Genomic DNA, 112588 nt, shown 5'->3' with positions numbered 1-112588 from the left:
AAAAAACTGCAGCGTGCGCTGGCCTTCCTCGCCCGCCGCCACGCGCTGGTTCTGCAGCGCCAGACGCTGGGCAATCCAGTGCGGCAATGCGCCGCGCTCTATGGGGTCGATCTGTATGGAGATTCCCTGGGCTTCCAGAGCACTAAACCAGGCACCAGTCTTGGTGGCTTTGTCCAGGCGCGGCAGGCTGATCAGCATCAACGTGCTGTCATTGCCCTGGGCGCTTTGCGCCAGTTGCTGCAAGGCTGTGCTCCCATCCTTGCCGGGCTTGCCACTGGGAATGCGGATTTCCAGAATCTGCTTGTCCGCAAACAGGCTCAAGCTGCCACCCGCCGCCAGCACGCCGCTCCAGTCAAAGTGCGCGCCCATGACGGTGTAGCTGCTGCGGTCGGTATAGCTCTGGGCACGCGCCGCCGCGCGAATAGCATCGGCAGCTTCCTGCTGCTGCAAAGGCTCATCACCATGCAGCACATAGAGCGAACGCAAGCCCTTGGTCAGATGAGAGGAAAGCTGGTTCAGCGCAAGCTGCATGAGTCTTTAGGCATCAAATATGCCGCAAACGCTTATCCATAAAGCGCAAGCAGCTATCAAATCAGGATATTTCCAGTGTTTTCACGGCACCCAAACGGCGAATGATCTGCTGGACGATGTCATTGCGCATGTCCTTGTTCAGCATTTCTTCTTCCGAGGCCTTGGACAAGGCCTGGGTTTCGTTATAGGTCACGTTGCGCGTCTGACGAATTTCCGTGGGCTCGATGATTTCATCTCCACCCGGCGTACGCAGTGAAAAGCGCACCGTCAGTCGCAAGTCGATTTCACGCACCTGCCCGGCCACATTGGAGCCAATGATGATGCGCTCAGCCCGCTCGCTGATGACTTGGCAGATCACCTCTGCAGTATCAGGCGATGCAGGATCCTTGACCACCGTGAGCTTGTCGCTGGCAGATTCCAGATTGCGGCGCAGCAAAGTACCGACGGGCGAGCCACGCCCAGCCTGAACATAAATGGAGCCAAACACGAAATTGGGTGCGCCGCGCAGGCGAAAACCACAAGCCCCGAGCAGAGGCGTCAAGGCCATGGCGGCCAGCAGCGTACGTTTTTGCATCAACGGTCCTTCAATTCAACGCCCGCGTGCCCCATGAATAGCAGCGGGTTCACAGCGTATGGCATCGCCCTTTTTGCCAGAAATACCGAGCAAGGGCCGCCCCCGCAGCGAAGGTATTGTCCCCCTCCCGATGCAAAGCATCGAGAGAGGGGGAAGGCGCAAAAGCGCCTCAGGGGGTGACTAGGCTCACACCACAATATTCACCAGACGACCGGGCACCACAATGATCTTCTTGGGCGCCTTGCCTTCGGCAAACTTCTGGTATTCCTCGTTGGCCAGCGCAGCGGCTTCGATGGTGGCCTTGTCGGCACCCGCTGCCACCAAAATTGCGCCGCGCAGCTTGCCGTTGACCTGCAGCACCAGCGAGATCTCGTCCTGCACCAGCGCCTTGGGATCGACCTGGGGCCAGGCGGCATCCAGCAGATCACCCATATGGTTGGCATAGCCCAGCTCGGTCCACAGCACATGGGCCAGGTGGGGTGTTGCGGGATACAGCACGCGTAGCAGAATGCCAAAGCCTTCGATCAGCGCCACCTTGGCTCCGGCATCATCCAGCGCCTTGAAGTCTTCCAGTGCGTTGATCATCTTCATCGCGCCAGACACCACGGTGTTGTACTGCATGCGGGAGTAGTCATAGTCCACCTGCTTGAGCACGTTGTGGATTTCCAGGCGCAGCGCCTTGGCGGCCTTGCCAAACTCCACATCGTCCAGCGACTTGGCACCGGCCACACCTTGCAGCGCAGACGTCATGTCCATGGCCGTCAACTTCGAGCCGAAGTTGTAGACACGGCGCAGGAAGCGGTAGCTGCCTTCGACGGCGGCGTCGTTCCACTCCAGCGTCAGTTCGGGGGGCGAGGTGAACATGGTGTACAGACGCGCGGTGTCAGCACCGTACTTCTCGATCAGCTCCTGCGGATCGATACCGTTGTTCTTGGACTTGGACATGGTGCCCACGCCCTCGTAGTCGATGGCGGTGCCCGCAGGCAGCAGACCATCGGCGCTGTCCACGGCGACCTTGAGCTTGGCACCAATGACTTTGCCTGTCTCGTCCGTCACATGCTCCACATCCTTGGGCCAGAAGTATTCCTTGGCACCCTTGGCCGTACGACGGCTGTAGATGTGATTGAGCACCATGCCCTGCGTGAGCAGCTTGGTGAAGGGTTCATCAATCTTGACCAGACCCAGGTCGCGCATGACCTTGGTCCAGAAGCGCGCGTACAGCAGGTGCAGGATGGCGTGCTCCACGCCGCCGATGTACTGGTCCATGGGCATCCAGTAGTCGGCGCCGCCGGCCACCATCTGCTCACTGTTCTTGGCGTCGCAATAGCGCATGAAGTACCAGGACGAGTCCACAAAGGTGTCCATGGTGTCTGTCTCGCGGCGGGCCGGCTTGCCACAGCAGGGGCAAACCACGCCCGCATGGAAGGCTTCGCTCTTGACTAGCGGATTGCCCGAGCCATCGGGTACCAGGTCTTCGGGCAGCACCACGGGCAGGTCTTTTTCAGGCACGGGCTGAGCGCCGCAGTCTGCGCAGTGAATGATGGGGATGGGGGTACCCCAGTAGCGCTGGCGGCTCACGCCCCAGTCACGCAGACGCCAGGTGGTTTTCTTCTCGCCCAGGCCCTTGGCGGCCAGCAGTTCGGCCACCTTGTCCACGGCCTGGCCATGGCTCAAGCCGTCCAGCTCACCGGAGTTCACGCAGACGCACTTTTGCTTGTCGCCATACCATTCCTGCCATGCCTCGGTCGAGAAGCTCTCGCCCTCCACGGCCACGACCTGCTTGATGGGCAGTCCGTACTTGTTGGCAAAGGCAAAGTCGCGCTCGTCATGGGCAGGCACACCCATCACGGCGCCGTCACCGTAGCTCATCAGCACGTAGTTGCCGACCCAGACTTCCACCTGGGCACCGGTCAGCGGGTGCGTGACGAACAGGCCCGTAGGCTTGCCCAGCTTCTCCTGGGTAGCCAGCTCGGCTTCGGTTGTGCCGCCCTTTTTGCACTCGGCGATAAAGGCTGCCAGCTCAGGCTGTGAAGCCGCTGCATGCTGTGCCAGAGGGTGCTCAGGCGCCACGGCGCAGAAGGTCACGCCCATGATGGTGTCGGCACGTGTGGTGAAGACATACATCTTGCCGTCACCAATCAGCTGACCGTCGGCGCCCTTGATGTCATGGTTGAAGGCAAAACGCACACCTGCCGACTTGCCGATCCAGTTTTCCTGCATCAGGCGCACCTTGTCGGGCCAGCCGTTCAGCGTCGCCTTATCATTGCCGACCTGCACATGGTCCAGCAACTCTTGTGCGTAGTTGGTGATGGCCAGGTAGTAGCCGGGGATCTCGCGCTTTTCCACCAGCGCGCCGGTGCGCCAGCCACGGCCGTCGATCACCTGCTCGTTGGCCAGCACGGTCTGGTCCACCGGGTCCCAGTTCACGACCTGGGTCTTGCGGTAGGCGATGCCCTTTTCCAGCATCTTGAGGAACAGCCACTGGTTCCACTTGTAGTACTCGGGGTCACAGGTGGAGATTTCGCGCGACCAGTCGATGGCCAGGCCCATGGCCTGCATCTGCTTTTTCATGTACGCGATGTTGTCGTACGTCCATTGGGCAGGCGGCACCTTGTTCTTGAGCGCAGCGTTCTCGGCGGGCAGACCAAACGCGTCCCAGCCCATGGGCATCAAGACGTTGTAGCCCTTCATGCGCAGCTGGCGCGTGAGCATGTCGTTGATGGTGTAGTTGCGCACGTGGCCCATGTGCAGCTTGCCGCTGGGGTAGGGCAGCATGGAGCAGGCGTAGTACTTGGGCTTGGACTGGTCTTCGGTAACGCGGTAAGCGTCCTTGGCTTGCCAATGGTCTTGCGCAGCGCGCTCGACCTCAATGTGGTTGAACTTTTCTTGCATGTTGCAGTGCGGTGGCCGCCAGCCCCCACTGAGGGACCCGGCAAGGTAGAAATCTGAAATCAACCGGGATTTTAGGCTCCCGGCCCGCCCGCGCCGGTTTAGGGCTGCATGACCGCAAAAGCCGCTGCGCCATCTGGCCCGCACTTCCTGCACGCCAAACTCGGAAATCCAGCTTTGCGTAAGCTTGCGCGGCGCATCTGCTGTGCAGCAATCTGCGCTGAACTTTTGCCCTGCATGTCACTCTGACGGGGCTATCGCCTGCCGGCCTGGCGAGCAGCTACCGTCCTTGCCGCCGCTGCCATGCTTGCCCCCTTTCATTTTTCAAGGAGCTTTTGTTGCTGTCCCGCTGGTCTTTTGTCTCCGAATGGAACCCCGCCATGCAAACGCTGGCCTCCCTGTGCGCACTGGCCTTGACAGCCCTGCTTGTCGGCGCACTGGCCCAGTGGCTGCTGCCCAAGGCCTTCCGCCGCATGCGGGACACGCTCAAGACCACCTGGGCGCAGATCCTCATGCACGACAAGGTGTTGCGCCGCATGGCCAGGGTCGTTCCGTCGCTGATCATCCAGTTCGGCGTGCAGGGCGTGCCTCATCTGGAAGCCCGCTGGACCACCTTGATCACCAACGGGGCAGTCGCCTTCACGGTCTACCACCTCGCTCGCGCACTGTGCGACCTGCTCAATGCCGCCAACGAGGCGCACGACAAGGACGAGCAACGCAAGGCGGCCCCTCAACCCCACTCCATCAAAAGCTATGTACAGCTGGGCAAGCTGCTGATCTGCAGCTTCGCCGCCGTGCTGATCGTGGCCACCTTGCTCAATCGCTCACCATTGCTGCTGCTGTCTGGCCTGGGCGCCATGTCAGCCGTGCTGATGCTGGTGTTCAAGGACACCATCCTCTCCTTCGTTGCCGGTGTTCAGCTCAGCAGCAACGACATGCTGCGCGTGGGCGACTGGATTGAGATGCCCCAGGTCGGGGCCGATGGCTTTGTCATCGACATTGCACTCAACACCGTCAAGGTGCAGAACTTCGACAAGACCATCACCACCATCCCCACCTGGCGCTTGATGACGGACAGCTTCAAGAACTGGCGCGGCATGTTCGAGTCGGGCGGCCGCCGCATACAGCGCTCGCTGTCCATCGATGCCCACTGCATTCACCTGCTCTCCGAAGAGGAGCGCCGTACGCTTTCCGGCATTGCGCTGCTGCGCGATTACTGGAGTGAGAAAACCGGCCTGCGCGCCGTGGATGATGCCCAGCCCGGCACCATCACCACCCAAAGCGGCCACCTGATCGCTCCCGACCAGGTCAGCAATCTGGCGGCCTTCAAGGCCTACGCCTATGCCTATCTGCTGGCCCATCCGGGCATCCACCAAGGCCCCGGCATGTTCTTGCTGGCCCGCACGCTGGAGCCCTCTCCACAAGGCGTTCCTCTGCAGTTGTACTGCTACACCAGAACCACCATCTGGGTGGAATACGAAGCCATTCAGGGCGAGATCTTCGACCACCTGATTGCCATGCTGCCGCAGTTCGGCCTCAAGCTGTACCAGCGCTCTTCGGACTACGGCATGCACTACCCCATCCCCGGCTCCGTGAGCCGCGATGTAGTAACCGGTTAACACCCGCCGCCCAGCTTGCCTGCCCACAATGGTCTGCACCCAACACACAAGGAGACAGACCATGGCAGGCAAGAAGATTTTGATGATTTGCGGCGACTACTGCGAGGACTACGAAACCATGGTGCCGTTTCAGGCGCTGCTGGCCGTGGGTCATACCGTGCACGCTGTCTGCCCCGACAAAAAAGCGGGCGAGCAGATCAAGACCGCGATTCACGACTTTGAAGGTGCGCAGACCTACAGCGAAAAGCCGGGCCACAACTTCACGCTCAACGCCACCTTTGCCGATGTGAAGGCGGCCGACTACGACGCCCTGGTCATCCCCGGCGGCCGAGGCCCCGAGTATCTGCGTGGCTATGAAAGCGTGCGCGCCGCCGTGCGCCACTTCTTCGACACCAACAAGCCCGTGGCCGCCGTCTGCCACGGTGCGCAGTTGCTGGCCGGTGCCGGCGTGCTCAAGGGTCGCACCTGCTCGGCCTACCCCGCCTGCCGCGCCGAGGTGGAGCTGGCCGGCGGCACCTATGCCGATATCCCGGTCGATCAGGCCCACACCGAAGGCAATCTGGTCAGTGCACCGGCGTGGCCCGCACATCCGGCCTGGATTGCGCAGTTTCTGGCGCTGCTGGGCACGAAGATTGCTCACTAAAACCGCCTCCAACGCTTATCCATCAAGCGCAAGTAGCTATGGTTTCAGGAGTTTTCTAAGCCAGCCGCTTGACGAAGTACTCACCGAGCCACACCATGGCCCGGTTTTGCTTTGAGAGGTTTACGCCATGTGCCAGGTCTTTATCAGCGCCGACCCACAGCTCTGGGCCCACAAAGCCCGCTCCATCCGGCTGCATGGCGTGGCCACCAGCATCCGGCTGGAAAACCTGTTCTGGCAGGTGCTTGAAGAGATTGCCGCACGCGACGGCTACACGGTGCCCCAGCTCTGCACCAAGCTCTATGACGAGCTGCTGGTCGAGCGCGGCGCGGTGGACAACTTCAGCTCTTTTCTGCGCGTGTGCTGCACGCGCTACCTGGCGCTGCAGCTATCGGGAGAGATTCCGCAGGACATGGGCATTCCCATTCGCACCCTCTCCAGCAACGCAGTGCGCAAGCCAGCGGCGCTGGCGCACTGAGAGCCGCACAAGGCAGCCTCTTCACCTTTCAGCGCAGGTACACCGCTTCCAGCCGCAGCAGCACCTGTCCATCAGCGTCGCTGAGCAGCAACTTCTGACCCTGAATCGAATAGCTGTTCACCTTGGGCAAAGTGGCAAGAAACACCTGCTCCATGCGCCCGCCCTGGGCACAAGCCATGCGTGTGGTGGTAACGGCTGACAGCTGCAGCCAGCGCCCGTCCAGGCTGTAGCTACCCTGCAGTCGATTGCAGCCGCCCGCACCGTGAAAACGCCCAGTTCCCTCTTGCAAAACCAGGTGCGCCTCGGGCTGATTGTCAAAAGCCCCGACATGCGGTCCATTGCCAATCTGATGCAGCTTCCAGTACGTATTGAGCAGCGGCGCAGGTGTCGCCTCCATGGCTTCCGCCTCTGAGGGCACAGGCAAGGCAGCGCAGCCCGCCAACACCCAGAACATGCACAGGCTGCTGACGCCCATGCGAAATTGCTTCAAATTAAGGAGCATAAAAGGCTTGGCGTACATAAAAATCTCATTCAAAACGCATTGAAACGCTGCACAAAAAGGCACATCAAGCTCCTTTTTCAGGAGTTATGCCCAATCCCGGGGGCACCGGGCAAGCCCTGGTAGTAGTGCCCCGTGGTCATGCCGCCATCCACCACGATTTCTGCATCCACCATATAAGCCGACTCATCACTGGCCAGAAACAGCGTGGCTGCGGCAACCTCGTGCGGCTCAGCCACCCGCTGAAGCGAAAAGCAGCGCAGCCCAGGACTCTTCGCTGCTCACAGCGTGGTGATAAAAGCGCGCCGCATCTCCCAGCTCCTGCGCCAGTTTCTGGCCTTCCTCATCCAGAAGGTCTGCTACCGCCACCTTGGCGCCCTGCTCCACAAACAGCCGGCAAGTCGCAGCGCCCATGCCACGCGCTGCGCCTGTGATGATGGCGGTCTTGCCTGCCAGTCGATTCATGCTCTGCCTCCTCTAGGGCAGTGCCTTTGCTGCCCAGTCGTCATGCACACAGCTTTCAAAGCCTTGTCCATTATTGGGCCCAGCCCGGGCCTACCTGTGCCATCGGCCTTGCTCGCATGTACCTAGGCAAAACAGAGGTTGCGCCGCTTTACTCCCGGCGCTCGGCAGGCTTTATCGCTGGCGGTGGTTCAGACGCCTCCTCCACAACCACTTCAGGCGCTTCGGTCGCACTTTCACCGCCCATGTCCTGGGACGACTCCAGAGAGCGGTCTTCCTCGCCCATCGCGTCAGAGTTCAGTCGCTCTGCAGCAGGCCGCAAGTCCCAGATAGAGCCACCAGGCAGAGGCTTGATCTCCTGCCCCGCTCCATCGGCCAGCCCCACCAGCAAAGCGCGCCCGTCCGGCAGCACGCGGAAGTCGCCAAAGCGGCCCTGTGCAAAGTGCTCGCCCTGCCCCTCGGGGAAGAAGTAGGCATCCGTGACCAGCACCCAGCGCCCTTTGAGCCGCTTAAGCGGCAAGAGGACCTCCCCCTCGCCCACCGCCTTGCTGTCGTCCGCCAGCGCCTTGATGAAGGCAACGCCCTGTGCATCCACTCCGGCCAGGACATGGGCCAACGGGCCTTGTATTTTTTCCAGGCCCGTCAGCACATCGGGCGGCAAATCAAAGCGCAGCGCCATGTAGTCGCCTTGCATCAGCGATCGCGGATCCACCGGCACCAGGGGCACCAGAATGCGCTGGCCTTGGGCAATGACCTGCTCCTTGCCGCGCACATCCCAGTTGACCACCCCAAAGATCAGCACTGCGCCCAGCAGCACCCAGACCCACCTGGGCTGAGGCGTCTCGCTAGCCAACGCCGCTGGCTCATGCCGGACACCACGCCTGGGCCACAGCAGACCGATCAACAGCAGGGCCCCCAGCACTGCCAAACCCAGACCTTTGATCGCCAGAGGCCAGCTCAGCACATAGTAAAAATGCCCCAGAAAACTCAAGGCAGCCAGCGCGCACAAGAGCGCAATGCGCCAGCGGCCCGCCATCAATGCCCCCGCAGCAATCAGACTCACAGTCCCCAGCCCGGGGCTGAACCACGCGCATACCGCCAGCAAAGCCCCGACCAGCACGAGCACATATTGCAGCTCTGCGTCCAGCAACTGGCGCTGTCGCCAGACACGCAGCAGCCAGGCTGTTGCCAGCAGCACCGCCAGCACATCCAGCCCTCGTCCAAGCCAGAGCAGCCAGCGCCAGCTCTGCAGGACTTCATGGCTCCACCAGATGCTGCCCAGCAAACTGGAGGCTGACATGCCATAGTCCATCAGCACCATGATGAACACCAGCCCCACAATGGCCGCATCGGCAAACACCGCCCAGCGCAGCTGCGTCCACCATGGCGGTGGCGTCATTGCGGAATTCTCCAGTCGCTGCACTTCACCGCGCAGCCACAGGCACCAGAGCAAAGCGATCAGCTGACAGCCCAGCAGCACGGGAGCCATCCAGATACTCCAGCGCTGCAGCGTAAAGCACATGCCGTAGACCGCCACTGCCCAGCCCACGCCCATGACAGCTTGAATCCAGCGCACACTGGCCAGCCAGCCTCCCAGCAGCTGCAACACAGCGGCGCAGGAAAAAAGCAGCAGCATGCTCTGGCGGGTCTCAAAATCCTCTAGGCCCAGCTTGAACAGCAACAGTCCCAGGCCCAGCCCCCAGAGCACCAGCCCTGCGCAGCTGACGAAGGCCTGCTCGGCCCGCCGCAGCAAAGCCCCTGCAACCGCCAGCATGAGCACCGCAAAAACGGTACCGCCCACCCCCTCCATCAGCTCACTCCAGACCAGCAGCAAAAACGCCGCTATCGGTAGCGTGCAAACCAGCACACCCAGCATGACCATGGCAATGACCAAGGGCGAAGGCTCTTCCCTGTCCTGCGCGGGCCAATCGCTTTTCACCAGTTGCTGCGCACGGGCCTGTGCCCACCAAGCAGGCCGTGATTGAAAGCGATTCATGCAGCCTCCTTGAGGGTGGATTGCTGCTCGGAACGCATGCGCTGCTGCACGCTGAGCAGGCAGCGCACCGAAACCGCAATACAGCCCAGTGTCACCAAGCCGAAAATCAGCAGCATGACTTCGCCCCCGCTTTCAAACAGCCAGCGCGCCAGCGAGGACAGCAGCAGAGCATTGACCGCCAGCATTGCCAGGCAGGCCGTCACAAAGTCCTGAAAACGGCCCCGCAAAGACAGCCACAACACACCGCCAACCAGTAGCACCACCAGCCCCAGAATCAGCCCGGATGCATCTCCCCTGGTTGCCAGCAACTGCGTCATGCCCATTCCAGTCCACGCGGCCAGAGCGCAGCCCACTGCCGTTCGGTGCGACCACCAGCCTATATGACCGTCCTGCCCCTTCACACGCAGCGCAGGCACCAGGGACAGCAAGGCGGGGCAGATGGCCAGCAGCAACCACAGCCCCAGGTTCAGGCCGATCTGAGAAAGAGAGGGCGAGTGTTCAAACAGCACATCGGCCCAATCCAGACGGCCCGTCCACATCACCAACCCCGTCGCAACAATTAGCACCCACAGCAGCCAGAGAACATCGCTACGAGCCGCAGCGACCCACACCAGGGACAGCGCAGCCCAGGCTGCAAACAAATGCCAGGCATCGGCCCCCGTCTGGTAGGTCTGCCCCACGAAAGCCAGCAGCCCGCCCAGCACCATCGTTGCACACAGCAAGGCGGCATTCCGGGCACGCTGCCAGACGCAGGCTGCGAGCACGCTCAGCGCCAGCGCCGCCTCGATCAGCCCCAGTCGAAACATGCGCGACTGCTCCTGCCAATTGGCGGCAACCCAAAAAATCAGTCCGCTGGCCAGCAGCAGTCCCGCGACCCAAAGCAGCCCCTTGCGCACCAGCACGGCCAGATTCCGGGGCTGTGCTGGCGATACCGCCAGTTGGTAGAGCTGCGCCATGCGCCCGTCGCCGGCAGGCAGTTGGCGCGCCGCTTGATACAGATTGGGATCCATCAATATCTCCGTTTCAAGCTGAGCATCATGCAGACAAGCGCTGCACCTGCCAACCCGCGGCTATGGGCTGCTGCTGACAAACTGACAGACCGCAGCATTGCTGCAGCGCCAGATGGCCTGCCCTGCCAGCGGACCACGCTGCATCAACAGCTTGCGCAGCGGCCAGGCGCACTGCGGGCACACCGGCACCTCATCCAACTGACTGGCTGCCACCACTTTCGGGGCGTTTTTTGGAGTGGTTTGGGCTACCGTTGTAGCTGGAGCCTCCACTGGCTCCAGCTGAATATCCACGGTCTCGGGAGACACCGGCTTGACGGGCTCGGCGGCCTGCACATCCGGCTCCAGTCTCGCCCTGGTGCGGCGCAGCTGCTTGGTGGATTGCAGTTGCTTCACATGGGCCACATGCCGCTTGTCGGTAGCGCGGCCTGGCTGCAGCTTCACCTCCTCCAGCTTGTCCAGCCACATCTGCATCTGCTCCGGACTCCAGACGGCCTGATCAAAGCTCTGGATATAGGCTGCAAAGCCATCGCCACGCGTGACCTGCGGCGGCATCTCGGTCTTGAACTCGCAGTCGCCCACAAAGGCGATCACCGAATGCACATGCGCGGACTCCATGCCCAGCAACTCCTGCAAAGTCTTGATGTGCTTGTAGTTCTGGCGCAGCGGGTTCTGGAACTTGCTGCGCTTCTTGAAAATCTGCTGCGTCCACTCGCGCTGCTTTTCGGTGCCAAAGATCCAGCCCTGAAAGTTCTTGGTCTCCAGCACAAACAGGCCATAGGGCGAGAAGATCAGATGATCGATCTGCGTGCTGCCGCCATCCGCTGTGGGCAAGGTGACGTTGCGCAGATCCACATAGATCAGCGGATTGAGCCGCTGGCGAATCAGCCTCTGAACCCGCTGCTCTCCCGCCCAGCCCTTGAAGCGCGGCGAGCGCAACACGCCCACCAGCACCATGAATGCCAGCGCCAGCCCCAGATACAAAAACAGGCCATTGAAGGCCGTAGAGAGAATCTGCTCCATGACTCGATCGATTTAGAACCACCACGTCAAAAACTGGCACGACCCAAGCGAGGGACAGCAAGCAAGCGCCGCCGCGCAGCGAGGCTGTCGTCCCCCCTCCGGCGCTGTGCGCCAGAGAGGGGGAAGGCGCCAAGCGCCTCAGGGGGAGCCCTTAATTCAATGCCATGCTCAAGCGGCGGCGATAGCTGTTGACCAGCGCCGTCGCCTCATCCTGCTCGGCATTGCCTTTGCCCAACAGCTCAATGCCGCCAGCGGTCTTGCCAGGCACGGCGTCCTGCTTCTTGGGCTTGGGAGGGGTCAGCAGCTCCAGCAAGGCCACGATGAGCTTGCGCGCAGCCTCCTCGTTCCAGGTCTTGTCGCGCATGATGATCTCCAGCAGCTCGTCCATGCACAGCGTCCACTGGCTGTGGGCCAGCAGGGCGCGGGCACGGCCAAAGCGGGCGTCAAAGTCGCGTTTGTTGGCTTCGATCAAGGCATCGAACTTGGCCACATCGGCGTTGTCGTCCTGCATGGCGAACTCCAGGGCTTTGAGCCACTGGTTCAGCGCCTCAAAGCGCAGCGGCTGGGGAATGCGCTTGATGGGCTCGGCCAGCAAGGCGTGGGCTTCGTCAAAGCTGCCGGTCGCAATCAAGAGGCGCACATAGTCAAAGCGGGCATCGTCATTGGCGGGGTCGGCGGCCAGCGCATCGGCCAACTTTTGCAGTGCGGCCTGGGTGTCACCGGACTCCAGCAGGGCTTGCGCTTCGTCCGCTTCGGCTTCCGCCATCAACGCGCCCTCGGAGGGCAGGTGCTTGTCGAGGAACTCGCGCAGCTTGCCTTCGGGCTGGGCACCCATGAAGCCGTCCACGGGCTTGCCGCCCATCATCAGCACACAGGTGGGGATGGAGCGAATGCCGAACATGCTGGCCAGTTGCTGCTCCTGATCGGAGTCGATCTTGACCAGCTTGAAGCGGCCTGCATACGCTTCTTCCAGCTTCTCCAACACCGGGCCCAGCGTCTTGCAGGGGCCACACCAGGGTGCCCAGAAGTCCACCAGCACAGGCACGGCCATGGAGGCGGCTACAACTTCGGCTTCAAAATTCTCGATGGTGACGTCAATCATGTGATTCCCAATGCTGCTTGCGCGACCGCACTGGCGGCTGCGCTGAAGATTCTTGCAAGCCGGCCTTCGCACCCTTGGTGCCAGCCGGGCGATGCTGCGATTCTCCACGCAAATGCGCTGCGGCAACTCATAGGCCGAGGAGGCAAGGGCTTTTGCTCTGCAAATGAAAGCACCTGGCGCTTGTTGTCATTGCATTTCAACGTGTTTGATTTCACAAAGCATTGAAAGACTTGCGCTTAAAGCTCCTGTTTTGAGAGCCATTGCCCCATGGGACTGACCTGCACCTCAGCTATATTGCCTGCCAACCAAGGAGCGCAGACTTGATTGAAGTTTCACAACTGGTGTTTGAATATCCGGGACACCGCGCACTCGACGGCGTGAGCCTGTCCATAGACGCAGGCAGCGTCACCGCACTGGTCGGCCCCAATGGCGCAGGCAAGTCCACATTGATGCGCTGCATCGCCGGGCTGGAGCAGCCGCTGTCGGGGCAGATCTATGTCAAAGGCCTGTCCGTAGAGGAGCAGCCGCGCCAGGTGCACCGCCACCTCGGCTATCTGTCGGACTTTTACGGCCTTTATGACCGCCTCAGCGTCACGCGCTGCCTGCAGTACTCGGCCCTGTCCATGGGCGTGGATCCCGCGCAGGTCGCTGTCCGCGTGCAGCAGGTGGCCGCGCAACTGGGCCTGACCGAGCTGCTGCACCGCCACCCGACCGAGCTCTCGCGCGGCCAGCGCCAGCGCGTGGCCATCGGCCAGGCCATCGTGCACCAGCCCAGCGTGCTGCTGCTGGACGAGCCGGCCAGCGGTCTGGACCCCGATGCGCGCAGCAGCCTCTCCCAGCTGTTTCGCCAGCTGCAGGCACAGGGCATGACGCTCATCGTCTCCAGCCACATCCTCAGCGAGCTGGACGAGTACTGCACGCATATTCTGAGCATTCGCCATGGCCGCATCGAAAGCCACGAGGCTTTGCAAAGCGCGGACAACCTGAGCCCGTCCGCACAGGCTCAGACGGCACAACAGCCCCAGCTCTATGCGCTGGAAGTGGCCATGGAGCAAAGTGACGGCTTTGAAGCCCGGTTGCGCCAGGCCTTGCTGAGCACGCAGGTGCAGGACTTCGATCTGAGTGGTCAGCGCCCTATTCAGCTGTGGCTGCCTGCCGCCGCCAGTGCCCGTGCGGCCTGGCTGGCCCAGCTGGTGCAGGCCGGCATTCCCGTCGCAGCGCTGTACCCGCTGCGTGAGCGTCTGCAAGACCGCTATGCGCGCACCGCGCAGGCCAGAGACACCCATGGCCAAGGCCCCGTGAACAAGGAGCAAGCATGAGCACGCGCAACCCCGAATTTCAGCGCCAGCTCTGGCTGAACTGGCGCCCCTCGCTGCTGGCCTGGAGCCTGGGTCTGTGCCTGCTGGTACTGGCTCTGCCCATAGCCCTGTCCGCCCCCAAGAATCTGCCCGGCTCTCTGAGCATGACGGCCATGGCCGGGCTGTGGATTGCTGCCGTCATCTACGGCAGCGTGCTGGCCGGGCGCAGTCTGGCCGAAGAAGCCAGCCAGAACACCTGGGACTGGCAGCGCCTTTCCGCCCTCTCGCCCTGGCAGATGGCCTGGGGCAAGCTGCTGGGCGCAACCCTGCCCGCCTGGCTGTATGTGCTGTGGTTTGCCATGGCCAGCGCCGCCATTGCCACCGTTTGGGTGCTGGAGCCACTGCAGATGCACCACACCATTGCTCTGGCCGTGCTCTGGGGCCTGGGCCTGCAGACCTGGGCCATGAACTCGGTGCTGATGAGCTGGGGCCTGCAGGACAGGCCGGTCAACCGCAGGCGCGCAGCTCTCGTACCCTTGCTGCTGCTGTTTTTCATCCCCGGCCCCTTCATCAGCCATGTCTACAACGGCATGACAAGCAGCAACCCCGAGCCCGTGCTCTGGTGGGGCATGGAAGTCGGCGGGCTGGGCCTGGCCTATCTGGCCGGTGCTCTGGTACTGGGCCTGGGCTTGCTGGCCCTGTGGCGCCAGCTCTGCACGCGGCTTGATGTGCGCACCCTGCCCTGGGCCTGGCCGCTGGGCCTGGCGCTCACGGGCTTTTTCTCGGCCGGGTCGCTGGATGTGGGGGCGACTGCCTTCTTCAGCAGCACGGCCTGGATTGCCGTGATAGGCACGGCCTATGTCGCGCTGCAGCACATGGACCAGCATCTGCGCGCCTGGCGCCAGGTGCAATGGTCTGTCAGCCGTCAGCGCTGGCGTGAAGCTCTGGAAGCCCTGCCGCTGTGGCCCGTCAGCCTGCTGCTGGCCTTTGCCATGGCCGCGCTGCTGCTCTTTGTGCCCTACGACTTTGAGGCGGCCATCACGGGCCAGCTCAACACCTTCAACTTCTACCTGTGCCTGCATCTGCTGCGCGACTGCCTTCTGCTGACCGGCTTTGCCCTGCTGGCCGGCAGACTCAAGTCACCCATGGCGGCCTTCGTCATTGCCTGGCTGATCTTCAACCTCGTCGCGCCGCTGCTGGCCTATGGAGTGGCAGGCTATGCCGGCGCCATGGTGGTGCAACCGGTCTTTGGCATGGGGATGGGCTCACCAGATGCCATAGAAAAGGCCGGTGAGTGGGTGCACTACATCCCCTGGATCTCGCTGAGCCTGCAGACACTGGCCGTTCTGGGCTGGGTCGTCCACGTCTTCAGGGACCGTGTGCTGGGCTTTGCCCGCGACAACGCGACGAGCGCATAACTGCGTGTCATAGCAGCTCTGACCGGACGGCTTTGACCCGCCGCCGCCCGGTCAGGCCGCGAAACCGTAAAATCAGGGGTTCCACTAGGCCGGGCGGCTTGCCCTGAAGAACATGAACCCCATCCAAGTTGGCGTGGTCATGGGTTCCAGCAGCGACTGGGACACCATGCAGCACGCAGTTGCCATCCTCCAGCAATTCGGTATCGCTTTTGAAGCCAAGGTCGTTTCGGCCCACCGCATGCCGGACGACATGTTCCGCTTTGCCGAGACTGCTGCAGAGCGCGGCATCAAGGCCATCATCGCCGGTGCCGGCGGCGCGGCCCACCTGCCCGGCATGATTGCTGCCAAGACCCCCGTGCCCGTGCTGGGTGTGCCCGTGGCCAGCCGCCATCTGCAAGGCGTGGATTCGCTGCACTCCATCGTGCAAATGCCCAAGGGTGTGCCCGTGGCCACCTTTGCCATCGGCAACGCAGGTGCGGCCAACGCGGCCCTGTTTGCCGTGGCCCTGCTGGCCAATGAAGATGCTGAGCTGCGCAAGAAGCTCGAAGCCTTCCGCGCCGAGCAGACCGAAGCCGCCCGCAATATGACGCTGCCGGTGAACGCATGAGCAAAGATACCGATGTGATCCTGCCGGGCGCCACGCTGGGCGTGCTCGGCGGCGGCCAGCTGGGCCGCATGTTTGTCCACTCCGCGCAGGCCATGGGCTACTTCACCGCCGTGCTGGACAAGGACGAAACCAGCCCTGCCGGTCTGGTCAGCCATCACCATATCCGCACCGGCTATGAAGATGCCCAGGGCCTGGCTGACCTGGCCAAGCTCTGCGCAGCCGTCACCACCGAATTCGAAAACGTGCCTGCGGGCAGCCTGAACAAGCTGGCCGAAAGCCTGCCCGTCTCGCCCGCCGGTTCTGCCGTGGCGATTGCCCAGGACCGCGCTGCCGAAAAGGCCCACTTTATGAAGTGCGGCGTGCCTTGCGCACCCTACGCCGTGATTGAAACGCCTGCGCAACTGGCCGCTGTCAACGACGCGCTGCTGCCCGGTATTTTGAAGACGGCCCGCATGGGCTATGACGGCAAGGGCCAGATCCGTGTCAAAACCCGCGAAGAGCTGGCCAAGGGCTGGGACGAGCTGGGCAAGGTGGCCTGCGTGCTGGAAAAAATGCTGCCGCTGGCCCACGAATGCTCGGTCATCGTGGCCCGTGGCCGCGACGGCACCATCGTCAACCTGCCCGTGCAGCGCAATCTGCACCGCGACGGCATTCTGGCCGTCACCGAGGTTTACGAAGGAAATGTGCCTGCAGCACAAGCGGAGCAAGCGATTACAGCTGCAAAGTCTGTAGCACAAGGCCTGGACTATGTGGGCGTGCTGTGCGTGGAGTTCTTTGTACTGGAAGACGGCATGCTGGTGGTCAACGAAATCGCCCCGCGCCCGCACAACAGCGGCCACTACAGCCAGAACGCCATGGACGTCTCGCAGTTCGACCTGCAAGTGCGCTGCATGACCAATCTGCCCCTGGTGCAGCCACGCCAGCACAGCGCCACCATCATGCTCAACCTGCTGGGTGATCTGTGGTTCAAGGATGGTGACACCGCCCAGTCTCCCGCCTGGGATCAGGTGCTGGCCCTGCCCGGTGCCCACCTGCACCTGTACGGCAAGGTCGATGCCAAGCGAGCCCGCAAGATGGGGCACTTGAACATCACTGCGGCTACGGCTGAACAAGCCCGCACTACAGCCCTCAAGGCTGCTGAAATTTTGGGCATTGAGCCCTTCTAAGGAAGCATTGTGATTCTGGATGGAAAGCTGGACGCCTCGGTGCAAGCTGCTGCCGCGGCCCTGCAACAAGGCAAGCTGCTGGGCCTGCCCACCGAGACGGTCTATGGCCTGGCGGCGGACAGCGACAACGACGCTGCCGTGGCGCAGATCTTCACCGCCAAGGGCCGCCCGGCCAACCATCCGCTGATCGTGCATGTGGCGGACGCTGCCGCCATCACCCGTTACGCCCAGCAAGTACCGGTCTTTGCCCAGCAACTGATCGACGCTTTCTGGCCCGGCCCACTGACGCTCATCCTGCCGCGCCTGCCCGATGCTGCTAAGGCCTCGACGGGCGGCCAGGACAGCGTGGGCCTGCGCTGCCCCTCACACCCCGTAGCACATGCGGTGCTCAAAGCCTGCCAGCAGTTGAATCCGCCGGTGTGGGGCGTATCCGCCCCCAGCGCCAACAAGTTTGGCCGCGTCAGCCCCACTACGGCACAGCACGTTGCTGCCGAATTTGGCGATGACTTGCTGGTGCTGGATGGCGGTGCCTGCGAAGTCGGCATTGAATCAACAATAGTCGATTGCACACGCGGCGTGCCTGTGCTGCTGCGCCCCGGTGCCATCACGCGTGATGACATCCAGCGTGCCTGCGGCCAGCGACCGCTCTCCAAAGAAGAGCTGTCAGCCAATACCCCGCGTGCCTCAGGCACGCTTTTGGCGCACTATGCACCAAACGCCAAGGTGCGGCTGATGGATGGCAAGCAACTGCAGGCAGCACTCGATGTGCTGGGCGCAGATGGCAAAAACATTGCCATCTACCACCGCAGCCCGCTGAAGTGCGCCTCTGCCGCCATTCATCTGCGCCCCATGCCCCAGCAGGCGCTGGCCACGGCCCATGAGCTGTTTGGCGTCTTGCGCGACTTTGACGACATCGGCGCCAAGCTGATCTGGATCGAGACGCCCCCTGATACAGCCGACTGGGAAGGTGTGCTCGACCGCCTGCAACGCGCATCGGCTGCGGGCTGAGGCGCAGGCCCGCAATAAAAAACCGGGCCATGGCCCGGTTCAGTCCGCACACACCATGCCGCTCAGGGCTGCCAGCCCTTGGCTTTCAAGGCTTCCTGCATGATCACGCCCATCTGCTGGTGCCCGTAGGGCGTGGGATGGAAAGCGTTGGAGAACATATAGCGACTCCACCAGTCAGGGCTGGTTTCACCGGCGGGAATCGTTTTTTGCAGCAGGTCTGCGCTGCATTTGTAGATATCTTCGCTCACACCCAGCACCGAGCATGCTGGCACCGTGACATTGCTGAAGCCGTATTTGGCAGGTTCGCGAATCTGGTCGCCAAAGGCCTGGTGGAAGTCCACCAGCAGCACGCGCTCCTCGCCCTTGACTTCTTGCGCCAGGCGGTCATTGAAGGCCTTGACCCAGCCTTCAAACAGCTGCTTCATCTCCTGTGCCACTGCCGGGCTCTGTGTCAGCTCCAGGTTATGCAGCACTGCAGCGAATTCGGGCGTCATGGTGATAGGCGGCACGTTAAGGATCGCCACATGCTGAGCCCCTTTGTCCAGCAACTCGGCCTTGATCGAGGTCGCCAGCAACTGCGCCACTTTTTGCAGATACAGCCCGCCGGCCTGCGCCAGCCCTTGCTGGCCCTGATTCACCAGAGCATCCAGCGTGGCCGCATCAATCCTGGACGCCAGCATCTTCATCAGTGGAGCGCTATCACCCGTCCCTAGTGCGACCAAGAAATTCTCGACCAGCGCAGCGGCATCGTTGGAGCCCGCGGCAATCATCAGCAAGTCGGTGGAGGCAAGCCATTCCTGTGCCAGGTGCTTGATCTGGTGAATCACAGACAGTGGTTTATCGATTGGTTCGCCACTGGGCGCAAGCGGATTGATCTGAGCGCCTGCGACGGCATAGTTGCCACAGGCGGCCTTCTCGGTGTATCCCGTCATGGCGGGGTCCTGTGCCGCATAGTGCGGGCAGAGATCGACCTTGTACTGGGCAGCAATGCGCTCGGCCCAGACTTGGAAGTCCTTGCCGTCACTGTCCTTGCCCTGCACCGTGAACTTAAAACCAAAGGTGCCGCTGTCCGAGAGGCTGTCGCCCGCCACTTTGACACCGCTGACCTTGGGCTTGGGTGCGGGCAGCGTTCCCGAATCGCCGCCACCGCCGCAAGCGGCCATCAGGCCTGCTGCCGACAATGCCGCCGCCAAAAGTTTGATGTGTCCTCGCATGCTCTGAACCTCCCTGTCAATCCAGCCTAAAACGTGCCGCATTATCAAAGTCGAGCCTCCGTTCAGTATTGCAGTTTGCGCTCAGCACTGCGGTGCCAGCTGCGGTACCCGGCTTGTTACTGCGCTGCCGTCCAGTCGACCAGCGCGTCCCAGGCCGCACGCGCCGCCGGTGCATTGGCGTGGTTGGCCATGGCCACCAGCACATAACGCTGGCCGCTGGCACCATCCACATAACCCGCCAGAGCGGCAGAGTCGCGCAAGGTGCCGGTCTTGAGGTGGGCGGCACCAGCAGAACGCGCCTTGCTGCGGCGCAGCGTTCCGTCCACGCCGACGATGGGCAGGGAGGAGACGAACTCCGGCATCACGGGCGAGACCCAAGCGCTTTGCAGCATCTGTCCCAAAGCATTGGCAGTAATGCTGGCGTTGCGGCTCAGGCCCGCGCCGTTGTCCACCACGGGCAGCTCGGCACTGCCCCAGCGAGCTCCCCACCATTGGGCCAACACCTGCCGGGAGTTTTCAAAGCTGGTCACGCCAGTGCGCTGCATGCCCAGCGCCAGCAGCACATGCTGGGCCATGATGTTGTTGCTGTACTTGTTGATGTCGCGCACCACTTCGGACAGCGATGGCGATTCGATCTGCAGCGCAGGCTGCAGCCCTTGGGGCACGCTGCCGTCGCGCACGGCCCCGGTCAGCTTGCCGCCCAGCTCGCGCCACATGCCTTCGATGGCCTTGGCCGCAAAGCGCTCGGGCTGCGCGGGCGCAATCGACCAGCTCTTTTCGCCGCAAGTGGCCGGATAACTGCCGTTGAAAGCGATGCGCTGTGGGTGATTCATGTCCAGCTGCATCTTGGCGCGCCAGTCACCGCAATCAGAATTAGGAGCTGCCAGCGTTAGTGTTTGCTGGTTTTCCATGCCAAACATGGGCGGATCGTACTGAATACGAGCGACACCAGCTCCTGTATCAGGAGTGATCTGCAGGGCCACCGCCTTGTAGTTGATCAGCAGTGCATCGGGCGATGCGTTGTAGGGCCGCCAGGGCTCGTTGTCAAAGCCCGCTGCATCGTGGGATGGAAGCTGAAACGCGCTGCGGTCCAGAATGATGTCGCCCACAATGACTTTCACCCCCATGCCCTGCAGGCGGCGCAGCATCAGCCACAGGCGCTCCAGCACCAGCTTGGGGTCACCCTGACCTTGGATATAGAGATTGCCGCGCAGCGCGCCATCGACCACCGGACCGCCCAGGTACACGGGCGTGCGCCAGACATAGGCCGGGCCGAGCTGGTCGAGCGCCGCATAGGTCGTGACCAGCTTCATCACCGAGGCCGGATTCATGGGCTGGTGCGTGCGCCAGGCCAGATGGGGCTGCGTCTTGCCATCCACATTCATCACCAGCATGGACACGGCGTCGCGCGGAATCTTGGCGCGCTGCAAAGCGGCATCCACCGCAGCGGGAAGGCGAGTGTCCACAGTCTGTGCCTGCGGGCTCTGCGCCGGTGCGGTGTGGGCCAACAGCGCCAGCAGTGGCGCGCTCAGGGCCGTGGCGGCCTTGCGGAAAAAAGAGGTGGTCAGCAGCATGGGGGCAGAGTCTACGCCGCGTGCCCAGCCTGCGGGCATTGACTGCGCCAGCGGCAGGCTGACGGCCAGCGCCGGATAATATGCAGCTTTGCTGCCGCCTGTGGCAGCTCAGAGCCGTCTGTATTGCGCTCCAGCCCACCTGCGGCTGACGCCCGCCCACCATGAATCTTCTCGCCATCGACACCAGTACCGATACCTTGTTTGTAGCCGTCCAGCGTGGCGATGCCATCTGGCAGCACAGCGGGCCGGGGGCGCAACAGTCGTCGGCGCAGCTGCTGCCGGCCATCCGCCGGTTGATGCAGGAAGCAGGGCTGAGCTTTCCCCAGCTCAACGCCATCGCCTTTGGCCGCGGCCCTGGTTCCTTCACCGGTCTGCGCACGGCTTGCGCCATCACGCAAGGCCTGGCCTTTGCGGCCAAGGTTCCCGTGCTGCCTGTAGATTCCCTGCTCACCGTGGCGGAAGAAGCCCGCCATCTGCATGGCTGCACCGAGGTAGAAGCCGTGCTGGACGCACGCATGCACGAGGTCTATCACGCGCCGTTTCGCTATGTGGACGGCCAGTGGCAAGAGCCCGAGGATTTTGGCCTGTGCGCCCCCGAGGCACTGCAGGTGGCCGCCGACCTGACCGTGGCCGGCAACGCCCAAGCCATCTACCCCGAGCAGCTGGCACCTGCCGCACGCCATGTGCACGCCATGCCCACGGCGACGGCCATGCTGCGACTGGCCCCGGCGCTGTTGGCAAAAGGCTGCGCCGTGCCTGCCGAAGAGGCGCTGCCGCGCTATATCCGCGATAAAGTGGCCAAAACCACGGCCGAGCGCGAAGCCGAAAAAGCGGCCGCCGAGAACTCTGCACAAGCCTCTCAATGACCCCATCCAGCAGCGCCACCTCAGCCCTTTGCAGCAGTCTTTCTGAAGACGCTGCATCCATGGTGCATTTTGAGCCCTTGTCCGCACTGTGGCTGGACATCTTGCTCCCGATTGAAGAGCAAGCCTATGCCCACCCCTGGACGCGCGGCAACTTTCAGGACGCCATGGTCGCCGGCTACGAGATACAGCTGCTGGTCAATGCTCAGCACCAGTTGCTGGGCTACTTTGTCGCCATGCAGGTGCTCGACGAGGTGCATCTGCTCAACATCACCGTCAACCCTGCGCACCAGCGTCAGGGCTGGGCACGCGTGCTGCTCGATGCCCTGTCTTTGTGGGCGCGCGGCAAAGATGCCCAGTGGATCTGGCTGGAAGTGCGCGAGAGCAATGCCCGTGCCCGCGAAGTCTATGTCAAGCACGGCTTTACCGAAGTCGGCCTGCGCAAGAACTACTATCCCAACCCCAACGGCCCGCGTGAAAACGCCGTGCTCATGAATCTGAAACTATGGCCCTGAACCTGGACGCCCGCCAGCGGGCCATGCTGGAAGCCATGGGCATTACGGTCTGGCTGCCCGAGCCTGTCGAAGCCCTGGCCCAGCCGCAGCACGATGCAGCGCCGGCCGCTACCGAGTTGCGTGCTGCCGAGCCTGCCCCTGTGTTGCGCGTCACTCCTGTCGCACCCGCTGCAGCTCCTGTGCAGCCCTCCAGCACATCAGCTGAGCCACCGACGGTGCAGATCGCTCCAGCTCCCTCCGCCAAACCGGCTCCGGCAGCGCCTGCACAAATAACCTCCAGAGTGGCGCACCACAGCAGCGAGACTCGACCTTTTGTACAGCAGCCCGCAGCCGGCCCCTCCGGAGAACCCGGTCTTGGCTGGACCATCAGCCCGGCGCAGCTGGTCTACCCCCACGCGCCCCAGCATGTGCAAGCGGGCGCTCAAGGCGGCTGGCTGCTCTTGATGGAGCCGCCTGCCAACCCGGCCCTGCTCAGCCCCTCGCAAAAGCCCAGCGCAGACAGCGCCCAGACAGCCCTGCAAGGCGATGCCGCCAAACTGCTGGACAACATGCTGCGGGCCTTGAACCTGCAAGAAAAGCCCCGTGTGTTCAGCGCTGCACTGCACCGCGCACCGCCCGATGCCGACCTGAGCCACGCCCAGCCGCTGCAGCCTGCGCTGGAAGCCCTGCTGCGCGAGCTGCGCCCCGACTGCGTGCTGGTGCTGGGCCTGGCCAGCGCCCGCGCCGTACTGGGACGCCATGATGCGCTGGGCCGCCTGAGGGCCGAGCCGCACCGCATTGCCGGAGTGCCTACCGTGGTGACCTATGACCCCAACTACCTGCTGCGTGCGCCGCAGGCCAAGGCGGGAGCCTGGGCCGACCTGGTGCAGGCCGATGCCTTTACAAAGACTCGGTGACAGCCGGGCGACATGCCCTGCTTACCCACTCCCCCATGTGCGTTGAGTGCCACATGCTGCATGTGCAACGTAGCATAATCACCGACTTCTATTCACTGAAAGACATCTGTGGACAACTATCCCAGTTGGTAGCTTTCAGCTCCCGGTTTACATGGATGGGGGTTGAAAGCGCCTTCATCCCTGCAAAACCTCAAGAACAACCGGGAGTGAGCTGATGCTCAACATCTTTACGCTGGCCAATGGCCGCCTCGTTCAAGAAGAAATCGAGTCTCTGGAAGACCTCGCACGCTTTCGCCCCGTCTGGGTCGACCTGGAGTCGCCCACGGTCGAAGAAAAGCGCTGGATCAAGCAGCATTACGAACTCTCCATTCCCGAAGATGCGATGGATGACGACATCGAGGAGTCGGCCCGTTTCTACGAAGAAGACAATGGCGAGCTGCATATTCGCAGCGACTTCTTGATCGACGATGTGGAAGACCCACGCTCGGTGCGTGTGGCTTTTATCCTCAACCAGCACAACCAGGACCTGCGCAGCTGCGGCGTTCTGTTCTCCATCCACGATGAAGATGTACCCGTCTTCCGCCTGCTGCGCATGCGCGCCCGCCGTGCGCCCGGCCTGATCGATGAAGCCAAGGACGTGCTGCTCAAGTTGTTCGACGCCGATGCCGAATACTCGGCCGACACGCTGGAGCGCATCTACGACGATCTGGAAAAAGCCAGCAAGATGGTGCTGTCGGGCGATGTCACCGACGATGTGGCCAAGGAAGTGCTGGGCGCCATTGCCCGCCAGGAAGACTTGAACGGTCGCATCCGCCGCAACGTCATGGATACGCGCCGCGCCGTCAGCTTCATGATGCGCAGCAAGATGCTCAACGCCGAGCAGTTCGAGGAGTCGCGCCAGATTCTGCGTGACATCGAGTCGCTGGACAGCCACACCGCGTTTTTGTTCGACAAGATCAACTTCTTGATGGATGCCACCGTCGGCTTCATCAACATCAACCAGAACAAGATCATCAAGATCTTCTCCGTGGCCAGCGTGGCCCTGCTGCCGCCCACGTTGATCGCCAGCGTCTACGGCATGAACTTCCAGTTCATGCCCGAGCTGAACTGGGAATACGGCTACCCCTATGTGCTGGCCCTGATGGTGGCCAGTGCGGTGGGGCCCATGCTGTACTTCCGCAAGCGCGGGTGGCTTAAATAGAAACACCCCCTGAGCGGCTTTGCCGCTTCCCCCTCTCCTTCGGGAGGGGGACGACAGCTTCGCTGCGGGGCGGCCCTTGCTTGCTGTCTCTCACTTAGGCCGCGCCAGTTTTTAACGCCGCACTACGTTACTTTTCTTGTGTAGCCAGGCGTTTGCACAGGTCTTCGATGACAACCTGTGCGTAGCGGCTGGCGATGCTTTGCACAAACTTCGGGAAGTCCACATGGGCCGAGTCGTCGGCACGGTCTGAGATGCTGCGCATGGCAGCAAAGGGCAGGCCGTAGTCCGCGCAGACCTGGGCAATGGCTGCGCCTTCCATCTCTACGGCCAAGGGCTGCAGGCCGGCCTGCTCCAGACCTTGGCGCAAGTCGCCAGATTCTTCTGCGCCAGAGACAAAGCGATCGCCGCTGACGATCAATCCCTGGTGCATGCGCGGTGCAGGCAGCTCCAGCGTTGCCGCCCAGGCAGCAGCATGGTGGTCCACACAATGCTGTACAGCCTGCGCCAGCGTGGCGGTCAGCGCAGCATCGCAGGCAAAGCGCTGGCGGCCATAGCCGGGCACTTCGTAGCGCGGGAAAATCGGTGATGCATCCATGTCGTGCTGCACATAGTCGTGCGCCACCACCACATCGCCCACCTGCACATCACTCCCCAAACCGCCTGCCACGCCGGTGAAAACCATGGCCTGCACACCAAAGCGCTCTATCAGCGCCACTGCAGTGGTGGCAGCCGCTACCTTGCCGATACCGGAAAGCACGCAAATCACTTCGGAGTCATGCAGCTTTCCACGCCAGAAGGTACGGCCAGCATGGGTAATCTGCTGCGCATCTTGTAGCAAGTGAACCAGCCCGTCCTGCTCGTCGGCAAGGGCACTGAGAATGGCAATCGGCATCATGGGAACTTCAGTCAGACAAAACAAAAGCGGCCCGCAAGCCGCCTGTCTCAATTGTGCCCCATGTACTCCCGTCAGACCCTGAAGTACTCAAATGCTCAGCACTGCCACCCGGTTCAAAACGGCACGCACCACGCTGTACACCGTCAGCGCAGACGTCTTGGGATTGGCCGCCAGCGGCTTGCCGCGCAACGTCAGCTCCAGCGAGCCAAAGGCTCCATGGGCTTCAAGCTGGTGCACGTTCTGCGTCACCGCCGGATCGGCCAACAGCCGAACGCGTGTCTGATCCAGACCCAGGCCCGCCAGCGACAACGTGGCCGCCACATTGGCATTCTTGGGATACAGCCGCGCAGCCTCGCGGGCCGAACCCTCAAAAAGGCAAAAGGCCTCGCTCAGCGAGGTCAGATCACACAATTGCTGCGCGGGCGTACCCAGCCAGGCCTGAGGCGGCTTGCGCCCGGTATAGGTCACAGCATCCAGCCCACCCAGGCGGGCCGCAGCCAATGCATCAATCCCGCCCATGGCCCCTGACAACAACTGCAACTGCGCACCGCCTGCATCAGCGGCGGCTTCCAGCCGCTGCGCCATGCCCGGCTCACTCAAGGCTCCGACCGACACCACCAGTGCAGAAATGCCGCGCTCCAGTGCCGGCAGCACATGCTGCTCCAGCGCAGCGTGGCCTGCGCATTCCACCAGCAGATCTGGCTGCGCATCGGCGGGCAGCTCGGTCAGCAACTTCGCCTGAGGGGCCAGTTGCTGGAGCAACGCTTGCCGCTGCGGGCTGATATTCGACACCACCACCCAGCCCAGTTGCACGCGCTTTTCAGTCTGCAACAACTCCAATGCACTGCGGCCAATCGCCCCCAGCCCCAACAAAGCAATCTTCATCATCTTCCCTTTTTTGACTGCGCCACTGTCTGCCAAGGCAGGCTGCGCACGCAGCAATGATGCCGCCGTTTTCTGCCTCGCAAACGACTCCTGAATTGAGAGCTGACAGCGCAATACAGGAAACGAATAACTGCCGTTTTGACACAAAAAAAGACAGCTGAAATGGCTGCCTTGGGTTGAAGGGGAAGAGATGCTTCCAGCCCTAGGGCTCAGGCATCGCGCAGCTCGCGACGCAAAATTTTGCCTACAGGCGTCTTGGGCAGTTCGTCGCGGAAGACGATGTAGCGCGGGCGCTTGTATCCCGTCAGATTGGCCTGGCAGTACTCGCGCAAGGTCTGCTCGGTCAACCCCGCATCCTTTTTCACGACGATGAGCTTGATGGCCTCGCCCGTCTTCTCATCGGGCACGCCCACCACGGCGCACTCCAGCACGCCTGGGCAGTTGGAGACCACGTCCTCTACCTCATTGGGATAGACATTGAAGCCACTGACGATGACCATGTCCTTCTTGCGATCGACGATCTTCACGAAGCCACGCTCGTCCATGGTTCCGATGTCACCGGTGAGGAAGTAGCCATCGGCCGTCATGGCCTTGGCCGTCTCATCGGGACGCTGCCAGTAGCCAGCCATCACCTGCGGGCCCAGCACGGCGACTTCTCCGGGCTGGCCCAGCTCTGTCACTTCCCGACCATCGCTGTCGACCAGCTTCACATAGGTGCTGGGCAAGGGCACGCCGATCGTGCCGGTGAACTCTGTGTTCGTCACCGGATTGCAGGTGACAGAGGGGCTGGTTTCGGACAGGCCATAACCCTCACAAATCGGGCAGCCAGTCTTCTTGAGCCACAGCTCGGCCACGGCGCTTTGCACGGCCATGCCGCCGCCTACCGAGACCTTGAGGTGGCTCCAGTCCACGGTGTTGAAATCCGGGTGATTGGCCAGCCCATTGAACAGCGTATTCACTGCGGGCAAACTGTGAAAGCGATGCTTGGACAGTTCCTTGAGCGTGGCCTTGAGGTCGCGCGGATTCGGGATGAGCACGGTCTTGCCGCCCGTGCGCATGCTCAGCATCATGTTCACCGTAAAAGCGAAGATGTGATAGAGCGGCAACGCGCAGATGCTGGTGGGCTGCTCGCCCGCCGGCACCTTTTTCATGGCAGGCTCATTCCAGGCTTCGGACTGCAGCACGTTGGCGATGATGTTCTTGTGCAGCAGCACTGCGCCCTTGCTCACGCCCGTAGTACCGCCGGTGTACTGCAGCAAGGCCATGTCGTCAGGCTTGAGTTGCGGTGCATTAAAGCGGGCACCACGCCCCTTGGCCAGCGCATCGTTGAAGCGCACTGCACCCGGCAGGCTGAAGACAGGCACCATCTTCTTGACGGAGCGCACCACATAGTTGACCAGCATGCCTTTCAAAAAGCCCAGCTCGTCGCCCATGGCGCATAGAACAATGTGCTGAACGGCACTGCCGTGAATGCCGTCCTGCAGTGTTTTGGCAAAGTTCTCGATGATGACGATGGCCTTGGCACCCGAATCCTTGAGCTGGTGCTCCAGCTCACGTGCAGTATAGAGCGGGTTGACGTTGACCACCACATAACCGGCGCGCAGCACCGCCGCCACGGCCACCGGGTACTGCGGGATATTGGGCATCATCAAGGCCACACGATCGCCGCGCTGCAGGCCCAGACCTTGCAGATAGGCCGCAAATGCCCGGCTTTGTGCATCGACCTCGGCAAAGCTCAGCTCCTTGCCCATGAACGAATACGCCACCTTGCCCGCATGCTTGGAAAAGGCCTCCTCCATCAAGGCCACCAGCGAGGAATACTGGCTTGTATCGATATCAGCAGGAACCCCCTGTGGATAGGCGCTCAGCCAGGGACGGTTGCTCATTGTGCAGTCTCCATGTCATATCGTCTGATCGAACATTCTGATAAAAAGCACGGTCGTTCGATACTGTGCTAACCCTAAGATCGTCTCGCGCTTTTGCAAGCTGCGTGACGAATCGCTAAGCCACAGCGGGCATTTCCGGCAACCCGTTGAAGCTGCGCAACCCTTCCAGATCCAGCAATTGCACACTGCGGTAGCCCACCTCGATCAGGCCCGCTCGGTGCAGATGGCTCAGCGCCTCACTCAGGCGCGAGCGCGAGACATTGCAATAGTCGGCCAGTTCGCTTTGCGGCACATTGAGCCAGCGGCCACGCGCCGAGGGGAAATTCAGCGGCGTGATCAGCGCTCCGAGGCAGCGAGCCACCCGCGCGACCGTTCCGCTGTGCTGCTGCGCACTGATCAAGGTCATGAGCTGCAGGTTGCGCTCTGCCAGCAACTGCAGCAAAAAAGCCTGAAAGCCGGGAGCCTGCACGGTCAGCGCATCAAACACCAGGCTCGGCAGTTGCACCACCGTCAAATCGTGCAAGGCCACTGCGTCACAGGCGTAGGGCACGCCCCGCAGCAGCTCAGCCTCCCCGATCCAGCTTCCCGCCACGCTGCACAGCGTAACCGCCCGCCCATCCTCCAGGTGCACGCACAGTTTGGCGGCACCGCCCAGCACGCCGGTCCAGTGCTGGGCGGCATCGCCCGTACGCCATATCGACTGCCCCGCCTGCAGATGGCGCAGTTGCAGCGCAGGCAGCACCTGACTGTGCATGAACGCGTGCGGCACATGATCCGCCCAGATGCATTCGCGCCACCGCTCCAGCACCTGCTCTTTTGAGTAGTGATTTGTTGCAGACATACCAATTGTTCTCAAAAGAAAAGAATTCTCATTTGCATTTGAATAGATTAGGGGGTTGTAGCACATTCCTGACCGCCCCAGGCGGGCCGCGCCATGCCCTTTTCCCTTTCGCTTCTGAGCGCTGCACTCCAGCAACGCCCTTCTCATCCGCATCTGTTGCCCATCAGCTTGGCGGCCCTGCTTTTAGTGCATTTTCAAGCCCAAGCCGAGACAGAGGCTGCGCACAACGCTAGCAATTCAGAAGCGCAAGCAGAAGCAGAGCTGGCAACCCAGACGATTACCGGTTCCCGGCTGGCCCAGAGCCGCAGCGAACTGACGGCCACGGTGCAAATCATCGACAGCGCCACGTTACAGACGCAGATTCAGGGTGGCCTCAATCTCAAGGAGGCGCTCGGCCATCTGGTAGCCGGCATTGACCTGGGCAACCAGGGGCGTAGCGCCTTTGGCCAGAACCTGCGCGGTCGCCCCATGCTGGTGATGATCGATGGTGTCTCTCTGAACTCGGCACGCGCCACTGCCAGGCAGCTGGACGCCATCGATGCCTTCCATATCGAGCGCATCGAGGTGCTCTCCGGCGCCAGCGCCCTGTACGGCGGAGGCGCCACGGGCGGCATCGTCAACATCATCACCAAAAAGGCAGGGGACGCTCCAACCCGCTACAGCAGCGAAGTCGGCCTGACCAGCGGCTTTCAGGGCAGTGGCGATCACCAGTGGCGACTGGCCCAGTCCATCTCCGGCGGCAACGAGACCGTACAAGGCCGCCTGGGGATTGCGGTTCAGGATGCCGGCGACTTCTACGACGCCAAGGGACAAAAGGTGCGAACCGATATCACGCAAACCGATCTGCAGAACACGCGCAGCGTGGATCTGCTGGGCAACCTGCAAGTCAAGCTCGGTGGACAGCAGCACCTGAACCTGAGCGGCCAGTATTACCGCAACAAGTTTGATGGCGGCAGCTATCTCTACGCAGGCCCAGGCCTGGCTGGGATTTTTGGCCGCCCCGAACTGCTGGAGCAGCGCAGCGACTTTCAGAGCGATGTGATGCCCATGACCGAGCGCTTCATGCTCAACGCCGATTACAGCGCGGGCAATGTGCTGGGCGGCCAGGATCTGTACCTGCAGACCTTCTATCGCAAGGAAAACCTGGACTTCGCCCCTTACCCCGGCTCCTACATCTCGACCACGCACCAGAACACCGAGGCCTTTGGCTTCAAGGCAGCCCTGTCCAAGCAGCTTGGCGACCTCAATATCCGCTACGGACTGGATTGGGATGAGGAGAACTTCGACTCCAGCCAGACCATCTTCGACCGCAAACTGAGCCTGTCTTCAGGCGGCATGATCAACAAGACCATGGCCGAAACCGGCCGCTACCCCGACTACCGCGTGCGCAGCACCGCCCTGTTTGCACAAGGTGAGTGGAAGCTCAGCCCGCGCACCAGCCTCAATGCAGGCCTGCGCCACCAGCGCATGCGCCTGGGGGTGGATGATTTTGTGGCGGCCACCCAGCAGGTCATGCCGCTGTACGGCCAAGGCAAGACGGCCGATGTCGTGCCCGGCGGCGGCAACAGCTACAACGTCAGCCTGTTCAATCTGGGCTTGAACTTCAAGCCGACCCCAGGCCATGACACCTGGGTGAGTTACTCCGAAGGTTTCGAATTGCCAGACCCGGCCAAGTACTACGGCCAGGGTCAATATGTGCTCAACGGCACCCACTGGCAACTGGTGCGCGGCGTCACGCCTGCCAGCTCTCCGCTGCAAGGCATCAAGACCCGCCAAGTGGAGCTGGGCTGGCGTGGCAGCATGGGCCCGCTAAAGGCACAAAGCGCGCTGTTCTACGCCTGGTCGGACAAAAACATGACGCTGTCGCCCGGCACCCTGGTCATTAACGTGGTGGACGACAAGCGCCGCAACTTCGGCTGGGAGGGCATGCTCGACTACCAAGTCAACAGCGCCTGGACCCTGGGCGGCAGCTGGCTGTGGATGCGCTCTGAAAACAAGAACAACAACGAGTGGCAGCGCCAAAGCATCATGACGGCCAGCCCCTCCAAGCTGACGGCACATGCCACCTGGCGCCATCAAAACTGGAATACCCGCCTGCAGGCCACCCACATGGTGTCTCTGAAGGACTCCACCGGTCAGCGCATGAAGGGCTACACCACCGTGGACCTCATGAGCACCGTGAAACTGCCCGTAGGCCAGCTGCAGCTGGGAGTACAGAACCTGCTGGACAAACAATACCTGAGCACTTGGTCCCAGCGTGCGATGGCGCTGTATGCCGTGCCGCCCGTCTCGCGTGACACCTTTGCCTTCTATGGCCGGGGACGTACGCTCAGCGCGACATACCGCGTGGACTATTGAGCATGGCCGATTCTGCGATGAGCGCCACCGCTGCCAAGGCCGCTGTCACCGACCGCCAGCGCTGGGTGCTGGTGGGGGCGCTGTATCTGGCACAAAGCATTCCCTCCTATCTGCTCATCATGGCGGTGCCTGCGGCACTGCGAGCGCTGGGCCTGGGGCTGGACAAGGTGGGACTGTTGTCGATGCTGATGCTGCCGCTCATTCTCAAGTTTGCCTGGGCGCCGCTGGTGGACCGCACACGCTTTGGCCGCTTGGGCCACCGCCGGGGCTGGATCCTGATGACCCAGCTGTGCACCTGCGCGGGCATTGCCGCACTGGCTTTCAGCGACCCCAGCCAGATCACCGCCGTGGTGCTGGCCGGCCTGCTCATAGCGCTCTCCATTGCCACACAGGACATTGCCACCGATGGCTATGCCACACGCCTGCTCAGCCCTGCGGATCGTCCCATGGGCAATGGCATTCAGGCTGGCTCGGTCGCCGTAGGTGTCCTGGTGGGCGGAACGCTGTCCATGTGGCTTTTCGAGCACTGGGGCTGGACAGCCACGCTGCTTGCGATGAGTACCCTGTCACTGCTGCCTTTGGCCGTACTGCCGTGGATGCGTGAACGCCCTGACAGCACCCAGCCGTTGCACAAACGCGCCTCGCTGCGCCGATTCTTTCAGCGCCCCGGTGCCTGGAGCATTCTGGGGCTGGCGCTCGTGTACCGCGCTAGCGAAGGCATGGTGCGCACCATGGAGAGCAGCTATCTCATGCACAACGGCCTGAAGCTGTCTGAAGCGGGCGGCCTGCTGGGCAGCTCCGCCACCATTGCCGGCCTGATGGGCAGCGTAGTGGCCGCACGCTGGTTGATGCGCAGCAGCCCTGACAAAGTGCTTCTCAACCTAAGCGGGCTCAGGGTTGCCTGCTATCTTGTGTTCAGCATTCATGCGCTAGGCATCATGGCCTCTCTGGGTGGTCTGGGCCAGACACCCATGCTGGGCTTTCTGGCCATGTCGCTGAGCATGCTGCGTTACATGGAAATGGTGGGACTGTATGCCTTGTTCATGGAGGCGGCATCTCCCGAACAGCCGGGCACCGACTTCAGCGTGCTGGTCTGCGCAGAACTGCTGAGCTACATGATCAGCGCCATGGCAGGCGGCTATATCGCCAAACAACTGGGCTTCGCCGCCATGTTTGGCGTTGCCACGGCGCTGGCGCTGCTGTCATGGCTGGCCGCCAGCATGCTGCTCAGGCAGTATCGACACTCCTTGGCGAGAGCTTTGACATGAGCATTGAACCTTCCTTGTTCGCACAGGCCAGACTGCAGATGCCTGACGCAACGGGCTATATGCGCTGGCTGGTAGAGCATCTGCAGCAAGAGGGCGTACAGACAGAACCCGGCAGCCGTGCAGGCAGCCAGCGCCTGCAGATGGACAGCGTGGGCACGCTGGAGTTGCTGGCATCGACCGACGAAACACTGGACTGCCAGATATGGCCGGTGGATGCGCCCATGCTGGCTCTGGTGAAGATGTCGCTGATCGAGCATGCCCAGGAGTTTCTGACCCAGCAAAAACTCGATGTCCAGGCATTGCAGATCAAGTGGGACGGCGACAGCGCAGCAGACACGAGTGCACAACCCGGCCTGATGCGCCTGCGCGTTGTGTGCATCTCGGACATCACGCCGCGCATGCGTCGCTTCCGGCTTCAGGCGGAAAATCTGCAAACGCTGCTGCAGGAGGGCCTGCATGTACGCCTTGTGCTGCCCCGGCCGCAAGACAGCACGGTCATCTGGCCCCATATGGGCAGCGATGGACGGCTGCACTATCCCGACGCCACAACTCTGCCCCTTCCGCAGCGCATCTACACCATCGTGAACAGCGATGCAGACCACGCCTGGCTGGAAATCGACATGCTGCGCCATGGCCAGCCCACAACCCATGCCAGCGCACCGGGCGCCTTCTGGGCCGAGCATGCGCAGCCGGGCTCGGAGCTGACCGTCATCACCCCTGCAGGTGGGCGGTTGCTGGCGGCCCGATCCTTGGTCCTGATTGCCGACAACTGCGGCCTGCCCGCACTGGAACGGCAGTTGCAGGCCATGCCCGCAGACGCCCAGGCCCAGGTGCTGGCCATGGTGGAGAGCGCCCACGAAATTCGCGCCCTGTCCCTACCTGCGCGACATACGCTGCGCTGGCTGGCGACAGAAACGATCAGCACGGACGCGACCAGCGAAGCGCTGCTGTGCGCCCTGAGCCAGCTGGACTGGAGCGCCCCCCAGCCCGAGCTGCTCTGGGCCGCTTGCGGAGACGCGCAGGCCAAGGCCTTGCGCCGCTGGATGCAGGAGCATCAGCCGCAGATGCGCTGCCAGATCAGCAGCTACTGGCGCTAGGCGCAGGCGTCACGGCTTCTGCCCGTCTTCTGCTGGCCGACAGCGGACACATGCAAAAAGCCCGCAGTGCAAGACCTGCGGGCTTTTTAGCTCTTTTAAGCCTCCATCCTTTTACAGAAGAGGGCCTTCAGCTATCAAAAAAGAAGTCTTACTTGACCAGCTGGGCCAGTTCGCCAGAAGCATACTTCTTGGCCATCTGCTCCAGGGTGTAACCCTTGATCTTGGCACCTTGGCCTTCGCAGCCGAATTCCAGATAGCGGGCCTTGCACACTTGCTTGGCGGCTTCACGGGCAGGCTTGAGCCATTCGCGGGCGTCGAACTTGTCGGGGTTCTCGGCCAGGAACTTGCGCACCGCGCCGGTCATGGCCAGACGGATATCGGTGTCGATATTGATCTTGCGCACGCCGTACTTGATGGCTTCCTGGATTTCCTTGACGGGCACACCATAGGTTTCCTTCATCTTGCCGCCGTACTGGTTGATGATGGCCAGCAGCTCTTGAGGCACCGAGGAAGAGCCATGCATCACCAGGTGGGTGTTGGGAATGCGGGCGTGGATTTCCTTGACGCGCGAGATCGCCAGGATGTCACCTGTGGGGGGACGGCTAAATTTGTAAGCGCCGTGGCTGGTGCCAATGGCAATGGCCAAAGCGTCCAGCTGCGTGGCTTGCACGAATTGAGCGGCTTCCTCGGGATCGGTCAGCATCTGGCTGTGGTCCAGCTTGCCTTCGGCGCCGATACCGTCTTCTTCGCCAGCCTCACCGGTTTCCAGGTTGCCCAGGCAGCCCAGTTCGCCTTCCACGGTGGCACCAATTTGGTGGGCCATGGCCACGACTTGCTTGGTCACGTCCACGTTGTAGGCAAAGTCCGAAGGTGTCTTGCCGTCGCTCATCAGCGAGCCGTCCATCATCACCGAGCCAAAGCCCAGGTTCAGTGCGCCCTGGCAGACTTCGGGCGTCGTGCCGTGGTCCTGGTGCATGACCAGGGGGATGTGGGGATACATCTCGGCAGCAGCCTGGATCAGGTGCTTGATGAAGGGCTCACCAGCGTACTTGCGGGCACCGGCACTGGCCTGCAGGATCACGGGCGCGCCGACTTCGTCAGCTGCCGACATCACGGCCTGGACTTGTTCCAGGTTGTTCACGTTGAAGGCGGGAATGCCATAGCCGTTTTCAGCAGCATGGTCCAGCATTTCGCGCATCGAGATCAAAGGCATGGTGGGTTCCGTTCAAAGTTTTGAGAGGCAACGCCCCCGGCGATGGATGACTGCAGTGCGCGGCACGACAGCTGTGGCCTGGGGAAAGACCAGCGGTCACGCTCTCGTAACCGCTTAGTAACCGGCTATTTTAACCGGCTCGCGGTATTTCCATGCGCCAGCAGGTGGTGAAGCCTGCCGGAGCCTGCATCTCCTCGAAGCGCCCGCCGTGGGCCTGCATGATGCGGGCAACGATTTCATGCCCCAGGTGCAAGCTGTCCACAGGAGGAACGTGGGCCGGAGCCGCATCGCGCCTGCCGTCATCACAGACCTGAACCCAGACCCGGGACTGCGCCTCATCCACGCCGGCCTGCACCTCGATCTGCGTGCCCGTCGGCGTGTGCCTGATGGCGTTTTCCACCAAGTTTCGCACTGCCGACTCCAGCAGCAGCGCATTGCCCAGAACCGGTAAATCCTGCGGAGCCTCCACCGCGATCACATCCTGGCGCAGCCAGGCTCCCTGGGCCTGGTCTGCCGCTACGGCCCGAACGACATCAGCCCAGTTCAACGGCTGCAAAGGCGCATCGAGCATGCCGCGTCCGGCGCGGGCCAAAGTCAGCAGCTGATCGAGCACATGCCCTGCATGCAGGGCATCCCGCCCTATGCGCTCCATGGCGGCCTGCAAGGCAGCGGCATCGTTGTGCCTCGAGGTTTTGAGTGCTTGCGCCTGCAAGGCAATAGAAGCCAGTGGCGTACGCAATTCGTGGGCTACCTCATTGGCCAGGTTGCGCTCACGCACCAGCGCTTCCTGCTGCCGGTCCAGCAAGGTGTTGATGGAGCTGACCATGGGTGCCAGCTCTCGCGGCACGGCGGCATCGGACAGTCTCTGATCACGGCTCAGATCCAGTGCCTGCACGCGCTGTGTGAGCTGATTGAGCGGCCGCATGCCACGGCGCATGGCTATGCCCAAGGCAATCACGATCATAGGCAACAGCCAGAAGCCCGGCTCAACCATCTGCATGGCGATATCGCCTGCCAGACTGTCCCGCTCGGCCAGGCTCACCATCACGGTGACCTTGGCCGACTTGTCGTGGCCCCACTGGGTAAAGCTGCGCCAAGCCTCCCCTCTTGCACCTTTGACCGTGGCAAAGCCCTGCTCTATTGCGAAGTCCGGCAAAGGTGCCTGCCCGGTACGAGAGATCAGCACGCCCTGGGCATTCCAGAGCACCACACTCAGTGACTCCTGGTAGTCGTGGGCATGCAGTCCGGGCGGCGGCTGCACCGGTGTGGTCTGATCCACCGGAACGTCGTCCTGCACATGCCAGTTCAGGGTCAGCGCAGCCACGCTGGCCAGATGCCCGTCCGTGAGCTCATCGGCTTCATGAACCCCCGTCTGGTAGCCCCAGATGACAAAGCTGCCCCAGACCAGAATCAGTGCCCCCAGCATCCAGGCCAGCAGCGTCAGCTGCAGCGAGCTGCGCCTTGAAGCGGGCGCTGCAGTGCCACTCATGCCTGCTCCTGAGGGATGAAGTAGCCCACACCACGCATGGTCACAATGACTTGGGGCCCCAGTTTCTTGCGCAGGTGATGGACATAGACCTCCACCGCATTGCTCTCCACGGCATCGCCCCAGCTGTAGAGATGCTCTTCAATTTGCTGCCGCGACAGCACTCGCCCGCGCGCCACCAGCAAGGCCCAGAGCACGGCAAACTCACGAGGCGAGACCTCCACCTTCTGACCTGCCCGCTTGATGGTGCGCGCCGCCGGATCCACCTCCAGCTCACCATGGCGAATCACCGGAGATGCCTGGCCCGCTGCACGGCGCAGCATGGCACGCAAGCGCGCCTCCAGCTCGTCCATGTCAAAGGGCTTGACCAGGTAATCGTCTGCACCCAGATTCAGTCCCGCAACCCGGTCCTGCACCTGATCACGCGCTGTGAGGATCAGAACCGGCGTGGCCGGATCCGGCAATGGCGTCACGCCCGGCTTGAGCACCTGCTCACGCAGCCGTCGCACTATCTCGCTGCCATCACCATCAGGAAGGCCCAAGTCCAGCAGCACGGCATCAAAGCGCTCGGCACTCAATGCATGCCAGGCCTCTGCCACGCTGACGCAGACATCCACGGCATAGCCACGCTGCATGAGATTGGTACGCAAGCCTGCCGCAATACCGTCGTTATCTTCAACCACCAGAATTCGCATGCCTGCATTGTGCGGGGCCGCTCAGAAATCCGCTCGGCTTTCCACACACTTCGACACCGCTTGTCACACGGATTGGATATTGGTTCGCAAGAATGGCGCCTTAATACTGCCCTCTGACACTGCGCAGCTTGCTCATGTTCCCGTTTGACCCCTTCCTCTTTGCGCTGCTGAATGCCGACGCACTGACGCCCTCCTTCAGCATCCAGCTGGCACGTGCGCTCTCGGCCTGGTTGCCCAACTTCAGTGGAGTGCTTGTACTCATCGCCCTGGCGCTCGGCTCGCCTGCAACTCGCCGCACCATGGCGATGCTGCTGCTATCCATGGCCATCGCCTGGGTAGTCGTCAGGCTCATACGCTGGGGCTTTCCGGCTCCGCGGCCATTCCATCTCAATCTGGGCACGCGATGGATTGAACATGATGGCCGCGCCGGCTTTCCCAGCCTGCATGCCAGCGGCGCCTTTGCGCTGGCCATGGCGCTCAGCCTGGGGGCAACGCGCCACCACAAGCCCTTGATATGGCTGAGCTGGACGGCAGCCGCAGGCATCGCCTGGAGCCGCGTCCATCTGGGCGTGCACTTTGTCTCCGACGTGCTGGCCGGCTCTCTGGTCGGCATCGGCGGCGCGCTGACCGTCTGGAGCCTTGCCTTCCAGTTGCGCTATCGTCGCCAGCTGCGGGTTGTGCCACACATCAAACGACTGCGCAGCGCATTGGCCACTGCACGCTGAAGATGCCTTTAAGCGCTTGTTAAGAAGCGCTTTCTATCGTGGCGGGCATGAAGTCGTCCCCCGCCCCACTCTTTCCTCCCACCCTGCGTCTCGGAGCCTCTACACCGGCCCTGCTGAGCTGGACCCTGATTGCCCTGAGCTGCCTGCTGGCCTGGGACAGCAGCGGACTGGACATTCCGATGGCGCACTGGTTCGGCAACAGCCAGGGCTTTGCCCTGCAAAACGACTGGTTCATGGTCCACATCGCCCACGAAGGGGCACGCAAGCTGGCCTGGACCATCGTCATGGGCTTGAGCCTGATGATCTGGTGGCCCCTGGGCCTGCTGCGCCAGGTGCCTTATGCACGGCGGGTGCAACTGGTGGTGGGAGCCTTGCTCTCACTGATTGTGATGGCCCTCATGAAGCGCATCAGCGCCACCAGCTGCCCCTGGGACATTGCCGACTTCGGTGGCGTAGGCCACTACGTCTCTCACTGGGCCTGGGGCATTACGGATGGCGGCAGCGGCCACTGCTTTCCCGCCGGACACGCCTCGGCAGGCTTTGCCTTTATCAGCGGCTACTTTGCGTTGCGCCACCACCTGCCCCGTACGGCACGCCTGTGGCTGGCAGCCGCCTTGACCGCCGGTTTCGCGCTGGGTCTGGCGCAGCAGATGCGCGGCGCCCACTTCATGAGCCACACGCTCTGGACCGCCTGGCTGTGCTGGACCACATGCTGGCTGTGCGACCTCATCACAACCCGGCACCTAGCGCGCCAGGCGGCTGCAGGCACAGGCCACGCCCCCGACAGCCTTTTGTCCTGAGACGGGTTCAGCATGCTGGCAATAGACGTCTCGATTTTTCACTTCATGAATGCCAACGCCCAAAGTCCGCTTGGGTGGATTCAGGCCGCACGCTTTGCATCCAACTGGCTGCCGGGCCTGTGTGCCCTGCCCTTGATGGCTGCCATGCTGACAATGCGCACAGGCTGGCGGCGCAGCCTGCAGCTGGCACTACTGTCCATGGCGGTCGCCTGGGTCGCTTGCCGCCTGATTCGCTGGGGCTTTCCCTCACCCCGGCCGGCGCAGCTGGGCATGGGCTGGCAGTGGATACAGCATGGTGCCAGCGCCAGCTTTCCCAGCATGCATGGTGCCAGCGCCAGCTTTCCCAGCATGCATGCTGCCGGTGCTTTTGCGCTGGCACAGGGACTCCAACTGGGGGTAGGCAGACACAAACGCTGGTTGCTCCGCGTCACATGGCTTCTGGCCCTCGCCGTCGCACTGAGTCGCGTAGTCCTGGGTGTGCACTTTCCCTCGGACGTGGTAGCCGGCATGCTGGTCGGCGCAGCCAGTGCGACCCTGGTCTGGCGCCTGAGCTTGCAAGTGCGCCAAACCCAGCGCCACAAACGTCTTAAGCAACGCCTGCAACCACAGATCAGCTAAAAATTGCTATCAAAATAAAAGCTGCCAGTGCTTTATGCATAAGCGTTGGCAGCTTTTTTTACTTAAAAATCGCACGATCCATGCGAGTGACACCGAGCAAGAGCCGCCTCGCGGCGAAGGTGTCGTCCCCCTCCCGAAGAGAGAGAGGGGGAAGGCGCGCAGCGCCTCAGGGGGTGACCTCAGTTACTCCACCCGGCAAATCTTGAGCATGTTCGTCCCACCGGGCTGGCCCATGGGCTCGCCGCAGGTGATGGCATACACATCACCCGACTGCACAATGCCGCGCATCAGCAAGTGGCCCTTGGCCTGATCCAGAGCCGTGTCGCGATCCGCGCTGGTGTCCATCAGCAGAGGACGCACGTTGCGGTACAGCGCCATCTTGCGCTGGGTAGACAGGCGCGGTGTCAGTGCGTAAATGGGAATGTGAATGCGGTGGCGGCTCATCCACAGTGCGGTGGAGCCCGAATCCGTCATCGCCACAATCGCCTTGGCACCCAGGTGGTGGGCCGTGAACAGCGCGCCAATGGCAATCGCCTGATCGGTGCGCTTGAACTGGCTGTTGCTGAAGTCGGCATCCTTGACGCGGTCTTCGGCAGCCTCTGCCGCAGCGCAGATCTGGGCCATCTCCTTGATGGTTTCCAGCGGGTATTTGCCGGCAGCGGTTTCGGCACTCAGCATCACGGCATCGGTGCCGTCCAGCACGGCGTTGGCCACATCGCTCACCTCGGCGCGGGTGGGCACGGGGTTGGTGATCATGGACTCCATCATCTGGGTCGCGGTGATCACCACCTTGTCCATGTCACGCGCCATGCGGATCATCTTCTTTTGCAGCGCGGGCACAGCAGCGTTGCCCACTTCCACGGCCAGGTCGCCGCGGGCGACCATGATGCCGTCGGAGACCTTGAGAATCTCTTCCAAACGGGGTATGGCTTCAGCGCGCTCGATCTTGGCGATCAGGCCGGGCTTGTGGCCATACTGGGCCGCTGCCACATTGCACAGCTGGCGCGCCATTTCCATGTCGGTGGCGTTCTTGGGGAAGCTCACGGCCACGTAGTCGGCCTGGAAGGACATCGCGGTCTTGATGTCTTCCATGTCCTTGGCGGTCAGTGCGGGAGCCGTCAGGCCACCACCTTGCTTGTTGATGCCCTTGTTGTTGGACAGCTCGCCGCCCAGCTTGACGACGGTGTGGACTTCCTCACCGCGCACGGCTTCCACCGTCAGCACGATCAGGCCGTCGTTGAGCAGCAGCACATCGCCCGCCTTCACATCACGGGGCAGCTCCTTGTAATCGAGGCCCACGCCGTTGATGTCGCCCAGCTCGGTGCGCGATGCGTCGAGCACAAAGCGCGCGCCGGGCTCCAGCATGACCTTGCCTTCGGCAAACTTGCCCACGCGGATCTTGGGGCCCTGCAGGTCGGCCATGATGGCGACTTCACGACCCGCGCGCTGAGCGGCTTCGCGCACCATGGTGGCGCGATCGATATGGTCCTGCGCCTTGCCGTGGCTGAAGTTCAGGCGCACGACGTTCACGCCTTCGCGCACCATTTGCTCAAGCAGCTGCGGGTCACTGGAAGCTGGGCCCAGTGTGGCGACGATCTTGGTAGCACGACGAACTTGCATGAAATGTCTCTCTCGCGATGAAATGTAATCGGGTTTCAATTCTTGCACGAATGCGGTTACATGATGGCATCTTCCAGAGGCCTGCGGCAAGCCAAAGACCTACAGCTTTAAACAAAAACGATAGCTGACTGCGCTTGGTTTTCATATAAAACAGATCAATTTCTTTCTGATATTCATATATTTCAAGCACATGCAGCTATTAATTTAAAAGCTGTCATTGGAGGCTTCACGCTGACGCATGCAGGCATAGTGCAACGCAGCATCGGCCGCGTCGAAACAGTTTTGCCCGGCAGGTTCAAATGCGCCTGTGGCTCAAACCAGGCCGTGAGAGAGCAGATAGGTCACGACATGGGCCAGCATGGCCGCCTCCAGGCCATAACGCCAGAAGACCCAGCCGGCCAGCAAACCGTAGACGCTCTCACACGCCAGCAGCTGAAGCATGACCAGTTTTGACACCCCCCCTGGCAGGCCAGCACCCAGCCAGACCAAGACAGCGCTTGCCAGCAGCGCAGCAATGGCAATCGCCAAGCATCCCAGAAACCGGCCGGGCCGCTGACCGCTGGGGCCGAACGCCTTCCACAGCAGCCACATGACTGCCGTCATCAGTCCAAAGCGCAGCAGCAGCTCTTCGGTGATGGCGCCATAAAGCAGTTTGGACCAGATCGGCAGGCCGTAGGCCGGGTCCACAAATGCCATGCTCTCAGGCCAGAGCATGGCCAGCGTCACCAGCCAGGCCGCCCCTATCACTCCCGCTGCCACGCCTGGCAGGCTCAGCACCCGTATGCCGCGCCAGGGCATGCGCCCCTCCGCCAAGGCATGAATCAAGGGCGCACTCAGCCCCACTCGCGGCCCCAGCCGCAGGCCCGCCCAGATGGCCAGTGCCAGCAAGGCACCCAACTGCACAATCGCCCCCCAGTTAAAAGAGACATCAGAGGCGGCCTGTGCAGAAGTGAACAGCCATGCCAGCGGTGCCGTACGAACCAGGGCCACCACACCGGCAAGTCCCAGCAGCCATAGCAAAAGACCCATGCGCACCACTGGCAAAGGCCGCGCTGCGGCATGGCGTGGCAGGTCTGAGAAGGTCTGCTGCATAGGCCCTCCTGGTTTGCGAATTTCAGCCGCGCATCAGCGCTTCGATCTCATCGGCCTTCACGGGGACGCCGCGGGTGATGAGCTCGCAACCGGTTGCTGTCACCACGGCATCGTCTTCAATACGGATGCCGATGTTGTGAAACTGCTCTGGCACGCCTGCAGCAGGACGCACATAGATGCCGGGCTCGATGGTCGTCACCATGCCGGGCTGCAGAATTCGGCTGGGGCGATTGGCAATGGTTTCGCCCGAGATCGGGTCCTTGCGCTCGCTGATCACGCCCAGCTCGCTGGGTTCCACATAGCTGCCGCAGTCATGCACATCCATGCCCAGCCAGTGGCCGGTGCGATGCATGTAGAACTGGAAGTAGGCACGCGACTCGATCACATCCTCGGCCGTACCGTACTTGGTACGGTCCAGCAGTCCCAGGTCCAGCATGCCCTGGGCCAGCACAGCGACGGTGGCGTCATGCGGGTCGTTGAAGCGCTTGCCGGCCCTGGTGACGGCGATCGCCGCTTCCTGGCTGGCCAGTACCAGGTCGTACAGCGCACGCTGCGCCCCGCTGAACTTGCCGTCGGCCGGGAAGGTGCGCGTGATGTCACTGGCATAACCATCCAGTTCACAGCCCGCATCGATCAGCACCAGCTCGCCCGCGCGCACCGGAGCCTTGTCGGCCTGATAGTGCAGCACGCAGGCATTGGCACCGGCTGCCACGATGGAGCCGTAGGCCACGTACTGCGAGCCATGCTGGCGGAATTCGTGCAGCAGCTCGGCGTCCAGATGGTATTCGCGCACCTCCTCGCCATTGCGGATCATGCGGGCCGAGCGCTGCATGGCACGCACATGGGCCTGGGCACTGATCTGCGCGGCGCGGCGCATGATGTCCAGCTCATGTGCGTCCTTGACCAATCGCATCTCATCGAGCAGGGCGCAAGCATCGCCCTGCTGCGTAGGGCACAGCACGCCAAAGCGCGAACGGGCGCGCACCTGGCTGAGCCAGCCTTCGACCTGCTCGGCCAGCCCCTTGTGCGTGGCAAACGGGAACCAGACGCGCTCGCGATTTTCCAGCAAGCGTGGCAGGCGGTTGTTGATCTCGTCGCTGGAGTAGGCTTTGTCCACCCCCAGCTTGCCCACCGCCGCTTCAGGGCCCAGGCGAATGCCGGTCCAGACTTCGCGGTCAATATCCTTGGGCTGGCAGAACAGCACGCTCTGGCCGTCGCTGGTCAGCACCAGGCAGGCATTGGGTTCGCTGAAGCCGGTGAGGTAATAGAAGTAGCTGTCGTGGCGGTACAGATACTCGGTATCCCGGTTGCGGTGCAGCTCTGGCGCTGTGGGAATGATGGCGACACCGCCGTCGCCCAGCTGGGCGGCCAAGCGTGCACGACGTTGGGCGTATACAGAAGTCATGGGCATATCGTACTGCTGTCCGGACGAGTTTCCAGCGGCGAATTACGTCCGACTTCGCGCCTGCTTTGCGCCCAAATACCTGAAATCAGTGATGGACACCGCCTTCCGTATGCGGCCCACTCATAACCCGCAATGAACCCCAATAAACACTTATAGATTCGGCGAGCGAATAATGGAACGCAGACATTTTTTACTGGCGGGCACAAGCCTGCTCTCCTCTTTGTACCTCAGCGCCTGTGGTGGCGGTGACGGCAGCAGCGAACTCAAGCCCCTCCCGGCACCACAAAGACGCAATGTCACCTCACTGTCAGCCCAAGAGCGCCAGCAGTTCATAGACACCTTGCTGGGGATGAAAAAAAGCACCTCCAGCTATAACTCCAGCACCAATGCCTACGACTACTTTGTGAACATTCATGTCGATGCATTCAAGGATCACAAGAATGCACACATGAGCGCCAGCTTTCTGCCCTGGCATCGCGAAATGCTGCTGCGCTTCGAAAAAGAGATGCGCAAAGTCTCGGGCGACAGCCGCATGACGCTGCCCTTCTGGGACTGGCACCAGCTGGAGTCCCACACCCAGATATTTACCGACGACTTCCTCGGCGGCAATGGCGACTCCAAAGACCTGTACCTGGTCAAGACTGGCGCTTTCCGTGTCGGCCAATGGCCCATGGCCGAGCAGTTTGATGCCACGCCTGACGAGTTTGCCGACACCGATGCAGACGGAACGGACGACGCGGACACCAGCGAACTGAGCCCTCTGGGCTTAACGCGCAACTACAGCTTTCAGGGTGTGGCGCAAACAGACCTGAGCTTTCTCGATGACTACATGCGCAGCAACCCACTGCAGGCAGTGTTGAACATCCCCGACTACGACTCTGCACCCTATATGGACGACATGGTGTCCGCCACATCGCGGGTGCAAAACTTTGAATACGAAAACGCCCACAGCATGCGCAAGCACCTGGAGCGAGTACTGCACAACACCGTGCATGCCTGCATGGGGGGGCAAATGGGTACCGGCTCATCGCCCAACGACCCGGCCTTCTTCCTGCATCACTGCAACGTAGACCGCCTGTGGGCCCTGTGGCAGGAAAAGTTCGGCAATGCGAGCTACCCAACCAGCGCTCAAAGTGCGATGACCGGTGCCGAAAGTGTTCTGGACATTTATGCTGAAAAAATCCTGATTCAAGACACCTTCGATCTGCAAAAGCACTCCGGCGTGTCGTACCAGGGTTAAGGCCTCAGGCCTGCGAGTGCAGCCAGCCTGACCACAACAGGCTGACTCCCGACAGCACCAGCAGGCCGCACACCATCCACTCAATCCACTTTCTGGGCAAGGCAGGCGGACGCCTGGCGCTCCACCAGGTCACGCCGGTGACCACCGGGAATGCCAGCACCGTCCAGCCCATGACTGCCCAACCGATCTGCCCCTCCACCGCCACCATGACGGCGCGCAGCACGGAGCAGGTGACGAACATGGCAAACAGACAATGGCGCACCAGCATCCGGTCCAGCGGCTGGCGGTAGAGGTGATAGACCATGGGCGGGCCAGGCGTCGCAAACAGGCCGCCCAGCAGGCCCGAAGACAATCCGGCCACCCACAAAGAGACGGGCCCGGAAGGCTTGTCCAGCGCCTTCTTCTGCGCCATCAGCAAGATGGCGCACAACACAATCACCACTCCAAGCAACATACGCAATCCATTGAGCGTGTTGCCGCTGAGCCAGTGCAACAGCACCACGCCGCCAATCACCCCCAGCACACTACTGATCAGCATGGGGCGCAGCATGCTCCAGTCCGCCTCGAAGCGGTAGGCCCGCATATAACTGATGCCATTGATGATGGACAGCAGGCAGGCCACATTGGCCGCATCGGCAATGCTCATCAAGCCTACGGCCCCTGCCACGCCCACAAAAATCAGCCCGAAAGCGAAGCCCGTCAGGTTCTGGCAAAAAGAAGCCAGCCCGACCAAGGCCATGAAGAAAACGATTTGCATTTGCCCACCTGATGACAGCACCGGCGTGCTGCCTGCCCGAAGGGCAGCGAGCTTAGCAGAGACCGCTGAAACGAGAGGCCACGCTCTTTTGCTTTGATTTTTTGCACGCAGTCCGCCGCAAGCAACGCCACAGAGGTTGGCCACCACATGGCCGTCCGCATGTTCCCCGCAGGAACTCAGCCCGCAAGTCAGCCCTGATTGAGCTGCTCCAGCCTCTCGGGCGTGCCCACATCCACCCAGCGGCCGGTATAGAGCGATGCGCCCACACGCCCAGCCTGCATGGCTCGGCGCAGCAGCGGGGCCAGCGGTGCGCGCAGGCCTTCGGGGTTTCCGGGCTGCACATCGAACCACGGTGCTGCAAACAGCTCGGCTTTCAAGAGCGCAATCGTGCTGTAGGTATAGCGCGGGCGTTCGTCGTCGGCAGACAGATCCAGTGCCTTGCCATCGGCACTCAGGCCAAAGTCGCCACGTGGGTTGTGCGCGGGATTGGGCACCAGCCACAGGTGGGCCAGCTCGTCGCTTTGCGCAAAGGCCTGTGCAGCCTCGGCAGGAAAGGTGAAGTCCGGCGCATAAACATCGCCTGCCGCCAGCCAGAAAACCTCGCCCAGCTGCGGCAAGGCGCGGCTGATGCCGCCTGCGGTCTCAAACGCTTTTTCGGGCTCTGCAGAATACAAAAGTGATAGCTGCTTGCGCTCACTCTGATTGGCCTGCAGCACAAATTCATGGCCAAAGTATGCAGGTATCTGTGCGCCCAGCCAGCCTGTGTTGATGACGGCTTTGGGCACGCCAGCAGCCATCAGCGCCTGCATATGCAGCTGCAGCAGCGGCACGCCTTGCACCTTGAGCAAGGGCTTGGGCGTGAAATCCGTCAGCGGCCTCATGCGCTCGCCACGGCCTGCGGCCAAGAGCATTGCAGGCACTTGCCTCCCCTGAGCGGCGATGCCGCTTTCCCCCGGGAGGACGACACCCTCGCTGCGAGGCTGCTCTTGCTCGGTGTCCCTGACTTGGGGCACGCTCTGAGTTGAAGCCGCCAACGATGACAAAGCGGGCTTTTTAGAGTCTTGGAAAGTCATGAAAAATGCGATCGAATGGCCTGTTTCCTAGACTGCACTGTAGAGCATTGACCCGCATCCCGCCTGCGAAAATTGGGCCTCCATTAAAATGAGCGGCTTACCAGAATTACCCCTCCTTTTCGGAGCGCCCTGATGGCCAACACTCAAAATATGGCGAATGCAATCCGTGCACTCGCAATGGATGCCGTTCAACAAGCCAATTCCGGTCACCCCGGCGCCCCCATGGGCATGGCCGACATGGCTGTTGCGCTGTGGAGCCGCCACCTCCAGCACAACCCAGTGAACCCTCACTGGGCCAACCGCGACCGTTTCATCCTGTCGAACGGTCACGGCTCCATGCTGATTTATTCGCTGCTGCATCTGACCGGCTACGACCTGCCCATCGAAGAGCTGAAGAATTTCCGTCAGCTGCACAGCAAGACCGCTGGTCACCCCGAAGTGGGCGTGACCCCCGGCGTGGAAACCACCACCGGCCCTCTGGGTCAGGGCATCACCAATGCCGTGGGCTTTGCGCTGGCTGAAAAGCTGCTGGCTGCCGAGTTCAACCAGCCCAAGCACGAAATCGTCGACCACCACACCTTCGTCTTCATGGGCGACGGCTGCCTGATGGAAGGCATCAGCCACGAAGCCGCTTCGCTGGCCGGCGCCTGGAAGCTCAACAAGCTGATCGCCCTGTGGGACGACAACGAAATCTCCATCGACGGTAAGGTCACCCCCTGGTTCGCCGACAACACACCCGCCCGCTTTGAAGCCTACGGCTGGAACGTGATCCGCGACGTGGACGGCCACAACGTGGACGCCGTGGACAAAGCCATTGCCGCCGCCAAGAAGAGCGCCGACAAGCCCACGCTGATCTGCTGCAAGACCTCTATCGGCAAGGGCTCGCCCAACCGCCAGGACACCTCCAAGGCTCACGGCGAGCCTCTGGGAGCCGAAGAAATCGCGCTGACCCGCGCTGCGCTGGGCTGGGCGCATGGCCCCTTCGAAATCCCTGCCGATGTCTACGCCGACTGGGATGCCAAGGGCCAGGGCGCCAAGACCGAAGCCGCCTGGAACAAGAAGTTTGCCGCCTACGCCGCAGCCTTCCCCGAGCAAGCTGCCGAGTTCACCCGCCGCATGGCTGGCGAGCTGCCCGTCAACTTCGGCGAAATCGCCGCCCAAATCGCCTCCGACGCCCATGACGCCGGTGCCACCGTGGCCAGCCGCAAGGCCAGCCAGCTGGCCCTGGAAGGTCTCACTGCCGCTCTGCCCGAACTGCTGGGCGGCTCTGCCGACCTGACCGGCTCCAACCTGACCAACACGAAATGGACTCCCGCTTTCCGCGTGGACGACAAGGGTGCCGTGGTCAAGACCGAAGACGGCAAGATCGGCCGCCACATCAACTACGGTGTGCGCGAATTCGGCATGGCCGCCATCATGAACGGTGTGGCGCTGCACGGCGGCTTCATCCCCTACGGCGGCACCTTCATGACCTTCTCGGACTACAGCCGCAATGCAATCCGCATGGCAGCTCTGATGAAGCAGCGCGTGATCCATGTCTTCACGCACGACTCCATCGGTCTGGGCGAAGACGGCCCAACTCACCAGTCCATCGAGCACGCAGCCAGCCTGCGCCTGATCCCCGGTCTGGACGTGTGGCGCCCCGCCGACACCACGGAAACCGCTGTGGCCTGGACCGTGGCCCTAAGCCAGAAGAACAAGCCCACCGCTTTGCTGCTGAGCCGCCAGAACCTGGCCTATTCGCCCAAGAGCGAAGACGCGCTGGACAACATTGCCTGCGGCGCCTATGTGCTGAGCGAGCCCAAGGACATCGGCCTCAAGAAGAAGGCCCAGGCCGTCATCATCGCCACCGGCTCCGAAGTCCAGCTGGCACTGGCTGCCCAGAAGCAGCTGGCCGAGCGCAAGATCGCCGTGCGTGTGGTCTCCATGCCCAGCACCACGACCTTCGACAAGCAGGACGTGAAGTACAAGAAGGCCGTGCTGCCCGCCGACCTGCCCCGCATTGCCGTGGAAATGGGCGTGACCGACTTCTGGTGGAAGTACGGCTGCGCCGCCGTGGTCGGCATCGACACCTACGGTGAGTCCGCTCCCGCAGGCGTGCTGTTCAAGCACTTCGGCTTCACCGCCGAAAACGTGGCCGACACCGTGCAGGTTGCCCTGCAGAACGCTGCCAAGTAAGCAAAAGGGGCCTAGTGCCCCTTTTTTCCGGCTGAATTGCAGGCTTGTGCTGCTATCAGCCATCCGGACGAGGCCGCAAACCGCCGAGTCCGGGCACAATTCGCTCCGGTTTTTTCATTACTCACTATTGACGAGGCAACTATGACGATCAAGGTAGGCATCAACGGTTTTGGCCGCATCGGCCGCAACGTGCTGCGCTCCGCAGTGCAAAACTTCTCCGACATCGAAATCGTTGGTATCAACGACTTGCTCGAGCCCGACTACCTGGCTTACATGCTGAAGTACGACAGCGTGCACGGCCGTTTTGACGGTGAAGTCTCCGTCGAAGGCAACACCCTGGTCGTCAACGGCAAGAAGATCCGTCTGACGCAAGAGCGTGACCCCGCCAACCTGAAGTGGAACGAAGTCGGTGCCGACATCGTGATTGAGTCCACCGGCCTGTTCCTGACCGACGAAACTGCCCGCAAGCACATCACTGCCGGCGCCAAGAAGGTCATCATGTCCGCTCCTTCCAAGGATGCAACGCCCATGTTCGTCTTCGGTGTGAACTGCAAGACCTACGCTGGCCAAGACATCATCTCCAACGCTTCTTGCACCACCAACTGCCTGGCTCCCGTGGCCAAGGTGCTCAACGACAAGTGGGGCATCAAGCGCGGCCTGATGACCACGGTGCACGCTGCCACTGCTACGCAAAAGACCGTGGACGGCCCTTCGAACAAGGACTGGCGCGGCGGCCGTGGCATTCTGGAAAACATCATCCCTTCCAGCACCGGCGCTGCCAAGGCTGTGGGCGTGGTGATTCCCGAGCTGAACAAGAAGTTGACCGGCATGTCGTTCCGCGTGCCCACTTCCGACGTGTCCGTGGTTGATCTGACCGTGGAACTGAACGCCGAAGCTTCCTACGAAGAAATCTGCGCCGAAATGAAGGCCCAGTCCGAAGGTGCTCTGAAGGGCGTGCTGGGCTACACCGAAGACAAGGTGGTCGCCACCGACTTCCGCGGTGAAACCTGCACTTCCGTGTTCGACGCCGAAGCTGGTATCGCTCTGGACAAGACCTTCGTGAAGGTTGTTGCCTGGTACGACAACGAGTGGGGCTACTCCAACAAGTGCCTGGAAATGGTGCGCGTGGTGGCCAAGTAATCTTCACGGATTACAAGCCAAATCAGCCTCTAGCGCTTACTGGATAAGCGCTGATAGCTATCAAAAAAGCCAGCATGGGACGCCTGCTGGCTTTTTTGTTGTCCACCACAAAGCGGCATACCTCATGAAAAAAGAGCGGCTGCGCTACAGTCCACAGCAATCGCCCTGAGCCGACTTTTCCGCCCCACCCATGTTTCTTGCCATTCCTCTTGAAAACAAGCCCTCATGGCGCTCTCCACCCTGGATGACGGTACTGCTCATCGTCATCAACTGCGTGATTTTCTGGGGTTGGCAAACATCCGAAGACAAGGATGTGGAACGCGCTGCACAGGCCTATGCCCAAACAGCCTTGCCCACGGTGGAGTTGCCACTGTTCCTCAAGCATCTTCAGGAGCAGGTCAGTCAGGGCAATACACGCTATGAGAGCAATACCGTGCAGGCGGCCGAGAGGCTCTACAAGCACAAGGCCTATGGGCGGCTTTATGTGCTGATGTGGCAGGAAAAGCAGTTTCGCCAGCAGTTACTAAATGGGCAGGTCATCACTGCCAGCCACCCCGGGCATGCCGAGTGGCAAGCAGCACGCAAGCAGTTTGCACCGCTGGAGCCGCGCAGCAGCTTTACCGAGCGCTGGTCCATGAGTTATGAGCCCGGCGCGGGCTGGCAGCCACTGCAGGCATTCACCTCCATCTTTTTGCACGGCAGCACCGGGCACCTGCTGGGCAATATGGTGTTTCTGTTCCTGTTCGGCTTTACGCTGGAGCTGGCTCTGGGCGCTTTCACCTACCTGGCTTTTTATCTGATTGGCGGCGTAGGTGCTTCGCTGTTTGCTCTCATTTTTTATAGTGGCATGGGCGGCTATGGCCTGGGCGCATCGGGTGCGATTTCGGCGCTGATGGCCATGTATGCGGTGATGTACCGCATGCGGCGTATCCGCTTTTTCTACATGTTGCTCTTTTACTTCAACTACGCCACCTGGCCTGCGCTGATCATGCTCCCGGTATGGATGGGGGTGGAGCTGCTGCAGCATTTTTGGGGCGGCAAGCAGGTAGCGTATATGGCCCACTTTGGAGGGCTGCTGACGGGCGCTGTGCTGATGTGGGTGTATATGCGTCTGCAGACGGTGCAGGCACCAGTCAATGAGGAAGAACAGGCCCGCACGGCGGCCAAGCCCCTGGCCGATGCCATGGCCCGTGCCCAGCGTCATACCGACGCACTGGATTTTGGGCGCGCAGCCCCTGCATGGCGCGAGGCTGCACGGCTGGCACCCAAGAATCCGGCAGTGCTCAAAGCCTGGTTTGAGAGTGCTCGTCACCACCCTGGCAGCGAAGATTTTCATGGTGCGGCGCGCCTGATTTTCAAGCTGCCTGCCAGCACCGATGCAGATCGCCAATTGCAACTCTCCAGCTACCGTACCTACCGCCAGCGTGCCAGGCCCGGCATGCGCATGAGCACAGACACCATGCATGGGCTGGTACGCAGCTTTGTACGCATCGGTGCCTTGCCAGAAGCCGAAACGCTTTGCCAGTCTCTGTACAAGGCCAGCGATCATCCGCACTGGCCTGCCACCCTGGTTTTGCTGGTCAACGGCATGACACAGGCCGGTCAGGTGCAGCAGGCCAAAGCCTGGTTACCAGCCTTGCAGCAAGTGGCGCCGCAAGACTCGATAACGCTCTGGCTGACCCAGCTGGCAGAGCCTGCGGGTTAGGCGCTGAGCTGCTCCAGCTCCTCACGCAGCACCCACTCGACTTCTTTGGTGCTCGCATGCTCGGGAAATAGCTGCTTCATGCGCATATAAACGTGAACGCCTTGCATGGGCTGGCCCATGCCCTGCTTGTAGGCTCTGACCAACAGCTCCAGCATGGCCGGAACCTGGGGCTGACCCGCAAATCGTTTTTCAAAATTCTTGGCCAAGATCAACACGTATTTGGGCTTGCCTGCACGCCAGGCCTGCTGCGCCAGATCATGGTTGAGCTGCGCGGAGGACAGCTGAAAATCCGGCTTGCGTTTGACGCTGCTGACCCAGACTTCAAGCGCCTCGCTCGTTTTTTGCTGCGCCATCAACAAGGGAATGAAACGCTGGGCCAGTTCAATCAGCGCATCGGTCTTATCGGTCAGCTTGAGCACACGAAAATAGCGGCGCTGATCGGCCAGGCTTTCAGGGTCCTCTCGCTGCCACTCACGCGCCTGGTTCACGGCTTCGTCCATCTTGTGGTCTTGCACCAGTCGCGCAACCGCTGCATCACGCCGCTTGGCCTCGGCCTCTCGCGGATCGACTGTCACCACGGCTATGCCCTCAGGGGCCTGCACAGGCTCAATATCCAGTGCCGCATGGTGCTGGTACATGACATAGCCAATCATGGCCGCCATGACCCAGGAGAAATAAATCGTCGCAAAACACACCAGTGGCAGAACCAGCGCAGGCTTGGCGCGGGTCAGCAGCAATTCCAGCACCATGGGCGCACCCTGCTGCAGCAGAAACAGGAAAAAGCACAGCAGCAGATACGACTTGCCAATGCCGAAAATCGTGGCCAGCAGCTCAAAGGGGTTGATCGCCGAGCTCAGGCGCTGGGTGTTGATGAGCACCATCCAGGTTGCGGGTATCAGCAGTGCAACGACGAGATTGGCCATCACACCCAGCGTCAGGCTGCGGCTGGCCAGAAAGCCGATGAAAAGCCCGAACACAAACAGCACGCCGAAGAACTTCCACGGCAACCACTTCCAGTCCTCATCGTCCTGGTCACGCCGGAAGTCCGAGCTGTGCGTAATACCGCGTGAAGCATAGGCTGAGACCTTGAAGCCATAGCGGCTGATGGCCAGCAGCAGGCCCAGCCCCACCACAAAAATGCCTATAGGCCCCAGCATCAGGCCATAGCTGCAGGCCGAAAGAACCAAGGCATAGATCAGCGGCTCGGTTTGCAGAGGAAAGAGAAAAAAGCTGTTGAGCTTCTGCCAGAAAGGCGGAATTTTCCATTCGGAAGAGTCTTCCGAAGATCGCGCACCACGTATGGAATTCAAGCCTGCCTCCCTCGATTTTTTTCTTGGTTGTGCCATGTACTGAACAGCAGGGGCATGCCAGCCCCATGACTTGCCTCTATTCTGAATCAGCCTGTGTACACCACCTGCCGCCAAACACAAGCGCTGCGCTGGCGTATTGCCAGCACAGTGTCACAGCTCTGCCTCGAACGGAAATGACAGCCTGCCCGCATATCTGCGCTTACAGTGCTTGCTGTTTGAAGGAGACATCACGAATGAATCACAGCGTCCATACACAAAGCAGCAACCAACCCTACCGCATCACACTGACGGATGAGCAAGGTCACACTTGGCATGCTGACGAGCCCACCTCTTTAGGTGGCGCCAACACGGCCCCCAACCCCATGGACCTCATGCTCTCAGCTCTGGGAGCCTGCACAGCCATCACCTTGCACATGTATGCAGGCCGCAAACAGTGGCCACTGACCCATGTCGATGTAAACCTCAAGCTCAACCCCGAAGGCAAGCCCGCCAATGGCAACCAGATCATGCGCAGCATCACATTGCATGGCGAGCTAGACGACGAGCAGCGCCAGCGTCTGCTGCAAATTGCCAATGCCTGCCCTGTTCACAAGCTACTGGAAGGCTCCATAGAGATTCCCACGGCACTGCTCTGAAAGTCGGGACGCAAAAAAGCCCTGCAATTTCTTGCAGGGCTTTTTCATGGAGCCTGTAAGTCTGATTACACCGAGACTTCCAAAGCCCCTACTTCCACATAGTGCTCAAACTCGCGCTTGGCCAGATAGGCAGTCTCTGGTTGCTGATCCTTGGGATCAATCCAGGACAGCACATAGCTGGCAATGGCGGTATCCACCTTCATCGCCGTACCGACAGGAATGGCCTCGCACGGGCCATCGCCCACTCGATGCTCTACCTTGCCTGTCACACGTGCCACAAAGTGCTCAGGGTATTGCTGGACTTCGACGGCAGAGATCTGGTTGCCATAGGTCGTTTGTTCGCTCATCTCTATTCCTCCTGCCAATATTAGATTCTCAGCGCACGAGTGGCGCCTGTCGAAGAGCCACAGTGCGTGACCCACGCTCTCAAAATAAACGGCCCTGCGCTGGACCGCTGTCAGCCAGTTGGCTGAATAGCCTCAAGGATGTAACCCCATGCAAAGCGTTGGCTGATTCTGCCGTTGGATTTCGCAAAAACCACATTTCCCTGCACACTCAAAGCCCTTGTCGTCAGGAATTGTCATGAGTGAATCAAAGAACTTACAACGCTTTCCCACCCGTGTTGCCGATGTCGGTGGCATCCCTATCCACCGAGCCATTCCGCAGGCCGCGTTGCGCAAGGTAGGGGCTTGGTGCTTTCTCGATCATGCCGGCCCTGCCGTCCCACCTCCGCCGGGTATGCAGGTCGGGCCTCACCCTCACATCGGTCTGCAAACCTTTACCTGGATGATTGAGGGCGAAGTGCTGCATCGTGACAGTCTGGGCACCGAGCAACTCATTCGCCCCGGAGAAGTCAACCTCATGACGGCCGGCTACGGCATTGCTCATTCGGAAGAAGCCCAGACCTTGGGAGTGCACGCAGCACAGCTGTGGATCGCCCTGCCTGACAGCCATCGCCACATCCCCCCACGCTTCCAGCACTATCCAGATCTACCTCAGACTCGGGTTGGAGAGTTCTCTGCCACCGTACTGGCGGGTGAGACTCTGGGGTTGGTGTCACCCGCTGAAGTCCACTCCCCCTTGATGGCCGTTGACTTGCTGGCGACAGGCACAGCCAGCACAGCACGGGCCTCCATGCCATTGCGCACCGATTTTGAGCATGCCGTGCTGAGCATGTCCGGTGAAGTAAGAGTGGATGGTCAACTGTTGCCGTCCGAAGAGGTGATCTATCTGCCTACCGGCACCAAGGAAGTGAGTCTGGAATGCACGCCCGGCAGCCGTCTCATCATCATCGGTGGAGAGCCGATGGATGAAGCCATCCTGGTCTGGTGGAACTTCGTGGCTCGTACCACCGAAGAAATGCAACAAGCGCAGCAGCAATGGGAAGCCGAGGCCGTCAGCGATGCAGAAACTATCAATGGCCAGCCACGGCGCTTTGGTAAACCAGTGGCCTCGGCCCTTCAGCCGCTGCACTCCCCATCGCTGAAAGGCGTAAGCCTGCGAGCTTCTTAAATCTCTTTTTGCTTTAATTCGCACCAAATTGGTGCGAATTAAAAAACACACCACCTTCAATTAACGCAAATTTTCATGGTTTTGACGTCTTTTAAGACATTTTAGAGAAAGAAATATTTTCTCAACATCAACAACAATGATGTTATGCATGAAACGTTTGGGCTCATGCATAACTTGACTCCATAATTCACCCAACGCCCTGGCCTCGAAAACGCAGCAATCGCTTTTTTCGTCCGGGGCGTTGCCACGTCCTGTTCTTGCACACGTGGCCACTCCGATATTGCAAATTTGAAAGCAGATTCATGCGTCAAGAACAAGATTTCCTCGGTATCAAGACCATTCCTCCCGACGCGTACTGGGGCGTTCACTCCGCTCGTGCAGTGGAGAACTTCCCCATCACCGGTCATTCGGTCGCGCACATGCCCGAACTGATCCGCGCGTTTGCCTTTGTGAAAAAGGCCGCTGCCCAAGCCAATCTGCAATTTGGCGCTATCAATATCACGCAAGCCACCGCGATTTCCCAGGCCTGTGACGACCTGATCGCCGGCAAGCTGCACGAGCAGTTTGTGGTTGATGTCATCCAGGGCGGCGCTGGCACCTCCACGAATATGAACGCCAATGAGGTGATCGCCAACTGTGCTCTCGAGCACTTGGGATTGCCCAAAGGCAGCTACGACGTGATTCACCCGAATGACCACGTCAACGCTTCGCAGTCCACCAACGACTCTTACCCCACCGCCGTCAAGCTTGCCACCTATGCTGGCATCCAGAAGCTGCTGATTGCCCTGGCTGAGTTGCGCGCAGCCTTTGAAGCCAAGGCTGGCGAATTTGCCCACATCCTGAAGATCGGCCGCACACAGCTCCAAGACGCCGTCCCCATGACTTTGGGCCAGGAGTTCGCCGCTTTTGCCGCCATGATCGCCGACGACGAAAAGCGTCTGCGCGAATCCGCCTATTTGATGACCGAAGTGAACATGGGTGGCACCGCCATCGGCACCGGCATCAACGCCCCCGTGGGCTACGCCGATGCGGTGACAAAGGCTCTGGCTGAAATTTCGGGCGTGCCCGTCGTCAAGGCTGCCGATCTGATTGCAGCCACCGGCGACACTGGTGCTTTTGCCGATATTTCCGGCATTCTGAAGCGTGTGGCCGTGAAGCTGTCCAAAATCAGCAACGACTTGCGCCTGCTGTCCTCAGGCCCTCAGGCTGGCGTCGGCGATATCAAGCTGCCCGCACGTCAGGCTGGCTCGTCCATCATGCCCGGCAAGGTCAACCCCGTGATCCCCGAGGTGATGAACCAGGTCTGCTTTGAAGTGATCGGCAACGACGCCGCCATCACCATGGCCGTGGAAGCTGGTCAATTGCAGCTCAACGCCTTCGAACCCCTGATGGCCTGGGCCCTGCACAAGAGCCTGAGCCACCTGAGCAACGCCTGCAAGACCTTGCAAGTGAACTGCGTGGAAGGCATTGTGGCCAACCAGGAACTGCTGGATTCGCGCATTGCCGAGTCCGTGACCCTGGTGACTGCACTGAACCCGCTGATCGGCTATGAAAAGGCCGCCAAGATCGCCAAAACCGCCATTGCCAACGGCAAGCAAATTGCCGTGGTCGCTGAAGAGCTGGGCATCATGAGCCAAGCAGAAATGAAGAAGCTGCTGGTCGCAGATAAGCTGACTCAGGCTGGCGCACTGACCGCCGCATAAGCAGCAGCCTTATCAGCAACAAAAAAAGGGTATGTTCTTACGAACATACCCTTTTTTATGTTTTTCATAGCTGCCAGCACATAGCCCTGAAGGGCTGGCAGACGAAACAGGCTTGATTACGCCACGGCAGGGCTCTCACTGCCGGCATCATCCACACCACGCACACTCTCGCGCAGATTCTTATCCTTGAGCTTACCTAGATCAGCCTCGACAGCACGCTTGAGCTTCTCAATTGCCGCACTGAACGCATCCTTGACCTTTTCCGCCTCCGCGTTCACTGCAATAGGAGGTCGTCCGGTTGCTCTGGTTTCCAGCACACAGCGTTTGCCAGGGCCTCCCGTCGTCTTGAGCGCATCAACGCCTGTGAGAAAGACCTCCACGCGCACCACATACTCCTTCAGGCGGGCCAGCTTGGCATTGACTTCCTCCTGCGCCCATTGAGCCAGAGACTCTCCACCTTGGATGGAATCGTCGGCATGAACCTGTACTTGCATGCAAATCCTCCTAGTCACCAAATGCCGCAACCGCTGCGGCTAAATCTGTAGGGGTGCCATAACGGCAGGCGAAATCATCGTAACGCCAGAAGCCTGTTCTGCCCATCAGGGCTTGTTACGCCAGCAATGGACAGGGGCTTTTCCCATTCTGTGCCTAGCTTCGCTGCAGTTTGAAAGAGATAGCAACAAGAGTAGAAGTTAGAAGTCTTGCCTTTGAGCCAAAGCAAAAGACACAGTGACTGGACTTGCAAAAAGTAAGAAATTTTGCAGCTTGCTCGTCAGTTGGCACCAGCCTTAGCCTGAAGATCCGTCACAAAGCCGATGCGAGTCAGCCCTGACGCATGGGCCCATCCCATGATTTGCACTACTCGACCATAGGGAACAGTGGTATCAGCACGCAACTGGACTTCTGCACGAGGGTTGCGCTGGCCCAGCTCCTGCAAGTGCTGCTGTACCGCGGTATCGTCTGCCACCGCACCCTCAACCCAGATTTCGCCAACAGGGCTGACCTCAACTGTCAGAACATCACTCTTGTTCACTGCCGTCTGCTCTGTCGCCGCCTGCGCCTTGGGCAGCTGCACACGCAAGCTGGCTGCCAGCATGGGAGCAGCCAGAATAAAGATCACCAGCAATACCAGCATCACATCGACCAGCGGCGTGACGTTGATGGCATTGATAGGAGCTTCTGCCCCCTGGCGGTGATTCATGCGGCCAAAGGCCATAGCGCTATCCTTTAAGAAGCATCCACCCCAAACTGGGCATGAAGATCATGTGCAAAACCCTCTAAGACCGCCTCCAGCTGGCTGGCTGCACGCCCAAGCAGGTTATAGGCCAGCACAGCCGGCAAGGCCACTGCCAGTCCGGCTGCAGTCATCACCAGAGCTTCGCCTACGGGGCCAGCCAGCTGAGCAATATCAACCTGACCGCTGCCGGCCAGCGTTCCCAGCGCATGATGAATACCCCAGACCGTGCCCAGCAACCCCACGAACGGCGCCGTCGCGCCAATGGTAGCGAGCACGGTCTGCCCCCATTGCAGCTGGGCAGAGGCCTGACCCAGGGCTTCACGCAGACCGCGCATCAAGCGCTGGCCATGTGCGGCACGTTGGGCCAGTGAGTCAGCCATCGCCGGGCTGCTGCCCTGAGCTACGACATCAGCCATCGGCTGCACCAGACCTTGACGGTCCAGCTGCTGAACCCTTGCCTTCGCCTGAGCCAGATCAGGCATCTGCCAGAACGCCTCAACAGCATTTGGCACATTGCGACGCGCGGCCTGAATGAGCCAGAGCTTGTAGAGAATCAGTACCCAGCTGAGTACAGACATCAGCAGCATCACGCCCGCCGTACTCCAGGTCACTGCATCACCTTCGGCCAGCCATTGCCACATTCCTGCAGACATCCCTCACCTCACTCCCAGAAACAACAAGGGGCCATCACGGCCCCTTTGCAAATGCGCGATCAGCGCAGCTTCAGCACGTCGTACATATCGTACTGGCCGGTTTTTTTATCCGCCAGATACTCAACAGCGCGCAAGCTCCCATTGGCGTAGCCGGCGCGGCTGCTGGACTTATGCGAAATTTCAATACGCTCGCCGGTGCCGGCAAACAGCACGGTGTGGTCACCCACGATATCGCCGCCGCGCACGGTGGCAAAGCCGATGGTATTTTCCTTGCGCTCGCCGGTGTGGCCGTAGCGCTCATACACAGCGCGGTCAGCCAGCTTGGTACCCTGCGCTTCTGCAATGACTTCACCCATCTTCAGTGCAGTTCCTGAGGGGGCGTCCACCTTGTGCTTGTGGTGGGCTTCAATGATTTCGATGTCGTAGCCGCCTTCCTTGAGCGCCTTGGCAGCCAGCTCCAGCAGCTTGAAGGTGACGTTCACGCCCGCGCTCATATTGGCGGACAGCACGACGGAAGTCTTCTTCGCATACTCGGCGATCTGCGCCTTCTGTGCATCGCTGAAACCGGTGGTGCCGATGACCACGCTCACGCCCAGCTCTGCTGCCACGGCCAGATGCTCCATCGTGCCCTCAGGACGCGTGAAGTCGATCAGGCAGTCAGCCTTGGACAACGCAGAGCGTACATCGCTTTCGATCTTCAGACCGCAGGGCTTGCCCAAAAAGGCGGAAGGGTCGGTGCCGATGAAGGGGCTGTCTGCACGGTCCAGAGCCGCAGCCAGTTCGCAGTCGCTGCTGTTCAGAATCGCTTCGATCAGCATTTGGCCCATGCGGCCCGAGGCTCCCGCCACGGCAACGCGCTGAGGAGAAGTAGAGGTGGTCGTGGATGCGGTCATGGCGCGATCAATCGGTCAAATAAGCAGACGGCAGGAAGATTCCTACCATCAGAAAAGAGAGCAGAACCCGCTTTATGAGCAGGGAGGAGCATCATTTCGGCACCAGGCCGAATATCTTAGCGAGACTCCAGTGGAGGATAGTTAGTCGCCGGCGGCGGCAAATCTACAGCAGCTTGCTCTGCCGCACTATTGCTGCGCGCTGGGTATTTGGCCAACTGGGCTTCGCTGGCCTCCAGCTGCGGTACCTTGGGCTTGCCCTTCATGCCTTTGAGGCTGGCCACGAACTCCGACTCGGATGGCATCTCGTCACCCTCGGCTCGGGCAAAGCTGTCGCCATCGAAGAAAACAGTAAGTTTGCGGGTTTGCGGATCCACTCCAGGGCGCCGAATGGTGAAGACGTATTCCCAGCGATCGCCATGAAAAACACTGGTCACCAGAGGGGTGCCGAGAATATCGCGAATCTGCTGACGGCTCATGCCGGGCTGCAGCGCCTCAACTTGCTCCTTGGATACAAAGTTGCCCTGCACCACATCTATTTTGTAAGGAGTGACGGCATTAGCGACGCGGTGTGCGGCGCCATCGAGACTATTGCAGCCGGCCAGTGCCGCTGCGATTGCCAACGTCAGGGCCAGACCTGCGCGGCTACGGGCTTGAACATGCATGGGTAATGGCATAGGGATATGATCGGGTTCATTGTAGCGGCAGGCCCCGGAGACACTTGGAGATTCCCTTTATCTGCGTGTAAAGCTTCTCTGCAAAGCGTGGCTCCTGCCTTCCATGTGCCCGTAGTCCACCAAGAGATAGCGACATGAAAAATATTGAGGAACTCAAAAGCACGGGCCTTAAAGCCACCTTGCCGCGCCTGAAGATTCTCGAAATCTTCCAAAAGGGTGCCCAGCGCCATATGACGGCCGAAGACGTGTTCCGCGTCCTGCTCGATGAGCGCTCCGACATAGGGCTGGCCACTGTTTATCGTGTGCTCACACAGTTCGAGCAAGCCGGTCTGCTGATCCGCAGCAATTTCGAAAGTGGCAAAGCGGTTTATGAGCTCGACGAAGGCCAGCACCATGACCATTTCGTCTGCACCAGTTGCGGCAAGGTCGAAGAGTTCTACGACGCCGAAATCGAAAAGCGCCAGAACCTGATTGCCAAGGAAAAAGGCTGGGTAATCCAGGACCACTCCATGGCGCTGTACGGCCAGTGCGCCGCGTGCGCCAGCCGCGCCGCGAAGTAAAAGCACTTCACCCAAAACAAAACCGCTGCAATTGCTGCAGCGGTTTTTTATGGCCTTATAGCGCCCATTAGCTTATGAGACGGCCAAAAGCGCTATGAATATTAAAAGGACTCTCCGCTTTCCATGGCACGGCGATGGCGGTTGACAAACTCCTGATACGTGTCGATGCCCCGCAGTTGCAAGATGGCGTTGCGCACGGCAGCCTCCACCAGCACGGCGATGTTTCGCCCGGCCACCACCTGAATCACCACCTTGCGCACAGGCACGCCCAGCACATCTTGCGTCAGAGGCTCGGCGGGCAGACGTTCATACTCCCGCTCCATGGTTTCCTTGCGCACCAGATGAACGATAAGCTTGAGCCGCATCTTGCGACGTACGGCGGTTTCACCAAAGATCGCACGCACGTCCAGCAGGCCGATACCGCGCACCTCCAGCAGGTTCTGCAGCAGCTCGGGACACTTGCCTTCGATCGTCGTCTGGTTGATGCGGTACAGATCTACAGCATCGTCGGCCACCAGACCATTGCCACGCGTGACCAGCTCCAGCCCCAGCTCACTCTTGCCGAGGCCGGATTCGCCCGTCAACAACACACCCATGCCCAAAATGTCCATGAACACGCCGTGCATGGTGATGCGGTCGGCGAAATGCTTGGACAGATAGGCACGCAGCACGTCGATGACAAAGGCAGACTGCTCCTTGGTGGAGAACAGCGGGATGTGCGAACGCTCGCACATGGAAATCAGCTCGTCTGGCGCTTCCTGACCATCGGCCAACACCAACACCGGCGGCTCCAGCGTCACGATACGCGCCACGCGGCGCAGGCAATCCTGGGAGGTGGCGTTGGTCAGATAGGCGATTTCACGCTCGCCCAGCACCTGCAAGCGGTATGGGTGGATGTAATTGAGATAGCCAACCAGGTCTGCGCCAGAGCGGGCCGAACGCACGGCCATCTCGTCAAAGCGGCGCTCGGAAGCCCCTATCCCCGCGATCCACTGCCAGCGCAGACTGGAATTGCGAAATGCTTCAAACAATACGTCCGCACTGATGGCGCTGGGTCTCATGGCAAGGCCCTGTCAGTCAAAAACGGGCAATCAGCCCTGGGAAGTCATGGAAGACTGCCAGCTGTCGATCATGCCGTGCAGTTGCAGGGCATCAGAGCAGGACTTCAGGCGCTCACGCAACTGGCTGTCGCTGAGCAGTTCTGCGATCTCGGAGAGGATCTCCAGATGCTTTTGTGTTGCCGCTTCAGGAACCAGCAAAAAGATCAACAAGTTGACCGGCTGCTCATCCGGCGCGTCAAAGCCGATGGGGTTGGCCAGCTGGAACACTGCAGCCATGGGGGCGGTCAGGCCCTTGATGCGGCCATGGGGAATGGCAACTCCGTGCCCGAGACCGGTAGAGCCCAGACGTTCGCGTGCGAACAGGCTATCGGTGATCAGGGCACGAGACAGACCATGCAAGCTCTCAAAGAGTAAACCCGCTTCCTCAAAAGCGCGTTTCTTGCTGGTGACATCAACGCTCACAAGCACTTGAGCGGCGGGAAGGATAGAAGCTAGGCGATTCATGGTGTGATCAACAATTATGCACCGCAGCGCTGAAAACCGTGGGGAAACCCTGATCACCATCAAAAACCGCCCCTAAGGGCGGCGCTTTGGGCGTTGTAACAAGGCGACATCCTTGCCACAAACCGGCGCAAACGCTTGGCTTGCGCTTCGCTGTCATCAAACTGACACTGCCGCGACTTGAGTTCCCTCTGGGGTCAAGCGTTTGGCAATGGAGCGGTTGCCTTGCTGCCGGGTCTTGTAGCGCATGACCACGCGATCGAGCTTGTCGGCCAATGCGTCTACGGCAGCATAAAGATCGAAGTGCTGGGTCTCGACGAACAAGTCTTGTCCTTTTACGCGTACGGTGCAACCGGCACGCTGTCGTTTGTCTTTTTCCTTTTGCTTGTGGACTGTGAGAAGGACCTTGACGTCCACAACCTGGTCGAAGTGCCGAAGAATGCGTTCCAGCTTGGCCATGACATAACTGCGCAGCGAGGGAGTGACCTCCAGGTGATGGCCGCTAATCGTCAAATTCATAACTAAACACTCCTTTGCTCTCGGTGAAATCACTGCGGTTTCACAGCCTTGCACGGCGGTGCCGCAGCCTTGCAGTTCGGAATGCGCATTCGTCTTTGCTGTGAATCCACTATGCGCCCGCCACGCCGCAAAGGCAAAGAAATCGCCTGGATAGCGCAGGCTCGCCAGGGGCCTTGTGGCTCAGTTTGATGACACCCTGTTTTGGCGACACAATGAGTGGCTTTGGGCATAGGAGCGCGCCATGTCTTGCGACGGACATGGTCGCCGTCAGTAAAAGGCTGCGGCAAAGACCGCGCCCCTTCAAAACCTTGGCTACGCCCTTAAAATCGCGCTTTTACGCAGCTGCCTTTCGTGCCTGCGACGCTGGAAGCCCCCAGAAGCTTTCAGGCGCCTGCTGACCGACTGCACGCCTGAATTGCCTGACAGCCCCCTATCTCGATCCTTGATCATGACCACCCAGCCTTCTGCTCTGCATACCTCCAACATTGCTTCCTTGCCCCTGCTGGCGCGTGGCAAGGTCCGCGACAACTACGCCGTGGGCGATGACCGCATTCTGATGGTGGCCTCCGACCGCCTGTCTGCCTTTGACGTGATCATGGGCGAGCCCATTCCCGGTAAGGGCGTGCTGCTGACACAGATGGCCCTGTTCTGGTTCGACAAGCTGGGCCATATCTGCCCCAACCACCTGACTGGCGAAGCGCCCGAGTCCGTGGTCAAGCCCGAAGAAGTCAAGCAGGTCGAAGGCCGCTCCATGCTGGTCAAGCGCCTCAAGCCCATCATGATCGAGGCCGTGGTGCGCGGCTATCTGGCTGGCAGCGGCTGGAAGGAATACCAGGAATCCCAAGCCGTGTGCGGCGTGAAGCTGCCCGCGGGCCTGACGAATGCGGCCAAGCTGCCCGAACCCATCTACACCCCTGCCGCCAAGGCCGAGATGGGCGACCACGACGAAAACATCACCTACGAGCGCACCGTGGAAATGGTGGGCGAGGAGCTGGCTGCCAAGATCCGCGACACTGCGATCCGCATCTACAAGGAAGCGTCTGCCATTGCGCTGACCAAGGGCATGATCATTGCCGACACCAAGTTCGAGTTCGGCCTGACCGAAGACGGCGAGCTGGTGCTGATGGACGAGGTGCTGACCCCCGACAGCTCGCGCTACTGGCCCGTCGAAGGCTACGAGGAGGCGCTGGCCAAGGGCGAGAATCCTCCCAGCTACGACAAGCAGTTTGTGCGTGACTGGCTGGAAAAGGCCCAGGTCAACGGCAAGGCCTGGGACAAGAAGGCCCCCGCACCCCGCCTGCCCAAAGAAGTGATCGACAAGACCGCTGCCAAGTATCGTGAAGCGCTGGAACGTCTGACCGCCTGAGCGATCCAGTCCTGAAAACAAAAGGCCCCCGGATTTATATTCGGGGGCCTTTTTGTTTTGATAGCTGCTTGCGCTTGCAGGCAAAGGATTTCAGATTGAAAGATGCCTGAAATCCTTTAGAGGCATGCGCTGTCAGCTATGTTTTTTAATGGTGGTGGCCGTGGCCGCCGTGCACATGCTTGTGAGCGATTTCTTCTTCAGAGGCGGCGCGCACTTCGTTGACCACGCAGCTAAAGCGCAGCGCATGGCCGGCCAGAGGGTGGTTGCCGTCCAGCAGCACCACGGGGCCCTTGATCTTCACCACGTTGTAGATCTGGGGCAGGCCCTGGTCATTGACGCCGCGCAGCTGGCCGCCCACTTTCACGCCTGCTGGAAACTCGCCCTTGGGGATGGTGCGCTTGAGGCTTTCGTCGCGCTCGCCGAAGGCGTCTTCCACCGCCAGGTCCACGGTCACGGTATCGCCCTTTTGCTTGCCGTCCAGCGCGGCTTCGACCTTGGCGAAGATGTTGTCATAGCCGCCGTGCAGGTAGGCGACGTCGCCCTTGTCCAGCAGTTTGACGGCCACGCCGCCCGCGAGCAGCTCGTGAATCTTGTAGTTGATGGTGACAGCGGTGTCTTTGGTGATATTCATGGCAGTTGGAGATTCCACGAGCGGCCCACACGGCCCAGCCTCTTGATGGCTGCGGTTTGAGCGGCTCCAAAACAAAGCCGCCACGGCCCGCAAAGGTCGTGGCGGTCAGGCGCACATTGTGGCAGCGTTTGAACACCCGCCATCAGGCGCGCCATTTTCAGGCGGCAGCCGCAGCCGGTGGCAAGTCGTCCTCGCTCGCGCCGGGGTAGCGCGCAAAGCGACGGTTCTCGGCCCCGTGCACAGGGTCGTTGTCCTTCCAGGGCCAGCCGCCGAACTGGGTGCGGCGGTAGTCCTGCATGGCCTGCATGATTTCCTGCTGCGTGTTCATCACAAACGGGCCGTACTGGGACACGGCCTCGCCAATCGGCTTGCCTTGCAGCAGCACCAGCTCGGCGGTGACGTCACCAGTGTTGACCAGCTCCAGGTCGCTGTGCGCATCCACATGCAGGGCCTTGTGGCCGTTCACGACCTTGCCGCCCACAGTCATGCTCTTGCCTACGAAGAAGTAGAGCATGCGATGCGTGTCGGCGCCTGCTGCCTTGGGCATGGTCCAGCGGGCACCGGGCTCCAGCTCCAGCGTCCAGATGGCAACATCGCTGCCATCCTGAGAAGCCCAGGACTCGGGCGGCGGTGGCAATGCCTTGTCGGCACCGGCCAGCGAGCCAGCTACCACAGTGACGGTAGTCTTCTTGCCCGCAGCATCGCTGAAGCTGGCACGCGGAATCTGCTCGTTCCAGAACATAGTGAAGTGGGGCTCCACCATCTTGTTCTTGGCGGGCAGGTTCAGCCAGATCTGGAACAGCTCCAGCGGGTTGGGCTTGTCGCTATTGAGCAGCGGGAACATCTCCGAGTGCTGAATGCCTTTGCCAGCCGTGAGCCACTGCACATCGCCGCCGCCAAAGCGTGCGGCTGCGCCCAGCGAGTCTGCATGGTCGATGCGGCCCTTGCGCACCAGCGTCACGGTCTCGAAGCCGCGGTGCGGGTGACCGGGAAAGCCGGGCACCTGCTCGCCGTGGTACATCGAAAAACCGTCCTTGGCGCTGAAGTCGCTGCCCATTTCGCGGCCTTCCAGCTCCACGGCCTGCACACCCATCTTGCCGTCGCTGGCGGGATAGTTGTCATCGTGGTGAGCGCAGAAAAGGAAAGGATCCAGGCAGGGCCAGCGTGGGCCCAGCGGGGCGCTTTCCAAGATGGGGTTGTGGGGCTGATGTGCCGTGGTGGTCATGGTGATCTCCTGATGGGGCTCAGCGATCCGCAAAGCCTGACCCTTGAAAGATAAGGCCAGGCCCACCTATTGAAAGACCTCATTCATGGGACAGTGCCGACCGTTTTTGCAACAGTCGGATCTGCCCAGCAGGTGGCTTTATCCGCGTGGCGGGATATTCAGGCCTTTTTGCACGCTGGGCCGCGCCACAAAGGCCGCCAGCACGCGCTGCAGCTGCGGGAAGTTCTGCCAGCCCACCAGCTCGCCTGCGTTGTAGCCGTTTTCATCGACCATATTGCGCACCCAGGGCCAAATGGCGATATCGGCGATGGTGAACTGATCGCCCATGATCCAGTCGCGGCCCTGCATGCGGGTTTCGAGCACGCCCAGCAGGCGTTTGGATTCATTGATGTAGCGGTCACGAGGGCGCTTGTCTTCGAAGTCCTTGCCGCCGTATTTGTGGAAAAAGCCCACTTGCCCAAACATGGGTCCCACGCCGCCCATCTGGAACATCAGCCACTGCAGCGTCTCGTAGCGTGCCGCAGGCTCTGCGGGCAGCAAAGGGCTGCCGGACTTTTCGGCCAGATAGATCAGAATGGCGCCCGATTCAAACAGCGCCAGAGGCTGGCCGCCCGGGCCTTGAGGGTCAAGAATGGCGGGGATCTTGTTGTTGGGGAAGGTGCCCACAAACTCGGGCGTGAGCTGGTCGTCGGTCTGAAAGCTGACCAGATGCGCCTCGTAGGGCAGCTGCATCTCTTCCAGCGCAATCGACACCTTCACCCCGTTGGGCGTGGGCAGCGAGTACAGCTGAATGCGCTCAGGGTGCTGGGCGGGCCATTTGCGGGTTACAGAAAAATCGGCAAAGGTGCGGGTCATGCGTCTGGCTCCTGAATCAATGGTTTGCTGCATCGTAACGGCATCACACCCAGGCGCTGCGGCCACCATTGGAAAAGCCCGCAGGCGACTGCCATGCGGGCTTGATCGTTTGACTTCCCTAGAGCAGCTGACAAAAGCCAGCAAATCAAAGATTTGCTGGGTGAGACAAGGCGAAGCAACGATGTATCAAGGGCTTTGTTGGCGGTTCTTAACGCTGATTGCCGGCAGGCGACTTCTGTACCAGAGCCACAGTCAAGCCTTGTGGCGTGACGGTAATCGCACCGGGCTCCATGGCCAGCGCGTCGACCAGCGCCAAATCCTGATCCTGCAATTGATAAAGCACGACCTGGCCCATGGCCTGCTCGGCCAGCGCGGTTGCATACGTGCCCAGCATGTCGCTCATGGCCGGAGCCAGGCCATCCATGCTGAGCTGGTTGACCTTGATCTGGTAGGCGCGCAGCGTACGGTCCGTAGGCTCGTAGCGCAATGCGAAATCAACATTGAGCAAGCCGGTAAAGCGCTCCTTGAGCACCTTGCCGCTCAGCTCTGCAGGAATCACGGCATTGAGCATATTGCGCTCAGGCACCATGTTCAGTTGCGGCGCCTTCAGATCCAGTTGCAACAGCCCTGCGACGGGAAACTGCTTGGGAAAGCGTCTGGCCAGCATCTCCTGCAGCTTTTCCTGGCTCACGCTTACGCTGCCGGGCACGGTCTTGCCCGAACACCCCGCCGTAGCCATTCCCAGCCCCATCACTGCCACCATCAACCATGCGCGCCGATTCATCACGACCACCAACTCCGTAAAATCCGAGCCCAAAACACCGCAAACAATTGATACTCAATAACTATTTGCTATTATTTTTAATAATCATATTGTCTCTTTGCCTGCTATTCCACAGAGTCTCGATGGGTGTTTTCGGTTCCCTTCCCGGCCCGGCATGCAGGTAAAAGTCTGTTATTTAACGCCCCGCAACGCACGGGGTTGACGACAGTGGGACGCATCGCGCTCCATGCACAATGTCTTGCATGACTGAAAACACCACACCTATCAGCCACTCGGCCCTGAATGCCGCTGCCCAAGACCCCAGCCTGCCCGATCAGGTGCTGACGCAATGGTTTGGCAGCGCCCGCCCGGATAACGCACAGGCCCTGCTGCACAAGGCACAGTGGTTCACCAAATCCGCCGAGTTCGACGAGCAATTGCGTCAGCGCTTTGGCACAGTGGTTGAGGCGGCCCTGGCAGGCTCTCTGGGTCACTGGGCCGCGCAAGGCCCCTGGGGCCAGCTGGCACTGGTGATCTTGCTGGACCAGTTCACCCGCAACATCCACCGCAACACCCCCAAAAGCTTCGCGGGTGACCCGCAGGCGCTGGCACTGGCTCTTCAGGCCATGGAATCCGGCGCTGACCAGCAACTGCCCGAAGTAGTGCGCGTCTTCATGTACCTGCCACTGGAACATGCCGAAGACCGCGATATGCAGGCTCGGTGCGTGGCGGCCTTTGAGGGCTTGCTGCAAGGCGCTGAGGATGCCGCGCTGCGTGACTACCTCACCGGCTCTCTGGACTACGCGCACCGCCACCAAGTGGTGATTGAGCGCTTTGGGCGCTTTCCCCACCGCAATGCCATTCTGGGCCGCGCCAGCACTGCCGATGAGCAGGCCTACCTGGCGCAGCCCGGCTCAGGCTTTTGACTTCGGCTTGCCAGCTGCAAAAGCCCTCCGACTCAGGAGCCGCGTGTCGCTTCGCGCAGGGCGGGCTCCTGGCGCAACTTCTGCCCCTTGGGCTTGGGCGTGCCGTCGCGGTAGCGCATCGCCCATCGCTCCACGGTATAGAACGACAGCGCGGACAGGGCGGTAGAGATCAGCAGACCGGCAATGACCGTCACCGGCCAGGAAAAGTCAGCCCGCAGATAGCGCACCACCGGGTAATGCCAGAGATAAATGCCATAGGAGAGCTTGCCCAGCCTGAGGAGCAAAGGCGCTGTCAGCATTTCATAGACCAGGCCCGAAGGCTTTTGCACCGCCAGCAGCACGACCAAGGCCGCGCATTCCACCACCGTAATGCCCCAGACCATGGCGTGCTGATTGTCCCACTCCAGCTCCATGATCAGTGGCACGGCCAGCACGAACCACATGGTGTAGGCGCGCATCGACTGCAGGCGCTCAATCCACTGCGGGCGCTCCATCATCAGCGCCGCCAGCAGTGCTCCGGCCAGCAGCCCCGACGCCCGCGTGTCGAAGCGGAAAAAGATTTCGTAGAACTTCTGATCCTGCACCACCCAGAAGATGCGCCACAGCGTGCTCAGCACCCACAGGGCCAGCAGGGGCGACCACACCCGGCCCGGCGTGGCTTTGCGCAGCAGCAATACCAGCAGCGGCGGCCAGATCAGATAGAAGTGCTCCTCCACCGACAGCGACCACATGTGCAGCAGCGTGTCCGGACTGTCAAAGAAGGCAATGCCGTAGTCGGCCAGGTAAAGAATGGAGACCAGTGCGTCGGAATAGACATCTGTCAGATCCGGCCAGATCAGCGGAGCGAACAGGCAATACGCGCCCAGAAACAGCGCCAGCGCCGGCATGAGCCGGAAGAAGCGGCGGCGGTAAAAGCGCCAGTAATCAATCTTTCCGTGCTGTTGATACTCCATCAGCAGCAGTGAAGTAATCAGAAAACCGCTGAGCACGAAGAACAGATCGACACCAAAAAACGCACCGTCAAACAGCGGTGCATGGGCATGCGAGAGCAGTACCAGCACAATGGCAATGCCTCTCAATCCGTCGAGCGCGGGGTTGTAGCGCAGCTTGAAAACCGACTCCACCAAAACCGGACACCTTTCCTTTCGCCCTGGCACGGGCCGGGCTTGCAATCATCCAATCAGCCACGCCTGAGCATGGCTGATGCAGTATTCAGAATGTGAGCAAAGAGGCAGTAACAGCTCTTTACAGCGGCCTTGAGGCCACAGACGCACAGGAAAATGCATCTAAAGTGCCCGAAATGCTGAGGCGGCGCGCTCTGCCGAATGGGGAAAACGGGGCAGAAACCGGTTGCAGCGACCTCAGTCAGGCGACGTGGCGTCTGTTAACAGGTGAACAGACGCGGGCGATTTAAACAGATTTTGGCCAATGCCCCAAGCCCCGTTTAAGGGTTGCCCCTTTGCCGCGTACAACTTCAAAGGGCGTTAACAAATACAAACAAAAAGAAGCGCCCAGGCACTACCAGCAAGCGCTCTCAGCTATCAAATTTGATAAGCCAAAAACCAATGCCCTTGTACGAAAAGTCCCACTCCAGCCATCGAGGAGTGAGCGGCTCTTGGCAGAAATCAAGAGGCTTTCTTGCGCCCGCAGACCGGTGCGCTCTGGTGCACATCGCGCCACAGCAGCATCTCGGCCACGCGCTCGGACTTGTCATCATCAAAGCCCAGCTTCTGCGCGCGCTCGGCCGGGTTGGTCCAGGTACCGAACAATATGTCCCACAGTGGCAGACCGTAGTTCTGCGCATGGTGACCATGCTGATGGTGCACGGTATGCATCTCGGGGCGCTGCAGCACATAGCCCAGCCAGCGCGGCGTGCGCATGTCGGCGTGGGTGAACAGATCGAAGGCCGCCGTCAGTCCCAGCGCCACGGCCGCCGCTGCTGGGCTGGCACCCAGCACCCAGTAGCTGGAGATCACGCTCAGCATCATGGCAGCGCAGGCGTCCAGCGGATGGGCATAAAACGAAGTCAACACCTCGATGCGCCTTGCGCTGTGGTGCAACTGGTGAAACACACGCCACAGAAGATCGCTGGAATGGGTGGCACGGTGCCACCAGTAAAAGACAAAGCTGGTGATGAAAAAGCTCAGCAGCCCCACCAGAAAAGGGTTCCAGCGTGCCCCCACATCCAGCAGCGCATGCTGGCGAATCCTGTCCTCCAGCACATAGCCCAGCGCCAGTGTGCACACCAGGGTCAGTGCGCCCAGGGCGCTGCTGTAGATCAGCCAGCGTCGATCACAAAGATTGCGCGAGGCGGGGGCAATCACCTCGCGCGTGAACACCGCCACAAACAGCAGCGCGATCAGTGGGTAGACCAGATATTCCAGCATACCTGCAGTCTATAGGCTGGCCCAGCCCGCTCACTGGGGCAATACGAACTGCTCCAGCGGCGTGTCGTTAGGCGCGGCGAGTTGCTTTTTCAGCATCTCGCCCATGGGCAAGTTCAGGTTCACGTTCTTGGGTGGGATGGGCTGCATAAACCATTTGCTGTAGAGCTTGTGCAGCTCGCCCGAGCGGATCATCTGCAAGATGGCACCGTCCACGGCCTTCTTGATCTGCGGGTCGTTCTTGCTGAACTGGATGGCAATCGGCTCGGCACCAATCACCTCGCCCACAATCTTGTAGCCCTTGGGGTTCTTGCTCTGGCCAATCACGCCGGCCAGCATGTTGTCGTCCAGCACAAAGGCATCGACACGGCCCGACTCCAGCAGCAAAAAGCTCTCGAACTGATCCTTGCTCATCAGCGTCTTGAAGTTCAGGTCGTTGTCGCTGGCGTACTTGCGCAGAATCTGCACCGCTGTTGTGCCGGTGATGGCGCCCACATTGCGGCCCTGCAGCTGCTTGAACGACGTAATGCCCGAGTCCGCCCGCACGGCCATGCGCACCTCGCTCACATAGGTGGTCAGGCCAAAGGCCACCTGCTTCTGGCGCATGAGGTTGTTGGTCATGCTCGCGCAGTTGAAATCGGCCGTGCCGTTGGCAATCAGCGGCATGGTGTTCTGCGGCGTCAGCACCATGTATTTGATCTTGGCCTTGGGCGCAATAGCATGCACCACACGCTCGCACAAGTCCATGTGATAGCCGACGAACTGGTCGTTCGCACCAATCACGTAAGACATGGGCGTCGCCGCTTCACGCACACCCAGAGTCACCGTACCGCCTGCCTGCCAGCGCTGCAGCGTGGGCGAGGCCGAAACATCGACGACCGTATCGATATCGGCACCGATCTCCGCCTTCACCGGCTTGCCTGCGGCCATGACAGAACCAGCACACACCAGCGCTGCTGTCACACCCGCAACCAGCCCACCCCACTTCAACGACTTGCTCATTACCCGCTCCACATCCATCCAAAAAGCGCCGAGACCCTGGGCCATCAGCGCTTGCTCACCCACCTCATCCGGCACGGCCTTGTCGTTACACAGGGCCGCGCACCGATTGTCGGTGTTCACTTAGATGTTTGAGTGGAATGCTTATTCCTGCTCCGGGCGCCATGCCTCGCGTTTCACGAGGCGCTGCCCATCAGTTCACGCAGCCTATGGTGTGCGCTGCTGCCCTCATCCGCCGGCAGCTGATGCTTGGCCTGCAGGTAGCGCTCGGTGAACACACCCAGATAGCTCTCCAGCACACGGCCCGCGTGCATGTCGGCGTCATCGCCCACCAGCTCCAGACACAGGGCCGCCACCTCGCTGGTGCAGAAATGATCGTCGCGCTTGGATCTGCGCAATTGATAGCGCGAAATCAAGTCCGGGTGCAGGCTAAGAACCGGAAAGCCATCAAGATATGGACTTTTGCGAAACATCTTGCGCGCCTCCGACCAGGTCGCATCCAGCAAGATGAACAGCGGGCGTTTGCCGGGCTGCAGCACACCGCGGTCATCCACACCGTCACTGCCATGCAGCGTCTGCACCACGCGTTCGGGCGGGTCGGCATATTCACCGGGAAAGACCACGTAAGGCTGCCACTGCGGATCGGCCAGCAAGGCGGTGAGCTGCGGATCGACTTCGGTGCGCGACCAGCCAAACGCATGGGTCTCGCGCACCACATCGGCAATCAGCCAACCCGTATTGCTGGGCTTGAGCGGCTCGGCGTCATGCATCAGCAGGCAAAAGCCGGCGCGCGTGGCCAGCTCGGGCCGCAGCGCGCACATGCAGTGCGACGGGCGCAGGCGACAACCCTCGCAACGCTCGCCCTTGGGGCCACCACGCGCCAGAAAAGGCCGCGTGCTGCGTGCCAGCCGCGCCGTGCGCAGGCGCGATACAGCATGCGCAGACACCGCTGAGGCCAGCGTTTTCTGCGGGCTCAAAGCGGCAGCGGCGTCGGCAGCCGCATCAGACAAGGACAAAGGCGAGGAAGCGGGCAAAGCAGGCACCAGCAGTTTCAAAAGGAAGCTCGAATTGTCCCGCCTTTGCCAATCCCGGTGCTGACGCTACAGGAGTGCGACTCAGAGCCGTGCAGGCGATCTCTGCGCAGCTTGCACCAAAGATCAATAAAAGGAGCCCATAGCGCTTGTCTGTATTGAATGTCAGATAGTTTTCTGCCTGAAATCAAGCAATGACGAGCGCCTTCAGCTCCTTTTTTGTTGATTACCTATGTTGACGCCCTTTAAGCTAGCACGCAAAGCGCTCACTCGATCTCGCCTCACGTGCACGACTCTGAGGTACGACAAGGCGCAGCAACGACGTATCAAGGGTTGTGTTAGCGACTCTTAATCGCAATCGCCCTGCACAAAGCCCGGCCCGCGGCCAAAGCTGAACACCGTGGGCTTGACATTTTTGAGCCCGGTAGCAATCACGCTCCTGAAGCGATCAGGCTCGCAGTTAAAGCGCGTGTCCACCACATACTCTTCAGACTCGGCCTTGGTCATGGCATCGCGCCAGGCAAAGGTGGCATCCAGCACCGGGCCATCCACCATGGGGGCCTGCACGGCGTAGTTGATGAAATTCGTCACGCGCGAACCCTTGGCCTCCAGGTAGACCACGGGATCCGCTGCATTGCCGCACAGCGACAGGCAATCCGCGTAGTAACGGCCATCCAGCAAAGGCTCAAAGCGGCCAAACGTCAGGTCGTTGAGCTGCATATCGGGCTGGCCCTCGGACACATTGAGCACGCTCTTGAGCGAAAGGCTGCAGCTGGGCGCGATATCGACCTCTACAGACTCGATCACCTTGTCGGCCTCATCGCTGATCAGCGTGATGTCACAGCCATCGGTGCGGAACTGGTGGCGGTGAAACTCCGAGCGCATGGCCGGGCCGGCAATTTTTTCCACATAGGCCAGATTCATGCCTATGGTTTCCGTGCTGAACAGCTGGTCAATCACACGCTTGGCCTCGGTGGTCACAGGTGCCGGCGCGGCAGCAGGAGCGACCGGTGCAGCCGCAGGTGCCTCCGTCTTGGAATCCGAGCAAGCCAGCAACAGCGCCGCTGCCGCCATGGCTCCGGTCCAGACTCCGCAGCGTTTCATCCAGCGATGGGCCATCTCCATATCCTTGTAAGTTCAAAGCTCCGCAATATAGGGGCAGACCCTGAAATCACCAAGAATCCGCCGCCTCAGCCACGTCAACCGCCCACACTCTCCAGCTCGAACAGCGGCATCTCCGCCTGACGGCTCAGCCACACACCACCGCCCAGCTCCTTGAAGCGCGGCAGCAGACCGCGGCGATACAGCTCGGCGCGGTGACGGTACAGACGCGGGTCGGTCAGATCCTCATCAATGATGTCGCGCTCGTAGTCTTCCTTGGCCACGGCCTCGACATAGAGGCCGCCACGCGACAGCCGCCCCAGATTGGCCAGCGCCTTTTTCAGATCCGCAGGGCTCAGATAAGGCAGCACTCCCTGGCAGATCACCAGATCAAAAGGCTGGCCATCCTTGGGCTGCCAGTCGATGACCGAGCCCTGCTCCCAGCCATAGCGCTCGCACAGGTAGGGACTGAACTCCACGCCCTGATACTGCACGCCGGGAAAGTGCTGCTCCACCGCCTCGCGCCACAGGCCAATGCCGCAGCCCATGTCCAGCACCCGCTGCACCGGCACGCGCAGATACGCAAGATACGAGCAGACAAACGCACCCAGCCGCCGCGCGTGCTCGGGGTCGATCACGCTGGTCTTCTTGTCAAAGTAAAAGCGCTGGTAATACGCCTCGTCAAACCACTCGTTGCTTGCTGATTGCACGCAGCCTCCTTCAAAAACAAACGGCGCCCGAAGGCACCGCAATGTTGAAAACTGGCACTCCCCAGCTCAGGGACGCCGAGCAAGAGCCGCCTCGCAGCGATGGCGTCGTCCCCCTCCGGGGGAAGGCGCGCAGCGCCTCAGGGGGGTTAAATCCTCCCCACCACCGACCAGCCGACCTTCTGGTTCTGCTTGTTGTTTTCATAGTCCCACACCGTGCCGCAGCGCTCGCAGACATAGCGCGTCACCGTCGCCGTGTTCGCGCCGCGCACCTCCTTGCGGTTGCCGCGCTGCATCAGCTCTGCGTGGCCAGGGGCTTTGCGCCAGTTGCGCTGAATGCCGGCGCAAGCGTCGCACAGATGTTCTTCGGCAGGAGTGGTGGTGTTGGTCATGAAAAAACTGCTGGTATAGAGCACAGCGCCCGCGACATCGCCAGCGCTGCAAAGCAGCCATTGTGCCGCCTGCCCCGGTTTTAAACCGTGGGGCAGCCCAGCATCACCGCAGGCCGCTGGGCCTTTCGCCCCTCAGCAGACATGCGGGCGGCGCAGCTTAGGCCTTGCGGTGCAACAGGCAGATCTTGTTGCCGCCGGGGTCGCGCACATAGGCCAGATACAGGGCATTGGCGCCCTCACCACGCCAACCCGGTGCATCCTCGATCGCCACACCGCCTGCGGCCACGCCCGCCGCATGCGCGGCGTTCACCTGTTCGACGGACTGCGCCGCAAAGCCGATGGTCGAGCCATTGCCACCCGTGGCCGGCTCGCCGTTGATAGGCGTGGTGATCGCAAACGTGCCTGTGGGGCTGCGATAAAAGTAGCGGTTCTTGTTGGCAACTCCGGGAGCAATGCCCAGCTGGCCCAGCATGGCGTCATAAAAACGCTTGCCACTTTCCAGATCGGAAACACCCAGCATGACGTGACTGAACATGATTCAACACTCCTTGATAAACCCGCTTGCGCGGCAATGATGGGAAATACGCCGGTCATGGTAGCGGGCTTTGCGCCCCGCTGGGCTGGCGCCCCGAGCACTGAGAAGCCCTCAACGACTGGGCCAAGTGCATCCACCCCGATGAGCGAGAGCAAACCGTCTCGCGCCTTCGGCAGCGTTGCCCGCAGCCCGAACAGCGTGCCGCAGGCGCGGCCACACGGGAAGATGCGGGAATGGACGGCCTGCGAGACTTATGACGAAATCAGGCTCTAGCGCTTATCCAGATTGCGCTAGCAGCTATCAAAAACTCAAAGAGGCTATCTGGCTGTTGGTATTCGGTATCGGCCCTTGTGCCCACGCCTGCGACGGCAAGTTCTTGGGGCGCGCAGTTGCACCGCAGAGTGCAACTGCATCGTCATCTGACTTGCGGCAACGTGTTTGAACGGAGCGTCAAAGACGCGCAGTGAGTTTTGCCGCACAGCCCCAAGCACTTGACGGCGCAGGTCTGCCCGTAGCGAAGCGAAGGGACGGGGGTAGTAGGGGCTGTGTTCTTTGCTTACTTTCTTGCACAAGCAAGAAAGTGAGTCGGCTGGCGGGCCGAAACCCGCCTTCTGTCCGTCAAGCAAGCATGTCGCTGGCCGTGCTCGCAGCACTTGGCAGTGCCAGCCATCGCCATCACCTTCGCATCACTAAATTTCAAGCCAAATTGGCCTCAAGCCCATAGTCCACCTTCACTAGCAGCTATCAAAACAGCTACTGCTTTGTCGTACACGACAGAGGACGGGTCTCGGCCCGTCAGCCGAGGTACTTTCTTTTGCTTCGCCAAAAGATAAGTACCCAAAGAAAAGGCGACCCGACTGTCCGCGTCCCTACGCTACGTTTCACTTCGCTGCGGGCAAACCTGCGTCACGCCATTCGGTCTGCGGTGCCGCCCAACTCACTGCGCGCTTGCAGCGCTTCGCTCAGACAAACGGCGGCAAGTCAGATGACGATGCAACGCTGTCCTGCGGCAGCGTTGCCCGCAGCCTGAACAGCGTGCCGCAGGCGCTGACACACGGGGGAATACGGGAACGGACGACCTGCCAGATTGGTGACGAAATATGCCTCTAGCGCTTATTCAGATTGCGCAAGCAGCTATCAAAAACACAAAGAAGCTATCTGGCTGTTGGTATCCGGTATCGCCCCTTGTGCCCACGCCTGCGACGGCAAGGGCTTGGGGCTGGCAGTTGCACCGCAGAGTGCAACTGCATCGTCATCAAATTTGCGGCCGTTTGTTTGAACGGAGTGCCGAAGGCACGCAGTGAGTTGGGCCGCACAGCCACAAGTGCTTGGCGGCGCAGGTTGCCCATAGCGAAGCGGAGGGACGGGGGCAGTAGGGGCCTAGCTCTTTGCCTACTTTCTGGCACCAGAAAGTAGGTCGGGAGGCGGGCCGAGACCCGCCCTCTATCCAAAAATTTCAGGACAAATTCATCCAAGAATTTTTAAATCATTTAATGAAACTATTCATTTAAGAACTGAAACATTTTCAGCAATGTACTCATAAACCTCCACATCGCCAAAACTGTTTATCCGCTGAAGCATTCTCATAGAGCATATTATCTTAGAACCATTTTTAAAATTTATTTTTTTCTTTAAAACCTGAGATTTGAAATCATTGTCCCTCAAATAGAATCCGATGTTCTTTTTACCATACACACCGTGCCACTGAATATCTTTTTCATTCAAAACAGGAGAGGTTATTTCTATAACCGAATCAGGCACAATTAAATCTTCAATTAATTCATTTTCCAGTATGAATTTCTCAAAACAATCTCTTTTGACAATTATTTCTTCAAACCTTGCCTCATCTTTAAACCCAATAGCCATTACTTCAATATCAGCATATAAATGCTTGTACATTTCAGAAATTCTTTTTAATACTTTTTTATTACCCGCGACTATCGTAGCAAGATCATCCTCACTGGGTGATTCTTCTAATGGGAGCAACAAATTTCTTTCATTTGAAATCTGCTCATCTGGATTCAACCTTTCAAGATAAATTTCTTTTCTTAGACGCTCAAGTTCTATTTTCGCCTTATCTATATCCAACTGATTCTTATCAGACTGCTGCTTATTGAGCTCTATTTGCTGCTGATTTATATTTTGCTGCTGATTTAGTAATGGCCTCTGATGCGTTACCCAAAAAACTCCAGCAATAACTGAAGCTGCCACACCACTAACTAGTGTCAATGCGGGAACATTATCATTAACAAATTCAAGAACATGTACAAAACCGCCCTCCTTTGGAGGAAGGACTTTGATTTTTATATTTGCAGAAAAGACAGAAGATATTTCATTTATAAGATGAAATAGCTCTTCTTGGCTTTTATAAAGCGTCAAAGAGTTGATTGCATGAGAATTGTCCTTTAAATAATAATGGACTATAAATTCGCTCATATATCTCCCTGCCTGCTAACCAAAATAGTTTTTGTAGCCCGCGTCGAAGCCACATAAACCAACCTGGCCTCCAACGCCCCATCCTTCTTCACATCCCGAGCCTTCCGCTCTTCATCCGAAGTAACGACCGCCACAACAGGCCACTCCAGCCCCTTGCTGGCATGCATGGTCATGACCTTGATGGAATCGTGCTCGGGTTTGAAGTCGCCGGACTTCTGGCGCACCCGGTAAGGCAGGCCTTTGCGGCGTAGGGCATCGGCGCAGACCAGCATTTCGTCCTTGTGGCGGCATAGCACCGCCATCTCTCCCCAGGCATGGCCCTGGGCATGCTGGTCGGCCAGCAAGTCCGCCACACGGCCTGCGCGGGCGGGGAAGGTGGGCAGGTCGATGACGATGGGGTCCGGCCCTTCGCGACCACAGCTCAGTGGTTTGAGTAGCGGAATGCTGTCTTCGTCCTTGGCGTCTTCGGGCGTGAGCATGTCGCCCGCGACGCGGTGGGCCAGTTGCAGGATCTGGCGCGTGTTGCGGTAGTTGATTTTGAGAATGGTGGTGCGGCCCGACGCCTGTATGCCCACGCTTTTAAGGCTGAAGTTGCGCTTCTGGCCCCGGTCGTAAATGCTTTGCGCGTCGTCGTAGAGCAGCAGCAGGCTGTTAGTGCTCGGGTCCACCATCTGGGTAACCAAGCGCAGCCACTCGGGTGCAAAGTCATGGCCTTCGTCGATGAGGATGGCGTGGTACTGGCCTGCGGGAATGTGTTTGGCATCCACACCGCTGATGACGCGCTGCACATATTCGGCCATGAGTTTGTCCACCGGCCAGCGCTGCGTGCCCTCGGGCAGCAGGTGGTAAGTCACCAGCTGCTCACGGCACCATTTGTGAAAGTGGCGTACATGCACGCGGTCTTGCAGGCCCTTGGCCGCCATACCTGCGGCAAGCTTCACGGCCAGCGGTTCGTTGTAGCAAAGCACGAGGATGGGCTTGCTGCCGGGGCCTTGGGTCTGCGCCAGATGCTCGGCGCGGTAGCCGAGGATCATGGTCTTGCCTGAGCCCGCCACACCGTGAATGACGCGGTGGCCGTCGCCCAGACTGCGCGCCAGCTGCTCTTGCTGCAGGTCCATCACCTGCATGATGTCGGGCAGCTCTTCTTCGGCCTGCGCCTCGTCGCCAAACAGGTTTTGCTGCTGGGGCACACGAATTTCGGGGAAGAGTATCCAGCGAATGCGGTCAAGCTGCGGCAGGGTGATGGCTCGGCCAAAACTGTGGGGGAACATATTCCACAGCCGCTGCTGAAAGGCTTCGGCATCCACGGCTTCGAGCATTTCGTCCTGACAGATGACGAGGTGCGCTGGCAGCGCATCGCCCAGCCCCGCCGCATCAAACTGCTTGCGCGTGATGCGCGTGAAGACCACGCCATGGCCCCAGGGAAAGGCCAGCTTGCCTTGGTGAGCGCCCTCGCCCTGCACCAGTTGCGGGTCGCGCTCCAGCGCGTTGATGACCTGGATGGCGCAGTGGCGGGCCTGCTGCAGCGGGCTCATCACGACCTTGGGCTGGCCGCTGCCGCTATCCAGAATCTCGAAATATTCGCGTGTAGCCTTGCGAATGGTGTCCAGATGCCAGTCCTTGGTTTCCAGAATCAGCGCACCCCGGCGCGGGTGCACCACGACAAAATCGGGCCGCGTCTGTTTGGGGCCAATAGGCACATCCCACCAGAGCAAATAATCGTCTTCCAGCTTTTGCTGCAAACGCTCTGCCAGCCGTTTTTCTCCGCTGGTCATTCGCCCCGCGCAACTGCCGAGCGCGGGTATTAATACCGCCATTGCCTCTACCTCTTACTTGTTTCTTCTTGTTTCAAGAATGGGAGGTTTATAGCCGATTACTCTTTTGGGAATCTTTCACGCCAATGAAAGCAGTGGCTCATCTTGCGCGGCAAGGCGTTTCAGAGAGCATGGGGAAATATGGGCGGCGCGTGAATCGCCAGAATCAGTGGTTATCTCTGTCAGAGGCCAGCTGGCGCAAGACAACAGAAACTTCAAGCCCAATCAACCCCAAGCCCTCATGCATCAAAGGCCCACTGCTATTCAAAATACAAAAAGCCCGCAGGCAGAGAATGCTTGCGGGCTTTTGCTTTTGGGATTCAGTAGGGTTTATTTGCCTGCGGTCAGCTGAGCATAGCTGGTCATCAGGTTGCGATAGTCGGGGATGTGGTTGGAGAACAGCGTGCCCAGACCTTCGATGTCGTTGCGCCAGTCGCGGTGCAGTTCGCCGGCTGCGCCGAACCAGGTCAGCAGCTGAGCGCCGGCCTGCTCCATGCGGCTCCAGGCGGCCTTCTGTGTCATTTCGTTGAAGGTGCCGGAGGCATCAGCAATCACAAACACGTCGTAGCCTTCGGCCAGGGCCGACAGCACGGGGAAGGTCACGCAGACTTCGGTCACCACGCCAGCAATGATGAGTTGCTTCTTGCCTGTGGCCTTGACGGCCTTGACGAAGTCTTCGTTGTCCCAGGCGTTGATCTGGCCGGGGCGAGCGATGTAGGGAGCGGTGGGGAATTTTTCCTTCAGCTCGGGCACCAGAGGGCCGTTGGGGCCGGTCTCAAAGCTGGTGGTCAGGATCGTGGGCAACTTGAAGTACTCGGCCAGGTCGGCCAGTGCCAGCACGTTGTTCTTGAATTTATCGGGATCAATGTCGCGCACGAGGGACAGCAGACCGGTCTGGTGGTCCACCAGCAGCACGGCGGCGTCATTTTTATCCAGGCGAACGTAAGGCTTCTTGCTCATGGAGATCTCCTACTTGAGAAGGGTTGGGGGAAAAGAACCGCTACCAACCTATCAATTGGTCAGCCGCGGCTGAAGGTAACACTAGAGAGTCAGTGATTTACTGCCGATACGGAGCGTTCCACTGCAGGGATTTTTCCAAAGCGGCCATTGCGGTAGTCGTTCATGGCCTGGACGATTTCTGCATCCGTATTCATCACAAACGGGCCATAACCCATTACCGGCTCGTCAATGGGTTCACCCGAAAGCCACAGCAGCATGACGTCGTTATTGGCTTCAAGTTGCACTAGGTCGTCCGCACGATCCAGATGCACCAGCTGGCCTTCTCGCGCCACTTCCTGGTCGTTGATGAGCACGGTGCCGCGCTGCACGACCAGCGCCAGCGTATGGCCGGGCTGGGCCCTGAATTCAGCCTTGGCACCGGCGTTCAGCCGCACATCCCAGACATTAATGGGCGTGAAGGTCCGCGCTGGGCCATGGGAGTCGGCGTAATCGCCCGCAATCACGCGCACCGAGCCTGCGCCATCTGGCAGCTCTACCTTGGGAATGTCGGCATTGCGCAGGGTCTGGTAGCCGGGGTCGGACATCTTGTCCTTGGCAGGCAAGTTGACCCAGAGCTGCACCATTTCCATGGTGCCGCCGGTCTTGGCAAAGGCCTGAGAGTGAAACTCTTCATGCAGGATGCCCGAGGCCGCCGTCATCCACTGCACATCACCGGGGCCAATGGTGCCGCCAGCACCGGTAGAGTCTCTGTGCTCGACCTCGCCGTCATAGACGATGGTCACGGTCTCAAAGCCACGGTGTGGATGCGTTCCCACGCCTCTACGCTCGGTGGTGGGGCTGAAGTGCTCAGGCGTGGCGTGGTCCAGCAGCAAAAAGGGACTGAGTGCACGGCCATGATCGCCATAGCTGAACAGCGAGCGCACATGAAAACCGTTGCCCACCCAGTGAGGCAGGGGTGCATCGTAAACACTCAGAACTTTCTTCAGCACAGCATTCTCCTTGGAGCGATCGACAAAGCAGCTGGCATCAGCCTCTTCAGTCCTATCGCAGGAAAGACCGTTTGCCCTAGGCATCAACGATCTGTTGAACATGGTGCTGAGTTTAAATTCAGAACAAATTTAATAAAAGTCAACAATATTCAGACTTAGTGTTCCATATTTAGAACAATAAGCAAACAAAGATCAAGGCTACCCGCAGCTGCTGGGTTGAGAGGGAGCGCTTGCAAAAGAGCGAAGAGCGGGATTCAGCGCAGCGCAGCCTCGATATCCGCCGCCAGCTTCTCCGGCTTGTCCTGTGGCGCATATCGACGGATGACCTGTCCGTCGCGTCCGAGCAGAAATTTGGTGAAGTTCCATTTGATGGCCTTGGTACCAAGCACGCCCGGCGCCTGAGTCGTCAGCCAGCGGTACAGCGGATGGGCAGCGCTGCCATTGACTTCTATCTTGTGCATGAGCGCAAAGCTGACCCCAAAGTTCAGGTCGCAAAAGCGGGCGATTTCTTCGTCCGAGCCTTTTTCTTGAGCGCCGAACTGGTTGCAGGGAAAGCCCAGCACCACCAGTCCCCTGGACGCATATCGCTCATGCAATGCTTGCAGGCCTTTGTACTGAGACGTAAAGCCGCAGGCGCTGGCCGTATTCACAATCAGCAGCACCTTGCCCTGGTATTGGGATAGGGGGACGCTGCGGCCCTGAATATCGCTTGCCTCGAAGTCATACACCGTTGCGGCGTTGTTGCTCATACCACTTCCCCCTCTGATGGAAGCCGCAAGCTTAAGGGAGGTACCCCCATCCCTCACAGCTAGAAACAACCCTGCTGCGCCCCGGCACCGAAGATGCCCAATACCGGGGCTGAGACCATAGAAAATCACGCCTTCGCAAGCAGAGCGCCTGTTTTTTGGGCATTCTTTGCAGTCTTGCCTTCTTGCAGCCCTTGGCGGGCTGCCTTGCAACGTGCGCTTGTCTTTGAACGATCTGAAAGAAAAATGGGTTGCCTGTGCTGCTGCACTGTGGGAGCGGGCCCGCTCGTCTGGCCTGGGCCAGCGCATTGCCGCCCTGCCCTGGTGGCGCCGCTGGCCTACCCGCCGTGAGTGGCTGCTGCTGGTAGCAGCTCTGCCCGTGCTGTTCATGCTTTATGTGCTGCTGCTGATTCCGTTCACGCCCAGCATCAGCGATATCCGCAAGGCCAAGCTGGAGCAGCCCGCCCAGATTCTGAGTGCCGACGGCAAGCTGATTGGGGAGTTCAAGCGCAGCAACCGCCAGTGGGTACCGCTGGAGCAGATTTCGCCCTCGGTCGTCAAGGCACTGGTCGCCACCGAAGACCACCGCTTTTATGAGCACCACGGCATGGACTTCACACGCACTGTGGGCTCGGTCATTCATACGCTGCGGGGCAATCCACAAGGCGGCTCCACCATCACCCAGCAGTTGGCGCGCAATCTCTACCCCACGGAGATCGGGCGCGCCCGCAATGTGAATCGCAAACTCAAGGAGGCCATTACAGCCTTCAAGATCGAGGCGCTCTATACCAAGGACGAGATTCTCGAGACCTATCTGAACACCGTGCCCTTTCTCTACAACGCCTATGGCATAGAGATGGCGGCGCGCACCTATTTCGACAAGCCTGCAGCCAAACTGGCCGTGCTGGAGAGTGCCACGCTGGTGGGCATGCTCAAGGGCAACGCCTACTACAACCCGGTGCTCAACCCCGACCGCGCGATTGCACGGCGCAATACGGTGCTGAGCCAGATGGTCAAGCGCGGCGAGCTGGACCAGGCCGAGTTCGAGCGTCTGAAAAAGCGCCCCATGCGGCTGGACTTCGAACGGCAGGAAGAGCCCACGGGCATGGCTCCGCATTTTTCCCAGCAGTTACGCAAATGGCTGATCGCCTGGGCCGACCGTAACGACTACAACATCTACACCGATGGTCTGGTGGTGCGCACCACGCTGGATTCGCGCCTGCAGAACTGGGCACAACAGGCGGTGAACCGCCAGATGCGCACACTGCAGGGCATCACCAACACCAACTGGAGCCACCGCGACGGCTGGAATGCCGACAACGATCTGGTGCTGCAACTGGTGCGCGAGTCCTCTGCCTATCGCAAGCTGATGCAGGCGGGCAACCTAGGGGCAGATGAAGCGTTGAAGAAGCTGCTGGCCGACAAGGCTTTCATGAAGCAGCTGCGCGACGACAAGACGCGCGTGCAGGCCGGCTTTGTGGCCATGGACCCACGCACCTCGGCCGTACTGGCTTGGGTGGGCAGCCGCGACTATTCACAGGACGCGTTTGACCACGTAGCGCAGGCACGCCGGCAGCCCGGCTCCACCTTCAAACCTTTTGTCTATGGCGCGGCCATTGAGCGCGGCGCCCGGCCTGACGACATGCGCAAGGATGAGGAGGTTGAAATCCAGTTACCCGGTGGGGAGGTCTGGCGCCCCAGCGATGCGGTCGAGCCCACGGGTGTGCCCATGAAGCTCAGCGATGCGCTGGCCTATTCCAAGAACACCATTACGGCCGAGCTGGGGCAGGAGGTGGGCATGGGTCGTGTCATCAAGCTGGCACGCGGCCTGGGCGTACGCCAGAGCCTTCTGGAAGCCGTGCCCTCTCTGGCCTTGGGCTCCAGCCCCGTCACGCTGCTGGAAATGGTCAACGCCTACAGCAGCATTGCCAACTCGGGCCGCTACATCCCGCCCCAGCTGGTCACGCGCATAGAGAATGCCGACGGAGATCTGCTGGCGGAATTCACGCCACCCAAGCCCGAGCAGGTCTGGGAGGAGGAAGACAACTACCAGTTGCTGGAGATGATGCGTGCTGTGATCGACAAGGGAACCGGTCGCGCTATTCGCAAGCAATACGGCATTCGCGCCGATGTGGCGGGCAAGACCGGCACCACCCAAGGCAATGCCGATGGCTGGTTCATCCTCATGCACCCACAGATCGTGGCAGGCACCTGGGCGGGCTTTAACGATGCACGCATCACACTCAAGAGCGACCACTGGGGCCAGGGCTCACGCAGCGCCCTGCCCATGGTGGGCGATTTCATGTCCCGCGCACTGCGCAGCCCGCTGCTCAATGCCAAGGCACAGTTCACTGAGCCCAACAGCAGCCACTGGTGGAGCGATCTGGTGGGCCGTCTTCGTGACAAGGTGCAAGAGTGGAGCGAGCCAGCGCCGGAAAACAAAGGCCCTGATGCCCCGGCATCCACCGCTCCTGCTCATTCCGGCCCCGGCAAGAGTCAAGGCAGCGAGCCCGACATCATCGAGAGTACGCCTGCAGCACCCCCCTCTGCACCCAGCCAGCCCACGCCTGCAGACGGCAGCAGCCCGTCGGCTAACCTCGATAGCAGCCCCGGTCTGGCCCCGGCCGAAGCCATGCCCGAGCCAGTGCCTGCGCCCATGCCCACACCCCGGGCACCAGCGCCTTCCAGCTGGAGCGATATAGGCACGCCGCTGCCTCCTGCAGCGCCGTTGAATGTGCCGCCTGAGACGCCATAAACGCCGTCTTTCAGCCACATGTGCAACTGGGCTGTCGAATAACTGGTCAAATCGACGCCTGACACCCGCCAGCAGGCCTCCCAACAGGAGGCCGCTGGCGGACTTGTTTTCGCTCAGCATGACACTCTCATGTTGATAGCGCGCTGCACCGACCCGGAGCCGACATGACCGCCAATACGCCAACCATCGTCACCTTTGTCATCTACCTGCTGGGCATGTTGCTCATCGGCTGGGCAGGCTACAAAGCCACGTCCAGTCTGTCCGACTACATTCTCGGCGGGCGCAGTCTGGGCCCGGTGGTCACCGCCTTGTCCGCAGGTGCATCGGATATGAGTGGCTGGTTGCTGATGGGTCTGCCCGGTGCCGTGTTTGCCAAAGGTCTGTCGGCCTCGTGGATTGCCATTGGCCTGTGCATCGGAGCCTGGCTCAACTGGCGCTTTGTCGCGGCACGCCTGCGCGTCTACACCGAGAAGGTAGGCAATGCGCTGACCCTGCCCGACTACTTCACCAACCGCTTTGAAGACAAAAGCAGCCTGCTGCGCATCGTCACTGCCGTCGTGATTCTGGTGTTCTTCACCATCTACTGCGCCTCGGGCGTCGTAGCCGGGGCACGCCTGTTCGAATCCATGTTCGGCATGGACTACCAGACCGCCCTGTGGGTCGGAGCCATCGCCACCATGGCCTATGTGTTCATCGGCGGCTTTCTGGCTGTCAGCTGGACAGACACGATTCAGGCCTCGCTGATGATCACGGCGCTGCTTCTCGCGCCATTGATGGTGATCTATGCCGACGGCGGCATCGGCGCCAGCACCGCCATCATTGAAACCGCCCGCAACGGCGCCTTTGAGATGTTCGAGGGCCACGGTGCCATCGCCATCATTTCTCTGCTGGCCTGGGGCCTGGGCTACTTCGGCCAGCCACATATTCTGGTGCGCTTCATGGCGGCAGAGTCTGTCAAGACCATCCCCAACGCCCGCCGCATCGGCATGAGCTGGATGGTGTTGTGCCTGGGCGGCGCCGTGGGCGTGGGTTTTTTCGGAATAGCCTTCTTTGCCAGCCGCCCCGACCTGGCGGTCAATGTCAACGGCAATCACGAACTGGTATTTCTGGAAGTGGCCAAGCTGCTGTTCAACCCCTGGATCAGCGGCGTGCTGCTGGCTGCCGTGCTGGCTGCCGTGATGAGTACCCTGTCCTGCCAGTTGCTGGTCTGCTCCAGCGCCCTGACCCAGGACATCTACAAGACCTTTCTCAACAGGAATGCCAGCCAGGAGCAGCTGGTCTGGTTTGGGCGCGCCATGGTGTTCGTGATTGCGGTGATCGCCATCATCATTGCCCAGGACCCCGATGCCAAGGTACTGGGCATGGTCAGCAACGCCTGGGCAGGTTTCGGTGCTGCCTTCGGCCCGCTGGTGCTGATCTCGCTGCTTTGGGGCCGCATGACACGCAACGGCGCGCTGGCCGGCATGGTCGTGGGTGCCGTCACCGTTCTGGTATGGCAGCATTTCCAGTGGTTCAAACTCTATGAAATCGTTCCTGGATTTTCCCTGTCAGCTATCACAATCATAGTCATCAGCCTGCTGGACAAGGCACCCTCCGCCACCATGCAGGCCAAACACCGGGAAGTGGAAGCGGAAATCGCAGCCCACGGGGAATAAGCCCACCCTGCACGCTCTTTCAAAAGCCTTCCGGCCCGACCGGCAGGGCTTTTTGTTTTCCCACAGACAGCCTCATCAATTTGCTTAAAAAATAAGCGCAACTTGCATTTTCAGGGCCTATCCGTCACACTTGCGGGTCGAAATTTCAGGCATTACCTGAGATTCTGAAAGGTTTAGTGAATGCTCAAGGCCGCTGCAGCCAAGGTCTATCAAACGGGTTTAGCGTTGATGCTGGGAGCAGCCGTTGTGCTGGGATCCCCTGCGGCTTTGGCGCGCAATGCGCCCGAAGTCAGTGTCACTGTGCCCGGGTTCGAGACCATCTCCCTGGCCGATCTGCCTCGTGAAGGCCGCAGCACCTACAAGCGCATTTTGCAAGGTGGCCCTTTTTCCAGCGACAAGGACGGCACGGTTTTTGGCAATCGTGAGCGCATACTTCCTCGCCAAGCAAGGGGCTATTACCGTGAATACACCGTGCGCACACCCAGAGTCAAAAACCGTGGTGCGCGCCGCATTGTCTGCGGCGGCTTGCAGCCTCAGGTACCTGATGTCTGTTTCTATACGCAAGACCACTACAACAGCTTTCAGCAGATCGTCCAATGAGTCTTCAAGATGCTCTGCAGGCCCGCTCTCCGGCGGCTTCTGACACCCTGAATTTCGCAGCACCGGTTTGCGCAGATTGCCTACAGCGCTGTCAGCACCGTTTCTGCCACCCGTTTTGATGTTTTTAGAAAGAATCACGGAGATGGACACGCCACTTCGTAAGCCCTCGGAAACTCCGTTGCGCAATGTTCGTCCGAACATCGTGCAATCCATTCGTGCCTATCGCATCCCTGACTTGCAGGCTGCGGCAGAGGCGCTTGGTTCGCACTTCCTTTATGCCAACTTGGCCCATGCCCAGACCAAGGCCGATATTTTCGAGCTGCTCTCCACCCAGTTCTATCTGCCCGCCCACTTCGGCAAGAACTGGGATGCCTTGTATGACTGCATGACCGACCCCATCAGCAAATCAGGCCCCCAGCCCGGCTTTGTGGTTGTACTGGACCAGATACCAACCACGCCAAAGTTTGACAAGGAAGTGCGTGAGCAGCTGCTGGATGTGTTTCGCGATACGGCAGAATTCTGGGCAGAGCGCAAAGTAGCATTTCGCTGTTTTTACTCGTTTCTGTAAGCCTCAGGCCTGCTCATCAAAAACGCCCGCAGATGCGGGCGTTTTTACTTCGTCAAAAGTTCAGCCTGCACGGCCCTGGAGCTTTGCTGAGCGACTTTGCATCCATTTGCCGATCAGCATGACCAGCGCCGCACCACAAGCTGCTGCGACATAGTGAACCCATGGGTTGGACTGCACAAAGCCTGCCATCACATGATCATTGGTAATGGTTTCGCCAGCCACCCAGCCAATCAGCGCTGCGCCAAGGGTGACGATGATCGGAAAGCGCTCCATGAGCTTGATCATCAGCTTGGAGCCAAATACCACCAAAGGAATGCTGATCGCCAGGCCAATGGCCAGCAGCACGACGTTGCCACCGGCAGCCGCCGCCACCGCAATCACGTTATCCAGACTCATCACAAAGTCTGCCAGCAAGATGGTGCGCACCGCTGCCAGCATGCCTTGCTTGGCGACATTGCCTGAACTTGCTGCTGCATCATCGCCTTTGAGCAAGCCCACACCAATCCAGAGCAGCAGCAGGCCTCCGATGACCTCCACAAAAGGCAGTTGCATCAGCTTGGCCGCCACGACTGTCAGGGCAACACGCAAAACCACAGCCGCGCCAGACCCAAAAATCACGGCCTTTCTTTGCTGCTCCGGCGGCAAGCCCCGTACAGCCAACGCAATAACAACGGCGTTGTCACCCGAAAGAATGATGTCGATCCAGACAATCTTGAACAAGCCGATCCACAGTTCGGCACCAAGCATGGCATCCATGGGGAAATATTCCTGAGTTTGCAGCCCGCCTGCTGGCCGGGCATGCATCCGTCGCTTCAGTGGCGGACGTTAGTAATGCGGGAAAGTTTAGCCAACCGCCACGAAAAAACGCTGTCGGCATATTGCTTCTGCCGTCATGGGAATTGCAGGTCAATGAGCACAGACGTCTTTTGTATGGATGACCTCTGCATGGCCATGGATTTTTTGCAAATTACCAGTTTCCAGTGATAGGCAAGCCACTGAATCTCGGCAACAGTACAGTACAAAATAAGCGCTACCTTAAGCCATATGACCGAGCCCTTTCTCTTTCCCTCCGAGTCCACCCTCCCCAGTCCTTTGCTCGTGGTCGAGGATGAGCCATTGATCCGAAATCGCCTCGAAAGCATATTGAATGGCTTGGGATATAGAAATGACGCTCTCATTTGTACCGCCAACCTGGCTCAGGCTCGTGCTCAACTGGCCGAACATCCTGTCGCCATGGCTCTGGTGGACCTGGGCTTGCCTGACGGCAGTGGCATTGACCTGATCCGCGAACTGCGCACCTCAGACCCCAGCATGGGTATCTTGGTCATCTCAGCCTGGAGCACGGAAGACGCCATTCTTGCGGCCCTGCGTGCAGGCGCCAATGGCTATGTCCTCAAGGAGCGCGATGACCTGGAGGTAACTCTCTCCATCCGCAGCGTACTGCGTGGAGGAGCTCCTATCGACCCCTTTATTGCCCGACGCATCATTGCCGAATTACAGCCAGGAGCGCCCACCGAAGGGCACAAAGAGGTTCCCCCCGAAGCCACTCTCAGCTCCAGAGAAATACAAATCCTCAGACTGGTCGCCGATGGCATGACCAATCGAGAGATTGCCGAAGAGCTCTTTCTCTCTCGCTATACGGTCGAGTGCCACGTCAAAAATATCTACCGCAAGCTGGCCGTCCCCTCCCGCACCAGAGCCGTCAGCGAGGCACGGGCACGTGGCTTGCTGAGCTAAATCCCATAGCTTCATGCTGCGTCTGCTGTTTGTACTGTGGACTGTGATGAGCTGCGGCCTGGGCTGGGCGCAGGACACTGCGCCCCCGGAGCCTTCTTGCCTGCCGCGCATCGTCGCTCTCCAGTCCGCCAAAGCGCAAGCAAAAGGTCCACCACCCGAGGCCTCTTCGCTGGATTGGACGGATGTTCAGCCAATGGACGACTGGAGCCATCGCTGGCCCGGCTATGACGGGTCCGCCTGGTATCGCATCGACTGGGAAAATCCTTGCGGGCGCAGCCAGCCACAGGCTCTGGCCGTACTCCACATGGTGATGGCCGGTGAGGTTTTTGTGAATTCCGAGCTGATCTGGCGCGACCAGTCGCTGGTAGAGCCACTGAGCCGAAGCTGGAACATGCCGCGCTACTGGCTGCTTCCCCAAGCCCTGCTCAAGGAGCAAGGCAACAGCATCTGGATACGCATTCATGGTCTGAGCTCACAAACCCCGGGACTGGGCATGCTGCGCATCGGTCTCCCGGAAGAGCTCCAACAGTGGACACAGCAAGCCACCTGGAACTCACGCACGATCTATATCGTCTGCATCACGGTCAGCCTCGTGCTGTGCCTGCTGTTTGCATTTGCCTGGATTAATAACTACCACCAGAAGGTCTATGGCTGGTATGCCCTCAACCTGGCCTGCTGGTCGCTGTTTCTCTGCTTTATCGTGATGACGGACCCCTGGCCCTTCCGTAGCACCCTGGGCGTTGCAAGAGGCTCTCTTCTCTCCTTCATTGCCTTTACCTACACGTTCTGTATTTTTACGCTGCGTTTTGCAGAGCTGCGCTTTCCACAACTGGAGCGCAGCCTGATTCTGATATTCAGTGCCTGTGCCATTTTTACCGTGGCTGTGCCGGACGCCCGAATAGACCGGCTTCAAGGCATCTGGGTGTCGATGCTGGGCATATGCTTTCTGGTGTGCCTGCTATTCCCATTGAGGGCATTCCAGACGCACAAGCCCTCCCACATCATCTTCAGCGCCTGCTTTGTGCTGTACCTAATCATCGGCATACACGACATGGCGCTTATGCACCATGCGCTTGATCAGCAGGTGCCACTGACCCCTTATACGACTCTGCTTTCCATGCTGGCGATTGCCTGGATGCTGGGGCGTCAAATCGTTCATAACATGCGCCTCATCGAACGGTTCAATCACGAGCTCAGCCTTAATGTCACCCAGGCGTGTGACAGCCTGAGCCAGACCTTGGAGCGTGAGCACCATCTCGCGCTGAGTCATTCACGCTTGCAGGAAAGGCTGCAAATTTCTCAAGACCTGCACGACGGCCTGGGCGGCTCTCTGGTGCGCTCGATCGCGCTGGTTGAGCAAACCGCTACCCCTTTGCCCAACTCTCAAGTGCTCTCCATGCTCAAGCTCATGCGCGATGACCTGCGCCAGATGATTGATGCAGGTACCAGCACCTCTGTTCAAGTGCCAGAGACGCCTGCACAATGGATGGCTCCTCTTCGACATCGCTTCTCACGCCTGTTTGAGGAGTTATCTATCCGTGTGCGCTGGAGCATGCCGCCCCAGTGGTACACAGTACCCAGTCCCATCCAGTGCCTGACCCTGACCCGCGTGCTGGAAGAGGCGCTGACCAATATCATCAAGCACAGCCAGGCACAGAACGTGCTGGTGGAGATGAAGCTTGAACAGGCCGATGAGCTGATACTGCTTATCAGCGACGATGGCGTAGGCTTTGATGTGCATACCGTCCAGACTCACAGCATGGGAGTCGGCATGCGCAGCATGCTGGCGCGCATGGAGCGCGTCAGCGGCAGCTTTCAGCTGCAATCTCAACCCAGTGGCACGACACTGACAGCCATCATGAGCCTGGGCCGCGTGCATACCAGCGCAGCCACGGCTCCATCTTCATCCAGCAGCAGCCAGCCCGAAGGCTGCATCGACAGAATTTATTAGATCCCGACTCAGCAGGCAGCAGGATCTACCTGCGCAATGATGCCGCCGCCCAAGCACACATCGCCGTCATACAGCACCGCCGACTGCCCGGGAGTGACCGCCCATTGAGCCTCTGGGAAATCCAGGCGAAAGCCAGCTTCTGTCGCCTGAGAGATCAAGGCTGGGGAATCGGGCTGACGATAGCGGGTCTTGGAGCCGTAGGTCTTGCCTTCGGCTGGCGCATGCCCAGCAACCCAACTGATCTGATCTGCCACCAGCGCATGGGACTGCAGCCAGGGGTGGTCATGTCCTTGCACCACGCGCAGCACGTTCTTGTCCATGTCTTTACGCGCCACAAACCATGGCTGGTGGTCGCCTGCACCACGGGCAGCCCCCTTTTCCTTGACGCCGCCAATGCCCAGACCGGAGCGCTGACCCAGTGTGTAGAACGACAGGCCCACATGCTTGCCCAGCTTGCGGTTGCGGTCGTCCAGAATCGGGCCCGGCTCCTTGCTGATATAGCGGTTCAGAAAGTCGCGGAAAGGACGCTCGCCAATAAAGCAGATACCGGTCGAGTCTTTCTTCTTGGCGTTGGGCAGGCCAATCTCTTCAGCAATGCGACGCACCTCGGTCTTTTTCAGCTCACCCACGGGGAACATGGCTTTCGAGAGCTGCGCCTGGTTCAAGCGGTGCAGAAAATAGCTCTGGTCCTTGCTGTTATCCAGGCCCTTGAGCAGCTCGAACAACTGCGTGTCTGGGTTCTGACGCACGCGTGCATAGTGGCCGGTGGCGATTTTCTCTGCGCCCAGGCGCATGGCGTGGTCCAGGAAGGCTTTGAACTTGATCTCGGCGTTGCACAGCACATCAGGGTTGGGCGTGCGGCCGGCCTGGTATTCGCGCAGAAACTCGGCGAACACGCGGTCTTTGTATTCGGACGCGAAGTTCACATGCTCGATTTCGATGCCGATCACATCGGCCACGGCGGCAGCGTCAACGAAGTCGATATTCGACGAGCAATACTCGCTGTCGTCGTCATCTTCCCAGTTTTTCATGAAGATGCCGACGACCTCGTGGCCTTGCTGTTTGAGAAGATGGGCGGTGACGGCGGAATCCACACCGCCCGACAACCCCACCACGACACGGTGCTTGTTGCTCATAGGTATGCGATTATCCCAGCGCCCGCCAACTGCTGCGAGCGTGAGGATTTGCCATGGAACTGCGCCAGCTGCGCTACTTTGTACGTATTGTTGAACTGGGCTCCATGAGCCGCGCCGCGCTGGATCTGAACATGGTGCAGTCGGCGCTGAGCCAGCAAATCAGCCGCCTGGAGTCCGAGCTTTGCACGCGCTTGCTGCAGCGGACACCGCGCGGCGTCATCCCCACCGAGGCAGGTCAGGCCTTTTTTCACGAAGCCCAGCTCACCTTGCGCCACGCCGAGCAGGCCATTCACGCAGCCCAGCAGGCGCGGCTGTCGGGCGCCGTCAGCATGGGCTTGTCGCCCACGATTGCCAATGTGCTGGGCCTGCCGCTGATGCGCGCCATGCGCGAGCGCTACCCCGATGTGCGCCTACATATGGTGTCGGCGCTTTCAGGGCATTTAACGAGCCTGCTCAATGCCCGACAGCTTGATCTAGCTATTCTTTTTGATACGCATAGCGCCCGCCGCTGGAGCGTGATGCCGCTCTTGGAAGAGCAGTTGTTCCTGATCCAGTCGCGCCAGCAGCCCGTCGCGCCCAAGATTCAACATGGTGCCCCCATCAGCTTGGCAGAGTTACAGCAGGTGCCGCTGATCCTGCCTTCGGGCAGCCACGGTCTGCGCAGCTCGGTCATGGCCTCGTTCACCAGCGCGGGGTTTCAGTCGCAGATGGCCATGGAAATCGATTCGCTGACCTTGCTGATGGAAGCCGTGGACGCTGGCATGGGCGCGACCGTCCAGCCCTGGTCAGCCGTGGGCATGTACCGCGATGCGGCCGAGCGTTTTCAGTGGTCGCAGATTGCCGATGACTCCGTACGCCGCAAGGCCGCGCTGTGCAGCTTGTCGGACGATGAGCTCTCACCCGCCGCACTGGCTGCGCGCGTGGTATTGATGGATTGCGCACGGAAGCTGGTGCAGACCGGAGGATGGGTGGGGGCTACGCTTTTGTAATCGAGGGGCTTTTTGCTAGCTGGGGGATATCCAAGCACGCCAAATAGTCCCAAGTCGGGTCGTAATACTGTGGGTCACGGGTGGGATCTTGTGCATTGCCTTCCGGAACTACGATCACCATGCCTTGGCGTGCCCGCGTCAGCAAGACCCGATAGGCATTGAGCCGGTAGCGCTGGTCTTCTGCTTGGCGCACTTCTTGCCAGCGTGTGCCGCTGAAATTTCGATAGCGCCAATGCGTTGTTCCAGCGCCAGGCTGATATATCAAGTCCCCGTCCCAAACCACTACCGTCCAATCCAGCTCTAGCCCCTGCACGTCAAATTCGCTAGCAGCATCTTCCATATAGAAGGAGGATCGAACGTCTGTGGAATCGTTGAGGAACCAGGCACAGGGATCCATCTTGACGCCCATATTCAAACCCAAAGGCTTTATCCGCTTGGCGCCCGATGAAGCCAGAACCCCATATCGCTCGCTACCGCGGGCCTTGGCTTTGACCCATTGTCTGGCTTCATCCAAAAAGCGGGTTCTGACGATGGGAAATGTCTTCATGACTTTTCTCAACGTTGCTTGCGCATCTGCAAGCTGACCTTCCATCACCGCCGCAATAGCTTGCGACAGATGTTCCGCCCGGAAAGAGCGCAATGAAACGCTCAAGTGCAGTGCAGAGGTGCGCTTGACTGTGCTCGTGAGTTCAGCCAGTTGGAAGTCGGGCAGGTAGTCACTGCCTTGCAGTTGGGCAGGCAAATGCACCTCCCATTGGGGGAACTTGTCCCGAACAGCTCGCAGCCATTCTTCAATCCCTGCTTCACCGGTATTAATCTCTTGACCGCCTCCCACCAGACACACAATGGCAGCCCAGCCATCGTGCCTGTCCATCACGCTGATCAAAAATTCTGGCTCTGACTGGTCAAAGTCCGGCTGGTTTCGCTTTCTGCGCATGAAGTCAGACGCCTGGGCGCGGTTCCAAGCCCGTTGTGCCTCATCAAAGACTACGACCCGTTCGATGGGCGCATCTGCACTCTTCAAGCTATCGTCTCGAAAGTGGTGAATATTCTGGATAAATGCTTTGGCTTTGCGCTCGGCATCTGCCTTTCTCACAACTTTGCCAGCCGTCCTCGCCTGCGCAACTTCATCGCGCGCTAAAGCTTCTCGTAAAACGTCGACGAGTGGCCCGTTTCCAGACAAGAAACCGCATGCTCGGCATCGTCCTGATCATGCTTGCGGCGCTCGCAAGCCAAGTTCAACCCTGCCAGTGCTTTGCCGGCACCCCAGATACAAAACAAATCACCTAGCGGTTTTGCAAGCGAGCGCTGTCAATGGCCTGTGTGAGCGCTTGGGTTGTGGTACTAAGGTTTTCTTTGCCGGCTTCTGAATAAGTGATATCGGCGACGCCGTGACCTAGATACAGCGCTTGTGAGGCTTCCACAATGGTGGGCGTTGGTCGGTACCCTGCTTGCAGCCAGTCCATGTAATCAAAGCGTTGCTCGCTAGGATGAGTCGCAAGCTGATTCAGCACTTGCGTTAGCATGGAGGCATTGCATTTGATGATGGGATACCCCCCTCTACGGGATATGCGTAGGCGTAGCTATGCGCAGGCGCCGCAGTCGCCACCAAGATGGGTGCGATGGGCGCGTCATGGCTAGCCGTATGAAAATTTTTGAGGTCCAGCGCATAGTCCAGCACCTGGGTTTGTGCCGCAGCATCGTAGTGCTTGGCGCCTACCTTGAACTCCAACACCAATACTCGATTGCCTAGCAAAAGCACGTTGTCGACACGGCGGCCAATGCGCGGAATGGTGAACTCAAAGCACACCATGCCCTGCATGCTGGGTAAAAGCGCGCTATGCAAGAGATCAACCTGCTGACCCCACGCGGCAATCTGCTCTGCAGCAACATCTCCCTCAGACGCGCTAGACAGCTGGCCAACGATGGCGCTGGCGGATTCCGCCAGAAACTCGGAAATGCTTGCGACATATGCAGCACGTTGGATTGGCAGATTCATGCGGTCTTCAGAGGGAGCTAAACCCTGCAAGCATAGCGGCCCTGTGCTCGAAAACTTGCTTTTCAGAGACACCAATCACAAATCGTGATGCCCCCATTCTCTCTCCCCGCTGCACGGGTGAGGCGGCGCTCACTACAGTCAGCTTCAACGCTTGCCTGCTTGCGTATTCCCTCTGAAGACCTGTGATTCAGAGCCGCAGCAAGGACAAGATCCACCCACGTTGAACCGCCACAGGCACCAACCTATGGCAGCCCATCATGAAAACTGAAGCCTTTGACACCGATGTACTCGTCATCGGTGGTGGCAACGCCGCCCTGTGCGCCGCCCTGATGGCGCGCGAAGCAGGTGCCCGCGTACTGCTGCTTGAATCCGCCCCGCGCGAATGGCGCGGCGGCAACTCCGGCCACACCCGCAATCTGCGCTGCATGCACGATGCACCGCAGGATGTGCTGGTCGAAGCCTATCCCGAAGAAGAGTACTGGCAGGACTTGCTCAAAGTCACGGGCGGCATTACCAACGAGCATCTGGCGCGCATGGTGATTCGTGCCTCCAGCACTTGCCGCAACTGGATGCGCAAGCACGGCGTGCACTTTCAGCCACCGCTGTCGGGAGCGCTGCATGTGGCGCGTACCAATGCCTTTTTCATGGGTGGCGGCAAGGCGCTGGTGAACGCGTATTTCCGCAGCGCTGAAAAGCTGGGTGTGGAGATTCGCTACGAATCGCCGGTGGACAAGCTCGATATCGAAAACCGCCAGTTCAAGGCCGCATGGTGCAAGGGTCAGCGCATCACGGCCAAGAGCTGTGTGCTGGCAGCGGGCGGCTTTGAATCCAACCGCGAATGGCTGCGTGAGGCCTGGGGCCAAAACGAGCGCGGCGAATGGCCTGCGGACAACTTCATCATCCGTGGCACCGCGTTCAACAAGGGCGTGCTGCTCAAGCACATGCTGGAAGTGCAGAACGCCGACGGTCTGGGCGACCCCACGCAGGCGCACATGGTGGCGATCGACGCTCGCGCGCCGCTGTATGACGGTGGCATTTGCACGCGCATCGACTGCGTGTCGCTGGGCGTGGTGGTCAACCGCGATGCCCAGCGCTTTTACGACGAAGGCGAAGACTTCTGGCCCAAGCGCTATGCGATCTGGGGCCGTCTGGTGGCGCAGCAGCCCGGCCAGATTGCCTATTCGATCATCGACAGCAAGGCCATTGGGCGCTTTATGCCGCCCGTTTTCCCAGGCGTGAAGGCCGACAGCCTGCCCGAGCTGGCGCAAAAGCTGGGCCTCAATGTAGACACCTTCATGCAGACCATGCAGGCCTATAACAGCAGTTGCAAGGTCGGCCACTTTGACCACACGGCTCTGGACGACTGCCACACCGAAGGCGTAGCCCCGGCCAAGACGCACTGGGCGCGTCCGCTCGATACCGGCCCGTTCTACGGCTATGCACTGCGCCCCGGCGTCACCTTCACCTACTTGGGCTTGAAGGTGGACGACACCGCCGCCGTGCGCTTTAACGACCAGCCTAGCCAGAACCTGTTTGTGGCTGGCGAAATGATGGCCGGCAATGTGCTGGGCAAGGGCTACACGGCTGGAGTGGGCATGTCGATTGGCACGGCATTTGGTCGCATTGCCGGGCGCAATGCCGCGCTGGCTGCGCAAGGAAAAGACGCCGTACACGGCGCTGTGAAAGATGAGGTCTGAGTCATGAGCATCCAATCCCTGCAAGAACTGGGCAAGGAAGCCCAGAGCCTGGCCACCGGCAAGGTCATCCCCATCATTCCAGCGCCCCCTGAAACGGCTGCCGAAGGCGAAGTGGCGCGTGTGATGCAGATCTGCAATGCCTGCCGCTACTGCGAAGGTTTTTGTGCCGTGTTCCCGGCCATGACGCGCCGTCTGGAATTTGGCAAGGCCGATGTGCACTATCTGGCCAATCTCTGCCATAACTGCGGCGCCTGTTTGCATGCCTGCCAGTACGCACCGCCGCATGAGTTTGGCATCAACATCCCCAAAGCCATGGCCGAGGTACGTGGCCAGACCTATGCCGACTACGCCTGGCCGCCAGCATTGGGCAAGTTGTATCAGAAGAACGGCCTGACGCTGTCGCTGGCACTGGTCGCAGGCCTGTTTATCTTCCTGGCGCTGGCCGTGGCCATGCAGGGCGGCCTGGGCCAGTTGTGGAACAGCAATCTGGGCAATAACTTCTACAACCTGTTCCCGCACAACCTGCTGGTCAGCATCTTTGCACCGGTATTTTTATTCGTGGTGTTTGCGCTGTTCATGGGTGTGCGCCGCTTCTGGAAGGACATAAAGCCCGCCACCAGCGGCGTGGATGTCAGCGGCCCCGCTGCGGCAGAAGCCACGCACGATGTGCTGCGCCTGAAATACCTGGACGGCGGCCACGGCGACGGCTGTCACAACGAAGACGACGAATACACCTTGAAGCGCCGCCGCTTCCACCACTTCACCTTCTACGGCTTCATGCTGTGCTTTGCCGCCACAGCGCTGGCCACGGTGTATCACTACCTCTTCAACCTGCCCGCGCCGTATGAACTACCCAGTCTGCCCAAGATTTTGGGCGCCTTGGGCGGGGTAAGCCTGATGATCGGCACGGCGGGCCTCTGGACGCTGAACCGCGTCCGCCACCCGCTGCATGGCGATGCCAAGCAAAAGCCCATGGACCTGGGTTTTATCGCCTTGCTGTTCGTCGTGGCCTCCAGTGGCCTCGCGCTATGGCTGGGCCGCGCAACACCCGCCCTCGCCCTGCTGCTGTGTCTGCACCTGGGCGCTGTGATTGCTCTCTTTGCCACCTTGCCCTACGGCAAGTTTGCCCACGGAGTGTTCCGCACAGCCTCGCTGCTGCGCCACAACGCTGAAAAGCGTCAACCAAGCCCCATCGGCCTGGGCGCCGATTAAGCCAACCAAGCGACCCTGAGCTGCAAGACCCAGGGCGATGCAAAACATCCTCACAAGGAGACATCCCATAATGAATAAACGCCATTTCCTGCGCGCCACAGCAGTGGCTGCATCCATGTTGAGCCTGGGCTCTGCGGTGCTTGCAGCACCCGACTGGCTGCCCAACAAGCCCGTGACGCTGGTGGTGGGCTTTGCCGCTGGTGGCGCCGCCGATGCTGCAGCACGCATGATTGCCAAGAAGCTGGGCGAGAACATCGGCCAGACCGTGGTGGTGGACAACAAGGGCGGCGCGGGCGGCAATATTGCCCACCAGTTCGTGGCTAAAGCGCCCGCTGACGGCACGGTGCTGCTGTTCGGATCGGTCGGCCCGCTGACCATTGCGCCCCACATCATGAAGGTGGGCTACAACCCCTTCACCGATCTGGCGCCCATCTCGGGCGGCGTGAACTTTCCCAATGTGCTGGTCGTCCACAAGGGTGCAGGCGTAAAGAATCTGGCCGAGTTTGTAGCCAAGGCCAAGAAGGAACCCGGCAGTGTGGACTACGCATCGACAGGCGCGGGTTCTGCCTCGCACCTGGCGGGCGAGCTATTCAACCAGCGTGCAGGCGTAGAAATGGTTCACGTGCCCTACAAGGGCGGCGCCCCCGCGCTGCAAGACTTGCTGGGCGAGCGCGTGACCTCGTACTTTGCCGCGCCACCCACGGCCCTGCCGCATATCGAGACCGGCAAGCTGATTCCGCTGGCCACCACCGGCCTGACGCGCCCGGCCTATATGCCCAATATTCCCACCGTGGCTGAAGCGGGCTACCCAGGTTTTGAGGCACTGAACTGGTACGCCTTTGTGTCCCCCGGCAAGACACCCGTGCCTGTGCTGGACCGCTGGAATACCGAGATCGTCAAAGTGCTCAAAGACCCCGGTGTGGCCGAGGCGCTTAAGGTGCATGGCCTGACGCCACAGCCCACAACCCGCCCCGAATTCGCGGCCTTCATGAAGAAGGAATATGAGCAGTGGGGCAAAGTGGTCAAGGAGCGCAAGATCGGCTCCAACTAATTTCCTAGAAACTCCAAACTTCTCTTCTTTCAGGACTGCTCAGTCAGTCCTTTTTTCATAGCTGCTATCGCTTTACCCATAAGCACTACAGCCATATTTGATGCTTATTTTTTAGCCGCCGGGCGCAGCACCAACCATAGCGACAGCGCAATCAGACCACCGCCTGCCGCATGGGCCAGGCTCAGTGGCTCGCCCAGCAGCAGCCAGCCCCAGAGCACGGCAAACACGGGCACGATGAAAGTCACCGTCAGCGCTTTTTGCGGGCCCTCATCGGCAATCAGGCGGAAGTACAGCACATAGGCCAGCGCCGTGCTGAACAGGCCCAGCAGCGCCACATTGCCCCAGGCCAGCGGCGGTGCAGCCTGCATTTACGACAGCGCTTGCGGCTACAGCACCAGACTGACAATCAGCGCAGGCAACAAGACCAGTAAAGCACCGAGTTGACTGATAAAAACAGCTGCCCGCATATCAACCGGCGCATTGGCCCCAGCCAGCTTCAGGGTCAGAAAGCTGGAAAACGCATAGCAAACCGTGGCCACAAAACATGCGGCCATGCTGCCCAGCACCGCCACACCACAGATACCCAGCAGCACCGCCATCACGCGCGCCGGGGTAATGCCTTTGCAAACATCAAGGCACCCACCACCGTGGCCACCAGCGGCGTGGTGGCATTGAAGATGGCGCTATAGCCCGATGGCAGCACCTGGGCCGCCAGCGCGTACATGAGAAAGGGAATGCCGGAATTGATGACGCCCAGTGCCAGCAAAGGCCAGAGATAACGCCCCAGCCGCGGCCGATCGCCCATGATGGCCAGCGTGGCCCCAGGCCCAGCGTGGAAAACAGTCCCCGCCCCACGGCCCCCAGGTGCGGCACGGCGACGCGCATGAAAAGGAAACTACCGCCCCAGAGGGCGGCAAGTGCAAGCAGTCGGATCAGACTGGCCGGGGACATGCCGTGCATTGTGCACAGCCCGGGCCGTGCATGCCTGTCACGGCTGCTTCAAACAGGGCTTAGTGAATCTGGGCCAGCACATCATCTAGCGTGGCACCTGCATCCTGCGGTACTGCCGGTGTCGGCAGAGGCGGCCGATAGATGCTGGAATCCGCATGAACCAGGCCCAGATCATGGCGCTGACCGGCCAGATAGTCGCCTACGGACTCCAGCACGATAGGACTACGGTGCAGATGGGCTGTGGCCTTGAGTTCATCCAGCGTGAGCCAGACGCTGCGCACAATGCCTTCGTCAAGATGGCTTTGCGCATGGTGCATGCCCAGATCGCCGGTAAAGGCAAAGCGCAGATAGGTGATGTCCGAACCCGTGCGTGTGCGCACAAAGCGGTTCATATAGATGCCAACCAGAGCTGTGGGTGTGAAGCTGTAGGCAGTCTCTTCCATGACCTCACGTGCGCAGGCATCTGCCGGGCTTTCGTAAGGGTCGAGGTGACCTGCAGGCGTATTCAGACGCAGTCCATCCGCCGTATTTTCTTCCACCAGCAGAAAACGGCCATCGCGTTCGATGATGGCCGAAACAGTCACATTGGGTTTCCAGCGATTGGGCATGGGCGGCATTATCCTTGTGTCGCCTCGATCTTGTGTCAGATAAATCCCACCATATAGAGGGCGCCTTCACCATAGCTTGCCAAGTGTTGTTGCTGCGCAGCATTTGTCACGGGTTCGACCTTGTAGCCTTGACGCTCCCAGTAATGCTGGGAGCCCTGCACTGAAACCAGTGCTGTGCGCTGCACCCCACGCGCTCTGGCCTGCTGCTTGGCCGCTTCCACCATGCGCTTGGCCAAGCCCCGCCCTGCCGCCTCGGTCGATACCGCCATATCGTGCAGATAAAGCACACTGGCATCCGAATATTCGGCAAAGTCACCATTCAAAGGGGTAATGGCACCGGGACGTGACCAGTAGGCGGCCAGATAGGCCAGTACCTCACCACCCTGCACCGCTGCCCAGGAACAGTGCCCTGTCCTTTGCAGACGACGGGCAAACACTTCACGAGGCTCCACAAAGTCTGCGCCATAACACTGGGCCTGTATGCGCAGCACGGCATCAATATCGTCAGCGCCCAACGCACGCAGTTCGACAGTCAATAACTCCGACATCAATTGCTCTCAAATCAACAGCATTCACCCATTTCTTCTCCATGAGGAAATGCCAATTTCATCCAAAAATCCTCAATAGCTTAGCAAGCCTTCTACGCCATCTTGGCATGCGCGACTATCACAATGGTAATGATTCTCAATTGGATTAATGAGAAAGAAGTCCATACCATTGAGCTATCGATTGGGGAAAACACATGACACGCTTAATCCAGACACTGCGCCAGAACCAGCTCACACTGACCAAAACTGCCAGCTATTACGTGATTCATATCACTGTAGCGGCCTGCGTCGCCTATGCAGTGACTGGCAATCTGATTGCCTCGCTGACGCTCAGCTTGCTGGAGCCGACTGTTCAGGCCTTTGCCTTTTTCTTTCATGAAAAAGCCTGGGAGCGTCGTCTGAAAAAGCAGCACCCAAACACAGCTACTGAGCCCGCAGTAGTTGCAGCCTAAAGGACTTATCATGCAGACCGGCACATATGCTTTCAGCGAATGGCTGTTGCAATCACTGGCTTCCCAAGCCGATTACAGCGGGCACCTGCGCTGACACGACAGAGGTACATGGGGTTGAGGCTATAGGTCAAAGCTGTACTTGCGCCAACAATGTCTGAGACTTCAAGGAGTTCTCATGCAGCTTGCAGACCGCCAGACTCGTGCCGACCTCTCAAGCCACGATGCACAGTGGCTTAACGCTCACTGGATGCCTTTCACCGGTAACCGCAACTTCAAAGCAAGCCCCCGGCTCATCACCTCAGCGCAAGCTGCCTATTACACCGATGCCGATAACCGCCGCATCTTTGACGGACTATCCGGTCTGTGGTGCACAGGGCTCGGCCACGGTCGCCGTGAAATTGCCGAAGCCATTGGCAAGGCTGCGCTGCAGCTGGATTACGCCCCAGCCTTTCAGTTCGGCCACCCGGCCTCATTCCAACTGGCAAACCGCATCGTCGGCCTGATGCCCAAAGGGTTGGAGCATGTGTTCTTCACCGGATCAGGCTCGGAAGCAGCTGACACCTCGCTCAAGATGGCCCGCGCCTATTGGCGCGCCAAGGGGCAAGGCAGCAAGACCAGGCTGATAGGGCGCGAGAAGGGCTATCACGGCGTGAACTTTGGGGGCATCTCGGTGGGTGGCATGGGCGGCAACCGCAAGACATTTGGACAAGGCATTGAAGCCGATCACCTGCCTCATACCCAGCCGCCCATGGGCTCGTTCTGCAAGGGTCAGCCGCAAACCATCGGAAACAATGATGGCCGCGCACTGGCTGACCGCCTGCTGGACCTGATCGCCCTGCATGACGCAAGCAATATTGCGGCTGTGATTGTGGAGCCCATGTCCGGATCCGGCGGCGTGGTGATTCCACCAGACGGCTATCTGCAGCGATTACGCGAAATTTGCACGCAAAACAATATCTTGTTGATCTTTGACGAGGTCATCACCGGTTTTGGTCGCCTCGGCGCCATGACGGCTGCCGAGGCCTTTGGCGTGACGCCGGACATCATGAACATCGCCAAGCAAGTCACTAACGGCGCACAGCCACTGGGCGCCTGCGTGGTCTCTCCCGAGATCTACAACTGCTTCATGGACGCGGGCGGGCCCGAGTACATGCTGGAGTTTGCCCACGGCTACACCTACTCCGCCCACCCCGTGGCCTGTGCGGCGGGTCTGGCGGCGCTGGATTTGCTGGAAAAAGAAGATGGCCCCGGCCGCGTCAAGGCACTGGCGCCCTTTTTCGAGCAGGCCGTGCATAGCCTCAAAGGCGCCAAGCATGTGCTTGATATTCGCAATATCGGTCTGGCAGCAGGCCTGACGATTGCCCCCGCGCCCGGCGAGCCCGCCAAGCGCCCTTACGAGATCGCCATGAAGTGCTGGGATGCCGGTTTTTATGTGCGCTATGGCGGTGACACGATTCAGCTGGCCCCGCCGTTTATCAGTGAGAAAGCCGAGATCGAGCGCCTGATCAATGCACTGGGCGATGCGCTGCAAGCCACCGCCTGAACGCATCAACTATCAAATCAATAGCTTGTAGCGCTTGATGCATAAGCGCTACAAACTGTTTTGATGCTCAGTCAGGAAAGCTGTGCAGCCAGTGTTTCGTATTCGGCCACAGGCACTTCTTCAGCGCGGCGCTGCAGGTCGAACTCTCCCGAGAAGCCCTTGTCCTCCAGCCACTTGCCCAGCGTATTGCGCAGCATCTTGCGGCGCTGGCTGAAAGCCACACGCACCAGTTCTTCCAGCAGCGCGGGGCTGAGTTCAGCGGGCTTCTCGCGCGGAATCATGCGCACCACGGCGCTATCGACCTTGGGGGGCGGGTTGAAGCTACCTGGCGGCACGAACAGCACGTCTTCCATGGCATAGCGCCACTGCAGCATCACCGACAGACGGCCATAGGCTGAGTTGCCAGCATCGGCCACCATGCGGTCGATGACTTCCTTTTGCAGCATGAAGTGCTGGTCTTGCACCACATCGACCTGCTCCAGCAGATGGAACAGGATGGGGCTGGAAATGTTGTAGGGCAGATTGCCCACCACACGCAGCTTGGGCACGCCCAAGCGGGCGGCCAGAGCGCGGAAATCGACCTTGAGCACATCGGACTCGACCACATCAAGGTCTTCACGCAATCGCAGGCGGGCGGCCAGATCGCGGTCCAGCTCGATCACGGTGAGCTTGCCCAGGCGCTCGACCAGAGGCTGGGACAGGGCCATCAGGCCGGGGCCGATCTCGACCATGGGCTCGCCAGCCTTGGGATCGATGGCTTCAACAATGTTGTCGATGATGGCGCCATCGGTCAGAAAGTTCTGGCCAAAGCGCTTGCGGGGAATATGTTTCATGAAATGCGAAAGCGGTGCCTGGGCACCGCTTGAAATGAAGTGGGTGTCTTGAGTGCCCGATGCGCAATGATGACAGCAGCGGACACTTCAAGCAGATTGCATGGGCTTATTGCGGTGGCTCGCGATACTCGACAAAGGCCTTGCCGCGCAGTTCTTTGAGCCAGGTCTCGAAGTCCTGCTCGGCCTTGCGCTCGCGCACTACGTTGCGCACCATTTCGCGCTGCTCGCGCTCGGTCAGTTTTTCCTGGCGACGCTCGATCAGCTGAATCAGGTGTACACCAAAGCGCGACACCACAGGATTGCTGATCTCGCCGGGCTGCAGTGCATCGAGCACGCGTTCGAACTCGGGCACAAACTGACCGGGCGAAGACCAGCCCAGGTCGCCACCGCTGCGGGCACTGCCGTCCTTGGAGAATTCCTGTGCCAGTTGCTGGAAGGTGGCCTGCCCCGTCTCAACTCGGCGCTTGTAATCTTCCAGACGCTTGGCCGCCTGGGCTTCTGTCATGTCATTGCCCACCGTCAGCAGAATGTGGCGCGCATGATTCTGTGTGATGTACACAGGCGCTCCGGCCTGAGACTTGCCCAGCACCTTGAGCACGTGAAAGCCCGCGCCAGAACGGAATGGTCCCACGATGGAGCCTGCCGCTGCATTACCCACCTGCTGGGCAAACAGCTCTGGATAATCGCTCATGGGGCGCATGCCCATGGAGCCTCCACCTTGTCCATTGGGCACATCCGAGAAGTCTCGAACGGCAGCAATGAAGTCGGAATTGCTGCGCGCAGCTTCTGCGGCCTGCTTGGCCTTGGCTTCGCGCTCCGCTACCACCGTTGCGCTGGCGTCCTCTGGCACGGTAATCAAAATGTGCCCCAGTTCCACCATCGCTGTAGCTGCCGCTTCTCCAGGACGCTTTTGCTCCTTGAGATAGCGGTCAATATCAGCCTCAGTGACTTTGACACGTGCATCCACATCGCGCTCACGCACTCGTTGCATCAGCATCTGGTTGCGGATTTCTGAGCGGAACTGCGTCTCGGAGATTCCGTCGGCCTTCAGACGTGAGAGCAGTCCTGCCTTGTCAACATTGTTCTGGCGCGCCACATTGGCAACCGCTTGATCAATGGTCAGGTTGTCCACATTGATGCCCGTGTCCTTCGCTTCCTGCAACTGCACGCGCTCGACAATCAGGCGCTCCAGCACTTGACGAGCCAGCTCACTCTGGGGAGGCAACTGCCCGCCCTGCTCGGTCACATTCTGGGCTACACGCTCCATGCGCGCGCGCACTTCATTGTTGGTAATCGGCTCGGAGTTGACCACAGCCACGATGTGATCGGCCGAGCGAATACCTGAAGCAGCTGCAGGTGCCTGACGCCCTGAAGGCTGGGCCGTAGCCTCCAAGGCACGGGACAAAGACTGCTCAGTGCCAGCCTTGCCCTTGCCCGGGCTTTTCAAGCCCTGAGCCTGCACACCGCTCGTCATTACAGCCAGCGCCATGGCAACTGCACATGCATTGGATGTCTTGGAGAAAAAACGCATGAAAAAAGCCTTGATTAATCGTAATTGGTAAAGCGGCTGGGCGGCTCGACCGCCTCACGCAAATATTCGTAGCGCGGCACATTGCGCTTGAGGCTGGCCGTGGGGTCCGAACCAAAACTCAGACGCGAAAAGCCCACAAACTCCATCTGGAACAACAAGCGCAAATTGGACTGGATCATCGAGCTTTGCAGACGCTCCAGCACCACGCGGCCAATCCAGCAGCAGCCGTCATATTCCAGGCCGACAACGGTATCTACCAGCTTGCTGTCCTTGATGGAATAGTTGAGGCGGCCCACTGCATACCAACGACCACCGCCCTGGCCACGACCTGCGCCCAAGTCCTTGCCCTTATCACCCCAAAGGTCGTTGATAGGCCATTGCCAGCCCACATCTACCAGCTCACTGGAGGGCTTCTTGGTGACCGTATCCAGTTGTGTGCGATAACCGATATTGAAAGTCCGGTAGTTACCCGGGCTGTAGCGAGCCGTGGCCGTGGTTCGAACCGTGCGATTCAAATCCTTGTTGTATTGGGTTGTGCCTTCCAGCGACCACTTGTCGGTCCAGTTGAAGGATGCACCCAGCAAAATATCCGACAGCTTGCTGGTGGCAGCTACCTCCCCAGGCAGCAGCACACGTTGGTCAGACAAACGCAAACGCTGTGCAACGGCAAGCTTCAGCTTCTCTGCACCACTTTCAGGGTCAATAAAGCGTGAGGTAGCCCCCAGTGTCAGCAGATGATTGTCCGCAATGCGATCCTGACCGACATAGTCGTTCTCGGAAAAAATACTCGCAAAATTGAAGTCGCTGCGTCCCGTGTCATAAAGCGGCAGCATGCTTTGGTCACGATAAGGCGTATAGGCATAGAACGCTCGCGGCTCAAAGGTCTGCAGCAGGTTTTGACCCAGCCACGAAGTATCACGCTCAAAAATCAAACCACTGTTCAAGCTGAAAGTGGGTAACGTGCGATTGGCACTCTTGCTGCCATCTTTCATCAGCCGGTCAGTCTGATACATGGAGGAGTGCAGCATCAGTTTGGGCGTAATGAAAGCACCAGGCGACAGAAAAGGACGACTCAGCTGTGCCTGCACATAGCTACGCTGACCATTGTTGCCTGCCTTGGCCGAGAGAGGTCGAATCAGCTCAAAGCGCGTGGTATCAGCCACAGCGGAAAACTCCAGCCCATGCGGCAGATCCAGCGGTGTATAGCGATATTGCAGCTGAGGAAGCTTGCTATAGGGCGGCGCAATCAACGCTGTCGGATCCTGCTGTACCTGATAGCGCAGCACATTAAGGCTCAACACCCCATCGCCCTTGGCCCAGCTCAGGTTCGCCGTACTTGGCAGCAGTCGCTGGCGCAGCGCCACTGGAGCAAGACGGAAGTCGCGCCAGTAATCTCCATCGCTGACGCGATTCAAATTCATGCGCAGTCCTAGGCCGCCAACTGGTGTGTCAAAGGTGGCTCTATGCTGCCAAGAATACCCCCAGCGATCACGATCACGCAGATTGTCGCCTGGCATATAGCTGCCGTAAGCCTCACCTGAGTAGCCAGGCTCCAGATAGCGGAACTGTCCTGCCAGGTTCACTCCACGCTTGCTCATCAGCGTGGGGGTAACTGTCATGTCGCGATTGGGAGCAATATTCCAGTAATAAGGTTGCGAATACTCAATACCGCCAAGCTTGTCCATACCGAACATCGGTGGCAGCAAGCCAGACTTACGCTTGTCCGACAGCGGAAAGCTCATGCGTGGCACAGGGAGTACCGTTACACCCTTGAACTGCAGGCGCGCTCCTTCGGCCACGCCCACATCTTCGGCCATATCCAGGTGAATGGTCTTTGCCTTGAGCACCCAGCTCGGCTCCCAACTGGCCTCGTTATCACGCTGGCAGGTGGTGTAGGTTGCGTCATGGACGACAGAGTGATCCTTGTCGATGAAATCTACACGAGATGATTCGCCGTGCCCTCCCGTGGCCAGAAAGCGGTAGTTGGCATTATCGAACTGGCCCTTGAAGGCATCCATCTGCAGATCCAAGGCCGTGCCCTGATAGACATTGCCGGCCTGGTTGATATAAACCGAGCCAACTGCATTGACCTTGTCGTCAGGCACTGCATAGTCCAGGGTTTCAGCACGGATCATCGTGTCACCACGCCGTATTTCGGCATCGCCGTGCACCGATGCCTTGATATCAGGCTGCCCGGACAGGCTGTCACCCTTGATATAGATGGGCTGCTGATCCCGAACTTCTTTCGGGTAGCTCTCCTGCAGCAGGGGGCTGGATTTGAGCTGTAGTGGAGGCAGCCCAACGGCCTCGTCAGAAACTGACGGCTTACTCTCGTGTTCGGTCTGAGCATTGACCTGCATGCCAGCACCAGCCCACGCCAGCATCACGGCCCATGCCAAGGGGCGAATCACTGGCCGAGCGCCTCCCACCCGCTTGTCACGGGAGAAGCTGGCAGATAAGGAGTCTCGCGAATGGGATGGGGATTGCACGATGATGTTTGAGCGTCAAAAAGCGCGCGTGCCAAGCACGCGTCAACAACAAAACCGAGAGCCTAGCACCACTGTCCACAGCTACTGTGGCATCGGTTTGTAAAATCCGATTATCCATGACCGCATCTATCACCCCCACAGTTGGCGTTGCCTGGGCAGATTCTGCCCGCCACGCCGCATTTGACGCCTGGCTGGCTCCGCTGGCTGAAAAGCACCAGCTGCTTCCCGCAACCCTGCGCCCTGCTTCGGCCGATGCCAGCTTTCGCCGCTATCTGCGACTAGAACGCGCCGACGGCAGTAGCCTAATCGTCATGGACGCCCCTCCTGACAAGGAAGACTGCGCGCCGTTCGCCAAGGTTCAAGGCCTGATGGCAAAAGCCGGCCTGTGCGTGCCCGAAATCCTGGATTGGGATACTCACAATGGCTTCATGCTGCTGAGCGACCTGGGCGGACAGACGATTATTGAGGCGCTGAACCCGGAAAAGCCTCAGGATGCCGAAGCTTGGTACCGCTCAGCGCTGGAAGTGTTGCTGGACTGGCAACTGGCCTCCCAATCCGGCAATGTGGGCAATCTGCCCCTCTACAACGAAGCCTTGCTGCGCCGCGAGCTGCAGCTTTTCCCCGACTGGTATATCGCCCAGCACCGCCAGTTCACGCTGAACGACAAGCAGCAAGCCTTGCTGAGCAAGACCTTTGATCAGATCGTGGCGCACAACCTGCAGGCGCCCAGCGTCTACGTGCACCGTGACTTCATGATGCGCAACCTGATGCAGCCAGTCAGCCAAGGCGCTCCTCTGGGCGTGCTGGACTTCCAGGATGCCGTCTACGGTCCCATCACCTACGACATTGCCAGCCTGCTGCGTGATGCCTTCATCACCTGGGAAGAGGACTTTGTCATCGACATCACCATTCGTTACTGGGAAAAAGCCCGCAAGGCTGGCCTGGTCGGCGCCAACAGCGCCAGCGGCTGGGGCGATGACTTTGGCGAGTTCTATCGTGGGGTCGAATGGATGGGCCTGCAGCGCCATCTCAAGGTTGCTGGTATCTTCGCCCGCCTGACCCTGCGCGACGGCAAGCCCAAATATTTGGCCGATACGCCGCGCTTTATCCACTACATCCGCACCACTTGCGACCGCTACCGCGCTCTGGGGCCCTTCCTGAAGCTCATTGACGAGATTGAGGGCATTCAGACGCAGGTTGGGTATGCCTATGGGCGCATGTAACACCCCCTGAGCGGCTTTGCCGCTTCCCCCTCTCTGCTCGCGGAGGGGGACGACAGCCTCGCTGCGGGGCGGCCCTTGCTCGCTGTCACTGGTGTGGGCCGCGCCGGTTTTTGAAGCTGCGCCCACTGCGCAGCTCAAAGCCTTCAATACTGTTTTCTTCTATGCCGCGCTATCACTGCCCTATTCCTCTGCATATCGGCACCGAGCTGGATCTGCCCGCAGGCGCTGCTCGCCATGTACAAGTGCTGCGTCACCAGCCCGGTGAGGTCATCACCCTGTTCGAGGGCCAGGCTGGCAATGGCTTCACGGGCGGCGAGTTTGATGCCGTCATCACCCATATGGGCCGCAGCGACGTGGGCGTGCGCATTGAGTCGCACCGCGCGACCGAGCGCGAAGCGGTGCGTGCCGTGCATCTGGTTGTGGGTATGCCTGCCAATGAGCGCATGGACTGGCTGGTGGAAAAAGCCACCGAGCTGGGCGTGGCCAGCATTCAGCCCGTGATGGCCGCGCGCAGCGTGCTCAAGCTCAAGGGTGATCGCGCTGACAAGAAGATTGAGCGCTGGCAGTCGATTGCCATCTCTGCCTGCGAGCAATGCGGCCGCAACCAGGTGCCCGTCATTCACGCCCCCCAGTCGCTGGCCGACTGGCTGCGCAGCAGCGATGCCCCTGGCGACGATGCCACCCGTCTGGTGCTTTCGCTGCGCGAAGGCAACCAGCCGCTGCGTACTGCCGCTGGCGACGCCCAGGCCGTCTGGGTGCTGCACGGCCCCGAAGGCGGCCTGACCGCACAGGAAGAAGACTGGGCACTGGAGCGCGGCTGGAAGCCCGCCAGCCTGGGCCGCCGCGTGCTGCGTGCCGAAACGGCCTCTGTGGCCGCCCTTTCTTTGCTGGCCCTGGAGTAAATCATGAGCAGCTGTCACCTCTCTCTGGCCAAGCCCGAGTTCTATCCCCAAAACTTTCGCGTGGAAGCTCCCGAGCCTCTTCCAGAAAAAATCCTCACCCCACGCCGCATGGGCTGCATCATCATCAATGCAGCAGCAGAATCCTCTGCAACGCTTTTGGGTCGTACGTTTACAGCTCCTGAAGAAGGAGCACCTCTCGCCCCTGTGGAGCGCGTCGTCATACCCGCCAGTTTTGGTCTGGTGCCGCACTGGGTCAAATCGGCTTCGGACGGTCGCCTGCGCGCGCTCAAGCTGGTCAATGCCAAGATCGACAGCCTGACCACGGGCACGGCCTTCCGCGATGCCTGGCTGGCGGGTCAGCGCTGCATCGTGCCGCTGCAAGCCTTTCAGGTCGATGATCTGCGTCCCGGCAAGCCTGTGCCCACACGCATTACCCGTGTGGACAACCAGCCCATGGGCGCCGCCGGTGTCTGGGCCCGCTGGGTAGGCGCAGACGGTGAAGTCATCACCAGCTACGCCCTCATTACCATCAACGCCAATGCCCATGCGCTGATGAACCGCTACGGCCAGCCCGGCAACGACAAGACCATGCCCGCCATCCTCAACGAAGGTGCGTATGACGCCTGGCTCAACGCCAAGGTCAACAAGGCCAAGGAATTTCTGCGCCCCTATCCCACCGAAAAGCTGCGCGCCAACCCTGTGGAAAAAGGCCGCAAACAACCACCCCCTCAGTGGTAGGCATCAGTCCTGCGGAAACTGCTGCCCCAGCCACTGCTCGAGTCGTGCAAACACGGGCCCCACCAACTCGGGGCTTTCGTTGAAGATCTCGTGATACGCCTGCTCAAAGCACTGCGCCTGCAGCAGGCGGGCAGGGGCATGTTCAGCAAATGCCTGGCTGCCAGCCGGGTCTACCAGCTTGTCCTGCCCCGCCCAAAGCAGCAGCGTAGGCACACACCAGTTGCGGGCCTTGGCCTGCACGCGCAGGCCGCCATGGGCCATGTAACCAGCCAGGCGAGCGCTGATGCGGTTGTGCTGCAGCGCATCCGCGTCATACGCCTTGACCACAGCCAGATCATGCGAGAGATGGCGGGACTGCACACCATTGGCCACGCGCAACGTGGGCAACAACTTGGGCAGGCTGCGCATCAGCGCTTTTTGTATGCCGGATAAATGCAGCGCCAGCGCAGGCGATGACAGCACCAAGGCATCCACATCGCGCAAGCCAGACGCTACAAAATCAGAAGCTACCAGTCCTCCAAGACTATGCCCTAGCAGCACCAAAGGCTGATGGCGTGGCATGGCAGCACGGGTCGCATCCAGCACCACGGCCAAGTCATCCAGCAGCCGCGTATCGCTGCTCAGCGCCCCACGCGGACCGCCAGACAGTCCATGCCCGTACTGGTCATAAGCCCGCACAGCAAAGCCCCAGTCATTGAGCTGGCGCGCCAGCACTGCATAACGGCCGCTGTGCTCGCCCAGGCCA

At 60.2% G+C, this 112588-nt stretch carries 107 protein-coding genes (2 of these 107 only partly in view); 43 read left to right on the top strand and 64 right to left on the bottom strand.

Annotated elements, in window-relative coordinates; genetic code table 11:
• The 3 genes from holA to leuS all read right to left on the bottom strand — a co-directional run.
• Positions 1 to 531: the 5' portion of a DNA polymerase III subunit delta gene (gene holA / locus AC2I9W_RS13750; RefSeq protein WP_486410501.1), read on the bottom strand. Its footprint begins 522 nt before the window's first position; 531 of the gene's 1053 nt are visible here — the first part of the coding sequence; it begins with the start codon at positions 529 to 531; its stop codon lies beyond the left edge, outside the window.
• A gap of 61 nt (positions 532 to 592) precedes the next feature.
• Positions 593 to 1105, bottom strand: a complete 513-nt coding sequence (locus AC2I9W_RS13745; protein ID WP_158393983.1) for an LPS assembly lipoprotein LptE — start codon at positions 1103 to 1105, stop codon at positions 593 to 595.
• 186 nt (positions 1106 to 1291) lie between these two features.
• Positions 1292 to 3997 (bottom strand): leucine--tRNA ligase, encoded by a 2706-nt coding sequence (gene leuS, locus AC2I9W_RS13740; protein WP_486410500.1) that lies wholly within the window; start codon positions 3995 to 3997, stop codon positions 1292 to 1294.
• A 377-nt stretch (positions 3998 to 4374) separates the two neighbouring features.
• Between leuS and AC2I9W_RS13735 the strand changes: the two genes are divergently transcribed.
• The 3 genes from AC2I9W_RS13735 to AC2I9W_RS13725 all read left to right on the top strand — a co-directional run bounded on the left by AC2I9W_RS13735 (position 4375) and on the right by AC2I9W_RS13725 (position 6731).
• Positions 4375 to 5613: a mechanosensitive ion channel family protein gene (locus tag AC2I9W_RS13735; protein WP_486410520.1), complete on the top strand. Its 1239-nt coding sequence runs from the start codon at positions 4375 to 4377 to the stop codon at positions 5611 to 5613.
• 61 nt (positions 5614 to 5674) lie between these two features.
• Entirely contained in the window at positions 5675 to 6256 is a 582-nt protein-coding gene (locus AC2I9W_RS13730) for a DJ-1/PfpI family protein (RefSeq protein ID WP_486410499.1), read from the top strand.
• Between the two features lie 127 nt (positions 6257 to 6383).
• Positions 6384 to 6731: a ribbon-helix-helix domain-containing protein gene (locus AC2I9W_RS13725; protein ID WP_486410498.1), complete on the top strand. Its 348-nt coding sequence runs from the start codon at positions 6384 to 6386 to the stop codon at positions 6729 to 6731.
• 28 nt (positions 6732 to 6759) lie between these two features.
• On the opposite strand, the gene AC2I9W_RS13720 is transcribed toward AC2I9W_RS13725, so the two are convergent.
• The 7 genes from AC2I9W_RS13720 to trxA form a co-directional block, all read right to left on the bottom strand.
• Positions 6760 to 7251 carry an META domain-containing protein gene (locus tag AC2I9W_RS13720; protein ID WP_486410497.1) on the bottom strand — a complete coding sequence of 164 codons (492 nt, stop codon included), beginning with the start codon at positions 7249 to 7251 and terminating at the stop codon, positions 6760 to 6762.
• Positions 7252 to 7310: 59 nt separating this feature from the next.
• Complete coding sequence (locus tag AC2I9W_RS13715; RefSeq protein ID WP_486410496.1) at positions 7311 to 7469, bottom strand: SDR family oxidoreductase; 159 nt, start codon at positions 7467 to 7469, stop codon at positions 7311 to 7313.
• Complete coding sequence (locus tag AC2I9W_RS13710; RefSeq protein ID WP_486410495.1) at positions 7462 to 7695, bottom strand: SDR family NAD(P)-dependent oxidoreductase; 234 nt, start codon at positions 7693 to 7695, stop codon at positions 7462 to 7464. Before AC2I9W_RS13710 ends, AC2I9W_RS13715 begins: the two co-directional genes overlap by 8 nt.
• A gap of 148 nt (positions 7696 to 7843) precedes the next feature.
• Positions 7844 to 9688 (bottom strand): GDYXXLXY domain-containing protein, encoded by a 1845-nt coding sequence (locus tag AC2I9W_RS13705; protein WP_486410494.1) that lies wholly within the window; start codon positions 9686 to 9688, stop codon positions 7844 to 7846.
• Positions 9685 to 10698 carry a DUF2157 domain-containing protein gene (locus AC2I9W_RS13700; protein WP_486410493.1) on the bottom strand — a complete coding sequence of 338 codons (1014 nt, stop codon included), beginning with the start codon at positions 10696 to 10698 and terminating at the stop codon, positions 9685 to 9687. Before AC2I9W_RS13700 ends, AC2I9W_RS13705 begins: the two co-directional genes overlap by 4 nt.
• 60 nt (positions 10699 to 10758) lie before the next feature.
• Positions 10759 to 11718 carry an NERD domain-containing protein gene (locus AC2I9W_RS13695; RefSeq protein ID WP_486410492.1) on the bottom strand — a complete coding sequence of 320 codons (960 nt, stop codon included), beginning with the start codon at positions 11716 to 11718 and terminating at the stop codon, positions 10759 to 10761.
• Positions 11719 to 11869: 151 nt separating this feature from the next.
• The gene (gene trxA / locus AC2I9W_RS13690) at positions 11870 to 12820 is read right to left on the bottom strand and encodes a thioredoxin (RefSeq protein ID WP_486410491.1); all 951 of its coding nucleotides are present in this window, start codon (positions 12818 to 12820) and stop codon (positions 11870 to 11872) included.
• 320 nt (positions 12821 to 13140) lie between these two features.
• Here trxA and AC2I9W_RS13685 point away from each other — a divergent pair, with 320 nt between their 5' ends.
• From AC2I9W_RS13685 to AC2I9W_RS13665, 5 genes are all read left to right on the top strand, one after another.
• Complete coding sequence (locus AC2I9W_RS13685; protein WP_486410490.1) at positions 13141 to 14139, top strand: ABC transporter ATP-binding protein; 999 nt, start codon at positions 13141 to 13143, stop codon at positions 14137 to 14139.
• Complete coding sequence (locus AC2I9W_RS13680) at positions 14136 to 15536, top strand: hypothetical protein (RefSeq protein WP_486410489.1); 1401 nt, start codon at positions 14136 to 14138, stop codon at positions 15534 to 15536. Before AC2I9W_RS13685 ends, AC2I9W_RS13680 begins: the two co-directional genes overlap by 4 nt.
• Positions 15537 to 15648: 112 nt before the next feature.
• Positions 15649 to 16143, top strand: coding sequence for a 5-(carboxyamino)imidazole ribonucleotide mutase (gene purE, locus AC2I9W_RS13675; protein ID WP_486410488.1), 495 nt, complete (start codon positions 15649 to 15651; stop codon positions 16141 to 16143).
• Positions 16140 to 17309, top strand: a complete 1170-nt coding sequence (locus AC2I9W_RS13670) for a 5-(carboxyamino)imidazole ribonucleotide synthase (RefSeq protein ID WP_486410487.1) — start codon at positions 16140 to 16142, stop codon at positions 17307 to 17309. The genes purE and AC2I9W_RS13670 overlap by 4 nt, the downstream gene beginning before the upstream one ends.
• 9 nt (positions 17310 to 17318) lie before the next feature.
• Positions 17319 to 18317 (top strand): L-threonylcarbamoyladenylate synthase, encoded by a 999-nt coding sequence (locus tag AC2I9W_RS13665; RefSeq protein WP_486410486.1) that lies wholly within the window; start codon positions 17319 to 17321, stop codon positions 18315 to 18317.
• Between the two features lie 62 nt (positions 18318 to 18379).
• On the opposite strand, the gene AC2I9W_RS13660 is transcribed toward AC2I9W_RS13665, so the two are convergent.
• Both AC2I9W_RS13660 and dacB read right to left on the bottom strand, forming a co-directional pair.
• Positions 18380 to 19531, bottom strand: a complete 1152-nt coding sequence (locus tag AC2I9W_RS13660; protein ID WP_486410485.1) for an SGNH/GDSL hydrolase family protein — start codon at positions 19529 to 19531, stop codon at positions 18380 to 18382.
• Positions 19532 to 19647: 116 nt separating this feature from the next.
• Positions 19648 to 21105 carry a D-alanyl-D-alanine carboxypeptidase/D-alanyl-D-alanine endopeptidase gene (gene dacB / locus AC2I9W_RS13655; RefSeq protein WP_486410519.1) on the bottom strand — a complete coding sequence of 486 codons (1458 nt, stop codon included), beginning with the start codon at positions 21103 to 21105 and terminating at the stop codon, positions 19648 to 19650.
• Positions 21106 to 21266: 161 nt separating this feature from the next.
• Between dacB and tsaB the strand changes: the two genes are divergently transcribed.
• From tsaB to corA, 4 genes are all read left to right on the top strand, one after another.
• The gene (gene tsaB, locus AC2I9W_RS13650; protein WP_486410484.1) at positions 21267 to 21971 is read left to right on the top strand and encodes a tRNA (adenosine(37)-N6)-threonylcarbamoyltransferase complex dimerization subunit type 1 TsaB; all 705 of its coding nucleotides are present in this window, start codon (positions 21267 to 21269) and stop codon (positions 21969 to 21971) included.
• On the top strand, positions 21968 to 22483 hold the full coding sequence (gene rimI, locus AC2I9W_RS13645; protein WP_486410483.1) for a ribosomal protein S18-alanine N-acetyltransferase: 516 nt from the start codon (positions 21968 to 21970) through the stop codon (positions 22481 to 22483). Before tsaB ends, rimI begins: the two co-directional genes overlap by 4 nt.
• Complete coding sequence (locus tag AC2I9W_RS13640) at positions 22474 to 23379, top strand: uracil-DNA glycosylase family protein (RefSeq protein WP_486410482.1); 906 nt, start codon at positions 22474 to 22476, stop codon at positions 23377 to 23379. The genes rimI and AC2I9W_RS13640 overlap by 10 nt, the downstream gene beginning before the upstream one ends.
• Positions 23380 to 23593: 214 nt before the next feature.
• Positions 23594 to 24580: a magnesium/cobalt transporter CorA gene (gene corA, locus AC2I9W_RS13635; protein ID WP_486410481.1), complete on the top strand. Its 987-nt coding sequence runs from the start codon at positions 23594 to 23596 to the stop codon at positions 24578 to 24580.
• A 127-nt stretch (positions 24581 to 24707) separates the two neighbouring features.
• Here the strand turns inward: corA and AC2I9W_RS13630 are convergent, their stop codons facing one another.
• The 4 genes from AC2I9W_RS13630 to AC2I9W_RS13615 form a co-directional block, all read right to left on the bottom strand.
• Positions 24708 to 25472 carry a 5'-methylthioadenosine/adenosylhomocysteine nucleosidase gene (locus AC2I9W_RS13630; protein ID WP_486410518.1) on the bottom strand — a complete coding sequence of 255 codons (765 nt, stop codon included), beginning with the start codon at positions 25470 to 25472 and terminating at the stop codon, positions 24708 to 24710.
• Positions 25473 to 25562: 90 nt separating this feature from the next.
• The gene (locus AC2I9W_RS13625; protein ID WP_486410480.1) at positions 25563 to 26363 is read right to left on the bottom strand and encodes an aspartate dehydrogenase; all 801 of its coding nucleotides are present in this window, start codon (positions 26361 to 26363) and stop codon (positions 25563 to 25565) included.
• Positions 26364 to 26569: 206 nt separating this feature from the next.
• Positions 26570 to 28246, bottom strand: a complete 1677-nt coding sequence (locus AC2I9W_RS13620) for a long-chain-fatty-acid--CoA ligase (RefSeq protein WP_486410479.1) — start codon at positions 28244 to 28246, stop codon at positions 26570 to 26572.
• A gap of 115 nt (positions 28247 to 28361) precedes the next feature.
• Complete coding sequence (locus AC2I9W_RS13615; RefSeq protein WP_486410478.1) at positions 28362 to 29087, bottom strand: Crp/Fnr family transcriptional regulator; 726 nt, start codon at positions 29085 to 29087, stop codon at positions 28362 to 28364.
• A 93-nt stretch (positions 29088 to 29180) separates the two neighbouring features.
• Here AC2I9W_RS13615 and AC2I9W_RS13610 point away from each other — a divergent pair, with 93 nt between their 5' ends.
• From AC2I9W_RS13610 to AC2I9W_RS13600, 3 genes are read left to right on the top strand one after another with little or no spacing between them, the layout of a single operon-like run.
• Positions 29181 to 31445: a TonB-dependent receptor gene (locus AC2I9W_RS13610; RefSeq protein ID WP_486410477.1), complete on the top strand. Its 2265-nt coding sequence runs from the start codon at positions 29181 to 29183 to the stop codon at positions 31443 to 31445.
• Between the two features lie 2 nt (positions 31446 to 31447).
• On the top strand, positions 31448 to 32713 hold the full coding sequence (locus AC2I9W_RS13605) for an MFS transporter (protein ID WP_486410476.1): 1266 nt from the start codon (positions 31448 to 31450) through the stop codon (positions 32711 to 32713).
• Entirely contained in the window at positions 32710 to 33810 is a 1101-nt protein-coding gene (locus AC2I9W_RS13600; RefSeq protein WP_486410475.1) for a siderophore-interacting protein, read from the top strand. The genes AC2I9W_RS13605 and AC2I9W_RS13600 overlap by 4 nt, the downstream gene beginning before the upstream one ends.
• Before the next feature lie 148 nt (positions 33811 to 33958).
• On the opposite strand, the gene fba is transcribed toward AC2I9W_RS13600, so the two are convergent.
• The 3 genes from fba to AC2I9W_RS13585 all read right to left on the bottom strand — a co-directional run bounded on the left by fba (position 33959) and on the right by AC2I9W_RS13585 (position 37204).
• A complete protein-coding gene (gene fba, locus AC2I9W_RS13595; protein WP_486410474.1) occupies positions 33959 to 35023 on the bottom strand; it encodes a class II fructose-bisphosphate aldolase in 1065 nt (354 codons plus the stop codon).
• Positions 35024 to 35153: 130 nt separating this feature from the next.
• Positions 35154 to 36512, bottom strand: a complete 1359-nt coding sequence (locus AC2I9W_RS13590) for a histidine kinase dimerization/phospho-acceptor domain-containing protein (RefSeq protein WP_486410473.1) — start codon at positions 36510 to 36512, stop codon at positions 35154 to 35156.
• Complete coding sequence (locus tag AC2I9W_RS13585; protein WP_158394007.1) at positions 36509 to 37204, bottom strand: response regulator transcription factor; 696 nt, start codon at positions 37202 to 37204, stop codon at positions 36509 to 36511. The genes AC2I9W_RS13590 and AC2I9W_RS13585 overlap by 4 nt, the downstream gene beginning before the upstream one ends.
• A gap of 134 nt (positions 37205 to 37338) precedes the next feature.
• Between AC2I9W_RS13585 and AC2I9W_RS13580 the strand changes: the two genes are divergently transcribed.
• Genes AC2I9W_RS13580 through AC2I9W_RS13570 form a run of 3 tightly spaced genes read left to right on the top strand, consistent with a single transcriptional unit; the run spans position 37339 to position 39347 of the window.
• The gene (locus AC2I9W_RS13580; protein WP_486410472.1) at positions 37339 to 37929 is read left to right on the top strand and encodes a phosphatase PAP2 family protein; all 591 of its coding nucleotides are present in this window, start codon (positions 37339 to 37341) and stop codon (positions 37927 to 37929) included.
• A gap of 47 nt (positions 37930 to 37976) precedes the next feature.
• The gene (locus tag AC2I9W_RS13575; protein WP_486410471.1) at positions 37977 to 38729 is read left to right on the top strand and encodes a phosphatase PAP2 family protein; all 753 of its coding nucleotides are present in this window, start codon (positions 37977 to 37979) and stop codon (positions 38727 to 38729) included.
• A gap of 12 nt (positions 38730 to 38741) precedes the next feature.
• A complete protein-coding gene (locus AC2I9W_RS13570; RefSeq protein WP_486410470.1) occupies positions 38742 to 39347 on the top strand; it encodes a phosphatase PAP2 family protein in 606 nt (201 codons plus the stop codon).
• Positions 39348 to 39530: 183 nt separating this feature from the next.
• Here the strand turns inward: AC2I9W_RS13570 and pyk are convergent, their stop codons facing one another.
• The 3 genes from pyk to AC2I9W_RS13555 all read right to left on the bottom strand — a co-directional run bounded on the left by pyk (position 39531) and on the right by AC2I9W_RS13555 (position 43464).
• The gene (pyk, locus tag AC2I9W_RS13565; protein WP_486410469.1) at positions 39531 to 40967 is read right to left on the bottom strand and encodes a pyruvate kinase; all 1437 of its coding nucleotides are present in this window, start codon (positions 40965 to 40967) and stop codon (positions 39531 to 39533) included.
• Positions 40968 to 41279: 312 nt separating this feature from the next.
• Positions 41280 to 42059, bottom strand: a complete 780-nt coding sequence (locus AC2I9W_RS13560) for a CPBP family glutamic-type intramembrane protease (protein WP_486410468.1) — start codon at positions 42057 to 42059, stop codon at positions 41280 to 41282.
• A gap of 22 nt (positions 42060 to 42081) precedes the next feature.
• Positions 42082 to 43464, bottom strand: coding sequence for an aminopeptidase P N-terminal domain-containing protein (locus AC2I9W_RS13555; RefSeq protein ID WP_486410467.1), 1383 nt, complete (start codon positions 43462 to 43464; stop codon positions 42082 to 42084).
• Between the two features lie 172 nt (positions 43465 to 43636).
• Between AC2I9W_RS13555 and AC2I9W_RS13550 the strand changes: the two genes are divergently transcribed.
• On the top strand, positions 43637 to 44704 hold the full coding sequence (locus AC2I9W_RS13550) for a tyrosinase family protein (protein WP_486410466.1): 1068 nt from the start codon (positions 43637 to 43639) through the stop codon (positions 44702 to 44704).
• 4 nt (positions 44705 to 44708) lie between these two features.
• Here the strand turns inward: AC2I9W_RS13550 and AC2I9W_RS13545 are convergent, their stop codons facing one another.
• Together AC2I9W_RS13545 and AC2I9W_RS13540 are read right to left on the bottom strand one after the other, a co-directional pair.
• Positions 44709 to 45461 carry a TSUP family transporter gene (locus tag AC2I9W_RS13545; protein WP_486410465.1) on the bottom strand — a complete coding sequence of 251 codons (753 nt, stop codon included), beginning with the start codon at positions 45459 to 45461 and terminating at the stop codon, positions 44709 to 44711.
• 188 nt (positions 45462 to 45649) lie between these two features.
• A complete protein-coding gene (locus AC2I9W_RS13540; RefSeq protein ID WP_486410464.1) occupies positions 45650 to 46372 on the bottom strand; it encodes a nucleotidyltransferase family protein in 723 nt (240 codons plus the stop codon).
• 294 nt (positions 46373 to 46666) lie between these two features.
• Here AC2I9W_RS13540 and tkt point away from each other — a divergent pair, with 294 nt between their 5' ends.
• The 3 genes from tkt (at position 46667) to AC2I9W_RS13525 (ending at position 51557) form a co-directional block, all read left to right on the top strand.
• Positions 46667 to 48712: a transketolase gene (gene tkt, locus AC2I9W_RS13535; protein ID WP_486410463.1), complete on the top strand. Its 2046-nt coding sequence runs from the start codon at positions 46667 to 46669 to the stop codon at positions 48710 to 48712.
• Between the two features lie 141 nt (positions 48713 to 48853).
• Positions 48854 to 49852 (top strand): type I glyceraldehyde-3-phosphate dehydrogenase, encoded by a 999-nt coding sequence (gap, locus tag AC2I9W_RS13530; protein ID WP_158394016.1) that lies wholly within the window; start codon positions 48854 to 48856, stop codon positions 49850 to 49852.
• 190 nt (positions 49853 to 50042) lie between these two features.
• Entirely contained in the window at positions 50043 to 51557 is a 1515-nt protein-coding gene (locus AC2I9W_RS13525) for a rhomboid family intramembrane serine protease (RefSeq protein WP_486410462.1), read from the top strand.
• On the opposite strand, the gene AC2I9W_RS13520 is transcribed toward AC2I9W_RS13525, so the two are convergent.
• Positions 51554 to 52867 carry a hypothetical protein gene (locus AC2I9W_RS13520; protein WP_486410461.1) on the bottom strand — a complete coding sequence of 438 codons (1314 nt, stop codon included), beginning with the start codon at positions 52865 to 52867 and terminating at the stop codon, positions 51554 to 51556. The genes AC2I9W_RS13525 and AC2I9W_RS13520 overlap by 4 nt on opposite strands.
• 233 nt (positions 52868 to 53100) lie before the next feature.
• Between AC2I9W_RS13520 and AC2I9W_RS13515 the strand changes: the two genes are divergently transcribed.
• Positions 53101 to 53502 (top strand): OsmC family protein, encoded by a 402-nt coding sequence (locus AC2I9W_RS13515; RefSeq protein ID WP_486410460.1) that lies wholly within the window; start codon positions 53101 to 53103, stop codon positions 53500 to 53502.
• 65 nt (positions 53503 to 53567) lie between these two features.
• Here AC2I9W_RS13515 and AC2I9W_RS13510 read toward each other — a convergent pair whose 3' ends face one another.
• Positions 53568 to 53849, bottom strand: a complete 282-nt coding sequence (locus AC2I9W_RS13510; RefSeq protein ID WP_158394020.1) for a hypothetical protein — start codon at positions 53847 to 53849, stop codon at positions 53568 to 53570.
• 235 nt (positions 53850 to 54084) lie between these two features.
• Between AC2I9W_RS13510 and AC2I9W_RS13505 the strand changes: the two genes are divergently transcribed.
• Positions 54085 to 55014 carry a pirin family protein gene (locus AC2I9W_RS13505; protein WP_486410459.1) on the top strand — a complete coding sequence of 310 codons (930 nt, stop codon included), beginning with the start codon at positions 54085 to 54087 and terminating at the stop codon, positions 55012 to 55014.
• 302 nt (positions 55015 to 55316) lie between these two features.
• Complete coding sequence (locus AC2I9W_RS13500; protein WP_486410458.1) at positions 55317 to 56717, top strand: aspartate ammonia-lyase; 1401 nt, start codon at positions 55317 to 55319, stop codon at positions 56715 to 56717.
• A 116-nt stretch (positions 56718 to 56833) separates the two neighbouring features.
• Here AC2I9W_RS13500 and AC2I9W_RS13495 read toward each other — a convergent pair whose 3' ends face one another.
• The 5 genes from AC2I9W_RS13495 to AC2I9W_RS13475 form a co-directional block, all read right to left on the bottom strand.
• Complete coding sequence (locus AC2I9W_RS13495) at positions 56834 to 57211, bottom strand: HPF/RaiA family ribosome-associated protein (RefSeq protein WP_158394023.1); 378 nt, start codon at positions 57209 to 57211, stop codon at positions 56834 to 56836.
• Between the two features lie 278 nt (positions 57212 to 57489).
• Positions 57490 to 57933 (bottom strand): ExbD/TolR family protein, encoded by a 444-nt coding sequence (locus AC2I9W_RS13490; protein ID WP_486410457.1) that lies wholly within the window; start codon positions 57931 to 57933, stop codon positions 57490 to 57492.
• Between the two features lie 11 nt (positions 57934 to 57944).
• Complete coding sequence (locus AC2I9W_RS13485) at positions 57945 to 58607, bottom strand: MotA/TolQ/ExbB proton channel family protein (RefSeq protein ID WP_486410456.1); 663 nt, start codon at positions 58605 to 58607, stop codon at positions 57945 to 57947.
• 59 nt (positions 58608 to 58666) lie between these two features.
• The gene (gene dapB, locus AC2I9W_RS13480; RefSeq protein ID WP_486410455.1) at positions 58667 to 59500 is read right to left on the bottom strand and encodes a 4-hydroxy-tetrahydrodipicolinate reductase; all 834 of its coding nucleotides are present in this window, start codon (positions 59498 to 59500) and stop codon (positions 58667 to 58669) included.
• 116 nt (positions 59501 to 59616) lie between these two features.
• Positions 59617 to 60162: an outer membrane protein assembly factor BamE gene (locus AC2I9W_RS13475; RefSeq protein WP_486410454.1), complete on the bottom strand. Its 546-nt coding sequence runs from the start codon at positions 60160 to 60162 to the stop codon at positions 59617 to 59619.
• A 146-nt stretch (positions 60163 to 60308) separates the two neighbouring features.
• Here AC2I9W_RS13475 and fur point away from each other — a divergent pair, with 146 nt between their 5' ends.
• Complete coding sequence (fur, locus tag AC2I9W_RS13470; protein WP_486410453.1) at positions 60309 to 60734, top strand: ferric iron uptake transcriptional regulator; 426 nt, start codon at positions 60309 to 60311, stop codon at positions 60732 to 60734.
• Between the two features lie 101 nt (positions 60735 to 60835).
• On the opposite strand, the gene hprK is transcribed toward fur, so the two are convergent.
• From hprK to hpf, 3 genes are all read right to left on the bottom strand, one after another.
• Positions 60836 to 61795 carry an HPr(Ser) kinase/phosphatase gene (hprK, locus tag AC2I9W_RS13465; protein ID WP_486410452.1) on the bottom strand — a complete coding sequence of 320 codons (960 nt, stop codon included), beginning with the start codon at positions 61793 to 61795 and terminating at the stop codon, positions 60836 to 60838.
• A 30-nt stretch (positions 61796 to 61825) separates the two neighbouring features.
• Positions 61826 to 62299, bottom strand: coding sequence for a PTS sugar transporter subunit IIA (locus AC2I9W_RS13460; RefSeq protein ID WP_158394030.1), 474 nt, complete (start codon positions 62297 to 62299; stop codon positions 61826 to 61828).
• Between the two features lie 156 nt (positions 62300 to 62455).
• Positions 62456 to 62815, bottom strand: a complete 360-nt coding sequence (hpf, locus tag AC2I9W_RS13455; RefSeq protein ID WP_486410451.1) for a ribosome hibernation-promoting factor, HPF/YfiA family — start codon at positions 62813 to 62815, stop codon at positions 62456 to 62458.
• 448 nt (positions 62816 to 63263) lie between these two features.
• Between hpf and AC2I9W_RS13450 the strand changes: the two genes are divergently transcribed.
• Positions 63264 to 64181 (top strand): phosphoribosylaminoimidazolesuccinocarboxamide synthase, encoded by a 918-nt coding sequence (locus AC2I9W_RS13450; RefSeq protein ID WP_486410450.1) that lies wholly within the window; start codon positions 63264 to 63266, stop codon positions 64179 to 64181.
• 145 nt (positions 64182 to 64326) lie between these two features.
• Here the strand turns inward: AC2I9W_RS13450 and AC2I9W_RS13445 are convergent, their stop codons facing one another.
• From AC2I9W_RS13445 to AC2I9W_RS13430, 4 genes are all read right to left on the bottom strand, one after another.
• Positions 64327 to 64812: an FKBP-type peptidyl-prolyl cis-trans isomerase gene (locus AC2I9W_RS13445; RefSeq protein ID WP_486410449.1), complete on the bottom strand. Its 486-nt coding sequence runs from the start codon at positions 64810 to 64812 to the stop codon at positions 64327 to 64329.
• Positions 64813 to 64969: 157 nt separating this feature from the next.
• Entirely contained in the window at positions 64970 to 66037 is a 1068-nt protein-coding gene (locus AC2I9W_RS13440; protein ID WP_486410448.1) for a pirin family protein, read from the bottom strand.
• A gap of 138 nt (positions 66038 to 66175) precedes the next feature.
• Complete coding sequence (locus tag AC2I9W_RS13435; RefSeq protein ID WP_486410447.1) at positions 66176 to 66892, bottom strand: glutathione binding-like protein; 717 nt, start codon at positions 66890 to 66892, stop codon at positions 66176 to 66178.
• A 208-nt stretch (positions 66893 to 67100) separates the two neighbouring features.
• On the bottom strand, positions 67101 to 67676 hold the full coding sequence (locus AC2I9W_RS13430; protein ID WP_486410446.1) for a DUF1439 domain-containing protein: 576 nt from the start codon (positions 67674 to 67676) through the stop codon (positions 67101 to 67103).
• A gap of 233 nt (positions 67677 to 67909) precedes the next feature.
• Between AC2I9W_RS13430 and AC2I9W_RS13425 the strand changes: the two genes are divergently transcribed.
• Entirely contained in the window at positions 67910 to 68581 is a 672-nt protein-coding gene (locus tag AC2I9W_RS13425) for a DUF924 family protein (protein ID WP_486410445.1), read from the top strand.
• 32 nt (positions 68582 to 68613) lie between these two features.
• Here the strand turns inward: AC2I9W_RS13425 and AC2I9W_RS13420 are convergent, their stop codons facing one another.
• The 13 genes from AC2I9W_RS13420 to AC2I9W_RS13360 form a co-directional block, all read right to left on the bottom strand.
• The gene (locus AC2I9W_RS13420) at positions 68614 to 69708 is read right to left on the bottom strand and encodes an acyltransferase family protein (RefSeq protein ID WP_486410444.1); all 1095 of its coding nucleotides are present in this window, start codon (positions 69706 to 69708) and stop codon (positions 68614 to 68616) included.
• Positions 69709 to 70206: 498 nt separating this feature from the next.
• The gene (locus tag AC2I9W_RS13415; protein WP_486410443.1) at positions 70207 to 70968 is read right to left on the bottom strand and encodes a sterol desaturase family protein; all 762 of its coding nucleotides are present in this window, start codon (positions 70966 to 70968) and stop codon (positions 70207 to 70209) included.
• Between the two features lie 30 nt (positions 70969 to 70998).
• A complete protein-coding gene (locus AC2I9W_RS13410) occupies positions 70999 to 71967 on the bottom strand; it encodes a transporter substrate-binding domain-containing protein (protein WP_486410517.1) in 969 nt (322 codons plus the stop codon).
• A 173-nt stretch (positions 71968 to 72140) separates the two neighbouring features.
• Positions 72141 to 72998, bottom strand: a complete 858-nt coding sequence (locus AC2I9W_RS13405) for a tRNA-uridine aminocarboxypropyltransferase (protein ID WP_486410516.1) — start codon at positions 72996 to 72998, stop codon at positions 72141 to 72143.
• A 345-nt stretch (positions 72999 to 73343) separates the two neighbouring features.
• Entirely contained in the window at positions 73344 to 74114 is a 771-nt protein-coding gene (locus AC2I9W_RS13400; RefSeq protein ID WP_486410442.1) for a hypothetical protein, read from the bottom strand.
• Positions 74115 to 74194: 80 nt separating this feature from the next.
• Positions 74195 to 74806: a class I SAM-dependent methyltransferase gene (locus AC2I9W_RS13395; protein WP_486410441.1), complete on the bottom strand. Its 612-nt coding sequence runs from the start codon at positions 74804 to 74806 to the stop codon at positions 74195 to 74197.
• Between the two features lie 146 nt (positions 74807 to 74952).
• On the bottom strand, positions 74953 to 75195 hold the full coding sequence (locus tag AC2I9W_RS13390) for a hypothetical protein (protein ID WP_486410440.1): 243 nt from the start codon (positions 75193 to 75195) through the stop codon (positions 74953 to 74955).
• A gap of 157 nt (positions 75196 to 75352) precedes the next feature.
• Positions 75353 to 75730, bottom strand: a complete 378-nt coding sequence (locus tag AC2I9W_RS13385; protein ID WP_486410439.1) for a VOC family protein — start codon at positions 75728 to 75730, stop codon at positions 75353 to 75355.
• Between the two features lie 1503 nt (positions 75731 to 77233).
• Positions 77234 to 78166: a hypothetical protein gene (locus AC2I9W_RS13380; RefSeq protein ID WP_486410438.1), complete on the bottom strand. Its 933-nt coding sequence runs from the start codon at positions 78164 to 78166 to the stop codon at positions 77234 to 77236.
• A complete protein-coding gene (locus AC2I9W_RS13375; protein WP_486410437.1) occupies positions 78163 to 79941 on the bottom strand; it encodes a DEAD/DEAH box helicase in 1779 nt (592 codons plus the stop codon). The genes AC2I9W_RS13380 and AC2I9W_RS13375 overlap by 4 nt, the downstream gene beginning before the upstream one ends.
• A 369-nt stretch (positions 79942 to 80310) precedes the next feature.
• Positions 80311 to 80940 carry an isochorismate family cysteine hydrolase YcaC gene (gene ycaC / locus AC2I9W_RS13370; RefSeq protein WP_486410436.1) on the bottom strand — a complete coding sequence of 210 codons (630 nt, stop codon included), beginning with the start codon at positions 80938 to 80940 and terminating at the stop codon, positions 80311 to 80313.
• A gap of 89 nt (positions 80941 to 81029) precedes the next feature.
• On the bottom strand, positions 81030 to 81929 hold the full coding sequence (locus AC2I9W_RS13365) for a pirin family protein (RefSeq protein WP_486410435.1): 900 nt from the start codon (positions 81927 to 81929) through the stop codon (positions 81030 to 81032).
• A 254-nt stretch (positions 81930 to 82183) separates the two neighbouring features.
• The gene (locus tag AC2I9W_RS13360) at positions 82184 to 82678 is read right to left on the bottom strand and encodes a glutathione peroxidase (RefSeq protein ID WP_486410434.1); all 495 of its coding nucleotides are present in this window, start codon (positions 82676 to 82678) and stop codon (positions 82184 to 82186) included.
• Between the two features lie 217 nt (positions 82679 to 82895).
• Here AC2I9W_RS13360 and AC2I9W_RS13355 point away from each other — a divergent pair, with 217 nt between their 5' ends.
• The 4 genes from AC2I9W_RS13355 to AC2I9W_RS13340 all read left to right on the top strand — a co-directional run bounded on the left by AC2I9W_RS13355 (position 82896) and on the right by AC2I9W_RS13340 (position 88253).
• Positions 82896 to 85430, top strand: coding sequence for a penicillin-binding protein 1A (locus AC2I9W_RS13355; RefSeq protein WP_486410433.1), 2535 nt, complete (start codon positions 82896 to 82898; stop codon positions 85428 to 85430).
• Between the two features lie 164 nt (positions 85431 to 85594).
• Positions 85595 to 87085, top strand: coding sequence for a sodium/proline symporter PutP (gene putP, locus AC2I9W_RS13350; RefSeq protein ID WP_486410432.1), 1491 nt, complete (start codon positions 85595 to 85597; stop codon positions 87083 to 87085).
• Positions 87086 to 87265: 180 nt separating this feature from the next.
• Positions 87266 to 87685: a guanyl-specific ribonuclease gene (locus AC2I9W_RS13345; RefSeq protein ID WP_486410431.1), complete on the top strand. Its 420-nt coding sequence runs from the start codon at positions 87266 to 87268 to the stop codon at positions 87683 to 87685.
• A gap of 142 nt (positions 87686 to 87827) precedes the next feature.
• A complete protein-coding gene (locus AC2I9W_RS13340; protein ID WP_158394052.1) occupies positions 87828 to 88253 on the top strand; it encodes a barstar family protein in 426 nt (141 codons plus the stop codon).
• Between the two features lie 60 nt (positions 88254 to 88313).
• Here the strand turns inward: AC2I9W_RS13340 and AC2I9W_RS13335 are convergent, their stop codons facing one another.
• On the bottom strand, positions 88314 to 89009 hold the full coding sequence (locus AC2I9W_RS13335; protein ID WP_486410430.1) for a TerC family protein: 696 nt from the start codon (positions 89007 to 89009) through the stop codon (positions 88314 to 88316).
• 288 nt (positions 89010 to 89297) lie between these two features.
• Here AC2I9W_RS13335 and AC2I9W_RS13330 point away from each other — a divergent pair, with 288 nt between their 5' ends.
• The gene (locus AC2I9W_RS13330; protein WP_486410429.1) at positions 89298 to 89990 is read left to right on the top strand and encodes a response regulator; all 693 of its coding nucleotides are present in this window, start codon (positions 89298 to 89300) and stop codon (positions 89988 to 89990) included.
• A 13-nt stretch (positions 89991 to 90003) separates the two neighbouring features.
• Positions 90004 to 91941 (top strand): sensor histidine kinase, encoded by a 1938-nt coding sequence (locus AC2I9W_RS13325; protein ID WP_486410428.1) that lies wholly within the window; start codon positions 90004 to 90006, stop codon positions 91939 to 91941.
• A gap of 8 nt (positions 91942 to 91949) precedes the next feature.
• Here the strand turns inward: AC2I9W_RS13325 and mnmA are convergent, their stop codons facing one another.
• Positions 91950 to 93077, bottom strand: a complete 1128-nt coding sequence (gene mnmA, locus AC2I9W_RS13320; RefSeq protein ID WP_486410427.1) for a tRNA 2-thiouridine(34) synthase MnmA — start codon at positions 93075 to 93077, stop codon at positions 91950 to 91952.
• A gap of 53 nt (positions 93078 to 93130) precedes the next feature.
• Here mnmA and AC2I9W_RS13315 point away from each other — a divergent pair, with 53 nt between their 5' ends.
• Positions 93131 to 94066, top strand: coding sequence for a LysR family transcriptional regulator (locus AC2I9W_RS13315; RefSeq protein WP_486410426.1), 936 nt, complete (start codon positions 93131 to 93133; stop codon positions 94064 to 94066).
• Here the strand turns inward: AC2I9W_RS13315 and AC2I9W_RS13310 are convergent.
• Together AC2I9W_RS13310 and AC2I9W_RS13305 are read right to left on the bottom strand one after the other, a co-directional pair.
• Positions 94053 to 95249, bottom strand: coding sequence for a DNA/RNA helicase domain-containing protein (locus AC2I9W_RS13310; RefSeq protein ID WP_486410425.1), 1197 nt, complete (start codon positions 95247 to 95249; stop codon positions 94053 to 94055). The two genes, AC2I9W_RS13315 and AC2I9W_RS13310, sit on opposite strands and share 14 nt — an antisense overlap.
• A gap of 336 nt (positions 95250 to 95585) precedes the next feature.
• Positions 95586 to 96065 carry a hypothetical protein gene (locus tag AC2I9W_RS13305; protein ID WP_486410424.1) on the bottom strand — a complete coding sequence of 160 codons (480 nt, stop codon included), beginning with the start codon at positions 96063 to 96065 and terminating at the stop codon, positions 95586 to 95588.
• Between the two features lie 257 nt (positions 96066 to 96322).
• Between AC2I9W_RS13305 and tcuA the strand changes: the two genes are divergently transcribed.
• The 3 genes from tcuA to AC2I9W_RS13290 all read left to right on the top strand — a co-directional run bounded on the left by tcuA (position 96323) and on the right by AC2I9W_RS13290 (position 100025).
• On the top strand, positions 96323 to 97762 hold the full coding sequence (gene tcuA / locus AC2I9W_RS13300) for an FAD-dependent tricarballylate dehydrogenase TcuA (protein WP_486410423.1): 1440 nt from the start codon (positions 96323 to 96325) through the stop codon (positions 97760 to 97762).
• A gap of 3 nt (positions 97763 to 97765) precedes the next feature.
• Positions 97766 to 98974 (top strand): tricarballylate utilization 4Fe-4S protein TcuB, encoded by a 1209-nt coding sequence (tcuB, locus tag AC2I9W_RS13295; RefSeq protein WP_486410422.1) that lies wholly within the window; start codon positions 97766 to 97768, stop codon positions 98972 to 98974.
• A 67-nt stretch (positions 98975 to 99041) separates the two neighbouring features.
• Entirely contained in the window at positions 99042 to 100025 is a 984-nt protein-coding gene (locus AC2I9W_RS13290; protein WP_486410515.1) for a Bug family tripartite tricarboxylate transporter substrate binding protein, read from the top strand.
• 104 nt (positions 100026 to 100129) lie between these two features.
• On the opposite strand, the gene AC2I9W_RS13285 is transcribed toward AC2I9W_RS13290, so the two are convergent.
• The 5 genes from AC2I9W_RS13285 to AC2I9W_RS13265 all read right to left on the bottom strand — a co-directional run bounded on the left by AC2I9W_RS13285 (position 100130) and on the right by AC2I9W_RS13265 (position 102132).
• Entirely contained in the window at positions 100130 to 100393 is a 264-nt protein-coding gene (locus AC2I9W_RS13285; RefSeq protein WP_486410421.1) for an EamA family transporter, read from the bottom strand.
• A gap of 18 nt (positions 100394 to 100411) precedes the next feature.
• Positions 100412 to 100624 carry a hypothetical protein gene (locus tag AC2I9W_RS13280; protein ID WP_486410420.1) on the bottom strand — a complete coding sequence of 71 codons (213 nt, stop codon included), beginning with the start codon at positions 100622 to 100624 and terminating at the stop codon, positions 100412 to 100414.
• Entirely contained in the window at positions 100624 to 100830 is a 207-nt protein-coding gene (locus AC2I9W_RS13275; RefSeq protein ID WP_486410419.1) for an EamA family transporter, read from the bottom strand. Before AC2I9W_RS13275 ends, AC2I9W_RS13280 begins: the two co-directional genes overlap by 1 nt.
• A gap of 205 nt (positions 100831 to 101035) precedes the next feature.
• Entirely contained in the window at positions 101036 to 101593 is a 558-nt protein-coding gene (locus AC2I9W_RS13270; protein WP_486410418.1) for an NUDIX hydrolase, read from the bottom strand.
• A gap of 26 nt (positions 101594 to 101619) precedes the next feature.
• On the bottom strand, positions 101620 to 102132 hold the full coding sequence (locus AC2I9W_RS13265; RefSeq protein ID WP_486410417.1) for a GNAT family N-acetyltransferase: 513 nt from the start codon (positions 102130 to 102132) through the stop codon (positions 101620 to 101622).
• A gap of 194 nt (positions 102133 to 102326) precedes the next feature.
• Here AC2I9W_RS13265 and AC2I9W_RS13260 point away from each other — a divergent pair, with 194 nt between their 5' ends.
• Positions 102327 to 102584 (top strand): DUF2061 domain-containing protein, encoded by a 258-nt coding sequence (locus AC2I9W_RS13260; RefSeq protein ID WP_486410416.1) that lies wholly within the window; start codon positions 102327 to 102329, stop codon positions 102582 to 102584.
• Positions 102585 to 102759: 175 nt separating this feature from the next.
• The gene (gene aptA, locus AC2I9W_RS13255) at positions 102760 to 104127 is read left to right on the top strand and encodes an omega-aminotransferase AptA (RefSeq protein ID WP_486410415.1); all 1368 of its coding nucleotides are present in this window, start codon (positions 102760 to 102762) and stop codon (positions 104125 to 104127) included.
• A 71-nt stretch (positions 104128 to 104198) separates the two neighbouring features.
• Here aptA and rsmA read toward each other — a convergent pair whose 3' ends face one another.
• The 3 genes from rsmA to AC2I9W_RS13240 form a co-directional block, all read right to left on the bottom strand.
• Entirely contained in the window at positions 104199 to 104960 is a 762-nt protein-coding gene (gene rsmA, locus AC2I9W_RS13250) for a 16S rRNA (adenine(1518)-N(6)/adenine(1519)-N(6))-dimethyltransferase RsmA (RefSeq protein ID WP_486410414.1), read from the bottom strand.
• A 106-nt stretch (positions 104961 to 105066) separates the two neighbouring features.
• A complete protein-coding gene (locus AC2I9W_RS13245) occupies positions 105067 to 106491 on the bottom strand; it encodes a peptidylprolyl isomerase (protein ID WP_486410413.1) in 1425 nt (474 codons plus the stop codon).
• 14 nt (positions 106492 to 106505) lie between these two features.
• Positions 106506 to 108875, bottom strand: coding sequence for an LPS-assembly protein LptD (locus AC2I9W_RS13240; RefSeq protein ID WP_486410514.1), 2370 nt, complete (start codon positions 108873 to 108875; stop codon positions 106506 to 106508).
• A 221-nt stretch (positions 108876 to 109096) separates the two neighbouring features.
• On the opposite strand from AC2I9W_RS13240, the gene AC2I9W_RS13235 reads away from it, so the two are divergent.
• From AC2I9W_RS13235 to AC2I9W_RS13225, 3 genes are all read left to right on the top strand, one after another.
• Positions 109097 to 110203 (top strand): aminoglycoside phosphotransferase family protein, encoded by a 1107-nt coding sequence (locus AC2I9W_RS13235; protein ID WP_486410412.1) that lies wholly within the window; start codon positions 109097 to 109099, stop codon positions 110201 to 110203.
• 161 nt (positions 110204 to 110364) lie between these two features.
• Positions 110365 to 111105 carry a 16S rRNA (uracil(1498)-N(3))-methyltransferase gene (locus tag AC2I9W_RS13230; RefSeq protein ID WP_486410411.1) on the top strand — a complete coding sequence of 247 codons (741 nt, stop codon included), beginning with the start codon at positions 110365 to 110367 and terminating at the stop codon, positions 111103 to 111105.
• A 3-nt stretch (positions 111106 to 111108) separates the two neighbouring features.
• Positions 111109 to 111843 carry an SOS response-associated peptidase gene (locus AC2I9W_RS13225; protein ID WP_486410410.1) on the top strand — a complete coding sequence of 245 codons (735 nt, stop codon included), beginning with the start codon at positions 111109 to 111111 and terminating at the stop codon, positions 111841 to 111843.
• Positions 111844 to 111846: 3 nt separating this feature from the next.
• Here the strand turns inward: AC2I9W_RS13225 and AC2I9W_RS13220 are convergent, their stop codons facing one another.
• Positions 111847 to 112588 carry the 3' portion of a lysophospholipase gene (locus AC2I9W_RS13220; protein ID WP_486410513.1) on the bottom strand. It continues 104 nt past the right edge of the window, so the window shows 742 of its 846 coding nt (coding positions 105-846); the start codon falls outside the window, past its right edge; it ends in the stop codon at positions 111847 to 111849.

This window comes from Comamonas sp. FUJ_7 (genome assembly GCF_057369555.1).
The sequence above is the reverse complement of the archived record's forward strand: the minus strand, read 5'-3'. Positions and strand labels throughout refer to the sequence as shown.

Excerpts from the sequence above, each read along its gene's own strand:
- purE (WP_486410488.1), top strand. The coding sequence starts at position 15,649 with ATGAACCCCATCCAAGTTGGCGTGGTCATGGGTTCCAGCAGCGACTGG.
- dacB (WP_486410519.1), bottom strand. The coding sequence starts at position 21,105 with ATGCTGCTGACCACCTCTTTTTTCCGCAAGGCCGCCACGGCCCTGAGC.
- ycaC (WP_486410436.1), bottom strand. The coding sequence starts at position 80,940 with ATGAGCAAGAAGCCTTACGTTCGCCTGGATAAAAATGACGCCGCCGTG.
- AC2I9W_RS13590 (WP_486410473.1), bottom strand. The coding sequence starts at position 36,512 with ATGAGTGGCACTGCAGCGCCCGCTTCAAGGCGCAGCTCGCTGCAGCTG.
- AC2I9W_RS13435 (WP_486410447.1), bottom strand. The coding sequence starts at position 66,892 with ATGACCCGCACCTTTGCCGATTTTTCTGTAACCCGCAAATGGCCCGCC.
- mnmA (WP_486410427.1), bottom strand. The coding sequence starts at position 93,077 with ATGAGCAACAAGCACCGTGTCGTGGTGGGGTTGTCGGGCGGTGTGGAT.
- AC2I9W_RS13695 (WP_486410492.1), bottom strand. The coding sequence starts at position 11,718 with ATGGAGCAGATTCTCTCTACGGCCTTCAATGGCCTGTTTTTGTATCTG.
- AC2I9W_RS13625 (WP_486410480.1), bottom strand. The coding sequence starts at position 26,363 with ATGATGAAGATTGCTTTGTTGGGGCTGGGGGCGATTGGCCGCAGTGCA.
- AC2I9W_RS13605 (WP_486410476.1), top strand. The coding sequence starts at position 31,448 with ATGGCCGATTCTGCGATGAGCGCCACCGCTGCCAAGGCCGCTGTCACC.
- AC2I9W_RS13335 (WP_486410430.1), bottom strand. The coding sequence starts at position 89,009 with ATGGATGCCATGCTTGGTGCCGAACTGTGGATCGGCTTGTTCAAGATT.
- AC2I9W_RS13260 (WP_486410416.1), top strand. The coding sequence starts at position 102,327 with ATGACACGCTTAATCCAGACACTGCGCCAGAACCAGCTCACACTGACC.
- AC2I9W_RS13505 (WP_486410459.1), top strand. The coding sequence starts at position 54,085 with ATGAGTGAATCAAAGAACTTACAACGCTTTCCCACCCGTGTTGCCGAT.
- fur (WP_486410453.1), top strand. The coding sequence starts at position 60,309 with ATGAAAAATATTGAGGAACTCAAAAGCACGGGCCTTAAAGCCACCTTG.
- putP (WP_486410432.1), top strand. The coding sequence starts at position 85,595 with ATGACCGCCAATACGCCAACCATCGTCACCTTTGTCATCTACCTGCTG.
- AC2I9W_RS13390 (WP_486410440.1), bottom strand. The coding sequence starts at position 75,195 with ATGACCAACACCACCACTCCTGCCGAAGAACATCTGTGCGACGCTTGC.
- AC2I9W_RS13415 (WP_486410443.1), bottom strand. The coding sequence starts at position 70,968 with ATGCTGGAATATCTGGTCTACCCACTGATCGCGCTGCTGTTTGTGGCG.
- AC2I9W_RS13385 (WP_486410439.1), bottom strand. The coding sequence starts at position 75,730 with ATGTTCAGTCACGTCATGCTGGGTGTTTCCGATCTGGAAAGTGGCAAG.
- AC2I9W_RS13410 (WP_486410517.1), bottom strand. The coding sequence starts at position 71,967 with ATGAGCAAGTCGTTGAAGTGGGGTGGGCTGGTTGCGGGTGTGACAGCA.
- AC2I9W_RS13425 (WP_486410445.1), top strand. The coding sequence starts at position 67,910 with ATGTCTTGCATGACTGAAAACACCACACCTATCAGCCACTCGGCCCTG.
- AC2I9W_RS13555 (WP_486410467.1), bottom strand. The coding sequence starts at position 43,464 with ATGACTTCTGTATACGCCCAACGTCGTGCACGCTTGGCCGCCCAGCTG.
- AC2I9W_RS13725 (WP_486410498.1), top strand. The coding sequence starts at position 6,384 with ATGTGCCAGGTCTTTATCAGCGCCGACCCACAGCTCTGGGCCCACAAA.
- AC2I9W_RS13285 (WP_486410421.1), bottom strand. The coding sequence starts at position 100,393 with ATGCAGGCTGCACCGCCGCTGGCCTGGGGCAATGTGGCGCTGCTGGGC.
- AC2I9W_RS13735 (WP_486410520.1), top strand. The coding sequence starts at position 4,375 with ATGCAAACGCTGGCCTCCCTGTGCGCACTGGCCTTGACAGCCCTGCTT.
- hprK (WP_486410452.1), bottom strand. The coding sequence starts at position 61,795 with ATGAGACCCAGCGCCATCAGTGCGGACGTATTGTTTGAAGCATTTCGC.
- AC2I9W_RS13280 (WP_486410420.1), bottom strand. The coding sequence starts at position 100,624 with ATGGCGGTGCTGCTGGGTATCTGTGGTGTGGCGGTGCTGGGCAGCATG.
- AC2I9W_RS13430 (WP_486410446.1), bottom strand. The coding sequence starts at position 67,676 with ATGAATCGGCGCGCATGGTTGATGGTGGCAGTGATGGGGCTGGGAATG.
- AC2I9W_RS13585 (WP_158394007.1), bottom strand. The coding sequence starts at position 37,204 with ATGCGAATTCTGGTGGTTGAAGATAACGACGGTATTGCGGCAGGCTTG.
- AC2I9W_RS13485 (WP_486410456.1), bottom strand. The coding sequence starts at position 58,607 with ATGTCTGCAGGAATGTGGCAATGGCTGGCCGAAGGTGATGCAGTGACC.
- rsmA (WP_486410414.1), bottom strand. The coding sequence starts at position 104,960 with ATGAAACATATTCCCCGCAAGCGCTTTGGCCAGAACTTTCTGACCGAT.
- AC2I9W_RS13450 (WP_486410450.1), top strand. The coding sequence starts at position 63,264 with ATGACCACCCAGCCTTCTGCTCTGCATACCTCCAACATTGCTTCCTTG.
- AC2I9W_RS13560 (WP_486410468.1), bottom strand. The coding sequence starts at position 42,059 with ATGCAGCAGACCTTCTCAGACCTGCCACGCCATGCCGCAGCGCGGCCT.
- aptA (WP_486410415.1), top strand. The coding sequence starts at position 102,760 with ATGCAGCTTGCAGACCGCCAGACTCGTGCCGACCTCTCAAGCCACGAT.
- AC2I9W_RS13670 (WP_486410487.1), top strand. The coding sequence starts at position 16,140 with ATGAGCAAAGATACCGATGTGATCCTGCCGGGCGCCACGCTGGGCGTG.
- AC2I9W_RS13375 (WP_486410437.1), bottom strand. The coding sequence starts at position 79,941 with ATGACCAGCGGAGAAAAACGGCTGGCAGAGCGTTTGCAGCAAAAGCTG.
- AC2I9W_RS13525 (WP_486410462.1), top strand. The coding sequence starts at position 50,043 with ATGTTTCTTGCCATTCCTCTTGAAAACAAGCCCTCATGGCGCTCTCCA.
- AC2I9W_RS13460 (WP_158394030.1), bottom strand. The coding sequence starts at position 62,299 with ATGAATCGCCTAGCTTCTATCCTTCCCGCCGCTCAAGTGCTTGTGAGC.
- AC2I9W_RS13315 (WP_486410426.1), top strand. The coding sequence starts at position 93,131 with ATGGAACTGCGCCAGCTGCGCTACTTTGTACGTATTGTTGAACTGGGC.
- gap (WP_158394016.1), top strand. The coding sequence starts at position 48,854 with ATGACGATCAAGGTAGGCATCAACGGTTTTGGCCGCATCGGCCGCAAC.
- AC2I9W_RS13360 (WP_486410434.1), bottom strand. The coding sequence starts at position 82,678 with ATGAGCAACAACGCCGCAACGGTGTATGACTTCGAGGCAAGCGATATT.
- corA (WP_486410481.1), top strand. The coding sequence starts at position 23,594 with ATGCTCAACATCTTTACGCTGGCCAATGGCCGCCTCGTTCAAGAAGAA.
- AC2I9W_RS13720 (WP_486410497.1), bottom strand. The coding sequence starts at position 7,251 with ATGTACGCCAAGCCTTTTATGCTCCTTAATTTGAAGCAATTTCGCATG.
- fba (WP_486410474.1), bottom strand. The coding sequence starts at position 35,023 with ATGCCTTTGATCTCGATGCGCGAAATGCTGGACCATGCTGCTGAAAAC.
- AC2I9W_RS13240 (WP_486410514.1), bottom strand. The coding sequence starts at position 108,875 with ATGCTGGCGTGGGCTGGTGCTGGCATGCAGGTCAATGCTCAGACCGAA.
- AC2I9W_RS13515 (WP_486410460.1), top strand. The coding sequence starts at position 53,101 with ATGAATCACAGCGTCCATACACAAAGCAGCAACCAACCCTACCGCATC.
- AC2I9W_RS13575 (WP_486410471.1), top strand. The coding sequence starts at position 37,977 with ATGAAGTCGTCCCCCGCCCCACTCTTTCCTCCCACCCTGCGTCTCGGA.
- AC2I9W_RS13705 (WP_486410494.1), bottom strand. The coding sequence starts at position 9,688 with ATGAATCGCTTTCAATCACGGCCTGCTTGGTGGGCACAGGCCCGTGCG.
- AC2I9W_RS13245 (WP_486410413.1), bottom strand. The coding sequence starts at position 106,491 with ATGCGTTTTTTCTCCAAGACATCCAATGCATGTGCAGTTGCCATGGCG.
- pyk (WP_486410469.1), bottom strand. The coding sequence starts at position 40,967 with ATGCAAGTTCGTCGTGCTACCAAGATCGTCGCCACACTGGGCCCAGCT.
- AC2I9W_RS13495 (WP_158394023.1), bottom strand. The coding sequence starts at position 57,211 with ATGCAAGTACAGGTTCATGCCGACGATTCCATCCAAGGTGGAGAGTCT.
- AC2I9W_RS13510 (WP_158394020.1), bottom strand. The coding sequence starts at position 53,849 with ATGAGCGAACAAACGACCTATGGCAACCAGATCTCTGCCGTCGAAGTC.
- tcuA (WP_486410423.1), top strand. The coding sequence starts at position 96,323 with ATGAAAACTGAAGCCTTTGACACCGATGTACTCGTCATCGGTGGTGGC.
- AC2I9W_RS13580 (WP_486410472.1), top strand. The coding sequence starts at position 37,339 with ATGTTCCCGTTTGACCCCTTCCTCTTTGCGCTGCTGAATGCCGACGCA.
- AC2I9W_RS13500 (WP_486410458.1), top strand. The coding sequence starts at position 55,317 with ATGCGTCAAGAACAAGATTTCCTCGGTATCAAGACCATTCCTCCCGAC.
- AC2I9W_RS13710 (WP_486410495.1), bottom strand. The coding sequence starts at position 7,695 with ATGAATCGACTGGCAGGCAAGACCGCCATCATCACAGGCGCAGCGCGT.
- AC2I9W_RS13610 (WP_486410477.1), top strand. The coding sequence starts at position 29,181 with ATGCCCTTTTCCCTTTCGCTTCTGAGCGCTGCACTCCAGCAACGCCCT.
- leuS (WP_486410500.1), bottom strand. The coding sequence starts at position 3,997 with ATGCAAGAAAAGTTCAACCACATTGAGGTCGAGCGCGCTGCGCAAGAC.
- AC2I9W_RS13660 (WP_486410485.1), bottom strand. The coding sequence starts at position 19,531 with ATGCGAGGACACATCAAACTTTTGGCGGCGGCATTGTCGGCAGCAGGC.
- AC2I9W_RS13265 (WP_486410417.1), bottom strand. The coding sequence starts at position 102,132 with ATGTCGGAGTTATTGACTGTCGAACTGCGTGCGTTGGGCGCTGACGAT.
- dapB (WP_486410455.1), bottom strand. The coding sequence starts at position 59,500 with ATGACCGCATCCACGACCACCTCTACTTCTCCTCAGCGCGTTGCCGTG.
- AC2I9W_RS13545 (WP_486410465.1), bottom strand. The coding sequence starts at position 45,461 with ATGCAAATCGTTTTCTTCATGGCCTTGGTCGGGCTGGCTTCTTTTTGC.
- AC2I9W_RS13445 (WP_486410449.1), bottom strand. The coding sequence starts at position 64,812 with ATGAATATCACCAAAGACACCGCTGTCACCATCAACTACAAGATTCAC.
- AC2I9W_RS13700 (WP_486410493.1), bottom strand. The coding sequence starts at position 10,698 with ATGGATCCCAATCTGTATCAAGCGGCGCGCCAACTGCCTGCCGGCGAC.
- tcuB (WP_486410422.1), top strand. The coding sequence starts at position 97,766 with ATGAGCATCCAATCCCTGCAAGAACTGGGCAAGGAAGCCCAGAGCCTG.
- AC2I9W_RS13400 (WP_486410442.1), bottom strand. The coding sequence starts at position 74,114 with ATGGCCCATCGCTGGATGAAACGCTGCGGAGTCTGGACCGGAGCCATG.
- AC2I9W_RS13680 (WP_486410489.1), top strand. The coding sequence starts at position 14,136 with ATGAGCACGCGCAACCCCGAATTTCAGCGCCAGCTCTGGCTGAACTGG.
- AC2I9W_RS13620 (WP_486410479.1), bottom strand. The coding sequence starts at position 28,246 with ATGAGCAACCGTCCCTGGCTGAGCGCCTATCCACAGGGGGTTCCTGCT.
- AC2I9W_RS13340 (WP_158394052.1), top strand. The coding sequence starts at position 87,828 with ATGGACACGCCACTTCGTAAGCCCTCGGAAACTCCGTTGCGCAATGTT.
- AC2I9W_RS13540 (WP_486410464.1), bottom strand. The coding sequence starts at position 46,372 with ATGCTCTTGGCCGCAGGCCGTGGCGAGCGCATGAGGCCGCTGACGGAT.
- AC2I9W_RS13230 (WP_486410411.1), top strand. The coding sequence starts at position 110,365 with ATGCCGCGCTATCACTGCCCTATTCCTCTGCATATCGGCACCGAGCTG.
- AC2I9W_RS13615 (WP_486410478.1), bottom strand. The coding sequence starts at position 29,087 with ATGTCTGCAACAAATCACTACTCAAAAGAGCAGGTGCTGGAGCGGTGG.
- AC2I9W_RS13225 (WP_486410410.1), top strand. The coding sequence starts at position 111,109 with ATGAGCAGCTGTCACCTCTCTCTGGCCAAGCCCGAGTTCTATCCCCAA.
- AC2I9W_RS13275 (WP_486410419.1), bottom strand. The coding sequence starts at position 100,830 with ATGGGCGATCGGCCGCGGCTGGGGCGTTATCTCTGGCCTTTGCTGGCA.
- AC2I9W_RS13475 (WP_486410454.1), bottom strand. The coding sequence starts at position 60,162 with ATGCATGTTCAAGCCCGTAGCCGCGCAGGTCTGGCCCTGACGTTGGCA.
- AC2I9W_RS13490 (WP_486410457.1), bottom strand. The coding sequence starts at position 57,933 with ATGGCCTTTGGCCGCATGAATCACCGCCAGGGGGCAGAAGCTCCTATC.
- AC2I9W_RS13305 (WP_486410424.1), bottom strand. The coding sequence starts at position 96,065 with ATGAATCTGCCAATCCAACGTGCTGCATATGTCGCAAGCATTTCCGAG.
- AC2I9W_RS13745 (WP_158393983.1), bottom strand. The coding sequence starts at position 1,105 with ATGCAAAAACGTACGCTGCTGGCCGCCATGGCCTTGACGCCTCTGCTC.
- AC2I9W_RS13325 (WP_486410428.1), top strand. The coding sequence starts at position 90,004 with ATGCTGCGTCTGCTGTTTGTACTGTGGACTGTGATGAGCTGCGGCCTG.
- trxA (WP_486410491.1), bottom strand. The coding sequence starts at position 12,820 with ATGATTGACGTCACCATCGAGAATTTTGAAGCCGAAGTTGTAGCCGCC.
- tkt (WP_486410463.1), top strand. The coding sequence starts at position 46,667 with ATGGCCAACACTCAAAATATGGCGAATGCAATCCGTGCACTCGCAATG.
- AC2I9W_RS13730 (WP_486410499.1), top strand. The coding sequence starts at position 5,675 with ATGGCAGGCAAGAAGATTTTGATGATTTGCGGCGACTACTGCGAGGAC.
- AC2I9W_RS13345 (WP_486410431.1), top strand. The coding sequence starts at position 87,266 with ATGCTCAAGGCCGCTGCAGCCAAGGTCTATCAAACGGGTTTAGCGTTG.
- rimI (WP_486410483.1), top strand. The coding sequence starts at position 21,968 with ATGACCCCATCCAGCAGCGCCACCTCAGCCCTTTGCAGCAGTCTTTCT.
- AC2I9W_RS13330 (WP_486410429.1), top strand. The coding sequence starts at position 89,298 with ATGACCGAGCCCTTTCTCTTTCCCTCCGAGTCCACCCTCCCCAGTCCT.
- AC2I9W_RS13270 (WP_486410418.1), bottom strand. The coding sequence starts at position 101,593 with ATGCCGCCCATGCCCAATCGCTGGAAACCCAATGTGACTGTTTCGGCC.
- hpf (WP_486410451.1), bottom strand. The coding sequence starts at position 62,815 with ATGAATTTGACGATTAGCGGCCATCACCTGGAGGTCACTCCCTCGCTG.
- AC2I9W_RS13440 (WP_486410448.1), bottom strand. The coding sequence starts at position 66,037 with ATGACCACCACGGCACATCAGCCCCACAACCCCATCTTGGAAAGCGCC.
- AC2I9W_RS13640 (WP_486410482.1), top strand. The coding sequence starts at position 22,474 with ATGGCCCTGAACCTGGACGCCCGCCAGCGGGCCATGCTGGAAGCCATG.
- AC2I9W_RS13235 (WP_486410412.1), top strand. The coding sequence starts at position 109,097 with ATGACCGCATCTATCACCCCCACAGTTGGCGTTGCCTGGGCAGATTCT.
- AC2I9W_RS13600 (WP_486410475.1), top strand. The coding sequence starts at position 32,710 with ATGAGCATTGAACCTTCCTTGTTCGCACAGGCCAGACTGCAGATGCCT.
- AC2I9W_RS13550 (WP_486410466.1), top strand. The coding sequence starts at position 43,637 with ATGGAACGCAGACATTTTTTACTGGCGGGCACAAGCCTGCTCTCCTCT.
- AC2I9W_RS13380 (WP_486410438.1), bottom strand. The coding sequence starts at position 78,166 with ATGAGCGAATTTATAGTCCATTATTATTTAAAGGACAATTCTCATGCA.
- tsaB (WP_486410484.1), top strand. The coding sequence starts at position 21,267 with ATGAATCTTCTCGCCATCGACACCAGTACCGATACCTTGTTTGTAGCC.
- AC2I9W_RS13570 (WP_486410470.1), top strand. The coding sequence starts at position 38,742 with ATGCTGGCAATAGACGTCTCGATTTTTCACTTCATGAATGCCAACGCC.
- AC2I9W_RS13630 (WP_486410518.1), bottom strand. The coding sequence starts at position 25,472 with ATGCCGATTGCCATTCTCAGTGCCCTTGCCGACGAGCAGGACGGGCTG.